This window comes from Terrisporobacter glycolicus ATCC 14880 = DSM 1288 (assembly GCF_036812735.1).
GTDB lineage: Bacteria > Bacillota > Clostridia > Peptostreptococcales > Peptostreptococcaceae > Terrisporobacter > Terrisporobacter glycolicus.
In genome coordinates this window covers 2825899-2941241 of the sequence record NZ_CP117523.1, presented here as the reverse complement: position 1 = coordinate 2941241, position 115343 = coordinate 2825899, and the positions used below count along the sequence as shown (strand labels likewise).

Sequence of the window (115343 nt, the reverse complement as noted above, 5' to 3'; positions counted from 1 at the left end):
GTGGCCATAAAAAAGGAGAGGTAGCAAGTAAAATAGCAGTAGAAAGTATTATAGATTTTTTAAAAGAGAATATTTCTCAAAGTGGTGGCATAAAAATGGATTATTTAGATGATATAATCAAACAAGGATACAATTATGCTAATAAGAAAATTTATACCAAAGCTTTAGAAGATAATTCTTGTGAAGGCATGGGTACTACTTTAGTCGTAGCTGTTATTTACAAAAATGATGTGATTATAGCTAATGTTGGTGATAGTAGAGGTTATTTATTAAAAGGCGATAACTTCAGAAAAATAACCAAAGATCACTCTGTTGTAGAAGAATTGGTAAATGCTCACTTAATAACGGAAGAAGAAGCGAGATTTCATCCTCGTAGAAATCAAATTACACGAGCAATGGGAGCAGAAGAAATAATTATAGTAGATATATTTAGAGAAAAAGTAGAAAAAGATGATATCTTACTTTTAGCAACAGATGGACTTACTGGTTGTGTAGAAGATGAATCTATAAAAAATATTATTAAACAGGATAAGGATATAAAAGAAATTTGCCAAGATTTAATTAATGAAGCTAATAATAATTCTGGCAAGGACAATATATCTGTTATTTTAAGTAAGATTGATTAGGATGGTGATATTGTGGGAGAAACAATTTTAGGTAATAGATATGAGATCATAAGAAAAATTGGAGATGGAGGGATGGCCTTTGTTTATGAAGCAAAGGATAGACTTCTAAATAGAGTAGTAGCTGTAAAAGTTTTGAGACCGGAATTTGTTGATGACGAAGAGTTTTTAGCAAAGTTCAAAAGAGAAGCAGAGGCTGTTGCTAATATATCTCACCCTAATATAGTAAATGTATATGATGTAGGTTGTGATGGAAAAGTAAATTATATAGTTATGGAATATATAGACGGTCAAAATCTAAAGGAAATTATTAAATCTGAAGGAACTTTAGATGAATATACTGCTCTTGATATAACTAAGCAAATAGCAAAAGCTCTTGGAGCTGCCCATAAAAAGGGTGTTATACATAGAGATATAAAGCCTCATAATATATTGATATCGAGTGAAGGTAGGAATGTGAAAGTTGCAGATTTTGGAATAGCTAAAGCTGCTACAAATTCTACTATGACTAATATAGGAAGTATTATAGGGTCTGTTCACTATTTTTCACCAGAACAAGCTAAAGGTAAATCAGTAAAAAATAACGCGGATTTATATTCTTTAGGAATTGTTTTATATGAAATGTTATTAGGCAAAGTACCTTTTAAAGGTGATAGTCCTATTTCTATAGCTCTTCAACATATAAATGAAGACATAGACTTTACTGTAGAAGAAAAAACTCAAATACCTCAAAGTATTAGAACATTAATTAAAAAATTAACAGAAAAATCTCCAGAAGATAGATATCAAAGTAGCGAAGAAGTTATTGAAGATATTGAATATATTGAACAAAATATAGATTTAGATTTTATTAAGCAATATGACGATTTTGCTACAAGAAGAATACCACCAGTTGAGGTTGTAGATGAGTCTAAATTTAAAACTCTAGGGAAAGAACAAATTAGAGATAATAAAGAAAATGAGCTTATTGAATCTGAAGGAGACGAAGTTAATAACTACGATAGAAGACCTAAAAAGAAAAAAAGAAGAGGATTTAAAGGTATCTTAATTGGTCTGCTTGTATTAGTTGTATTAGGAGTAGCAGGAGCAGCAGTTGTAACTAATGGATTTGGTCTTTTAAATAAAAATGATCAAGTTGAAGTAATAAAAACTCCTAATTTGCTTAATATGAGTTTAGAAAATGCAAATAAGGTTATTAATGATTTGGGATTAAAACTAACTATAACTGAAAAGCATGATTCAGAAGTGGAAAAAAATCATGTTATATCGCAAACTCCGCCAGAAGGAACTGAACTTGAAAAAGGAGATACTGTTACAATAGTAATTAGTTTAGGGTCAGAAGAATTATCAGTGCCAAGTTTAATTGGATTTTCACTAAAAGACGCCAAGGCGATCCTTAAAGATAAGGGATTAGAATTGGGTAGTGTAAGTTATGGTTACAGTGAAATTTATAAAGAAGGTACTGTAATTAACCAAGATCCAGTTGCAGGTGTTGGAAGTGTTAAAAAAGGTGATGTTGTTAATATTGTTGTAAGTAAAGGAGAAAAACCGACAGAAGAAAAACCGACAGAAGAAAAACCATCAGAAGAAAAACCATCAGAGGAAAAACCATCAGAAGAAAAACCATCAGAAGAAAAACCATCAGAAGAAAAACCGACAGAAGAAAAACCATCGCAAGGTGGAAATAATAATTCTGGAGAGCAAGAAACTAGCAATGTAAACAGTAAGAATGAAGATGATGATTAAAGAATAAAAATAAATCATATATGCAAAATATAAGTAAGCATACCGCTTACTTATATTTATTTTTTTGAAAAATAATAGTAAAAAAATAATAGGTAAGAATTAAATTTAAAATAATAAAAATATTGTGGTAATATATAATAAAGTGTTAAAAATAAGGAGGCAATTAATGTTAGATGGAAGGATAATGAAAGGAATAGGGGGATTCTACTATGTAGATACAGAAAATGGGCTGTATGAATGTAGAGCTAGAGGAATATTTAGAAAGAATAAGCAAACTCCTTTAGTAGGTGATAGAGTGAAAATTAGCGTAGTTGATGAGGAGAAAAAGATTGGCGTTGTAGAAGTTATTGATAAAAGAGATAGTGAACTCATAAGACCTCCAATTGCGAATGTGGAAAAAGCATTAATAGTTTTTGCTGTAAAGAACCCTACACCTCATTTATCTTTATTAGATAGATTTATAGTTCTTGCTGAAAAAGAAAACTTAGAAATTGTAATTATTCTTACAAAAGTTGATTTAGATGATGACAATACGACAAATAAAATAAAAGAAATATATGAATTAAGTGGATATAAAGTAATTCCAGTTAGTAGTAAGTCTAAAGAGAATATAGATAAAGTAAAAGAAGAGCTAAATAATAGCGTAGTAGTGTTTGCTGGACCATCAGGAGTTGGAAAATCTAGTTTACTGAATGAAATAGATCAAAATTTTAAGTTACAAACTGGTGAAGTTAGTGATAAAATCAAAAGAGGAAAACATACTACAAGACACGCTGAACTTTTAAAATTACAATGTGGGGGCATAGTTGCAGATACACCAGGTTTTTCTTCATTAACATTAGATGATATAGAAGAAAGTGAATTAAAAGAATACTTTATAGAGTTTTATGAAGTTGATAACTGTAGGTTTGGAAATAAATGCATACATGAAAATGAGCCAGATTGTGGAGTTAAAGAGGCTGTTGAAGCAGGGGAGATTTCTAAAGTAAGGTATGAAAGTTACATACAATTACTCAATGAGATAAGACAAGGGAAAAGGAGATATTAAAAATGATAAAATTAGCACCATCAATATTATCAGCAGATTTTGCAAAGCTTTTAGAAGATGTTAAAAAGGTAGAAAAAGCAGGATGTGAATATTTACATATAGACGTTATGGATGGACATTTTGTTCCTAATATAACGCTGGGTCCTGGAATAGTTAAATCATTAAGAAAAGATGTTAATATGGTATTTGATACACATCTTATGATTGAAAATCCAGATAATTATATTAAGGATTTTGTTGATGCAGGAAGTGATTTAATTGTAGTTCATGTGGAAGCCTGTAGACATTTACATAGAACTATACAAAATATTAAATCATATAATGTAAAAGCGGGTGTAGCTTTAAATCCTGCCACACCTATAGAAACTATAAAGCATGTACTTCAAGATGTGGATATGGTACTTATAATGACTGTAAATCCTGGGTTTGGAGGGCAATCATTTATTGAAAGTGTGATTGAAAAAATAAAAGAATTAAAACAAATAATAGATGAAAAAAATCTTAATGTTGATATACAAGTAGATGGTGGAATAAAACCAAGTAATATAAATCAAGTAGTAGAAGCTGGAGCAAATGTAATAGTAGCAGGTTCAGCTATATTTAATAGTGAAAATATAGAAGAAACTGTAAAATTAATGAGAAAAAATGCTAGTCTTTAGGAGATATTAATGAAAGTTTGTATTATATTGAATGGCGAAATAAAAAATTATGATAAGACAAAAGAAATAATACTTAGGGAAAAATATGATTTTATAATAGGAGCCGATGGTGGATGTAATCATTTATATAAAATGAATATAATGCCAAATTATATAATAGGAGACTTAGACTCTATTAATAATTATTTAGTTGATTATTATAAAAATAAAAACGTATTTTTTAAAACATATCCATCTCATAAGGATGAAACAGATTCAGAAATTTGTATTTATTTAGCTAAGGAATTAAAAGCAAAGGAAATAGATTTTTATGGTTCTTTGGGGGGACGAATAGATCATACTCTTGCCAATATAGGTTTGATGCACTATGTGCGAGAAATGAATATAACACCTAAAATAATCACGAGTGAAGAAGAGATTACTATTATAAGAAATGAAGAAGTTATTTTGCATGGAAAAAAGGGAGATACTGTATCAGTTGTACCAATAATGGCAGATGTAAAGAATATAACTCTTAAAAAATTAGAGTACCCATTGAACAATGCTAAAATGGGGTACTTATCATCTTTAGGTATATCTAATGTTATGTTAGAAGATGAATGTATTATAAAAATTGAAGATGGATATGCATTAATTATAAGAAATTATAACTTAGCATAATAATAAACTCCTCTTGATATGTAATTAAGAGGAGTTTATTTTATACTAAGTAAAAAATAATATGGAGTAAAGGACTAGTTTTGGTCATGGATGTTCTTAAAGCTTCTTAAAAAGCTAATGCTGGCCTTACAGGTGAATAATTTACGGAGAAATTAAAGAAGTGTTAGCTTTTAAGATATTAATCCATATAGTAAAAATAAAAAGCTAATGTAAGGAATAATTTATAATTCTAAAATAAGAGTCTTAACTAATATAATTTAATGAGAAAGTTTTTATATTGAAATTATTAGAGATGAAGATAGACATAAATAATGGTAATGTAAGATTTAATTTTAAGGTCTATAAAAAAAATGACTAGCATAGAAATTAATAAATGTTGTGGTACAAATCTAATGTGAAATACTGAAAACTATCTAACTTAGGGGGGATAAGTATGAAAATGGTAACTGTAAAATTACCAAAATGGCTTTCTAATATTGTTTTGAAATTTATGAGAACGAATAAAAAGTAGGAAATAAAAAAATGATAAACTTTTAGATAAAAAAATGAGAGCCTACATTTCTGTAGGCTCTTTACTAATAAAATAAATTTATTATTAAGCTCTATCAACTTTGTTTGAACGTAAGCATCTTGTACAAACTTTTACTCTTTTTGGAGTTCCATTTTCTATAACTTTAACGTTTCTTAAGTTAGCAGCCCATGTTCTCTTGCTGTGTTTATTTGAATGTGATACTTGGTTTCCAGAAACTTTACCTTTACCACATACGCAACATACTCTTGACATTATATACACCTCCTTAAAATGATAACTATTTTAAGACTAAAAACATATTTATATTAACATAAAATTTGAATTTTTGCAATAAAAATATATAATTGTCCTTAACATATTGAAGATTTTCTCATTATCATATAAAATTATATATATAAATTTTGCTAATGTAAATATTAAAAGAAAAAATAATGATAAAAGTTTATTATCATCGTTTTATTGTGTTGTAAATCGCTATGTCAAAAAAATAAAAACTTTATATCTTCTATTTCTTAAGACATAGTATTGACAATAAACGTCTTTTTAGTTACTAAATTTAAATAACTTTTAATTATTAATTACTTATAGTATTATATATCTTGTCTAAAATAGAAATATAAACTATAATTTATTAAAATAAAGGAAATTTGTTGGATTGGTAAAATAATGATTCAACATTGTACAAAATATTATTAAAAAAATGAGGGGGTAAAACCATGACTACTAAAGTAAATAATAAATATGGATGTATAGAAATAGATAAGCATGTTATAGCTCAAATTGCATATAGGGCAGCAATGGAGAGTTACGGATTAGTAGGTTTCTCACAAAAGATAAAAGGTATTGTTGAATTGTTAAAAGGAGACAATGCTACTAAAGGCGTTAAAATATATGAAACAGAAGATAATAAAATAGAAATAGAATTATTTGTTATAATGCAATATGGAATTAATATTTCTACTGTAGCAAATAACATAATAGACAGAGTGAAATACTCAGTAGAAAATACAACATCAATAAAAGTTAGCAAAATTGATGTTAACGTGCAAGGTATCAGGGTTAAGTAATATAGGAGGAAGAATATGATTCAATATATAGACGGAAAAAGATTTAGAGATATGTTTGTTTCAGGTGCAAATAATCTTCAAAACCATAAAGATTTAGTTGATAAATTAAATGTATTTCCAGTTCCAGATGGTGATACAGGAACAAATATGTCTTTAACTATATCATATGCAATTAAAGAATTATCTAAAGTTGAAAATGATGATATAACAGATATAGGTAAAGCTCTTTCTAAAGGTTCTTTAATGGGTGCTAGAGGAAACTCAGGAGTTATACTATCACAAATAATAAGAGGAATAGCAAAATCAATAGAAGGCAAAGAAAATTTAAATGTTGTAGATTTAGCTAATGCTCTTAAAAATGGATCTGATACTGCTTATAAAGCTGTAATAAAGCCAATAGAAGGAACTATTCTTACTGTAGTTAGAGAAAGTGGAGAGTATGCAGTAAAAGTAGCTAAGCCAAATATGGATATGATAGAATTTCTTGAATTAGTAGCAAAAAAAGCTAATGAATCACTAAATAAGACACCAGAATTACTAAAGGCATTAAAAGAAGCTGGGGTTGTAGACTCAGGTGGTAAAGGATTAGTTCTTATATATGAAGGAATGTTATCTTCGTTAAAGGGAAGTAACATAGAGTCCGTAGAAGGCGGAACTTCTAGCAATGTAGAGGTTAATGTAGAACAAAATATATCTAGTGAAGATATTAAGTTCCAATACTGTACAGAATTTATTTTAGAAAGTGATAAAATAGATGATTTAGCAGTGAGAGAAATGTATATGAAATTTGGAGATAGTTTAGCTGTAGTTGGAGATGAAGGTGTAATAAAAGTACATGTTCACACAAATGATCCAGGACTTGCTATACAAGAAGCATTAAAATACGGACAACTATTAACAATAAAAATAGAAAATATGAAGCTCCAACATGAAAATAAGGTATTAAATGAAACGGCTCAAACTAAAGATATACCTGTTGAAGAAAAAGAGTACGGATTTATAGCTACTTCTATGGGTGAAGGTTTAGCACAAATATTTAAAGATTTTGGTGTTGATCACATAATAGAAGGTGGTCAAACTATGAACCCGAGTACAGAAGATTTTATGAAAGCGATAGAAAATTTACATGCTAAAAATATTATAATATTACCAAATAACAGTAATATTATAATGGCGGCTAATCAAGCTAAAGAATTAAGTGATAAAAACATAATAGTTATACCGACTAAAAATGTCGCACAAGCTTTTGCTACTTTAGTAACATTTGATGCAGATGTTGATGTAAGTGACAATGAAGCCAATATGATGGAAGCTTTATCTTCAGTAAAATCTGGCCAAGTAACTTATGCTGTAAGAGACACAGTGATAAATGACGTGGAAGTAAAAGAAGGAAATATAATAGGTATTGCTGAAGGGAAATTATTATCTGCAGGAGATAAGGTAGATGAAATAACGACTGAACTTATAGAAAAATTAGTTGATGAAGATAGTGCTATAATAACTTTATTCTATGGTGAAGATACTTCTGAAGAAGAAGCAGGAGCATTAAGAGATTTATTAGAAGAAAAATTTGAAGATATAGATGTGGAATTACACTATGGAGGACAACCTCTTTATTATTACTTAATTTCAGTTGAATAATGATTAACTAGTCCTGTATAATCGTACTATAAATTAGTATATTATACAGGATTTTTTATTCGCATGGTAATAATATTTGTAGGTGATAATTATGAATAACTTAAATAAGGAAATACAATTTGTAAAAGGAATAGGGCCTAAGAGAGCTGAAAAACTTCATAAACTTAATATCTTTACTTTAAAAGATTTAGTATATTATTTTCCAAGGCAATATGAAGATAGAAGTGTTATAAAAAAAATTAAGCAATTGGAAAATGAAGATAAGGTATCTATTAAAGGCATTATAACTAAAATAGATACTTATAGCCCAAGAAAAGGCATGAAAATAACAAGAATGGATTTAAGGGATGATAGTGGATATATAAAAATGTCATTTTTTAATCAAGAATACATTACAAAGGTATTTAAGAGTGGAGATAGTATTTTAGTTTTTGGAAAAGTTAAGATAGAAAATAATTTTAAAGAGTTTATGCCTATTGAGGTTGAACATTACACTAATAAGTCAATATCTAATTGTAAAATTGAGCCAGTATATCCTTTGACTTATGGTTTAACAAATAAAGAGTTGCAAGGAATGATTAAATCAGTTCTTGTAAAGGAAGAATTTAAGGTAAAAGAATATCTACCACAATATATATTAGAAAAATACAAATTGTGTGGTATTGATTTTGCTGTTAGGAATATACATTCTCCAACTAACAAAGAAACTTTAAAAGTTGCATTATATAGATTAGTTTTTGAAGAATTTCTAATTTTACAGTTAGGACTATTTTATTTTAAAAGTGGTATAAATGAAGCTAGTGGAATAGAATTTGAAGAAAAAGAAAAATTAAATGATATAATAAAATCTCTTCCGTTTAAACTAACTAAGGCTCAGGGACGAGCGTTAAATGAAATTACAGAAGATATGACTGATTCTAAAGTAATGAATAGATTGGTTCAAGGCGATGTTGGAAGCGGGAAAACAGTAGTAGCATTACTTGCATTAACAAGTGCAGTTTTAAATGGTTACCAGGGGGCTTTAATGGCTCCTACAGAGATTTTGGCGTCACAACACTATGAATCATTCAAAGAAACACTAGGATCCTTTAATATTAAGTCTGAGTTGCTTGTGGGAAGTCTTACAAAAAAACAAAAAGAAAAAGTATTAGAAAAAGTAAAAAATCAAGAAATAGATATTCTTATTGGAACTCATGCTCTTATTGAAGATAAGGTGGAATTCAAAAACTTAGGAATAGTTATAACAGATGAACAACATAGATTTGGAGTTAGACAAAGGGGACGATTATCAAACAAAGGGAACAGTCCAGATATCCTTGTTATGACGGCAACACCAATACCTAGAACATTAGCTTTAATTTTATATGGAGATTTAGATATCTCTATAATAGATGAGTTGCCACCAGGAAGGCAACCTGTGGAAACTATTGCTATAGAATATAAAAGAAGAAATGAAGCTTATGAAAATTTAGTAAGAAGTGAAGTTGAAAAAGGAAGACAAGTTTATGTAGTTTGTCCTCTGGTAGACGAAAGTGAAAAAATAGAAGCTACAGCAGCAGTTGAACTTGTAGAAGAGCTAAAAAGAGAATTCTTTTCGGATTTAAGAGTAGGTCTACTTCATGGAAAGATGAGACCTAGTGACAAAGATGGTATAATGGATGACTTTAAAAATAAAAAGTTAGATATATTAGTATCTACTACAGTTATTGAAGTTGGAGTTAATGTACCTAATGCTACATTGATGATAATCGAAAATGCAGAAAGATTTGGTTTAGCTCAACTTCATCAGCTTAGAGGACGTGTGGGAAGAGGAAAACATAAATCATATTGTATACTAATTTATAACTCAAAGACTGAAGTGTGTAGAGAAAGAATGGATATAATGGAAGAAACTACAGATGGATTTAAAATATCTCAAAAAGACTTAGAAATAAGAGGATCAGGAGAATTTTTTGGAACAAGACAACACGGTCTTCCAGAGTTAAAAATTGCAAATATTTTTAAACATATAAAAATATTAAAACAGGCTCAATTAGAAGCTAGATACATAATTGGTCAAGATGCAAAATTACAAAAAGAAGATAATAAAAGATTAAAAGAAGAAATATTGTATAAATTTAGTGAACGTGAAGAAATCTCATTAAATTAATTGAAATTTATGGTAAAATAAAGAAAGGAGACATAATTTTGAGAGTTATTTCAGGAAAAGCAAGAGGACTAAAATTGATTGCTCCTAAAAATGATGATGTAAGGCCTACAACAGATAGGGTTAAAGAATCTTTGTTTAATATAATAAATCCATATATAATGGATAGTAATATATTAGATTTATTTGCTGGGACAGGTTCTTTAGGAATTGAGTGTTTATCAAGAGGAGCGAATAAATGTATTTTTATAGATAATAGTAAGGAAAGTATAAATATTGTAAAGACTAATATAAAGAAGGCAAGAGTTGAGAATGAAAGCATTGTGTTAAATTTAGATTTTAAAGGTGCTATAAATTCTCTAGCTTTAAAAAATGAAAAATTTGATGTTATATTTATGGATCCTCCATATTATAAGAATATGTTTAGTGATGCATTAGGTAGTATAGATAATAATAACCTTTTAAAGAAAGACGGAATTATTGTGGTAGAACATGACACTAAAGATAAGTTTCCAGATAATATTGGAAGGTTATACAAAAGTAGAGACAAAAAGTATGGAAATACAACATTAACATTCTATAAAGTGGAGGAATAACATGGACAAACCAATGCGTAAAGCAATATTTGCTGGTAGCTTTGATCCAATTACCAATGGGCATTTAGATATAATTTTTAGAGCTGCCAAATTATTTGATGAATTACAAATAGGAGTGCTTATAAATCCTAATAAAAAGGGGCTTTTCACATTAGAAGAAAGAGTAGAGTTAATTAAGATTTGTACAAAAGGATTAAATAATATTAAAGTTATTGAATTTCAAGGTTTATTAGTTAATTATTGCAAAGAAAATGGGATAGATACTTTGGTTAGAGGGGTAAGAAGTGAAGACGATGTAAACTATGAGCTACAAATGGCTCATATGAACAAAGAATTAAATCCTGATATAGAAACCATATTTTTGCCAACTAACAAACAGTACTCTTTTGTAAGTTCGTCATTAATTAAAGAAGTTTTAAACTTTGGAGCCGATGTTAAGAATTTAGTGCCTATGGAAGTTATTAAGGCGATAGAAAACAAGACGAAATAGTAATTTAGGGGGATTAGTATGAAAATAGATTTAGAAATTATGGATTTATTTCAAGAACTAGAGGAATTAATAGAGAATGCGCCACTTAAAGGTTTAGCAAGGAAATCAATTAGTATAGATAAAGAAGAAATACTTGCTATTATTAATGATATTAAAGCATTAATGCCAGAGGAAGTAAATCAAGCAATATGGATAAATAGAGAAAGACAAAGAATAATAACAGAAGCAAAAGCAGAAGCAGAACAAATTATAGAACAAGCTAATCAGGAAGCACAAATTAAGGCTAGAGAAGGTGAGCAGTTCGAAGAAAATCTTAAACAACAATTTGATGATATTGTAGAATCTAATGAAGTAGTAGAAAGAGCAAAAGAAAGAGCTTCAGAAATTATAAGTAGAGCAGAGTCATATGCTCTTGAAATTAGAGAAGGTTCTATTGAGTATGCAGAAGATGTGATAAGTTCTGTTGAACAAAATTTATTTGAAACGTTAGAAATTGTAAAAAGAAATAAAAGAGAATTACGAGAAGAATAGAAAATAAGCTCCCAGTGAATTGGGAGCTTTCCTTATTTTATAAATTAATCCTTTGTTATGTATAAAAAATATAGATTAAATATTATATAAATAATTACAGTTATAATTAGAAATATTTTAAAGTTATAAAAATAATGATTTAGAATGTTGTTATTATAAACAGAGTTATAAATTGATGAAAAATTTGAAACAGGTAAATAATTTTTACTTACAGGGTAAAGTAAAAAAGTGTACAACGCTGCAAATGTACCGTGCAAAAATTTATTAAATATGTAAATGTTGGTTTTAATGTCTGTTTTAGCTATAAAGCTACAACACTGGGCCAATATAGACAAACCGCTAAAACCTATAATGAAACTGCATAAGCTTGCTTTAATTGCTTCAGAAACGTATGTAATATTAGTAACATTATTACAACCTATGGTTATTTCGAATAATCCACTAATAAAAGCAGAACAAACTTCTTTTGTTATACCTAAAAAAGAAAATAAAAAACAAAGTATGGTAGATATGCCGTCGATTATATTGAATAAAGTTAATATTTTAAAAACAACAGAAAAAATTATTACAAAACCACCAACAGCTAATAAAGTATTTACACCACTTACAACGGCATTACCAAAAGAAATGAAAAAACCATATTTTTCAGGAGTATTAATTATATGTTTTATGTTATTTATTATGGTTTTATTTGATCTTTCTCTTTTTTCTTTTCCGTATCTTCTGAAAAGTAAACCTACGGTTATGGATCCTAAATAATGGCAAATGAGCATAATGTATCCTAAGGATGCGTCATTTAACATTCCAACAGCAACTGCACCAATTATAAATAAAGGTCCCGATGTTGAACAAAAAGATACTAATCTTTGTCCTTCGCATTGAGAAATATCTTGATTTAGCCTTAAATCAGATGCTAGTCTAGCTCCAACAGGATAACCTGATACAGCAGAAATAGCAAAAACTAATGCACTTTTGCCTGATACATTAAAAATGAGTTGTGTTATGGGGTTTATTATAGCGCCTATAATATCAACAACCTTCAATGAAACTATTAAATTAGCACCGATTATGAAAGGTAGTAAAGAGGGCATCAATATATTAACCCATATATGTATTCCATTTTTTGCGGCTTCAATGGAATCGTTGGGAAAAATTATAATCCCAATAATTAATAATAAAACTATGATTTTTGGTAAAAAATATTTTGTTAATTTAGATATGTTCATAAAATCACCTATAAATAAAGACTTTAAGGTATTATATTAATTTAAAAAGTGAAATATGAAAAATTCAGTGATTAAAAAAGAAAAGGGATATTGATAGAGCCCTTTTCTTTTTAATTATGGCAAATATTTAGGTGATAGATAATAATCCATTGGTCCTTTTAATAAGTGTTTATTATTTTGATAATAGATAAGATTATATATATTACTAGATTTTAAGTCATATTTAATAAGAGTTTTAAATATGGGGTCGTCGATATGACTTATTTTTGAAAACTTAGTGACAATTTCAACATCACTAGAATTTTTAATTTTTTTTATGATTTCACGACCTTTGCTATTAAAGGCTAAAACTCTAATGTAAGGAATTGAGTTTAGGTCTTTTACACCGATAATATCTTCTTTTGTAATACCTAATAAAATATTATTTAAAGTTCTCTTTATTTTAGTCATGGTGTAACGTTTTGATTTTGTGGAATTTATTAATTCTTCTAAATTAGAAGATGTAAATATATTTGAATAAATTTTATTTTCTATACCTTCATTTACTTCAAAGTAATTATGCAAATTTTCATAATCTCTAATGATAATAGATGATAATATATTGTAAAACATGTAATCAAATATAGGGGTGAAATTACTATCGATTTTGTTGCTTATTTCATTAAAAGTTGCTTTTGGGATAACGTCTTCAATGTATTTTAAATTATTCACATCTCTCAGGGCATTTCTAATAGCTGTAGCTGAACAAATGTTGCTACTTATATCACTAGAATTATACTCCGAAGCAACTCTAGTAATAGTGTAAGGCTTAATATTACTATTTAATTTAATTAAGCTTTTAATATATTCAATACCTAAAATATTATTAGAAGAGTTCAAAATTTGTTGAAGTTCATTTTCGTTTAAGTGTAAGAGGTTTTTTGCTTTTATATATTCATATAAAGCTTTACTTCTTGCTGCAGGGAAAACGTGACCATCATCTAAATATTTTTTTAAAGTTGATTTAAATTCTTTAGGTTCTTGAACTAAAATTCCTGCTATACTATTTAAAATTTCAATGCTACCTTCTTCACTACCGAAACAAACTGAATTAACACAATTAAGAGAGTTTAAAATACTTATAGCTCCATGTGAAAAGATTTCTGCACTTTGACAAGCGTATAGAGTTGGAAGCTCTATTACTAAATCTATACCACTTTTTACGGCCATTTCAGCTCTTGTATATTTATCAAATAAAGCAGGTTCTCCTCTTTGTAAGAAAGACCCACTCATTATGGCCATGGTATGAGTCGCATTTGTTTTTTCTTTTGATTTTTCTAAATGGTATTTATGACCATTGTGAAATGGGTTGTATTCAACGATTAATCCTAATAAGTTCATACAATGCTCCTTTTGGTAAATTTTACTACATAATAGTATATTATATTTTTTAAGTTGACAAAAATAGAGGAAATACTTAATAATAATAGAATAATATAAATGTGTTTTATGGTACATAAATATGTTTTATTATATTAATAATAAGTAAGACATCTTATTTTGAAGGTTAAATTTAACTAATTATTTATTATACCAAATAAATAATTAATTAAAAGGAATATGTCGTAATATTTAAATATTACATAAGGATATTTTTATAAATAGTATGTACTTTTAATTAAAAAGGTGTTATATTTATTATGATTGACAATATAAAGTTAAATAGTCATTTTGAATATTAATTTAAGGAAAATTTTTAAATTTTTAAGGAGGATTGCTAATAATGAAAGTATTAGTATTAAACTGTGGTAGTTCTTCATTAAAATATCAATTAATAGATATGGAAAATGAAGCAGTATTATGTGTAGGATTAGTAGAAAGAATAGGTATAGAAGGTTCTATACTTAAACAAGAAAAAGATGGTGTTGAAGGTAAATACATAGTTGAACAACCAATGAAAAACCATGAAGAAGCTATAAAATTAGTTTTAGATGCTGTAGTTGACTCAACTTACGGTGGTGTAAAAGATATTAAAGAAGTAGAAGCAGTAGGACACAGAGTTGTTCATGCTGGTGAAAAATTTGCAACTTCAGTTGTTATAACTGATGAAGTAGAAGCGGCTTTAAAAGAATGTATAGATTTAGCTCCACTTCATAACCCAGCTAACATAATGGGAATAGATGCTTGTAAAGCTATACTTCCAGGAGTGCCAATGGTAGCTGTATTTGATACTGCTTTCCATCAAACAATGCCTAAGAAATCTTACTTATATGGTTTACCACATGAGTTATACACTAAATACGGTGTAAGAAGATATGGATTCCACGGAACTTCTCATAAATATGTATCTCAAAAAGCTGCAGAAATGTTAGGCAAAGACATAAAAGATCTTAAAATAATAACTTGTCACTTAGGAAACGGAGCTTCTATAGCGGCTGTTGATGGCGGTAAATGTGTAGATACTTCTATGGGATTCACTCCATTAGAAGGTTTAATAATGGGAACTAGATGCGGAGATATAGATGCTGCTATATTACCATTCTTAATGAGAAAAGAAAACTTAAATGCTGATCAATTAGATGCAATGATGAACAAACAATCAGGAGTATATGGAATGACTGGTATTTCTTCTGATTTTAGAGATATAGAAGGTGCAGCAGAAAAAGGTGACGAAAAAGCTCAAGTTGCTTTAGATGCATATGTACAAAAAGTTAAAAAATATATAGGTTCTTATGCTGCTGAAATGAACGGTGTAGATGCTGTGGTATTCACTGCTGGTGTTGGTGAAAACGGAATAGAAATAAGAGAAGCTATAGCTTCAAACATGGAATTCTTAGGAATGAAGTTAGATAAAGAAGCTAATAAAGTTAGAGGTAAAGAAAGAGTAATATCTACAGAAGATTCTGCAGTTAAAATATTATTAGTACCTACAAACGAAGAATTAATGATAGCAAGAGATACTTTAACACTAGTTAAATAATTATAAAATATGTTATTTATAAAGGTATTATAAATTTTAAGGTAGGCTTGGACCTACCTTAAAATAATTTTACCAACATATTTTGAAGATATTTACAAACAAAGTATTAAAATCTTATTTTTAACTATCAAGTAAAAATACTTGACAAACATTGACTAGATTTGTATAATAAATTTGGTAATATAACGAGGTGAAAGTATGATAATTAGTCTAGATAAGTTAGATAGAAAAGAAACTGATAAAATAGACTTGAATTTTTCACAAAAAATTGATACTATTAATTATTGTGAGAACACATATAAAATAGCTTCACCGTTAAACCTAACAGGTAAAATATCTAGAACTAATAAAGGATATTATTTAGATGCTAATGTTAGTTTTCAAATGATAGACAATTGTGCTAGATGTTTAGATGAAGTTAAAGTACCAATAGAATATGCTATAGAAGGTTTCTTAGTGAAAGAAGATTTTGATGAAGATGAGTTTGAAGATTATGATGCTTTTATTGTTGACGGTGATGAAGTAAATTTACTTGACATAATAGGACAAACATTAATTTTTAATTTACCAACACAATCTCTTTGTAAAGAAGACTGTGAAGGACTTTGTCAAGATTGTGGAGCTAACCTAAATAGGGAAACTTGTGCATGTAGCCAAATTGCCAATGACGAGGATGATACAGATCCACGTTTTGCTAAATTAAAAGATTTATTTAAAAATGACTAAGGAGGTGGCTTAAATGGCAGTACCTAAGCGTAAAACAGCTAAATCAAAAACTAAAATGAGAAGAGCGGCTAACTCAAAAATGACAGCAACAGGATTCGTAGAGTGTCCACAATGTCATGAACCCAAATTACCACATAGAGTTTGTCCAGATTGTGGACATTACAAAGGTAAAGAAATAGTATCTGAATAATGATATTTTTAAAAACATGTAGATTAATCTACATGTTTTTTTGTTAAAATATAAAAATAAATGAAGTTGAAAAAATAAAATAATTACTGTAAAATACTAATAATATTTTGTAGTTATATATAAGTTTATACATAAATATACGAGGAGGTAATTATGAGAATAGTAGTAGATGGAATGGGTGGAGATAATGCTCCTAAAGCTGTAGTAGGTGGGGTTGTTGACGCTATAAAAGAATATAATGTAGAAATAGTAATCACAGGAGATAAAGAAATACTTGAAAAAGAGTTTGCATCATATGAATTTAATAGAAGTAAATTAGAGATAGTACATACTATGGAAGTTATAGAAAATGAAGATAAACCAGTTCAAGCAATAAGAAGAAAAAAAGATTCATCTATGGTTGTAGGTTTGAATTTAGTAAAAGAAAAGAAAGCTGATGCTATAGTGTCAGCAGGTAGTACAGGAGCTTTGCTTACAGGAGCTACTTTAGTAGTTGGAAGAATAAAAGGAATAGACAGACCTTGCCTTTGTCCTTGTATGCCAAATATAAAAGGAAGTATGACTATAATAGCAGATGGTGGAGCTAATGCAGACTGTAAAGCTAGAAATTTAAGTGAGTTCGCTATGATGGCCAATATTTATCTTAAAAGAGTGTTAAATATGGAAAATCCAAGAATCGGTCTTGCAAATATTGGATCTGAAGAAGGAAAAGGAAATGAACTAGTAAAAGCAGCTTACGAAGAGTTAAAAAATATGGACTTAAATTTCATAGGTAATGTGGAAGGTAGAGATGTTATAGAATCTAAGGCAGATGTAATAGTTTGTGATGGTTTCACAGGTAATATAATGTTAAAAACTTGTGAAGGCGTGGCAATGGGAATGATGAAGCTTATGAAGGAAACTTTAATGAGTAGCACAAAAGGCAAGCTTGGAGCATTATTAATAAAAGAAGATTTAAGAAAGCTAAAAGCATTTATGGACTATTCTGAATATGGTGGTGCACCTTTCTTAGGAGTAAAAGGTGGAGTAATAAAAGCTCATGGAAGTTCAGACTCAAAGGCTATAAAAAATGCTATAAAGCAAGCTATAAACTTTGTGAATGGTAATGTGGTAGAAGATATAAAATCATACTTACAAGCCCAAAAAGAAGATGAAAATAAAGAAGAAAACTAATAAAAAATTAAAACAAAAAACTTCCAATTAATTTGGAAGTTTTTTTATTCTAATCTTCTTTTATGAAAACAAATTTTCTACTAGTTGATAAATTATGAGAAAACTTATAATTATTAAATTTAAAGTTTTTTAAGTCTTCAGGATTATTTATTTTATTTTCAACTATATATTTCACCATTTGTCCCCTAGCTATTTTAGCTAATGTTGCAAGAGTCTTTAATTTTCCGTCCTTATGGACTTTAAAATCTATATCGATAAATATATCATTTTCATTTAAAAATCTTCTTACGGTCTTTGCATATTCTTCAGAAGCTAAATTAACAATCACATTATCTTCACTATATAATTTATTATATAATTTATTATCCCAAAACTTATAAAGATTTCTATCTTGGATTTTTATGGGATACTGCATTTCTAGTCTATAGGGTAAAATTTCATCCAGAGGATTTACGATACCATAAAATGCATCTAGTATCTTTATATGATTATTAGCAAATTCAAAATCTTCTGCCTTTATATTTTTAAAAACTAAACCATCATAAGCTAAAAGGCCACATACACCTTCCTCTTTGAAATTAAAGTCCTGGAAATAAGCATAAGACTGAAATGCTATTTTTTCATTGATTTTCATTAAAGACTGTATATCATATGGACTTAATGACTTTAATACTTGGACTATTTCCTTTGTTTCCGTTGTAAAATATCTATTGGTGCCTATAGTTTTGGGAATTATATTATTAATTTTAATATTTCTCATATTTTTGGCAGGTGAAATAATTGATATCAAACTTTTTACCTCCTACTAATTTGAATTTAATTTGAGTTTTGTTTTAATTCATTCACGATTATATCATTATACTGTAAACAATATAAGATATAAAAAGTGAAATAAGAGAAAATACCAACCCTATTGATAAGAAAAATATTACACATATTATCATATTCATAAAAATTAGAAATAAGTAACTTAAATTGAGGTTTAAAAAAATACTAATTAAACAAATTGTGAAGAAAATCAAAAATAAGGACAGTATACCAATACTACTATTTTCAAAATCCTTTTTACTTAAAGATATATGTGATGAAACACAAAACATTAAGTAAATAAAAATATAAAAATTGATACTATTCAAATTATTAATACTGAAAATAGAAATTAATAAATTTTCACTAAGAGAAAATAGTAAAAAAATAGTATTTTCAATATTTATTGAAGATAAGTGAGTAAAATAACTATTAATATTAATACTTTCATAAACAGAAGGTAGTAATAATTTAAAAGAACAGATTATAAATAAAGTACCAGATATCATAGGCCCTATACCAATAAAAAAGTTTCCAGCCTTTTCATATAAACTTCTATCATTGTATCTATGAGAAACATATCCAAGTGTCTCTTCATGCTTGTATCCTTTGAAATTAAATAATTGAAAATCACTTACTTTATGATGAAATATTAAACACATAATTAAATGACCAACTTCATGAACAGCTGTACCTATTACACCAGTAAATAAAATTCCTTTACTACCAAGAGCTGAGTATACATATGAACTATTTCTTTTTTCAATAAGACTATAAATATATCCAAAAGAAAGAAATACTCCAGTAACTGATAAAGTTATAAGAATACTATATTTTAATGATAAATAAATCATTTTGCCTCCTTAATTTAATTGATTATTATTAAATACTATCATAGCTTATAAGAATGTCAACAGATTCAAGAATACAAAAGTTGTTCTAAAAGTAATATTTAATACATCTAATAAATATAAATATTATAAACAAGAGAGGAGGACAAGGTGATGAAACTATCTGATGAAATTATTAATTCATTATCTCTTAATTTAAGGAATAAAATTAAAACAATTCAAGGAGAGGATATTGAAGAAATAAGACTTAGAATCAACAAACCTTTGATAATTAACGGGAACCAGAAAGACTACTTTTATAATGAAAAGTATAATAAATTAGACCCAAATATGGACAAGGCTTATATAGTAACTAAAGAAGATGTGGATCAGACCTTTCAAATTATATGCAAATACTCTATTCACTCATTTATGGATGATATAAAAAAAGGATTTGTAACTTTAAGAGGGGGGCACAGAGTAGGTATAGTTGGAAAAGCCATAGTTGAAAATGGAAAAGTTGAAAATATAAAACATATATCTTCTTTGAATATAAGAATATCTAAGGAAGTTAAAAGCTGTTCTGACAAAGTCATGGATCATATTATAAAAAGTCCTACTAAAATAAATAACACCATAATAATATCACCGCCTCAGTGTGGTAAAACCACACTTTTAAGAGATATAGTAAGGAATTTAAGTAATGGAACTGAGAAATACAACTTCAAGGGTGTAAATGTGGCTTTAATAGATGAAAGAAATGAAATAGCAGGCTCTTATTTGGGAATACCTCAAATGGATGTGGGAATTAGGACAGACATTATAGAAACATGTCCAAAAGATGTGGGTATAATGATGGTTTTAAGATCAATGTCACCAAATGTAATAATAACAGATGAAATTGGTACGGAAAAAGATATAAAAGCTTTATACAATGCCTTGAATGGAGGTGTTGGGCTTATAACCACAGTGCATGGTGACTCCATTGAAGATATAAGAAATAGAAAAGAGTTAAATAATTTATTAGATGAAGAATTATTTAAAAAGGTTATCTTACTTTCTGCAAAAAGGGGACCAGGAACTGTAGAAAAAATATATGATTTACAAGAAAAGAGATGGTACTTTGCAAATTAAAATATTTTTTATAGGAATTCTAATAGGAGCCAGTTATCTAATAGGTGATATTATACATAAAGCATTTATTAAAAGACATAAGGAATTAAATGAAGTCATTAGGATATTGGAAATAATTAGAATGGATTTAGCTTTTGGGTTGTACACATTAGAAGAAGTTTTTTATAGAGCATCATTAAAACAAGATTATTGCCTTTGTAATTTTTGTAAAGATATGCAAGAGGATTTACGCAAAGAAGATGGAAGAACCTTAGAAGAGATGTTAAATGAAAATATTATAAAACTGAAGAAGGAGACAAATCTACAACATAAAGAAATAGATGAGTTAAAAAAATTATTTTTAACTCTGGGACAAAGTGATATAGAATCACAACAAAGATTAATAGATTTAACTTGCGAAAATTTGAAAAAATTTACTAGCGATAGCAAAGAAGAAATTTTTAAAAAGGGTTCACTTTATAAAAAGCTAATAACATTTATAGGTATTTGTATAGGAATAATTTTAATTTAGGAGGTTAATATGGAAATAGCATTGATATTAAAAGTTGCAGGTATTGGTATATTAATATCAGTATTAAATATGATTTTAGAAAAAGTTGATAGAAAGGACTGGGCAACGCTAACAACTCTTGTAGGTGTGGTAATTGTTTTAGGATTAGTAATAACAGAAATTAGTGATTTATTTAATACAGTTAGAACAATGTTTCAACTTTATTAAAGAGGAGGAGATACTTTGGAAGTTATGCAATTAGTTGGGATTGCAATGGTTTCTACCATACTCTGTTTAGTTATAAGAAAAGATAGACCAGAAATGGCAAATTTTGTTGCCATAACAGCAGGAGTAATAATTTTATTATCTGTTGTTATGAAGTTGAATTTTATAGTTGAAGGAATACAGTCTTTAGCTGATAAGGTGAATATTCCAGCTATGTACATAAGTTTAATAATTAAGTTAATTGGTATTTGCTATATTATAGAATTTGCCGTTTCTCTTTGTAACGATTGTGGGGAAAAAAACATTGCGACTAAGTTGGAGTTTGGGGGGAAGATAATAATTATGACAATGTCATTCCCTATACTTTTATCCATCGTAGATACCATAATAAGTTTAATTTAAAGTAGGAGAATGATTTATCATGAAAAACAAAATTTTGGGTCTTGTTTTAATTATTTTATTCTCTTTAACATCTGCGTCATTTGCACAGGATAAGAAAAGTGATGAAGAATATGAGGATACTAAAAATAACATAGATCTATATATAGATAATCAGTTAAGTAAAATAAACATAGATGAAATAGAAAGATACGTAAAAGAAGATAATGTAATAAAAGACATAAATTTAAAAACATATATAAAAGACTTGATAAGCGGAAAAGCAAATATATTAGATTTATTTGATAAAAACAAAATTAAAGCAGCAATTTTTTCTGGAATAAAAACTAGTATCAAAATTGCAGTTAGTATTTTAGTTTTAGCTTTATTATCATCCATAATAAAAAGTCTAGAAAATTCTTTTTCATCATCAAGTATAAGCACAGTAACAAATTACATAGTTTTTATAACTGTAGTAACATTAACTCTTGTAAGTTTCAAGGACATATTGGCATTATGTTATTCAACTATAGAAAGTATTATAGGACTTGTTAATGTAATTATACCAATAATGATCTCACTTTTAGTTTTAGTAGGATTTCCAATCACATCTACAGCATTAAATCCAATTTTTATTGGAGGAATTGCAGCTATAAATATTGTATTTAAAAAATTTATATTTGTAGCCATATCTTTAGCTTTTGCCATATTAGTAATAAATAACGTAACAAACAATATTAAATTAAATAAATTATCATCGTTTATCAAACAAATTAATGTAGTGACTTTGGGAGCTGTATTCACTTTATATCTTGGACTAGTATCTATACAAGGTTTATATGTTACATCCTTTGATAAGTTTACAGTAAAAACAGCTAAATTTGCTGTTGGAAATTTTATTCCAGTAGTTGGAGGTTTTGTATCTGACTCTGTTGATATATTGTTATCATCATCTCAGCTTATAAAAAATGTATTTGGTGGAGTGGGATTAGTAATTTTAGTAGGATTATGCTTAATACCAATAATAAAAATATTATCAGTAATACTTGTATATAAATTATGTGCCATAGTAGTAGAACCTATCGGAGAAGATAACATATCTTCTTTCTTAAATGAAGTATCAAATTTAATGATAATAATTTTAGCTACAATTATTGCTGTAACAATAATGTTTTTTGTAACCATAGCTATATTAACTTCCATAAGTGCAGTAGCAACTTAAAGTAAAAGGGAGGGATATATTATTGCTAGTATAAAGGAATGGATAATATCGATTATAGTAGGGGCATTTATTATTAATATTGTAGATATGATTTTACCAAACACTAAAGTAAAGCCATATATAAATTTGGTATGTAACTTCATATTCGTATTTATGATAATAAGTCCTGTAGTAAGTTTTTTTTCAAGTAACATGTCGTTGGAAGATACAATATTAAAAAAAATGGGCGATTACTCAAAAATGTATGTGGATAGTTATAATGATTTAGCAGGAAAAACAAATAATGAAAATTTAAGCAAAGGATATAAAGATGGTCTTAAAAGTGTGTTACAACTCAAATTAGACGAGTACGGGTATGAATTAGAAGATTTGAAAATCAATGGATCAGACATTGAAACTATAAAAATAAAAGAAAAAAACAGTAATAATGACAATAGTAAGGACATACAATCTAATGACACACAAGAAGAAGAAGTGTTTAGAAGTAAAAGTGAGCTGAACTTAAAAGAAAGTAAACTAAAAGAAGACTTAATAAAGGTACTAGATGTATCCATTGAGGATATAGAAATTGATTAAGAGGAGTTGGAGTAAGTTGAAAAAATTTAACGAATTATTCAATGATATGGAAAAGAAGAAATTGAAACCATTAATTTTTTTGGCTGGAATTTGTATATTAGCTCTCATAGTCATATCAGTAATGCCAGATGGAAAAAAAGAAGAATCAAATGTTAGCACGGAGCCAGAAACGAAAACGTCTTCTGCTGAAGCTGAAAAGGAAGATTTAGAAGGTAAATTGACCCAAATATTAAGAAAAATTAATGGAGCTGGAGATGTGGATGTTATGATTACTTTCCAATCTAGCCAAGAAATTGTTCCAGCATATAATTCTAATACGACAACAGAAACCACTAAAGAGCAAGATTCTTCTGGAGGTGAGAGGACAACCACTAGCTCAACAGAAAATAAAACGATGATTACATCAAATTCAAATGACCCAGTCGTATTAAAAACATCTGAGGCTAAAATAAAAGGCGTAATAGTAGTATCAAGTGGGGCCAATGATACAGCTGTAAAAGAATTACTATATGATGCAGTTAAAACATCTCTACAAATATCAGGTCATCAAGTAGAGATATATGCTAAATAATAAGGGGTGGAGGATAAAAATGAAATTTAATTTTAAGAATAGAGGTTTTGTTGTATTAGCATTATCTACAATGCTAATAGCTGTTGGGGTTATAAATTATCAGTTAAGTAAACAATCAGCACTTACTGTATCTAAAGAATTTGAGGCTTATGAACAGGCTCAGCAAGATAAAAATACGGACAAAACAAAAACAGCAAATAATGATAAAGATGAAAAGAATAGTAAGGAGACAGCAGAAATAACTGTAGTAGATAGTAAGGATAATGAAAGTGATGCAGTTAAAGAAAAATCGGTTGAGACAAGTAAAGAAATAGAAGAACAATTAACTTCAAAGGAAAACATGAGTAAGTCTACATATATTCTTGATATGAAAATGACAAGAGAAAAACAAAGAAATGATTTATCAGAAGAATTAAATGAAATAATAAATAATCCTTCTACTACAGATAAATCAAGAGAAGAAGCATCTAATATGAAGCTTCAACTTGTTAAATATCAAGAAACTGAATTAAAAATAGAAAACTTATTAAGCGCTAAGGGATTCGAAAATGCTTTAGTATACATAGGTGAAAGCAATGTAAATGTAGTAGTAAACAAACAAGATTTATCTAAGAGTGAGGCAGCAAGAATATTTGACTTAGTGGCACAACAAGCAGGAGTATCTTACGATAAAATTAAATTAATGAATAGTTATAGCCAAAAATAATAAATTGATTTTAAATTACTATTTTTAGGTTATAATAATATATAATCACTAAAACCTCAGAAAATGCTGAGGTATTTTCTTGCAAAACTGACCATAATTTGCTATGATAATATATAATTATAAAAACCTTAATACAGGGGGTAACAATCTCATGGAAAATAACAATAATTTAGGGCAAGTTAAAATTTCGAATGATGTTATAGTTACAATAGCTGGATTAGCTGCTTTAGAAGTAGAAGGTGTAGAGACAATAACTTCATTAACAGATAAATTACTTAAAAACAACGGTGTAAAAATCCAAATGGAAGACGGTAAAGTTACTTTAGATGTGGTTATAACTATTGAATATGGTATGTCAATACCAGATGTATCGCTTAAAGTACAAGAAAATGTTAAAAATACAGTTGAAACAATGACTGGATTAGAAGTTTCTCAAGTAAATATACAAGTTCAAGAAATTAGCTTCAAGAAAGAAAAAGAAGAAAAAGAATTAGCAAAGCAAGCTAAAAAAGAAGAAGCTAAATTAGCAAAACAAGCTAAGAAAGAAGAATCTAAGCAAATTACTAAATAAATTAAATAAAGCCCTCTGAAAATCAGAGGGTTTTTTATTGCCCAAGTGGTAAATAATAAGACTGAAGGAGGTTCATTAAGAATGAAAAACGACAATGTAAGCAAAATAAGTTATATTGAAAAAGCTAGAAAAATAACAAGTAGAGAATATTTAATGAAATTAATTTATCAAATAGATATATTAGAAGGTGACTTACAAGACATAAATAATTATTTTGAAGATTTCTTAAATAATAACGAAGAATACATAATAAATAGATATGAAGAATTATTATTACAATTCTCAAATGAAAATTGTGTTAATTTAGAGCGTGTAAATATGAATAACGCAATAGATATGGGATATATGAAAAGAGTTTGCAATGAGTTAAGTGTACACTGCTATGATATAGAAGAGCTAATAACAAGACATGCCCTAAATTGGTCTCTAAATAGAATAGCAAAAGTTGATTTAGCAATATTAAAACTTTCAATTTGTGAAATTGTATACATGAGCAAAGAAGTACCTGTTAGGGTTTCAATAAACGAAGCTATCGATTTAGCAAAATTATACTGTGACGATAAATCTCCTAAATTTATAAACGGAATATTAGGAAGTGTTGTTAATGACACACAAAAACAATAATATCATACTAGGACTTGATACTAGCTGCTATACAACTTCTATAGCAGCTATCACTTTTAATAAAGAGATTGTATTAAATGAAAAGATAATATTAAAAGTAAAAAAAGATAATAAAGGTCTTAGACAAAGTGAAGCGGTTTTTCAACATGTAAATAATATGGGAGAATTATCACAAATAATAAATAATAAATTAAAAAATTATAATATTGTAGGTGTATGTGCGTCAACTAAACCAAGACCAGTTGATAGTTCTTATATGCCTGTTTTTTCTGTGGGATATAATTTTGCAAAATTGCTAAGCAGCATTAATAACTGTCCTTTTTATGAAACAACTCATCAAGAAAATCATATAGAAGCAAGCCTATTTAGCAATAACTTGGAAAGTGAAGACAAGTTTTTAGCAGTTCATATGTCTGGAGGGACTACAGAAATACTTTTAGTAGAAAGAAAAGATAATAACTACAAGATAGAAATTGTGGGTGGAAGTTTAGATGTGAGTTTTGGTCAGTTAGTAGATCGATTAGGTGTTAGACTGAATTATAATTTTCCTTGTGGAAAATATATAGATGAGAATGCTTTAAAGTGCAATGAAAAAATTAAAAATGGATTAAAAACAAGTGTAAGAGAAGGGTATATGAATTTATCGGGAATAGAAAATCAAATTAATAAAATAATTCATGATTACAATGAAGAATATATTAGTAAAATTCTTTTAGATACATTGGTTAGATCCATGTATAAATCCTTAACTCACATATGTGAAAAGTATGAGCTAAAAGAAGTTTTATTTGGAGGCGGAGTGTCTGCAAGCGAATACATTAAAAAAGAATTAAGTGAAAAATTAAAAAGAGAAAATATAAAAGCTTACTTTACGGACAAAGAATATGCAACAGATAATGGTGTAGGATGTGCTATAATAGGATTAAATAAAATGAAGAATTATTAGGAGTGGATGTATGAAACTTAGAGCTTTAGACATAAGCGAAGCAAATTCATATATAAAAAGAATATTAATAAATGACCCTATTCTTTATAACCTTAGAGTAAAAGGTGAAATTTCTAATTTTAAGGTTCATAGTAGTGGCAATGCTTATTTATCACTAAAAGATGAAAAGTCAAAATTAAATTGTATTATTTTTAAAAATAACTATGATAAAAGTTTAAATTTAGACAATGGTGTTAAAATAATTGCATCAGGATATATTTCTGTATATGAGAGAGATGGTGCCTATCAACTTTATATAAATGAGGTGGAAATTGAAGGGATAGGTAATTTATATATTGAGTTTAATAAATTAAAAGAAAAACTAAAAAAAGAAGGATTGTTTGATACTAAATATAAAAAAGAAATACCTAGTATGCCAAAAGCTATAGGTATAGTAACATCACCTACTGGTGCTGTCATAAGAGATATTATAAACGTTACTAAAAGAAGATTTCCAAAGGTGGATATAAAATTATATCCTGTAAATGTTCAAGGAGAAAAATCTGCTAAAGATATTTGTGAAGGAATTACTTTTTTTAATAAAATGGAAAATGTGGATACCATAATAGTAGGCAGAGGAGGAGGTTCTTTAGAAGAACTTTGGTCTTTTAATGAAGAAATAGTAGCAAGAGAAGTATTCAAATCAAAAATACCTATAATATCTGCAGTAGGCCATGAAACAGATTTTACAATTTGTGACTTTGTATCTGATATGAGGGCACCAACGCCATCTGCAGCGGCAGAAATAGCTACACCAGACTTGTCACAAATTTACTATAAATTGGATAATATAAGAAATAGAATGAATAGGTCTTTAAATAATCAAGTAATATTAGATAATGAAAAGCTTGTGAATACCTTTGAAAAAATAAATAATTATATGAAAAACTATGTAATCAGGGACAAAGTTATACAGTTAGATCAAATTTATGATAAAATAAATTTTAGATTAGAACAAAACTTTGAGACTTCTAAAGAAAAGCTTTCAAAAAAAGCAGCTCTATTACATAACTTAAGTCCTCTTGCTACAATAAGTAGAGGATATTCTATTGTTGAAAAAAATAATAAAGTTATTAATTCTATAAAAGAAGTAGATGTAAATGAGAATATAAATATAACTTTAAAAGATGGTGGTTTAGAGTGTAATGTAAATAAAATTAATGACAAAGAGGTATAATCATGAAACTTACTTACGAAGAAGCTTATGAAAAATTAGAAGATATTTTGATGAAATTAGAATCAAAAAATACTAGTTTAGATGATTCATTAAATTTATATGAAGAAGGAATAAAATTATTTAAACATTGTAATAAATTATTAGAAGATGCAGAACTTAAAATAAGTAAATTTAATAAAATGGGCGTTGAAGAAGATTTTAATATGGGGGAAGAATAAATGGAATTTAAAGATGTTTTAAAAGAAAAAATTAATTATATAGAAACACTTTTAAATGAATACATGCCAAAAGAAGAAGGATATCAACAAACTATAATGCAGGCTATGAACTACAGTTTAGAAGCTGGAGGCAAAAGACTGAGACCTATATTAACTTTAGAAAGTTGCAAAATAGTTGGAGGCAAAGAAGAAGATGCTATTCCTTTTGCTGTTGCTATAGAAATGATACATACTTATTCTTTGATTCATGATGATTTGCCAGCATTAGATAATGATGACTTAAGAAGAGGTAAGCCTACAAATCATAAGGTATTTGGAGAAGCAATGGCAACTCTAGCTGGAGATGCTCTATTAAATTATGCATTTGAGATAATGTTGTCTTCATCTATAGACAAAAAAGATTCAAATAAATATTTAAAAGCCATAAATGAAATTGCAAAACATGCAGGAATTTATGGTATGATAGGAGGACAAGTTGTAGATGTGGAAAGTGAGAATAAAATCATAGACAAAGAAAAACTGGATTTTATTCACTTAAATAAAACTGCAGCTATGATTATAGGATGTATGAGAGCTGGCGCCATAATTGGTGGAGCGAGTGAAGAGGAATTGGAAAAAGTAACTAAATATGGAAAAAATATTGGATTATCTTTTCAAATAGTAGATGACATATTAGATATAACTGGAGATGAAGTTAAATTAGGAAAGCCTATTGGAAGTGATATAGAAAACCACAAATCAACATATCCTTCACTACTAGGGCTTGAAAAATCAAGGCAAATAGCTAGACAGTTAATAGAAGATGGAAAATCTAGTATAGATGGATTATCATCAGAAATAGATTTTTTAAATCAGCTAGGAGATTATATAATTAGTAGGGATTGTTAAGGAGGCCACATGGATTTTTTTACACAAGTATTTGACAACCATATATTATGGATAAGTATATTTGCTTGTTTTTTAGCACAATTTATAAAAATATTCACAGGAAAAGAAAGAGTAGTGGATTTTTCAAGAATATTTATGTCAGGTGGAATGCCAAGTTCGCATAGTTCATTTGTTACAAGTTTATCAACAGCAGTTGGTATATGCAATGGATTTGATTCGGTTGAATTTGCCATATGTGTAGTTTTTGCATTAATAGTAATGTATGATGCTTCCGGTGTAAGAAGAGCAGTGGGAAAGCAGGCAGCTATTTTAAATAAAATAGTTGAAGATTTACAAAATAAAAAACATATTGAACATGAAACTTTAAAAGAGTTAGTAGGTCATACGCCAAAAGAAGTTATATTAGGAGCAATACTAGGTATAGTGGTTGGAGTCCTTATGGCTTAAAATTGAAAAAAAATGTATTATATGATATAATTTTTTTGCTTTATAGGAAATTATAATAAATACATGGAAACTATAAAAATCAAAGTCTTCTGTGGAAGGCTTTTTTAGTATGAGTTATTTTTAAATACAAAATGAAAATAAATTAGACCATTATAAAGGTGAGGAAAATTATGTGTAATTATTTAAATGAAGTAAATTCTCCAGAAGATATAAAAAAATTAAATACTGATGAAATGGTAGAATTGGCAGAAGAAATAAGACAGTTTTTAATAAACTCTATTTCGAAAACTGGGGGTCATTTAGCTTCAAATTTAGGAGTTGTTGAGCTGACTTTGGCATTGCACAAAGTTTTCGATAGTCCAAAAGACAAATTAATATGGGATGTGGGTCATCAATCCTATGTACATAAGATTATTACTGGGCGTAAAGACGAATTTGCAACACTTAGACAGCTTAATGGATTAAGTGGATTTCCGAAGGAAAATGAAAGTGATCATGATATATTTGATACGGGACATAGTTCTACATCTATATCAGTAGGTCTTGGAATTGCATGTGCAAGAGACATAAAAAGAGAAGATTTTAATGTGGTATCTGTTATAGGAGATGGATCAATAACAGGAGGTATGGCACTGGAGGCTATTAACCACTTAGGTTATTTAAATAAGAAAATGATAATAATTTTAAATGATAATGAAATGTCTATAGACAAAAATGTAGGTGGGATGTCTAGATATTTATCTAGCATTATTAGAAATGCTAAGGCAAATCAAGTTAAAGACCAAATAGAGAAAATATTATCTATGACAAAAACAGGTAACTTTATATATAAAACAGCAGATAAGTTTAAAGACGGAATTATAAGCAAATTTACACCACAGGACTGTGATCTATTCGAGTCTTTTGGAATTAAATACTATGGTCCGATAGATGGTCACAATATTAAAGAACTAATAGATATTTTAAATAAAGCTAAGAACAAAAAAGGGCCTGTTTTATTACATGTTATAACTGAAAAAGGTAAAGGTTATGAGTTTGCTGAGCATGCACCAGATAAATACCACGGAGTGTCTAAGTTTAATATAGAGCAAGGGCTTAAAGCATCTACAAAAGAAAGCATATCTTCTCACGTAGGGAAGAAATTAGTTAGTATGGCAGATGAAGATGATAAAATTGTAGCAATTACGGCAGCTATGCCTTCAGGAACAGGGTTAAACACTTTTGCCATATCTTATCCATACAGATATTATGATGTGGGAATAGCTGAACAACATGCCACAACATTTGCAGCAGGTCTTGCTAAGGAAGGAATGAAACCTTACTTTGCAGTATACTCATCTTTCTTGCAAAGAGGGTACGACCAAGTTATACATGATGTGTCTATAACTAAAAAGAATGTTACTTTCTTAATTGACAGAGCAGGTCTTGTTGGTAATGATGGAGAAACACATCATGGAGTATTTGACTTAAGTTATTTAAATATTGTGCCAAACTTAATTGTAATGGCTCCAAAAGATATAAAAGAGCTAGATTTAATGATGGAATTATCCTCTGAGATAGACGGGCCTGTAGCTATAAGATATCCAAGAGGTAATTCATATTATATTGATAAGGGGTCTTATGAAAAGATAAAAGTAGGAACTTATGAAGTATTAGAACAAGGTAATGATGTGTTGGTATTAGCTATTGGTAACATGGTTGAAAAAGCATTAAATTCAAGGGAAATACTTCTTAAAGATAATATTAATCCTACAATAGTAAATGCAAGGTTTTTAAAACCGATGGATGAAGACTTACTGCATGAATTATTGAAAAACCATTCGAAAGTTATAACTATAGAAGATAATGTTATAAGTGGTGGATTTGGAAGTAGAATAAATAAATTTGTTGTAGATCATAATTATAATGTAAAAGTTGAAAATATAGGTATTCCTGATAAATATGTTGAGCATGGTAATGTGGAACAATTATTTGAAACAATAGGAATGTCAGATGAACAAATAGCAAATAGAATAAAAAATTTATTATTAGAAGGATAGTATAATGAAAAAAAGAATAGATATTTTACTTGTAGATAAAGGACATTTTGAAAGCAGAGAACGAGCGAAAAAAGCTATAATGGCAGGTCTTGTATTTGTAGATAATCAAAGATGTGATAAACCAGGAACAGAAATTAAAGAAGAGGCTAATATTTTAGTAAAGGGTAATCCAATTCCTTATGTAAGTAGAGGTGGATTAAAACTTGAAAAAGCAATGAAATATTTTGGTGTAACTCTTAAAGATAAAGTTTGCATGGATATAGGAGCATCTACAGGTGGATTTACTGACTGTATGCTTCAAAATGGTGCAGTTAAAGTGTTTTCAATAGATGTAGGTTATGGACAGCTAGCTTGGAAGTTAAGACAAGATGAGAGAGTTGTCTGTATGGAAAGAACTAATATAAGACATGTAACAATTGAAGATACAAAAGAATTTGCAGATTTTGCTTCTATAGACGTATCTTTTATATCTCTTAGACTTGTTTTACCTAAGGCAAAAGAACTACTTAATAGAGATGGAGAAGTAGTAGCATTAATTAAACCTCAATTTGAAGCTGGAAAAGAAAAAGTTGGTAAAAAGGGTGTAGTAAGAGATAAAAAAGTTCATATTGAAGTTATAGAGATGATATCAACATTTGCTGTGGATAATGGATTTGCAATTTTAAATCTTGATTACTCACCAATAAAAGGGCCAGAAGGTAATATAGAATACTTAATTCATTTAAGGAATAATAGTGATGACTTTACTTTTGACAAAGAGTCTTTTGACAAAAAAATAGTTGAAGTTGTAGAAGAATCTCATAACTTAAATAAATAACAAGTAATGATAAAGGGGGCATAAAATGATCCTTGAATTATATATGAAAAATTGTGCCTTAGTTGAAGAAAGTAGAATAAACCTAGGCGAAAATCTAAACATATTAACGGGGGAAACTGGTTCGGGAAAATCTATTATAATAGAGGCTCTTGGCTTATGTTTAGGAAATAAATACGATAAGTCTTTTTTAAGAAAAGGCACTGAAAAAGGTATTGCAGAAATTATAGTATCATCACCAAGTAGTAATTTACAGAATATACTAAATGAGTATGACATAGATTTAGAAGATGACGAATTAATTATAACTAGGATTATTTATGCAGATGGAAAAAGTGTAGCTAGAATAAATGGAAGAACTATTAAAATGTCAATATTAAAGGAAATTGCACTTACATTTATTGACTTACATGGACAGCATCAAAATCAAGCATTATTTAATAAAGATACTCATTTAAAGTTTTTAGATTTATTTGGAGGTAAAATAATAGATTTACCAAGAGATGAATATAAAAATATTTATACAGAGTTCAATAAAGTTAAAAAGGCACTAAATACACTTAATGAAAATAAAGATGAAAAAGAAATTCAAAGAGAAATAGATTTATTAAAATTTCAAATTAATGAAATTGAAGCAGCAACACTAAGCAAAGATGAGTATGAAGATTTATTAAGACAAAGGGAAATCTATAGAAATAGTGAAAAAATATATAAAAATCTTAATTTAAGCTATGAAAAGTTACATGATGGAAGTGTGAACGCAGTTGATTTAGTTGGAATGGCGTCAAAGGAAATAAGTGAAATAAGCAAGTATGACGAAACTTTAAATGAATACAGTGAAATTATAGAGCGAATTATGTACGAGCTTCAAGACACTTGTAGGGATCTTAGAAACTACAAAGAGAATATTGATTTTGAACCTTATGAACTCGAACAAATAGAGGTAAGGGTAGATGAAATAAATAATTTAAGAAGAAAATATGGAGATACTATAGAAGATATTTTAAAGTATAAGGATGAAATTTCATCTAGATTAGAAGAAATAGTAAATAGAGATGAAATGTCAGAAAGGCTAAAAAATAAATTGGCTCAATTAGAAGAAGAACTAAGTAAAAAAGCTTCTTCTCTCACAAAAGTGAGACAAGAAGTTGCCATAAATTTAGAACAAGCCATATTAAATGAGTTAGAATCTCTAGATATGAAGGGTGTTAGCTTTAAAGTTAATTTTACTGAATCTAGTTATTCTCAAAGTGGAAATAGTGAAGTAGAATTTATGATATCATTCAATCTAGGTGAAGATTTAAAACCAATTTATAAAGTTGCATCAGGTGGAGAAATGTCTAGATTTATGCTAGCATTTAAAACAATACTTGCAGATATAGACGAAATAGATACTATAGTGTTTGATGAGATAGATGCAGGTATAAGTGGAATTGCTGCTCAAGTGGTAGGTGAAAAATTACATAATATTGCGAATAAAAAACAAATACTTTGCATAACACATTTACCACAAATAGCAGCTAATGCAGATACACATTTTTGTATATCGAAAAATAGTGATGAAAATCGAACTTATACAACTATTAAAAAATTAAAAGATGAAGAAAGTATAAATGAAATAGCTAGACTTATTGCTGGCAGCAATATAACTGATACAACTATTGAACATGCTAGAGAGATTGTTAACTTGACACAGGAAAAACATTAAAATAAATAAATAAATACTGTTAATAAAAGGAATAGAATTATTTTCTATTCCTTTTTTGTATAATTTAGCTATTTAATGGAATTATAATATAGAAATTATTATTAAAAGGATATGAGATTAAGTATGAAAAAAAACAATAGATTTGTAATAAGCATTTTTTTTATTTTTGCGTTGTTAACTTTTTGTAGTGGATTATTAAAACAAAAAGATAACAATGTCTTAGAAACTTTTCAAAATATAAATATATCAAATAAGCAATATGTATATCCACTTGGTAATATTGTTGGAATTAAAGCAGATACAGATGGAGCCTTAGTTATAGGATTTGAAGAAGAAGATATAGAATATATTGGAGGTCTAAAAATAGGAGATAATATCATATCTATAGAAGGGGAAAAAATTAATAATTATAAGGATATTGCAAATATTTTAAATAAACTTCGCTCAGATGAAGTAGAAATCATGTTTGAAAGAAATAACAAATTTAAAAAATGTAAGATTAAGACTAAAAAGGAAAACCATAGATATAAATTAGGTCTTTGGGTAAGAGATAAAATATCTGGAATCGGTACCTTAACTTGTTATAACCCTATTACGAATGAATTTTACGCCATAGGACATGGTATTTGCGATATGGACACAGAAAAGCTGATAAACATCAAAGAAGGAAATATTTACAATACTTCCAATATATCCATTTACAAAAATAATGAAAAGAATATTGGGCAAATTAATGCTATAATAGATTATAGTAATTCTGTTGGGAAGTTTTCTATTAATTCAAACAATGGAATAAAAGGGAATTTTTATAATTATAACTATAAGTTCAACCTTCCACTTATAGAAATTGGTAAAAAAAATGATGTTAAAACAGGAAGTGCATATGTACTTTTTCAATCAAAAGAAGGAAATGTTGAATCCTATGAAATAAAAATAGAAAAAATAATAAAAGAAGACAATAATATGTTAATAAAAGTAGTTGATGATAAATTAATTGACTATACTGGTGGAATTGTAAAGGGAATGAGTGGTGCCCCTATTATACAAAATAACAAACTTATTGGCAGTTTAACCTATGTATTCAAACATAATCCTAAAAAAGGATATGGTATTTTCATCGATGAAATGTTAAAATTGTAAATTGATAATAAAATATTTTAACACTTAGAAGGAATATAATTTTACAGTGTCGAATAAACCTAAAAGAGTAAGGATATAAAAAAATTAAAATAAGAAAAACTTATTATTGGGGGGAATTTTAGTGAACGAAAAGATTAAAATAGTATTAGCAGATGATAATAAAGATTTTTGCCAGCTATTAAAGGAATATTTATCTAATGAAGAAGATATTGAAATATTAGGAATAGCAAAAGATGGTATTGAGGCTCTTGAATTAGTACAGAAAACACAACCAGACTTATTAGTATTAGACGTAATAATGCCACACCTAGATGGTTTAGGGGTAATAGAAAAATTAAATTCAATGGACCTTCCTAAACAACCAAAAATAATAGTTTTATCTGCTGTTGGGCAAGATAAAATAACTCAAACAGCTATAAATTTAGGAGCGGATTACTATATTGTTAAACCTTTTGATTTTGTAATATTCATCAATAGAATTAGAGAATTAGTAACTAATAAAGTTGTTGGTGGAGAACCAAAAATAAGACAAAATCAAGAAGTTCAAATGACAAGAAGTGATTATGTTAAAAATACAGGAAATATAGAAACAGAAATAACAAATATAATCCATGAAATAGGTGTTCCAGCTCACATAAAAGGATACTTATACTTAAGAGAAGCTATAAAAATGGTTATTGATAATGTAGAACTTTTAGGAGCAGTAACGAAAGAGTTATATCCAAGCATTGCAAAAAAATATAACACTACTCCAAGTAGGGTTGAAAGAGCAATAAGACATGCAATAGAAGTTGCATGGAGTAGAGGAAAGGTTGATACAATAAATCAATTATTTGGTTATACAGTACACAATACTAAAGGTAAACCAACAAACTCTGAATTTATAGCAATGATTGCGGATAAATTAAGATTAGAACACAGCATGGTTAAATAATTTTAAATTGATTAAAGTAAGCCTTCTAATTATTTAGGAGGCTTTATTTTTTGAGCGGAGTAAACTTTCAATGGATATAGATAAATAAAACTACCAGCATATGAAGGAGATACAAATATGAAAATAAACTTACCTCCAAAAGTAAAATACACAATAGATAAAATATATGAAAATGGTTTTGAAGCATATATAGTAGGAGGATGCGTTAGAGACGCTATACTAGGTATTAAACCTAATGATTATGACATAACAACTAATGCTACTCCGCAAATAATTAAAAGTATATTTAGTGACTTTAAATGTATAGAAACAGGAATAGAGCATGGAACTATAAGTGTAGTGATGGATGATGAAATATATGAAATAACTACATATAGAATAGAAGGTGAATATAAGGATCATAGAAGACCGGAAAATGTTGATTTTACAAGTAAATTAGAAGATGATTTAAAAAGACGTGACTTTACCATAAATGCCATGGCATATAATGAAAAAGAAGGATTGGTAGATTTATTTGGCGGCAAAAGTGATCTTCAAAATAAAATTATTAAAACAGTAGGAAACCCTAATGATAGATTTAATGAAGACGGCTTAAGGATGATTAGGGCCATTAGATTTTCTAGCAAATTAGATTTTCAAATAGAGATGGATACTCTTTTTGCTATTTACAATAATGCAGCAATAATAAAAAATATTAGTTTAGAGAGAATAACAGATGAATTTAATAAAATTATACTTAGCAACAAACCGGAAAATATTATATATCTTTTTAAAATAAGATTATTAAATAATTTAAACATAAGTAGTGAAGAAGATGAAAATAAAATTGAAAAGTTGTATAAAAAAATTAGTATATTAAAAGAAATTGATAAGACTTTGGTAAAAAGATTGGTAGTACTAGATTACTTAATTGAAAAGTTAAACATAAATTGTAAAATGTTTTGTAAGGAATTAGTATATTCAAAGAAAACAAATAAAAATCATGATATTATATTGAATTTAATTAAAGAAATTGACATTAAAAATTTAGATAAGATTAAAATAAAAAAAATATTAAATCAAATAGATAGAAAATTGTTTGAAGATTATTTAGATATAAATAGAGTAATTTATGAAGATGAAAAAAATCATGAAAAAATTATAGATATATTAAAAGAAATTGAAGAAAATAAAGAATGTTACACAATTAAAAATCTAAAAGTAAATGGAAAAGATATTATGGCCCAAGGCTATGAAAATAAAGCTGTAGGACAAGTTCTTAATTATCTTTTAGATGAAGTTATAATCAACCCTAATTTAAATAAGAAAAATTTACTTATTAAAAAAATAAAAGAAATATAACTAATTGTTTTTAATAAATTAAAAAACATATAATAATTTATAAAACTATAAAATATTTCCTTTGTTCTTAAATAATGTTATAATGTTATATGATTTTAATAAAATGTCGGAGGTTTTAATTATGAGAGTGGAAGCCCCTATTAAAGTAGATAGAAAAACAAAAAGGCTTGCGAAGAGACTTACAGGGGGAGAAATAGCAGTTATTAATCATATGGATATAGATGAAGTAGCGGCGAATTCTCTTGTAGAAGGTAAAGTCAAATTAGTAATTAACGCAGCTGAATCTATAAGTGGGAAATATCCAAATAAAGGGCCAGGAATATTAACAGATAAAAATATTTTAATTATAGATAATGTTGGACAAGAATTATTTGATGAATTAAAAGAAGGGCAAATAATAGAAGTAAACAATGGGCAAATCTATAGAGATGGACAACTTTTGGGAGAAGGTAGTGTATTAGACAAAGGAAAGGTATCTATAAAAATAAAAGAAGCTTATGATAATATGTCTGTAGAATTAGATAGATTCATAGATAATACTATAGAATATGCAAAAAAGGAAAAAGGCTTCATCTTAGGAGAAGTAGAAATCCCTAAAGTAAAAACAAAATACAAGGATAGACACGTATTAGTTGTAGTTAGAGGGCAAGATTATAAAGAAGACTTAAGTACAATAATTTCTTACATAGAAGAAGTAAAACCAGTGCTTGTAGGAGTAGATGGTGGTGCAGATGCTTTAGTAGAATTTGGATATGTTCCAGATGTTATAGTTGGAGATATGGACAGTGTTAGTGATGAAACACTAAAAAAAGCTGGTGAAATAGTAGTACATGCTTATGTGGATGGAAGAGCACCAGGTCTCAAAAGAATACAAGACTTAGGTCTTGATGCAATAGTATTCCCAGCACCAGGAACAAGTGAAGATATAGCAATGCTTACAGCTTATGAATATGGAGCTGAGTTGATTGTTGCAGTTGGAACACATTCCAATATGATAGATTTCTTGGAAAAAGGAAGAAAGGGTATGGCTAGTACATTCCTTGTAAGATTAAAAATAGGATCTAAACTAATAGATGCTAAGGGTGTTAATTTACTATATAAAAGTAAATTAAAAATAAAATATATTTGGGCTATGATAATAGCAGCATTATTCCCAGTATTAATACTTGCTTATTTATCACCAACAACACAGCAATTTATAAGAATAATACAATTAAAATTAAAATTACTATTAAATTTGTAATATATAAATTAGGAGGATTAATATGAATATAAATATGAAGTACTATATAGTTACAATTGGTGCTATATTTATAGCTTTAGGCGTAGGAATACTAGTTGGTTTTAACTTAAACTACGATCAAGCTTTAAGTAAACAGCAAAGCGAAGTACTTGAAAGTTTTAATGCAGAGTTTGATGACTTAAAAGAAAAAAATAAAAATTTACAATCTGAGATTGAATCTTTAAATGGAGATATAGAAGTGGCAAGAGAATACATTGATAAAAATATTAATGTATTAACTAAAGATGTATTAACAGATAAAAATACTGGAATAATACTAACGAATGAAAATAATGACTATAGTGAAGATGTAGAGAAATTAATAACAAATGCAAATGGAACAGCATCTTTTAATATAGTTGTAAAAGATAACATAAGTGATGAAGAAAAGTTAACTGCTTTATCAAAAGACTTAAATAAAACATTTAAATCATCACAAGATGTGATAAACTACATAATAAGTTCTTTAGGTAGTACAAAAGGATATGATCAATTATATGCCTTACAAGATTTAGGTGTAATAAAAATAAACAATATAGATGAGAAGAAATATCAAGATTATGATTCAGTAGTATTACTTGGAGAATTAACAGGAAAAGATGCAAAAGAAAAATTTAATGCAAAAGAAAAGTTAATTTTAGATGGATTAAAAGAAGAAAATAAATATTCAGTGGCTGTTTCTCAAAGTGATAGCAATCACGAAAATTTAAAATTATATTCAGAAAACAATATATCAACAATAGATAATATAAATGAAGGTATGGGAAAAATTTCTTTAACTACATTATTAAAAAATCAAAATACAGTTGGTCATTATGGAAACTCTGATGTAGCAAAAGAATTAATTGCTTACGAAAAATAACTAATAATTAAAGGAGAATAAGAAAATGAATCCTTATTTAAGTATAATAATACCAGCATATAACGAAGAAGATAAAATTAAGGATACACTAGAAAATATAAAGGACATTAAAGAAATAAGTGAGATAATAGTTGTAGATGATGGTTCTAGTGATAATACATCTAAAGTAGCTAAAGAAGTAAAAAGTGATAAAATAACTATTATAACTCAAGATCAAAATAGAGGTAAAGGTTATGCTTTAAACAATGGTTTAAAGGTTGCTATGATAAAAGCAGATATCATAGGATTTTTAGATGCAGACCTTGGAAGTTCATCAAAAGAAGTTGCAAAGTTAATAACACCAATATTGAATGATGAAGCAGATGTTATAATAGCAAAATTTCCTCCTGCAAAGAAAAAAGGAGGGCTTGGATTTGTTAAGGGTCTTGCAAAGGAATCAGTTCTTGAAATGACAGGAGTAGAATTAGATGCAACTTTATCAGGTCAAAGATTATTTAAAAAAGAAGTATTAGAAAAATTTGATGAAATTCCATTTGGATATGGTGTGGAAGTTGGAATGACCATAGACATATTAAAATATGGGTATATAATAAAAGAAGTACTAGTTAATATGACTCACAGTGAAACAGGAAGAGATTTAAAAGGCTTTATTCATAGAGGTAAACAATATTATCACATTAAGAAAGTACTAAGAGAAAAGAAAAAAGAATGGAGGTAATCTATTGTATTCATATGTATTTAGAGGGATAGTATTTTTATTAGGTTTAATAGGGACATACCTAATGATACCTTTATTCAAAAACTTACTTATCGATAGTAATTGTATAAGACCGAATTACAAAGGAGAAATGATACCTGTAAGTATGGGAATAGTATTTCTTCCAATGATAATAATAAATGGAATAATAGTGGCATTCTTTACTATAGATGCTATAAGTATGTTATGTCTATTTTTATTTATATTTGGAATGATGGCTATGTTCTTTGCAGGTATAATAGACGATACAATAGGAAACAGAGATGTAAGTGGTTTAAAAGGACATTTTAAAAGCCTTTTTAAAGGAAAACTTACAACAGGAGGATTTAAAGCCCTATTTGGTGGCTTTGTTGGACTTGTAATATCAGTATCAATATCTAAAAATATTACTGATATTATAATAAATACTTTAATAATTGCCCTATCTACAAATCTAATGAATTTATTTGATTTAAGACCAGGTAGAGCTATAAAAGTATATCTAGTAATTATGATTACCATATTTATAACTTTAACTGGATATATAAAAATACTCCCATTACTTATACTTCCCAATGTATTAGCATATTTTAATTTTGACTTAAAAGCAAAGGCTATGATGGGAGATACAGGTTCAAATGCGCTTGGGATATCAATAGGTATTCTTATGGCTTTTGGATACACTTTAAATGTAAGAATAGGATGGTTAGTATTTTTAGTATTAATTCATTTATTAACTGAAAAATTCTCTTTAACAAAGATTATAGAAAAGAACAAATTATTAAATTTTATTGATAGATTAGGAAGGTAATCTCATGATTAGTAAAAAAGTAGGAATAGTAGAAGAAATAGCTGATAGTAGTGAAGTACTAGATGATATAAGGGTTAATATTAATGGACAAATACAAAGAGCTTATAACTATCCTAAAATAACTGGAAAGGTAAATCTAGGTGATGAAGTAATACTTAATACTACAGCAGTTGAGCTAAGCCTAGGTACAGGCGGATATCACTTTGTTATAGCAAACCTAAATAACAAAGAATCTGATTTATCACCAAACGGACATATTATGAAGCTTAGATATACTCCTTATCAAATTAAAGTAGATGCTGTAGAAGATCATGAAAATAAATATCATGATATAATAAGTAGTTTTGAAACTTTAGATGATATGCCAGTTGTTGTGGGAACTCTTCATAGTATGTTAACTCCTTTTGTAGCATCATATAAAAGATATAATCCAAATAAAAAATTGGTATATATAATGACTGATGGAGCAGCTCTTCCAATTTATTTAAGTAAAAATGTTCAAAATTTGAAAGATAAAAAATTAATTGATAGTACAATTACTATTGGAAATGCTTTTGGTGGTGATTATGAATGTATAAACATATACACAGCTTTAATTACAGCAAAAGAAATAATAAAAGCAGATGCAGTATTTGTATCTATGGGGCCTGGAATAGCAGGTACAGGTACAAAATATGGATTTACAGGAATAGAACAGGGACCTATATTAGATGCAGTTAAAAAACTAGGAGGAAATCCTATAGCTATACCTAGAATAAGTTTTGCTGATTTAAGAGAAAGACATAGAGGAATATCACATCATGCAATAACTATATTTAAAGAAATTGTAAATGTAAATGTAAATATTCCAATAACTATTTATGATAAAGAAAAATTTGACCACATAAAAAAACAAGTAAAAGACAATAAATTATTCGATAAACACAATATTATTTATCTTGATAATAATAAATGTAGGGAAGACTTGGATTATTTTAACCTTAAAGTAAGAAGTATGGGCAGAAGTTACGAACAAGATAAGGAATTTTTTGATGCAGCAAGCACTGTTGCATATTACTTAATGGAGGTTTGTGATGATAACAAAGGAGACTACAGTAAGTAGTGATTTAATTTACACTGGGAAAACTATTAAACTTAGAGTTGATACAGTGGAGGTGCCTAACAAGGGATATCAAAAAAGGGAAATAATTGAACATAAAGGTGCTGTGGCTATAGTTGCCATAACAGATGATAATAAAATTGTATTAGTTAAGCAATATAGAAAAGCAGTAGAAAAGGAATTATATGAACTACCAGCTGGTAAAATTGAAATTGGAGAAGATCCTCTAGATTGCGCTATTAGAGAATTAAAAGAAGAAACAGGATATAGTGTAGATAGTTTAAAATTAATTCATAAGTACTATGCTACACCTGGTTTTTCTAATCAATTAGTCTTTATTTATCTGGCGAAAAATTTAATTCCAGGAGAAAGTCACTTGGAAGAAGATGAATTCTTAGAAGTTCATGAAATTGATAAAGATGAAGCCTATAACATGGTTATCAGTAATGAAATTTGTGACTCGAAAACTGTTATTGGAATATTATTAACTAAAGAATTAATATAAAGCATAACCTCCTCTTTTCCAACATAAATATATGTTAGGATAAGAGGAGGTTATAAATTTGAGAAAAACATTAAGAAAAAGAGATAGTTTGAGAATAAGTAAAGAAATAATTTATTTAAGTATTATCTTTATTATATTTGTTACAATAGGAACTTATTTAAATAAGATTTTTTCAAATGGACAAAACATAGTATTAGATAGTATAAATAATTTGAATGACTACTATAGCCATGGAAGTGATATAAACATAAGTGCTGTAGTTTTTTCTAATTTAAGAGAAAATATTATTTTTTTAGGGAGTATAGTATTATTTTCATTATTTGTATTTACTTTTCCCTTAGCTATAATAAGTTTTTTATTAAAAGGAATATCCATAGGCTATACTATTAATAGTTTAATTTTATTAATTAAACTAAAAAGTATAAAAATGATATTGATTATGGTAATAAAAAATTTTATTATAATACCAGGGGCAATATTAATTATTGCTGTGAGTTTTTACTATATTAAAAATATTTACGAAGAATATAAACGAGGAAGAAAAGAAGGGATCTTATTTTTAGGTAGAAGATACTTGTTAAATGGTATTATTATAATAGTAATATGTGTATTAGCTCAATTATTATTAAATGCAATTAGCATTGGTATTTTGCAATTCCTAGTAAGATAAAAGGAGTTATTTATGGAAGTTTTACAACAGTATATTGACTATATTAAATCCAAAAAAAAGTTATCAGAAAATACCATATGTTCATATTATACGGATATTAAAAAGTATCTAGATTACTTAAAGTCTGAGGATATTAAAGTTGAAGATATAGCAGAGTATGACATTATTAATTTTTTGGTAAACTTAGAAAAACAAAATATTTCTGTTTCTACAGTGTCAAGGGTAACTTCTTCTGTTAAGTCTTTTCATGAATATTTATTTTTAAATCGTATTACTGAAACTAATCCAGCTAATACTATAAAAAAGCCAAAGATAAAAAGAGAAAATATTGAAATTTTAACAGAAGAAGAAGTTGAAGCTCTTTTGAAGTTTCCTGATCTAAGCTGTCCTAAAAAAATAAGAGACAAAGCTATTTTTGAAGTGTTGTATGGAACAGGAATGAGGGTTTCAGAGCTTGTAGAATTAAATTTACAAGATGTAGACTTGGAAATTGATTATTTATACTGTAATACGGGTAAAAATCATAGAGTAATACCACTTTGTGAAATAACTAGAGTATATTTAGAAAAGTATATAAAAGAAGGAAGACCTAGTTTAGCCAAAACAGAAGAAGAAGCACTATTTGTTAATGCTCAAGGACAAAGGTTTACAAGACAAGGACTTTGGAAGGTTATTAAAAAATATGCTAATATGGCTAATATAAGTAAAAATATTAATCCGAGTATACTTAGACATTCCTTTGCTATACATTTATTGAAAGGAGGAGCAAATTTAGCTGTTGTAAGCAGAATATTAGGTAATTCAAACCTATCTAGCTTACAGCTATATTTAAACCAAATGGATAATAATGTTAGGAAGGAAATTAAGGACAAGCATCCAAGGAAAAAATAGGACATATAAAGGAGGAAATTTGTATGAGTAGAATAATATGGATGGTTATAGATAGTGTTGGAGTAGGTGCACTTAAAGATTCAGAGAAGTTTGGAGATATAGGAGTAAACACTTTAGGTAATATAGTTAAAAATCATAAAGATATAAAAATACCTAATATGGTTAAATTAGGACTTGGAAATATAGATGGAATAGACTATTTGCCAAAAGAAGTAAATCCAATGGGCTCTTTTGGTAAATGCGATGAGCTATCTTGTGGAAAAGATACAACAACAGGTCACTGGGAAATGACCGGAGTTTTAGTAGAACAGCCATTTAAAACTTTTCCAAATGGATTTACAAAAGAAATAATTGATGAGTTTGAAAAAAGAACAGGAAGAAAAGTTGTTGGAAATAAACCGGCTTCTGGAACAGCTATACTTGATGAGTATGGGGAACATCAAATGAAAACAGGAGATGTAATAGTTTACACTTCAGCCGATAGTGTGTTCCAAATAGCAGCTCATGAAGATATAATACCTCTTGAAGAATTATATAAAATGTGTGAAATTGCAAGAGAAATAATGATGGGTGATAATGCTGTAGCTAGAATAATAGCAAGACCTTATATAGGAAAGAAAGCTGGACACTTTGAAAGAACTTCTAACAGAAGAGATTACTCATTAAATCCATTTGAGCCTACAGTATTGGATACACTAAAAGAATCAAGCTTAGATGTTATAGGTGTGGGAAAAATAGAAGATATATTTAATGGACAAGGTATAACTGAAGCTATACATACTAAAGATAATATGGATGGCGTAGATCAAACTATAAATTATATTAAAAAAGAAAATAATGGAGTAATCTTCACGAACTTAGTTGACTTTGATTCAAAATATGGACACAGAAGAAACTCTTTAGGATATAAAGAAGCTCTAGAAGAATTTGACGCTAGAATACCTGAAATTATATCATCAATGAAAGAAGACGATATATTAATAATTAATGCAGACCATGGTAATGATCCTACTTACAAAGGAACTGATCATACTAGGGAATATATACCAGTACTTGTGTATGGTAAAAATATTAAAAGTGGAGTAAATTTAGGTATAAGAAAAAGTTTTGCAGATATAGGAGCTACTGTAGCAGATATTTTAAATGTTAAATTACCTGTTAATGGTGAAAGCTTTAAGAATGAAATATTACAATAAAATTTACAATATCTTAAAATAGAACAGATCTGTTTTTAAAGATCGTTTGCGACATAAAGTTATTCGTCAACATCTTGGTACAAGTAAAGTGAATTTTTAGGAGGCAATCATGAGAATATACGATATAATAAGAAAAAAGAGAGATAGAGAAGAATTGACAAAAGAAGAAATAGACTTTTTCGTAGATAGATATTCAAAAGGAGAAATTCCAGATTATCAAGCATCAGCTCTTTTAATGGCAGTATACTTAAATAAAATGAATAAGCAAGAAACTGCTTATTTAACAGAGGCCATGATGAATTCTGGAGAGGTAATGGACTTATCTGCAATAAATGGAGTAAAAGTTGATAAACACTCTACAGGTGGGGTAGGAGATAAGACTACAATTGCCTTAGCGCCTTTAATGGCAGCTTGTGGTGTTCCAGTTGCTAAGATGTCAGGTAGAGGACTTGGACATACAGGAGGAACGCTAGATAAGCTAGAAGCTATACCTGGATTTTCAATAGAAATGACTCCTAAGAAATTTATAGACTCAGTAAACGATATAAAAATAGCTGTTTGTGGACAAACAGCATCAATAGCAGTTGCTGATAAAAAAATGTATGCTCTTAGAGATGTTACAGCAACAGTTGATAATATATCTTTAATAGCTGCATCTATTATGTGCAAAAAACTAGCTTCTGGAGCTGATGCTATAGTTTTAGATGTTAAAACTGGAGATGGAGCATTTATGAAAACTTTAGATGACTCTTTTGCATTAGCTAAAGAAATGGTAGAAATAGGAACAGCTATGAATAGAGAAACTATTGCCATAATAAGTGATATGGATGAACCTTTAGGAAGTGCTGTTGGGAACTCTTTAGAAGTTATAGAAGCTATAGAAGCATTAAAAGGAAGAGGGCCAAAAGACTTTATGACACTTTGTAAGACATTAGGTGCATATATGTTAGTATCATCCAAGGTAGCTTCTGATTATGAAGATGGAGTAAAAAGAATAAATCAAGTTCTGGAATCTGGTTTAGCTATAGAAAAATTCAAAGAATTCGTTGCTAATCAAGGTGGAAATCCTGACATAGCTGATGATTACGCTTTATTACCTAAAGCAAATCATATTATTGAAATAAAATCTGATAAAACAGGTTTCATTGATAAAATAGAAGCAGAAGCTGTTGGAGTAAGTGCCATGATACTTGGTGCAGGAAGAGAAACAAAAGAAGATGAGTTAGACTTAAGCGCGGGTATAATTTTAAAGAAAAAAGTTGGAGACTTTGTAAATGAAGGAGATATTTTAGCTTTAATGCACTTTAATAGAGAAAGTAAATTTGAAGATGCTAAGAAAAGGTTTAAAAATGCTTATATAATAGGTGAAGAAAAAGCAGAACCTAAAAAACTAATATATGGTGTTGTGACAAAAGATGGAATAAGTAAATTCTAGTTAAATGTTTAAAAAAGCTTAACTTGTAAAAAATAAAGTTAAGCTTTTTTTAATTTTTAATATGTTGAATTAAACAAAGTGAATTTTTTAATTTACGACATTTTTATTGAAATATTTTAACCTTAGATTTATAATAAAAAGGATATAAAAGAGATAAGGAGTTAGCAACTTATGAATCTGAACAATGACAAAGGTAAAAAAATTGTAGTTTTTATAATTGCAGTTTTAATTTTAATTATTGTGACAACTTTTGTAGTTATTCAACAAATGGGTCCATATAATAAGGGGAATAAAGAAGATATTGTGATTGATATTCCAACAGGGTCTACTTTAAGCCAAGTTACGGATATATTAAAAGAAAACAATTTAATTAAAAATAAAACTTTATTTAAATTATATGTAAAAGTAAGTAATAATTCTTCAAAGATTAAATCTGGAAAGTATTTATTTAATCAAACTTATTCAAATAAGGAAATAATTGAAGATTTATCTGAAGGTAAAATTTACAACGATGGTATAAAAATAACAGTTCCAGAAGGATCTACTTCTTTTGAAATTATGGATATTCTTGTTAAAAATAAATTGGGTGAGAAAAAAGTTTATGAAAAGCTTATAAATAACCCAAAAGAATTTAAGGAGAAATTTAAATTCCTAGATGATGAAAAGATTAAGTCTTTAGAAGGTTTTTTATATCCAAGTACTTACTACTTTAGTGAAAAGCAAAGTGAAAAAGAAGTTTTAGAGCACATGCTTGAAACTTTTAACTCAAAGTATACTGATAAATTACAAAAAAAACAAAAGGAACTTAATAAATCTTTATATGAAGTAGTTAACTTGGCATCTATAGTAGAAAAAGAAGCAGTACTCGATGAAGATAGACCAATAATAGCTAGTGTATTTTATAATAGAATAAAAATAAACATGCCATTACAATCTGATGCAACAATTCAATATATTTTTAAAGAAAGAAAGAAAAGTATAACTTATAATGATTTAAAAATTGATTCTCCATATAATACCTATAAGGTTGCAGGTTTACCACCTACACCTATAGCTAATCCTGGTATAAAATCTATAGAAGCAGTTTTATATCCAGACAATACAGAGTATTTATATTTTGTGGCAACTATAGAAGGTGGAAATAATTATAGTAAAACCTATGAAGAACATGTAAAAAATGTAGAGAAATACAGAAAAGATAGAGAAGAAAGAAATAATAGTTATTCTACAGATAAATAGGGTAAGTATATTATTGATAGTTTGTATGGATTATGTCTTGAAAATTCGAGACATAATCCTATTAATTTGAAGAGAGCAAGTTAAGTAATAAATTAAGGAGTGAAAGAATTGAGTAATATTGTAAATAATGAAGTTGAAAGATATATAAGAGAAACACTAAAAGATAAAGAAGGTTTATTAAAAGAGTTAGAAGAATATGCAGCAGAGTATAATGTACCAATTGTTCATAAAGAAGTATCAGATTTATTGAAAGTTTTATTAAAAGTTCAAAAGCCAAAGGTTATACTTGAAGTAGGCTGTGCAATAGGATACTCATCTATTTTATTTTCAACTTCTACAAATGGAGAAGCTAAGATAATAACAGTAGAGAGGAATGAAAAAATGATTGAACAAGCAAAGAAAAACTTTGAAAAATCAGGATTTGATAATAATATTACCTTATTAGAAGGGGATGCTGAAGAATTATTAAAAAATGTTGAAGGCGAATTTGATATGATTTTCTTAGATGCGGCTAAAGGTCAATATAAATTATTTTATGATTTAGTAATAGATAAACTTAAAGTTGGTGGTCTTTTGATTTCGGATAATATTCTTTACAAAGGTATGATTGCTGACGATGCTCTTGTAATGAGAAGAAAAAAAACTATTGTAAAAAGAATGAGAAACTATTTAAACTATATATGTAATTGTGACTACTTAAATACATCATTAATACCAATTGGAGATGGAGTAGCTCTAAGTTACAAGGAAGCAGAAAGGGTTGAAGAATAATGTTAAATTTAGAATTATCATCCTTTGCAAAAGATTTGGCAGGATTGAAAGTTGCTCTTGAATGTGGAGCGGATAGTGTATATATTGGTGGGCAAACTTTCGGAATGGATACTATTTCAAATAAATTTTCTATGGAAGAATTAGAGGAAGGTATAAAATTTGCTCATGAAAGAAATAAAAAAGTTTATGTGACCATATCTTTATTGCCACATAATAATGATTTTGTTAAGTTAGAAGAATATTTATTAAAGTTAAAGGATATGAAAGTAGATGGGTTAATATTATGTGAGCCAGGTACTTTAGAAATAGTTAGAAAAGTAACACCTAATATGAAAATTCATATGGGAATACAAGCTAATATTTACAACTATGAAACAGTAAGATTTTATTATGACCTAGGTGTTAAAAGAGTTGTGCTTGCTAAAGAATTAGGACTTAGGGATATAATTGAAATAAGAAAGAATGCACCATTAGATTTAGAAATAGAAGCTTTTGTTCATGGCTCAATGGTAATGTCATACTCAGGAAGAAGGTTATTATCAAATTATATGACAAGTAAAGATGCTGGAAAATATGATGAGGAAAAACATTATAACTTAGTTGAAGAAAAAAGACCAGGTCAATACTGTCCAATATATGAAGATGAAGGTGGTACGATCTTCTATGCAGCAAAAGACTTATGTATGATTGAGTTTATACCAGAACTTATTAAATCTGGTGTTACTATATTGACTGTAGAAGGACATCTAAAATCTAATGAGTATACTGAAAAGGTAATAAAAGTATATAGAAAAGCTATTGATGAATTTATAAAAAATTCGGATAACTGGCAATTTGATAAAAATTGGTTAGAAGAATTAAAAAACATAGATCATAGATACTTAACAACGGGATTTTATTTAGAAGAAAATATAGACTATACAAAATAGTAATATTAAAGTGCACAATTATGAAAATAAATGTGCATTTTTTAATATTGTAATTATTAGATAATATTTATGGGTATGATAAATAAAGAGTATGAAAAGACAATAAAATAGTAATGTATTATTATAAAAGTTAAATATAAATAGTATAGATTGAATTGTGTCAAAAAATTTATTATAATACATTTATAATATAAAGGACGGAGAGTACAAAATTATGGAAAATAAAAAAGAGGAAATTTTAAATAAATTATTAGTTCAATTATTTAATGATATTTTACATATTGAAGAAAAATCAATGAAAAATACGGAGTTTGCTAATTTATCTATTACGGAAATACATACTATAGAAGCAATAGGTAAAGAAGGAAATAGAACAATGGGAGAAATTGCACATGATTTGAGAATTACTGTTGGAACGCTAACTACAGCGATAAATAGACTGATTAAAAAAGGTTATGTGGAACGAAAAAGGATTGAAGAAGATAGAAGAGTAGTACTTGTTAATTTAACTGAAAAAGGAGAAGAAGTATTTAATGTCCATAGTATCTTCCATAAAGAAATGATAGATGCTATATTAGAGGCGTTTAAAGGTGAAGATTTAGAAATATTAACAAAAATTTTAGGAAAAGCAAGCAGATTCTTTGAAAGAAAATATGAAAGCTTCCAATAGGGAGCTTTTTTTGTGCTCAAAAATAAAACATGATTTCAAATATAAAATTTACCATTACAGTATTTTTTTTCTTTTAGTTGTCAAAAATAATTACAAATGATAAGAGGTGATTGGATGACAAGGAAGAAAAAAAATACATCGAATAAATTAATAAGAAGAAGGATAAATTGTTTTTTTATTGTTTTTTTATTATTGTGTGTTTATCTAATTTATGAAATATCAAATTTAGCAATATTTAAAAATAAAGAATATGAAAGTAAAGTAGAGAGCCAAAGTTTAGAAACAATAAATTTAAATAGTGGAAGGGGAATAATTTATGATATAAATAATTTGCCTCTTACAGATAAGAAAAAAACTAAAGTATTGCTTGTACCAAAAGATATAATAAGTGGTAATTATCAAAATGTATCACTTATAAAAAAAGCAACAAAATTAACTGAAGAAGATATTTATAAAGCAGTACAAGAACAGATATCAAATGAAATTATCGAAATAGATATTGATTATATTGATGAAAGTAAAATAGACGAATTAAAAGAGAAAAATATCTCAGTAAAAGAAAAAACTATTAGATATTCAGATAATAGTTTACTAACGCATTTAATAGGATATGTAAAAAAATCAGAAAACAATGGAGTTAGTGGGATAGAAAAATATATGAATGAAGAACTAAAAGATAGCAATAGAAATTATGTATCTGTATTTAAAGCAGGTGTAAATAATAAAGGTCTTAATTACTTAAAGGGAAGCATAGAAGAAAGTTCAAGTGGAGAAAATTCTTCACATCTTAAAATAAGCATAGATTCTAAGATACAAGAAAAAGTAGAAAAAATTATGGATAAAGAAGAAAATCCTAGTTCAGTAATAGTATCAGATATTAAAACAGGTGCAATTTTAGCAATGTGTTCTAGGCCAAACTTTGATCAAAATGAAATATCTGATTATAGTGATAGTGCAAAAGGTGAGCTACAAAATAGAGCTCTAGCTGTTACCTATCCTCCAGGGTCTGTATTTAAGCTAGTAGTACTATATGCAGCACTTGAAAATAATGCAATAGATGAAAATTACAGATATAACTGTAATGGTAGTGCACAAATAGGAACTTCAGGCAAAGTTTTGAATTGCAATAATAATGTTGCTCATGGTTCAGAAGATGTTAGCGATGCATTGGCTAATTCTTGTAACTGTGCATTTTATGATATAGCAAAACGAGTAGGTAGTGAAAAGATATTTGAAGCCATAAAAACACTTCATTTAGATGAAAAAGTAGATATAGGGATAGATGAAGAAAAAGATTCTAAAATACCTGAAGATATAGCGCTTAGTAATTTAGCAATTGGTCAGGCTAATATAGAGTTTACCCCACTTCAAATTAACCAACTTACTCAAGCGATAGCTAATAATGGAACATATATGCCACTATATATATATGATAGTATTATAAATAATAATAAAAACACGATAAAAGAATATAAATCTAGTAAAAAATCAGAAATAATATCTCCTTATACTATGACTAGAATTAAAAACATGATGATGAAAGTATCAAAAGTTGGTACAGCAAAAGCATTATCAGATTTACAAGGAGGATGTGGTGTAAAAACAGGTACGGCTCAAAGTAGTTTAGATGGAAAGGATATATCACATGGATGGATAACAGGTTTTTATCCAGAAATAAATCCTAAATATGCCATAACAATTATAATTGAGGGAACAGAAAAAGAAAGTAAGTCAGCAACTCCAACTTTCAAAGAAATCTGTGAAAATTTAAAATAAATTTAACGAAGAGTAGTCAACTTTACCAGGTCACTTTCATATAATTTAGAGTGACACCTAAAAAAGGGGGTGGCCTGTTGACTATTCTAAAATCATTCGAAAAACCATTAACCCCTGAAGAAGAGATACATTATTTATCTTTATTAAAAAACGAAAATAATCAAGAAGCTAAAGAAGTTTTAATAGAGAGAAACATGAGATTAGTTGCTCATATAGCAAAAAAATATAATAACTCTAATGAGGACCAAGATGATCTTATATCAATAGGGACCATTGGTTTGATTAAGGCCATAGAGACATTTAAAGTAGATAAGGGAACAAGACTAGCAACTTATGCATCCAAATGTATAGAAAATGAAATTCTAATGAATATCAGAACTAATAAAAAGAATAAGGTGCAAGTTTCTCTTCAAGACCCTATTGGTGTAGATAAGGAAGGGAATTCCATTAGCTTAATAGATATATTAGGTACTGAACCTGATTATGTAATAGACCAGGTTGAATTAAAAGTACAAATAAGTAAGCTTTATGAAAAGTTGGATAAAATTCTCACAGATCGAGAAAAAGAAATTATTCAATTAAGATATGGACTTACACCTTTGGGATATAAAACTCAACGAGAAATATCTCAAAAACTTAACATATCACGTTCTTATGTATCAAGAATTGAAAAAAAAGCTCTTAAAAAGTTGAGAAAAGAATTAAAATCAGAAAAAAGCCTTGAATAAGGCTTTTTTTGTCGTATATAACTTTTTTGCTTATATCCAGAAATTGACAAAATATTTAATATAATTATGATAATATAACTTATATGATAAAAAAAGAGAAAAAATATGAAGTTTATACTCAAGAATCGTGTTTTTTAGTAATGAATCAAAATGTATGTAATTTACAAATAAATAAATTATTACTGCTGTCATACTATAAAGGGGGGAAACTTTATGATTCTAAATGAATATGGTGAATTACTGTATTTATTAAAAATTATTACTAACATTGCTATACCATTATTGTTAATATTTATATATAAAATATCAAAAGACAAAAGTGTATTTTTAATACTGCCATTATTTTTTTTAGAACTATTAATAATGCAATTAAAAGAATATAATATTAGACCAATAATGAACTATATAGCTGAAATATCATTTGTAATAATTTTTCTAAAACTTCTTATATTATTTCAAATAAAAATAAAAAGTAAAAGTAATTTGAAAAAATATATTATTCCTGTAATATTTACTATTGGTCTAGTATATACTGCGCTTTATGGTTCGATGATTATGGATGGAATATATGATATATTAATCAACTTATGCATTTTAAGTATTATATGTATTAACGTTATATATATAAAACATAAAGAAAACGAATTGAACAAAAATAAATTTCGTATGAATAAGCAGTATATCTCAAGAACAATAAAAGAAATAGAAGATGAAACTTATGTTCAAAACTATATGAGGGAAGAAATTAAAACTGTTAATGATAAGTTATCTAGCATTGTTGAAGTAATTAATATTCCTATAATAATTTTAAATGCCTCTAATTACAAATGTATTTTTAAAAATAAGTATTTTGATGAATTCATAATTGAAAATAATTATAATGTTAAAAATTTTGACTTTAATGATTTTATAAGTAATGAGTTGAATAAAGATCCTAAAAAGATATTTGCTAAAATAAGCAAGATGGATTTTGGTAAAGAAAATTTTTTACAAATAGAATTTGTTAATAAAAAATATAAGTTAGTTTTAGTAAAAGACTATTTTGAAGGTGGGGAAAGAATAATTTGTGAATTGAAAGATATTACTGAGATATCTATTGAAGAAGACAAATTGAAAAAAAGTGAATTGAGATACAAAACTTTAATGGATATATTAAGTGATGGTGTACTTATTCACGATGGAGATAATATTAGTTATATTAATAAAATAGGACTAGATATTTTTGATTTAGACTCATCTATAAAAAATGTTTGGACTATGGACAAAATAGAAAAAAGAATAAGCAAAGATAGTAAGGATGAGTTTTTACATAATATATTTATTTTGAAAAATGGTGTTAAAGAGCAAGAAAAAAGCCAACTTGAATTAGAAAATGGGAAAATTATAGATTTTATTTCCTCAACTTTTAGATTAAATGGCAAAAAAATGATATTAAGTATTGCTAGTGATTGTACAGAACATGAAGTTGCATTGAATAAACTTGATGAAAATAAAGAGACTTACTATGGGTTAATTCAAACTTTGCCAGAAGGAATTATATTGGTGAATAAATATACAAAAAAACAAGTATACACTAATAAATACATGATGAGACTATTAAAAGATATGGGAGTAGATAACTTCAATAAAATAATAGATACATATTTAGAAAATAATGAAGAAGTTAATTTTAAAACTTTTTACATGAATCAAGAAAAAAATAAAAAAATATCAATAGCTATAGAGCAAGTACCAAAACAAGATAATCTACTTGTTATAGTAAGAGATTTAGAAATTGAACAACAACTAGAAAGTGTATATAATAAACTTCAAATAATAAAAGAAAGAAATAAGTTTAAAACTGAATTTTTAACAAGGGCTTCCTCTATTATAAAGAAACCAATAAACACTATATTTGAAGTCAATAAATTTTTAGACAATAATAAAGATATATATAATTATGATGGAGTAAGAAGCTACACTAAAACAGTTAAACAAAATTCTTACAGATTAAAGAGACTGTTAAACAACATAGAAGAAATAAGTAAAATAGAGGCAGGTATATATTATAGAGATTATAAAATTTATGATATAGTAAAATATCTAGAGGAACTTGTACAATTATGTAGAGAATATACAAAACCTAAAAACTTAGATATAACATTTGAAAGTAATAAAAGAGAAGTTCTAATTTTTATGGATAAAGAAAAAATTGAAAAAATTATACTTAACTTATTGTCTAATGCAATAAAATTTACAGAAAAAGGTGGGAAAATAAAAGTATTATTAAAAGTAGATAAAAAAGATATAACAATAGCTATTAAAGACAACGGCAGTGGAATACCTAGTAATAAGCTTGATTTTATTTTCGAAAACTTTGAACAAGTTAATAGATCTTTATCTAGAACAGCAGAAGGAACAGGGGTTGGCTTGTATCTTGTTAAAAAATTAGCTTTGGTTCATCACGCCAAGATTCAGGTTAACAGTAAAATAGGATATGGAAGTAAATTTGAAGTAATACTTAAAGGTAATTACTTGGAAAGTACTAAAGAGAATAAGCATAAACTTGAAAATATTATAATAGATAGAGAATCTATTGACTTAGAGTTTTCTGATATATATCTGGCTTAAGGCTTAAAAATAGGAGGGGGAGAAATGAATGGTTTTATTGTAAATTTGAATACACTAACGATTTCCTTATTCTTATGTGTTTTTTTTATTATTTTATCTAGTATAGGTACTAGAAAGAGCAAAAAAAATATAATTCAACTAGTATTAATAGGAACCATTCTAACAATGAAAGTGTGCTATTACTTAAAAAGAATAGCAGCAAACATTATAATTTCTAATGATTATAATTTATTTTACATGTTTTTAGTAGGAGATATAATAGTACTAATATTATTTTATCTTATATCTAATGACGAAAAGATAAGTTTACATAGAAAAATTATTTTTTTTATAAATTATGTGGTTTGCATATTTTCATTTTATTTAAGCCTTAATAATATACTTGATAATTTAAATAATTTTATGATTATAAGTCTTATTATAGGAAATATATACTTGTTTTATAGTAAATATCCTAAGGTGATACAGACTATTTCACTATATTATATTATTAATTTTATGTTAGTACTTCAAAGTCATATTATTAACTGGCTTATATATAGCAATATAATTCTAGATTTATTAATTGTTTCACTTATATTCTTTAAAACATATATAATTTATATTGAACAGCCTAGCATCAAATATTCTAAAACAGAAAGTAATTTAAATAGAAGTGCCATAAATATGAAATTATATGATGAAAGATTAAATAATTATAGAATAGTTAATAAAATACTGCAAGATGACTATGATTTAAAAGAAAAAAACTTGCATATTCTTCTAGGACAGTTTAAGAAAAGTGCACTATTAATTGACGAAGATAATTACATCATTAATAATGATGTTGTTTTTAAAACTATGTTTAGTTCATATAGAGACTATAATACAGCAATAAAACTAGATGATTTCTTAAATGACAATATGATAGAAAAAGAAAAATTTTTAAAGAGTATAGAAGATGCAAGATATTATAGTAAAAGTGTAATTACGGAAGTAACAATAAAAGATGGTAGGATTTTTGAATGTGTAATTTCTTTATATGAAGAATATGAATCTTCAAAAGTAATTTGTATATTATCTGATATAACATATGAAAAAAAAATGGCATTAAAGATACAAGAAAATGATGTAAAGTATAAAAAGATAGTTGAAAATATACCATACTCTATAATATTAGAGAAAAATAAAGAGATAATTTATAATAATTATAAATTAGATATAGACTTAGATAATAGTGATATTAAAAATATTATTCTAAATAGTGCTACAAAAGGTGAAATTAACTATATTGATGATGACAGCAAAGAAATTTCGTTATTTATAGACAGGTTAAAATTTATTGAGGATAATGAGGAAATTAGCTTAATTGAAATAAAGGATATTTCTAATTATAAAAAGTTACTTAATAAATTAGAAATGAGTACAAATCAATATAAAACTTTAATAGATACTATACCAGAGGCCATATGTGTACTAGATTATGAAAGTAAAGAGTTTGAGTATGCAAATGATACTTTCTTTGAATTATTTAAGATTCAAGATATAGAGAATATGGACTTGGATGAAATATATAATGACATAGCAATTAGTTCTGGTAATATAAACGAAAATATTAAATATATAAGAAAAACCCTAAAGGATGGATACGGAGGATTAATTAATATTGAAAGTAGTGTGGTACTTATTAATATTAATAAATCTACTAAAATGGTATTAATAATTAGAGATATTACAGAAGAAATTAAAGTAGAATCAATGAAAAAAGAAATTTTAGAAAGTGAAATTATTAATAAGGATAAGGACGATTTCTTTATTAATATGTCACATGAACTATTAACGCCGGCGAACTTACTTCATAGTAGTAATCAATTTATAGAAAGAAATTGTAAAGATGTTATAAAAAGAGAGCCTAATGGGGAGTTTGCCAATTCTATATTAGTTATGAAGAAACATGTGGAAGTTTTGATCACATTAATTAATAAAATTATGGAACTATCTAAGTTAGAAGAAGATAACCATAATGAAAGCAATGAAATTTACGATATAGTATCTTTGTGTGAAGATATAGTTACTCAATTAAATAAGTATACTGAGTATAAAGGCATTAATATAGTATTTGATACAGATGAAGAAGAAATATATACGAAATTAGATCCAGATGATATGACTAAAGCTATTCTTACCTTATTGTCTGTGGTAGTAAAAAATTCTAGGATAAAAAGTACAATTGATTTTAATATAAAAACTAAAGTAGATAAAGTAATAATTACAATAGAAAATTTTAAAAGGTATAACTATGAGCAATATCTTGATAATTATGAAGAAAAAATTCTTAATTTAAGCATGTCTATTGCAAAGTTAATTGTAAACAAATATAAGGGAAAAGTAGACATGAAAACTAATAAAGATGATTGTATATTAATAGAAATGGAACTTAATATTGAAAAAAATATTAACGATGGTGAAAAAACTATTAAAGTAATTGATGAAAACTTTATCTATAATGAATATAAGAAAATATGTGATTTATAGTTACAATAAGAAGTATAAATTACTAAAGATATGATAATAAACATAATAAAGGAGCTACTATGAATATAAATTCTAATACAAAATTAATAGGTCTTTTTGGACAACCAGTAAGTCAAAGCTTTTCACCAAGCATACATAATTTCTTATCACAAAAATATAAAAAAAATAATATTTATATGTGTTTTGAAATAGAAAAAAATAACTTGGAAAGTGCAGCACAAAGTATAAAAACTTTTAATATGAAAGGTTGCAATGTAACAATTCCTTATAAAGTAGATATAATCTCATACCTAGATAAAGTAGACAAAAATGCACTACTTATAGGAGCTGTAAACACAATAAAAAATGTAAATAATGAGTTAGTAGGCTATAACACAGATGGTATAGGATTTATAAAATCTTTAACAGATGAAGGTTATGATTTAAAAAATAAAAAAATAATTATTTTAGGAGCTGGAGGAGCTTGTAGAAGTATAGCAGTAGAATTGGCTAACAAAGAAGTTTCTTATATTGAAATTAGAAATAGAAGTGAAGAAAATGCGAAGAATATTTGTAACTTAATTAATAGTAATTTCTTGTCAAAAGCCGACTATGACACAAATCCAGTAGAAGAAAATGATTTGAAAAATTTTGATATTTTAATCAATACTACGCCTATAGGAATGGAATCTAAGGACTGTCCAATAGATGTTAATATAAATCCACCTAAAAATTTACTAGTTTGTGATATTGTATATAAGCCTCATGAAACTGCATTATTGTCTTGGGCGAAGAATAAGAATTTAAATGTTGTTTATGGCATTAATATGTTAATTAATCAAGGATTATTAGCTTATGAAATATGGGAAAATATAAAAGCAAGTGAGGACGATCTTGAAGAAATAAAGAATATATATTTCAATTCACTAAAGTAAAAATTTAGGAAGGATGATGAGGATTAAAAGAAAAGGGTTCACAACTTTAGAATGTGTAATAAGCTTATTTATTGTTAGTATGATAGTATTTATAATCACATCAACATTGCATAATAATATTATTTTGCTTAAGAAAAATAATCATAATAGACAGATGCTATATATAGCTAAGGAAAAAATAGAAGATGAAAGAAATAAAATAAAAAAGAGTACTAATAAAGACGGATATAATAAAGAGCAAATGGTTAACAATTTTAAAGTGAAAACTTTGGTTACTCAAATTAGTTATTATAATTGTTATGATTTAAGAGTTAAAGTATCAGATAATAATAGAGAAATGGAACTTAATACTTATGTTACAAAGAAAGAGTAAAGGTTCAATTTTAATTATGTCTGTTATTACATTTACAATAATTAGCTTAATTTCTATTACATGTTCCAGATTGATTTTAAGTAATAACAGAATTAGTGAGTTAGAATATAAAACTGAGAAGCTTAAGGAAGAGAATCTTGGAGTTATTGAACTTATTTATAGTAATATGCTTAAAGAAGTTAAGTATACTGTGGAAAACACAGAAATAGAAGATGAATTTTATAATTATTTAACTAAAAATAATAGTGCCATATTTATAAATAAAGTAAAGAAAATTGAAAATACAGGTCTTACAAGTAGAACTATAGATATGGCTTTTGATGATAACTTGTCTACAAAGGAATATATTCATTATAAAATTTCAACCAAAAGTAAAATTAATAATCATGATAAATATGCATTAATAAGCGTTAAAATTAAAAATCCTTGGTTTGGAAAAGCAGAGAAAAAATTAGAAGAATCAGATATTAAAGAAGAATATTCAAATATAGAAGCTAATATTGAAAATGCTGAGGATAAATTTACTAAAATAAATGAAGGTGATTTAATTACGTTTTACAATTACGAGGAGAAATAATATATGAAGCGAGAAGGAATGTGAGCACGCTTGAGCTTATAACAACAATAAGTATAATAGTCATCTTATCCAGTATTGGTTTTATGAAATACGAAGGTGATAATTATAAAATAGATTTTTTTGCAAGAGAATTATGTTCAGATATACGTTATGTAAGAAGAGAAAATATGCTAAACAATCAAAATGTTTATATAAGGTTTTTAAATGAAGATAGCAAATGGTCCTATATTTTACATAAAAATAAAAAAGAAGATAAAAGAGTGCATCTACCTAAGAATGTAAATTTAAATTTTCCAATAGGCCAGAATAATTCATTAGTATCTTTTTATACTAGTGGTCTATATAAAAATGGCGGTGGAACCATAAGTATTAATAAAGGTGATAATTATAAATATATTACAATAGTACCAGTAAGCGGAAGGGTACTATACAAAGAGGGAATATATGAAAATTAGAAAAGGTTACTTGCTTTTAGAAAGTATAATATCCCTATTTATTATAGTAACTATTTCCTTAAGCTTATATTCCTTTTTATTCTTTAGTAATAAATATAAAAAAACTATTGAAGACAATGTTGAATTATATGAACAAGGTGAAGAAATGTGTTACCAAATTAATAAAGTTATAGAAAATAGCGATGGAGTTATAAGTATACGTGATTTGAATGGAAAAATCATAAAAGGAGATACTTCATCTTATATAAAAATTAATTCAATAAAGTGTAAATATAAAAATCAATATAGAAATATGAAAGATAAGGAAGTAAGTTATAAGAGCAATAAAAAACTGTTTATAAATACATTAAATACTAGTGGAAATAGTGAAACTGGAGGTTATGAAATAGGTGACTATGTTGATTTTATATCTGTTATGATAGAAAATAACAAGGTATCTGTTAAACTTAATTTAAGTAAAAATGATGAAAAATATGAAACAGATTTTAAATCTTATATAAAAAACTTTTGAATGAAAATAGGACGATATTAATCGTTCTATTTTTATGTGATAAAACAATTGCAAAGTACGGTGATAGTTTATATGATGATATTTTAGTGTATATTATATAGTTATTATTGCTTTGACAACAATGAATTGATGTTAGTATATAGAAAAGTAATTTTCATAAATAGTCTTATGATATAATATTATTTGTAAATGTTAATATAGTATAAAGCTATAAATACAAATAGTTTGATTGAAAATACAATGTAGTTACAAACTTAAAAAGTATAAATTAAAATTTTTAGATGAGGTGAAAAAGTGAGAGAGCTTAAAAATATAGAAGAAAAAATTTTAGATAGGGCACTATACCTTTTTGGAAAAAATGGTTCATTAAATGTTCCTATTAGGACAATAGCAAAGGAAGCAGAAGTAAATGTAAGTGCAATAAATTATTATTTTAGAAGTAAAGATGAAATGATAAAAAATGTTCAAAAATTTTATATTCAGAACACAATTTTAGCATATTCCAAGCTTGATAATGAAGAGCTTAGTGATGAAGAAAAGTTAATCCTATGTGCTAATGAAATAATAGAATATGCATTAAGATACCCAGGAGTGCTTGTAATGCAAAGGGAAGCTGCTAAGTCGGATGAAGATGAAGAAATATCAAGGGAGATAATAGATATTACAGAATCTTTAAATAAAAAGTTAGATAGAGTTTTAAAAAAAGTAATTACAACATCTGAAAGTAGATTTACATATGTAAAGATGGTATTTTTATCATCAATTATTTATCCTACCAGTGATTTTAATACAGAGGACTTTAAAAATGAATTGATTAATGATAAAGAAAAAAGAATAGAGTATATAAGATATATATTAAATATGCTAAAAAACAGTTAAGTGAGCCAGAATATATTTGAAAATGCAAATATATTCTTTTTTTATGAAATTAAAACATTTTGTTTTAAACATATTGATTAAAATATAATGATGGAATATAATAAAGTAAAACAAGAATATTAATTTGATAAAAAATAAATTTTAAGGGGGATATTATGTATTATAATCATTTATTTAATTCTATAAAAATAAGGGGATTGGAGATAAAAAATAGGGTTATATTTCCTGCTATGGGGACAAAAATGCTTAATGGAGATAGCTATGTAACTGATCAACTGATTGATTATCATGTAGCCAGAGCTAAAGGTGGAAATGGTTTAAACTTTACAGAAGTATGTTCTGTATACAGTAAATCATCACCAAAGAATTTTTTGGCTTTATCTGATGATAAATACATTCCAGGAATGAAGAAATTAGTTGATGCAATTCATAATGAAGGTGGGTTAATTGGTGCCCAATTATGGTTAGGAGGATCAGCGGTATTATTTGGTGATCCAAGTGCAATGGTTGTATTGCCTACTGATTTTCAAGCCTCTCCTAATTATGTAATATCAGGAGCTAGTATTGAAATAATTAAAGAAGCTGTTGAATCTTTTGGAACAGCAGCAAAACGTGCAGTTGAAGCAGGGTTTGATACGGTTGAGTTCCATGCAGGACACAACTATACTCCGCATTCTTTCCTAAGCAAGGCATTTAATAAGAGAACAGATGAGTATGGTGGGTCTTTTGAAAATCGTTCAAGATTTTTATTGGAATGTATAGAAGCTATACGTAATAATATACCAGAAGATATGCCACTATTTATGAGAATAGATGCATTTGATGATTATGTTGAAGATGGTTTAACTATTGAAGAAGTAATTGAATTTTGTAAATTAGCTAAGAATGCAGGAGTAGATGTGGTTGATGTTTCAAGAGGAAACTTTTCAAGTGCAGCTATTAAATATGAAGTACCACCAGTAGATTTACCAAGAGGGTTTAATGTTGATAATGCAACAAGAATAAAGAATGAAACTGGTTTAGTCACAGTTGCTGTAGGTAGAATAAATGATCCAGAGCAAGCTGATAAAATTATTAAGGACTGCAAAGCAGATATGGTTGTTATAGGAAGAGGGCAACTTGCAGATCCAGAGTTTTGCAATAAAGCTATGAGAGGAAAAGCTGATAGAATTATACGTTGTGTTGGATGTAACCAAGGATGTTTTGATGGTTTTAACTCCAAAGATGTTCCTTTTATAACTTGCTTAAGAAATCCAGCTTTAGGAAGAGAGAAAGAATATGAATTGATAAAAGCTGAAAAATCTAAAAATGTACTAATTATTGGAGGAGGAGTTTCAGGGCTACAGGCTGCAACTACTCTAAAAGAAAGAGGACATATTCCCGTAATATGTGAAGCTAGCGATTCATTAGGAGGTCAATTTCTATTAGCTGGAGCAGCACCAAGGAAGGAAGAAATGAAATTGGCAGCGATTCATATGGGCGAAGAATGTGAGAAAGCAGGTATTGAAATTAGACTATCTACAAAGGTAACACCTGAGGTAATTAAAAGTATAAATCCAGATGAAGTTATAGTAGCAGTAGGCTCTTCTCCAATAAAACTTAATATACCTGGTTCCGATTTTGCTAATGTTACAAATTCTCATGATGTATTAGCTGGAAAAGTTAAATTAGAAGGAAATATAGTGGTAGTAGGTGGTGGATTAGTAGGCCTTGAAGTTGCTGAGTATCTTTCAGGTAAAGTTAGAAAGATTACTGTTGTTGAAATGTTAAATGAAGTAGCCAAAGATTTGGGGCAACTTCGTAAAATTTGTGTAATGGAGAATTTATATGAAGAAGGAATAACTACTATAACTAATGCTAAATGTGTAGAAATAAAAGAGAATTCAGTGGCTATTGATAAACAAGGAGTTTTAGAAGAAATACATTGTGATTATATAGTTGTGTCAATAGGTTCAAAAGCTCGCAATCATAAGGAAATATCACAATATTGCGATGAAAATAATATACCTTATCATATAATAGGAGATGCAATTAAAGCTAGAAGAGCATTGAATTGTGTTAAGGAGGCAGTAGACGTGGCAAGACAAATATAATGAGTTATTAATTAACTTTATATATATAAACCTAAGAATTATACTTGGGTTTCTTTTTATTTTAACTAATGAATATTTAGGAGAATGCATAATTACATTTATTTTAAGAGCAAATTCTGTGCACTATTTACTGTGAAAAATGTAAAAAAGAGCCATCTCTTTAATAATTTAAAAATCATTTTGAGACAACTCCTTTTTCCGTTTACATACACACATAAATAAACATTTTTTAAACAACACATAACAAAAACAAATTATAGATATGGCATTCATATCTATAACTATAAATTACAATATATTATGTTATTTTACAATAATTTACTTATATTTTTTTATGTTAAAAAAATTTTATTTCGTTTTATTGTGTTCAAATAGTAGAATAATAGTATACAATCTAATTAAACTAAAATATAAAAATATATGTGATTTAAAAACAGAACTTATGGAGAATAATATGAATTGTGTAATAGTTAAAAATATAGAACTAGGTTGTGGCAAACCTAAAATTTGTACATCTGTAGTGGGAAAAAGTGAAACAGAAATAATAAAAGAATGTGAAAAAATATCTTCAATGAATGTAGATATTGTAGAATTAAGATGTGATTTTTATGAATATATTAAAGATATTACAAAAGTATGTAATTTGTTAGATAAAATAAAAAAAATTTTGAATAATAAGCCTTTGATTTTTACTATTAGAAGTAAAGAAGAAGGTGGAGAAATAAATATAAGTGAAAATGAGTATATGGACTTATATAAAAACATATGTAAAAAAAAGCTTACAGATATTATTGATGTGGAGCTTAGAGTTGGAGATGAAAAAGCAAAACAGTTGGTTGAAATAGCTCATAATAATGATATTAAAGTAATTATTTCTAAACATGATTTTGAGAAGACACCTTCTAAAAATGAAATGATTGAAGATTTAATAAGAATGCAAAAATTAAAGGGAGATATTCCTAAATTGGCAGTTATGCCCAATGATTATATAGATGTAATTAAATTATTAGAAGTTACTAATATAATGAAAGAAAAATATAATGAAACTCCAATAATAACTATTTCTATGGGAACTAAGGGTATAATAAGCCGTATGAGTGGACAAATATTTGGATCTTGCTTAACATTTGCTTCTGGATCAAAAGCTTCTGCACCAGGACAAATAGGTGTTGAAGATTTAGATATTTCTCTGGAAATAATCAATAAATATTATAAGGAAGAGATTAATTTACAAAAAAATAATATTATATTAGTTGGTTTTATGGGAACTGGTAAAAGCTCTGTATCAAAAAAGCTAAGTGAAGTATTAAAAATGAAAAGCATCGATACTGATCAATATATTGAAAGAAAAGAAAATGCGACTATTGATGAAATTTTCTCTATCAATGGAGAAGAGTATTTTAGAAAATGTGAAAAAGACACTTTGCTAGAATTATCAAAGAAGGAAAATACTATTATTTCTTGTGGAGGAGGAATAGTAATAAAGGAAGACAATATTAAATTGATGAAAACAATGGGAAGAGTAATATTACTTACAGCAAGTTCTAATACCATATACAAAAGAGTAAAGTCTTGCAAAGATAGACCAATTTTAAATAATAATATGAATAAAGAATATATATCAACCTTAATGAAGAAAAGAGAAGAAAGATATTTACAGGCGGCAGATATAATTATAAATACAGATAATAAAAGTATAGAAAAAATTTGTGAAGAAATAATAAATAAACTATGATTTATAAGTCACTAAAAACACAATTTCATAAGTAAATAAAGGCTTTTATTAAATTTTTACTAAAGTAACATTATTTAAAATTAGTGATTTAGTATAAAAAATAGATAAATTATAAAAATATAATAAAGTAGTTAGTTAAAAACTTGTTTAAATAACTTAATGTATGATATTATATTAAGAGAAAAAATTATTTTGTAAAAATATGCAATTTACTTAATAAGTTTATTGGATATTAAAAATTTAAATTCATATGATGATATGTATTGGGATCAAGTTAATAGATATCATCAAGACATATATGATGACAAATTTTTTAGATGGAGGAACAGATATGGTAACAGCAGGAGATTTTAGAAAAGGTGTAACTTTCGAAAAAGATGGACAACCTTGTTTAATAGTTGATTTCCAACACGTTAAACCAGGAAAAGGTGCAGCTTTCGTGAGAACAAAATACAAAAACTTAAAAACAGGAGCTATAAGAGAAGAAGCTTTCAACCCAAGTGATAAATTCCCAAAAGCATTAATAGAGACTAAGCAAATGCAATACTTATATGATGATGGTGAATTATACTACTTCATGGACGAAGTAACTTATGATCAAATACCGTTAAACTATGAGCAAGTTGAAGATGCTATAAAATTCTTAAAAGAAAACGAAGTAGCAACTATAAGATTCTACCAAGGACAACCATTCCAAGTAGAAGCTCCAAACTTTGCAGAATTAACAGTAACTGAAACTGAGCCAGGAATAAAGGGAGATACTGCTTCAAACGTAACTAAATCAGCTACAGTTGAAACAGGTGCGGTAGTTCAAGTACCTTTATTTATAAATGAAGGTGACAAAATAAAAATAGACACTAGAACTGGTGAATATTTATCAAGAGTTTAATATTTTAATGTATAAAAAGCTTATATATCTCAATAATAATGATATATGAGCTTTTAGTTTATAAATAAAATGAAAGTGAGGTATTAACGTATGAAGTATCTAGGCGAAGAAGTAGCATATTTAAGAGGTTTGGCAGAAGGTTTAGAAATAGAAAGCGAAACTAAAGAAGGCAAAATGATATGCAAGATAATAGATGTACTTGAAAACTTAGCTGACACATTAGATGATATGCAAGAAGATTATGATGAGTTAGTGGAATATGTGGAAAGTGTTGACGAAGATTTATCAGACGTAGAAGACATATTATATGAAGAAGACGATGATGACTTTGATGAAGATTATGATGACTACGATGATGAAGATTATGATGAAGAAGATGAATTAAGTTACATAGAAATGGAATGCCCAAATTGTGGCGATTTAGTTGACATAGACGAAGAACTATTATTTGATGATTCAGTAGATGTTATTTGCCCTAACTGCCAAGCAATAATATTATCATCAGAAGAAGATGAAGATTGTTGTGGATGTGGTTGCAGCTGCGAAGATCACGAAGAGAAATAGAACAGAAAATTACTAAAATATTTTGCCTATGAAGCTTTCTGCTCCATAGGTTTTTTGCATTATTTTATTGAAAATAGTACACTATAAAATGATATAATTATTTAAGGAGGAACAATGAACGTTAATAAAAAAGCAATTTATAACATTAGTAAGTTTGAAGAAACAATTAATTATATATTTGAGGACAAAAGCTATATTTTAGAAGCATTAACTCATAGTTCATATTCAAATGAAAATAAAAATTATAAATTCAATGAAAGATTAGAATTTCTTGGAGATTCAGTTTTAAGTATAGTAATAAGTGATTATTTATTTAAAAAAGAAAAGAATCTTCCAGAAGGTGAACTTACAAAACTAAGAGCAAATATTGTATGTGAAGAGTCACTTAGTGAAGTAGCAGGACAAATTCATTTAGGAGAGTACCTATTACTTGGAAAAGGTGAAGAAGCTACTGGCGGAAGAGACAGAATATCAATTTTAGCAGACGCTTTAGAAGCAGTGATTGCAGCTATTTACTTAGATGGTGGATTAGAAGAAGCAAGTAAATTTATATTTGAATTTATGGAAGAAATAATAGAAAATTCTATTGAAGGTAAAATTTTTAGAGATTATAAAACATATCTTCAAGAAGTTTTACAAAGCAAAGGTGAACAACATATATGGTATAATTTAGTTGAAGAAAAAGGGCCAGACCATAATAAGAGGTTTGTTATGGAAGTTGGAATCAATGATGAAGTATTAGGTGTGGGAGAAGGAAAAAGTAAAAAAGATGCAGAACAAGTTGCTGCAAAATCTGCTCTTAAATCACAAAAAATTTAACTTAAGAGGTTGATAAAATGAAAAAGAGAATAATACCCATATTCGTGCCACATAGAGGTTGTCCTCATGATTGTATATTTTGCAATCAAAAGAAAATAACAGGAGTTAGCACAGAAGTTACTAGTGAAGAAGCAAGAAATATTATAGAAGAATATTTACCTACTATTCCGAAGGATGCCAGTGTGGAAATTGCATTTTTTGGTGGTAGCTTTACAGCAATAGATGAAAAAACGCAAAATGAGTTATTATCAGTGGCTAAAGAATATGTAGACAAGGGTTTAGTATCAGATATAAGAATGTCAACAAGACCAGATTGTATTAGCTTAGATATATTAAATAGATTAAAAGAATATAAAACAACAATAATAGAGCTTGGAGTACAATCAATGGATGCAAAAGTACTTCATGATAGCGCTAGAGGACATGATATTGAAAGTGTAGTAAAAAGTTCACATTTAATTAAAGAGTCTAGTATAAACTTAGGACTTCAAATGATGGTTGGACTACCATCAGATACAGAAGAAAAATGTATTGAAACTGCAAGGAAATTCATAGAACTAAATCCATTTTGTGTAAGAATTTATCCAACATTAGTAGTAAAGGATACAGGACTTGAAACATTATTAAATGGAGGGGATTACAAGCCTTTTACTTTAGAAGAATGTATTTCAATTGTTAAAAAGCTTTTAGTTTTATTTTATGTTAACAACATAAATGTTATAAGAGTTGGGCTTCAAGCAACAGAAGATATACAGCTTGGAAAAGGAATAGTAGACGGACCTTATCATCCAGCTTTTAGAGAATTAGTTGAAGGGGAAATGTTCAAAGACTACTTACATTATCTTGTTATACAAAATAAGACTGTAAGCAACTTAGAAATAAAAACAAACAATAAAAATATATCAAAAGTAGTTGGTAATAAGAAAAGGAATAAATTATTCTTCAAAAATGAACTTAATATTAATATGAAGACAAAACCAGAAAATATAGACGAAAATGAATTTATAATAATATTAGATGATAATAAGGAAGTAAATATTAAAGCAGGGGATATGTACAAAGAACTTTATAATATTTATAACTTGTAGCAAAAATATATCGTTGGCGCTATGAACGCAGTGAATTTTAAGCAATGGAGTTGCCTGAAGTGGTAACAAAGGCATATCATTGGCGATATGAACGCAGTGAATTTTTGTAAGGAAGGGAGAATGTAAGCATTGTATTTAAAGAGATTAGAGTTAAAAGGATTTAAATCCTTCCCAAACAAAACAGATATAATCTTCAAAGAAGGTGTAACGGCAATAGTTGGACCAAACGGAAGTGGTAAAAGTAACGTATCTGATGCTGTTAGATGGGTTCTTGGAGAACAAAGTATAAAAAGTCTTAGAGGAGACAAACTTGAAGACGTTATATTTGCTGGATCTGATAACCAAAAGCCTATGAATTTCTGTGAGGTAGCTCTTACAATAGACAATTCGGATGGAAAGTTAAATATAGATTATAGTGAAGTTACCATAAAGAGAAGGGCTTATAGAAATGGCGAAAGTCAATTCTATTTAAATAATAAAAACTGTAGATTAAAAGATATAAAAGAGATTCTTCTAGATACAGGAATTGGTAAAGATGGATATTCCATTATAGAACAGGGTAAAGTTGATGAAATCTTAAGCAATAACCCAATAAATAGAAGAAAAGTTTTCGATGAGGCTTGTGGAATATCTAAGTATAGATATAAAAAGACAGAGTCAGAGAGAAACTTAAGAAATACTAAGGAAAATCTAGACAGAATTAATGATATATATGTGGAAATAGAAAATCAAATTAAACCACTTTATAATCAACAAGTTAAAGCAAGGAAATACTTAGACCTTAGTGAAACGTTAAAAAAATTAGAAGTAAACAATTATATAAGGGAAATACAAAGAATAGAACAACAATTAAAAGAAATAAATAGTCAATATGAAGTTTTAGGTGAAGAATTAGAACAGATTGATAAAGAAAAAATACTATTTGAAGAAAACTCAAGAGAGGTTAGTATTCAAATAGAAGAAATAGATAAATCCATAGAAAAGGCTACAGAATATATAAACTCTATTAAATCTGTAATAGATAAAAAAGATTATGAGATTAATTTATTAAATCAAAGAAAAGATAATAGCTCTACTAAAATAAAAAGAAATACTGAGGAGCTAGAAAATATAAATAAATCCTTAAAAGATAATAAAGAAAACTTAGAAAAAATAAATAATGAAAAAGAAGAAAAAGAAAAATCAATAAATGAATTCAAAAATCAGCTTAATATTTTTATGGAAAAGAATGAAACCAATAAGAATAAAATTGAAGAGTTGAATGATAGAATTGACAATTTAAAAGATGAAATAATTAAATTACTTAATGAAAAACAAGATGTAAGTAATAAATTATCAACTTTAAATGCCAATAAAGATAACATTAATCAAAGAAATGAAAATATAGACGTAGAAATTAGTGAAATAAATGAAAAATTAAAATCTAAGGAAGAACTTTTAAAAAAAATCCAAAATGAAATAAATAATAAAAAAGAAAAAATTGAGGATTTAAAAAATAAAGTAAATAATTATTATGAAAATCTTAGAAAATTAAAAGAAGATAATCAAAGCTTAAATACTAAGATGCAAAATAATAACTACGCTCTAAAAGAATATAGCTCTAAATTAAATGTTTATATCGATATGGAAAATCATTATGAAGGATTTAACAGAGGAGTTAAAGAGGTTCTGAAAAATAAAAATCTTAATGGAATATATGGAGCTTTAGGACAAGTGGTAACTGTTCCACAAAAGTATGAAAAAGCTATTGAAGCAGCACTTGGTGCTTATATGCAAAATATAATAACAGCTGATGAAAATAGTGCAAAAGCAGCCATAAATTATTTAAAACAAAATAAAATTGGTAGGGTAACTTTTTTACCTATGAATATAATCAAATCTAAAAAGATTAACAATATTCAAACTAGAACTAATTTTATTGGAATTGCCAGTGATTTAATATCCTATGATGATAAATATAGGGATATACTAGAGAATATACTAGGAAGAACCATAGTAATAGACAATATAGATGAAGGAATTAAATTTGCTAGAGAAACTGGACATAAATATAAGGTAGTAACACTGGAAGGTGAAATATTAAATCCAGGAGGTTCTTTAACAGGAGGTTCTCTAAAAACAAGTGGAAATATTTTATCAAGAAAAAGACTTATAAATGAGTTTAATGAGAAAATAAAAACTACAAGGGAAGAAAATGCATCTATACAAGAAAAACTAGTATCTATAGAAAAAGACATAATAAGCTGTAAAGACAATATTCAATCTTATGAAGAAGAAATGAAAAACCTAGATAAAGAATTAATATTTAGTAATTCATCTTATTCAAGATACGAAGAAGAAATAAATAACTTCTTATCTAGTATGAAAAAGTTGGAAAATGAAAAACAAAATCTAGGATCAAACTTAAGCTATACTCTTCAAAAGAAAGAAGTGTTAGAATCTCAAATAAAAGATATTGATGACAAGCATAAAAGCAATAAAGAGAATATAGAAGTCTTAAATGAAGAACTTAATAAAGAAAGTGAAATTTACGAAACGGAAAAAAGTAAATTTGACAATATAAATCTTCAACTTACAAAATACAAAGAAATACTTAAGTCCTTTAATGCAGATATGGAAAGGATAAAAGAATATTTAAATCAACTTCACAGCAAAAAGCTTTTAATTGAGAAAGAAAATAATGAAGAAGAAAATGAAATAAAAGATATTGATAAAAAAATAATCCTAGAAGATAGAGAAAAGGAAAATTTAAAAAATCAATTAAATGAAAATAACAAAGGATTAGAGAATAAAAAAATAGCTAGGGAAAATTTAAAACAAAATCTAGATGATAATAATATAAAACTTAAAAATATTGATAAACAATTTATGGAGTTAAAAGAAGCCATATTTAAAGTTGAATCTAAAATTGAAAAATTAGAGTCAAATAAGGAGACTAATAACTTTAAATTATTTGAAGACTATAATCTAACATACTTACAAGCAGTAGAGCTTAGAGATGATGAAATAGAAATAAATAAAAAAATATTAGATTCTATTAAAAAAGATATTAGATCTTTAGGTAATGTAAATGTGGATTCCATAGAAGAGTACAAAGAAACAAAAGAAAGATATGATTTCTATAGCGAGCAAAAAGAAGACTTACAAAAATCTATTGAAGCTATAGAAGAAATAATAGTAGAGTTGGAAGAACATATGAAAGTACAATTTAAAGAAGAATTTGATAAGATAAATGAAAACTTTAAATATGTATATAATAGACTATTTGGTGGAGGAGAAGGGAATCTAACTATTTTAGATGAAGAAAACATCTTAGAAAGTGATATAGAAATTACTGCAAAACCACCAGGTAAAAAGATGAAAAATTTAAGTTTATTATCAGGAGGAGAAAAGGCATTAACAGCAATTAGTATACTATTCTCCATTTTACTAGCAAAACCAACACCGTTTTGTATACTAGATGAGATAGAAGCTCCACTAGATGATAGCAATATAGCTAGATTTGGAACATTCTTAAAAGAATTAACATCTAGAACTCAATTTATTGCTGTAACCCACAGAAGAGGTACAATGGAAGCAGCAGACTATATTTATGGTGTAACTATGGAACAAAGAGCTATTTCAAAAGTCATAGCTTTAAGCTTAAATGAAGCAGAAGAAATGACTGATATTATTTAATAAGAAAAGTAAAGTATACTTAGGAGGAAGCAGAGTGTTTAAAAAGTTTTTCAAAAAGAACAAAAAAGAAGAAATACAAGAAGAAGTTCAAGAAGCAGCTGTAAGTGAAGAAGAAATAGTAGTAGAAGAAAAAGAAGAAGTAAAAGATGAAATAGTTGAAGCTATAGAAGAAGTTTCTTTAGATACATCAATAGAGGAAGATATTCAAGTTGTAGAGAAACCTCAAGTTGAAGTAGTAGAAGAAAAAGAAGAAATTGTTGAAGAGAAAGCTGAAGAACCAAAAACAAGTTTATTTGAAAGATTAAAACAAGGTTTATCGAAAGCTAAACAAGGTATAACAGATAGAGTAGACCAAGTTTTAAAATCATATACAAAAGTTGATGATGAGTTATTAGAAGAAATTGAAGAGATATTAATAACAGCAGATGTTGGTGTAGATACAACAATGAATATAATTGAAAAACTAACAGATGCAATAAAAACTAAAAAAATAACTGATCCTCAAGATGTTAAAGGAGAATTGAGGTTAATAATAGAAGAAATATTAACTAATGAAAATTCAACTTTAGATGTTAGCCATAAACCAACAATAATATTAATGGTAGGAGTTAATGGAGTTGGAAAAACTACAACAATAGGAAAACTAGCTAGCAGATACAAAAAAGAAGGTAAAAAAGTTTTAATAGCGGCAGGCGATACATTTAGAGCTGCTGCCATAGACCAATTAGAAGTATGGGCTAAGAGAAGTGATGTGGATATAATAAAACACCAAGAAGGTGCAGATCCAGGAGCTGTAATATTTGACTCAATAAAAGCTGCAAAAGCAAGAGATATTGATTTATTAATCTGTGATACAGCAGGAAGACTACACAATAAGGCTAACTTAATGAATGAATTATCAAAAGTATTTAAAATAGTAGATAGAGAATATCCAGAAGCTAAAAAAGAAGTATTACTAGTTGTAGATGCTACAACTGGACAAAATGCTGTATCTCAAGCAAAAAGCTTTAAACAAGTATGTGATATAACAGGACTTGTTTTAACTAAACTTGATGGTACTGCAAAAGGTGGAGTTGTTTTAGCTGTTAAATCTGAAGTAGATGTACCTGTTAAATTAATAGGTGTTGGAGAAAAAATGGAAGATTTACAAGACTTTGATGCTAAAGCATTTTCAGAGGCATTATTTGGGTAAAATTTAGACGAAATATATATTGACAATAAATTAGTTTTAATATAAAATACAATGTGTAAAGTAATTAACCTTTACAGTATACACTGGGAAGTGAAGTTATGAATATAGAGAAGATGGTGGAAATCGGGTTATTATTTGAACAATATAAAGAATTATTAACTGATAAGCAAAAAGAAATAGTTTCACTTTATTATGAAGAAAATTATTCGTTAGGTGAGATCAGTGAAAATCTTAATGTATCTAGACAAGGAGTTTACGATACACTTAAACGTTCAGAAAAGATATTAAGAGAATATGAAAGCAAACTACACTTAGTATCGCAAAATAACGAGCAAGAAAAAATCCTAAAATCACTTGAAGATAAAATTGTTGACATTAAACAAGATTTATTGCAAAATAGAGATTGTGCTAATTTAATCCCTAAGTTAGAAACAATAGAACAAATATGTAGGGAGTTGTTAAAATGATATTTGAAGGTTTATCAGATAAATTGCAAGGTGCACTTGGTAAGTTAAAATCAAAAGGAAAACTTACAGAAAAAGATGTAAAAGATGCAATGAGAGAAGTTAAGCTTGCTTTATTAGAAGCAGACGTAAACTTTAAAGTTGTTAAAGATTTTATAAAAAAGGTTCAAGAAAGATGTGTTGGACAAGAAGTTATGACAAGTTTAACTCCAGCTCAACACGTTATCAAGATAGTAAACGAAGAACTTACTGCTCTTATGGGAGATGTACAAAGTAAAGTAATGATATCTTCGAAACCACCTACAATTATTATGATGGTTGGTCTTCAAGGTGCTGGTAAAACAACTACTTCAGGTAAAATAGGTAATCACTTCAAAAAACAAGGTAAAAGACCTTTATTAGTAGCTTGTGACGTTTATAGACCTGCAGCAATCAAACAATTACAAGTTGTAGGAGAAAAATTAGATATACCAGTATTTAATATGGGTGACAAAGAAAGCCCAGTAAATATAGCAAAGGCAGGGTTAAGTCATGCACTAAAAAATAATCATGACTTAGTTATTATAGATACAGCAGGTAGACTTCATATAGACGAAACTTTAATGGATGAATTAAAATCTATTAAAACAGAAATAAAACCTCATGAGATTTTATTAGTAGTTGACTCTATGACAGGTCAAGATGCAGTAAATGTATCACAAAGTTTTGATGAAGCTTTAGGCTTAGACGGTGTAGTTCTTACAAAACTAGATGGTGATACAAGAGGTGGGGCAGCACTTTCAATAAGAGCTGTAACACAAAAACCAATTAAATTTATAGGTATGGGTGAAAAACTAGACGACTTAGAACCATTCTATCCAGACAGAATGGCATCGAGAATCCTTGGAATGGGAGATGTACTAAGTTTAATAGAAAAAGCTCAAGATGCTATGGATTTAGAAAAAGCTAAGGAACTAGAAAGTAAAATAAGAAAACAAGATTTTGACTTCGAAGATTTCTTAACTCAAATGGAACAAATAGAAAATATGGGTCCATTAGATAAAATTCTTGGAATGATGCCAGGTATGGGTAATATAAAAAGCCAACTTGGTGATGTGGACTTAAATGGAAAAGAAATGAAAAGAACTAAAGCCATAATACAATCTATGACTTTAGAAGAAAGACGTAACCCTCAGTTACTAAATGCTTCTAGAAAAAGAAGAATAGCAAAAGGTAGTGGGACAAGCGTGCAAGACATAAACAGACTTGTAAAACAATTAAATGAAATGAAAAAAATGATGAAGATGTTTATGGGTAATCAAAAAGGTATGAAGAAAAGAGGCGCACTTGGCGGACTTCCTTTCTTTAAATAAATAATACACAAAAATAAACAAAAAATTCGGAGGTGACTGTAATGGCAGTTAAAATAAGATTAAAAAGAATGGGTGCAAACAAAAAACCTTTCTACAGAATAGTAGTAGCAGATTCTAGAGCACCAAGAGATGGAAAATTCATAGAAGAAATAGGATTCTACAATCCAGTTTCAGCTAACAAAGAAACTAGAATAAACGACGAGAAAGCTTTAAAATGGTTATCAGTAGGAGCTCAACCAACTGATACTGTTAAAAAATTATTCGCTAACAACGGAATAACTGAAAAGTTCGAAGCTCAAAAACAATCTAAATAGTATTTAAACTATTAAGGTACTTAATTTAATCCATTATGGATTAGTTTTTAGGAGATGAATATATGAAAGAGCTAGTTATGCATATTGTCAAAGCTCTAGTAGATAATCCTGACGAAGTGACAATAGAAGAAACTATGGAAAAAGATGAAATTATCTTAAAACTAAAGGTTTCTCAAGATGATGTGGGCAAGGTTATCGGAAAGCAGGGAAGAATAGCTAAAGCTATAAGAACTGTGTTAAAATCTGCTGGAAATAAAGAAAATGTCAAGGTTTCACTTGAAATATTATAGAAGGGTTAGGTATGTGCCTAATCCTTTTTGTTTATAATAATCTTTAAAGTTGAAAATAATCATGCAAATATTAAATATATAAATACAAAATAATTTTAAGACTAAAAACAAAGACTAAAAACAAAAACTAAAAACAAAAACAAATATTATTTGATATTAAAGATATATTTTTTAAAAAAGAAAGAAACAATTTAAAGAAGGTGAGACTATGAAAGAAAAGTTAACTCATTTTAGAATCGGTCAGATAGTAAATACTCAAGGCCTTAAGGGCGAAGTTAGAGTATATCCATATGTGGACGATATAAACAGATTTGATGATTTAGAAAGTTTTTATCTTGATAAAAACTTTGAAAAAGAATATGAAGTTGAAAAGGTTAGATATAAAGGAAATATGGTTATAATGAAGATAAAGGGTATAGACTCTGTGGAGCTTGCTGAAAAAGTTAAAGCTAAAAATCTTTATATATCTAGAGATAACAGTGTAGACCTTGATGAAGATGAATTTTTCATAGCAGATTTAATAGGACTAGAAGTATTTACAGTAGGTGGAGATAAAGTAGGAACTCTTAAAGACGTACTACAGTATTCAGCTAACGATGTATATGTTGTAAAAGGAGATAATGATAAAGAATATCTTATTCCATCAACACTAAAATTTGTTCCTGAAATAAACATAGAAGAAAAGAAAATGATAATAGATCCTATAAAAGGAATGTTAGATTAGGTGATAATATGAGATTTCACATTATGACTCTTTTCCCAGATATTTTTCACTCATATATGAGTGAAAGTATAATGAAAAGAGCTATTGAAAAAGAAATAATAGAAGTACATGTGTATAATATTAGAGACTTTTCAGCAAACAAACATAAAAAAGTGGATGACTATCCATTTGGAGGCGGAGCAGGAATGCTTATGACTCCTCAACCCATATATGATACATATAAGCATATTATAGAAACTCACAATATAAAAAATCCTAGGGTGGTATATTTAACACCAAAAGGACAAGTATATAAACAAGATATAGCCTGTGATTTGTCTCTAGGAGAGGATATAATATTACTTTGTGGTCATTACGAAGGAATAGATCAAAGAATAATTGATTTAATAGTAACGGATGAAGTTTCCATAGGAGACTATGTATTAACTGGAGGAGAACTTCCAGCTTTGATCATGATAGACTCTATAGCTAGACTAATTCCTGGCGTACTTAGCCAAAACGAATCTTTTGAAGAAGAAAGTTTCAAAGATGATTTATTAGAATACCCACATTACACTAGACCGAGAGAGTTTATGGGTATGTCTGTACCAGATGTATTACTATCAGGGAATCATCAAAAAATAGAAAAATGGCGTCTTGATGAATCTAAAAAAATTACGAAACTTAGAAGACCAGACTTGTATAAAAAGTCTTGTAAGAAGTAAGTAAATATAGTATAATTAAGACTGTTGATAAATAACGGCCGCTCCTCTGCTTACATTGGTCAGTAATTAAGAGCGTCTATGAACTTAGGAGGAAGAAAATGAACGAATTAATAAAATCATTAGAACAAGAACAATTAAAAGCTGAAGTTCCTGCATTTGGACCTGGGGACACAGTAAGAGTACACGTTAAAATAGTTGAAGGAAAAAGAGAAAGAATTCAGGTATTTGAAGGTGTAGTAATGAAGAGACAAGGTGGAGGAGCTAGAGAAACTTTCACTGTTAGAAAAATATCTTTCAATGTTGGTGTAGAAAGAACTTTCCCAGTTCACTCTCCAAAAATAGAAAAAATCGAAGTTACTAGAAAAGGTAAAGTAAGAAGAGCTAAGATAAACTACCTAAGAACTAGAACTGGTAAAGCTGCTAAGATAAAAGAAGCTAGAAATAAATAATAACTTTTTAAGTTAATTTAGGAAGGAAATCTCTTTGGGGATTTCCTTTTTTTCAGTCATTAATATGATGAAATATGGACAAAATTATAGATATAATAAAAAATGAAATTCTATATATTAGGATGAAATAAATTAGTACTTATAAAAGATAAGGAAGTGAAAATATGGCAAGAGATTATAGAAGAAGTGATTATGACGAGTACTTAAAAGACGATAATTTACATATAAACTGGTATCCAGGGCATATGAAAAAAACTAAGGAATTAGTTCAAAATAACTTAAAGATGGTAGACGTTGTAATAGAGTTATTAGATGCTAGAATACCTTACTCAAGTAAAAACCCTCAAATAGATGAAATAGTTGGAGATAAGCCAAGAGTAGTTGTTTTAAACAAAAGTGACTTAGCAAATCCAGCTAACTTAAGCAAATGGGTTAACTACTATGATAAAAAAGGAATAAAAGCAATACCTGTAGCTACCATAAAAGGTAATGGAGTAAATAAAATAGTAGATGAGTGTAAAAATGTTACTAAAGAAATGATGGACAACCTTAAAGCTAAGGGAAGACAAGAAAGAGCTATCAGACTTATGATAGTTGGTGTTCCAAACGTAGGTAAATCAACTCTTATAAACAAACTTACAGGAAGGAAAAGTACTGTAACTGGAGATAAGCCAGGAGTTACTAAATGTAAGCAATGGGTAAGACTTAAAGGAAACTTAGAATTACTAGATACTCCAGGTATACTTTGGCCCAAGTTTGAAGATCAAGAAGTTGCCCTTAACTTAGCTTTCAGTAGAGCTATAAAAGACGAAGTACTTGATATAGACACTTTAGGACTTAAATTTATAGAAAAGCTTATGGAAATAGAACCAGAAAAATTAAAAGCAAGATACAAATTAGAAGAGTTAGGAGAAACTCCTCTTGAAACTATGGAAATGATAGGTAGAAAAAGAGGGTTTATACTAGGAAGACAAGAACTTGACTATACTAGAATAGCTCAAACTGTTCTAAATGAGTATAGAGAAGGTAAAATAGGACAAATATCTTTAGAAGAACCTATGGATTATATGGATAAATAAAAAGAAAGTCATTATGACTTTCTTTTTTACTTTGAAAAATAACATTATAAAAAATAAATCATAAATTATATATATAAATATCTATTGGGAGGTGATATTTTGATTGAACCCCAATACGGAGACGTAATATGTGTTAATCACGGTATATATAATCATTTTGGCATATTTGTAGATAAAAGCCATGTTATTCATTATAGTGGAAAAGAAAAAGATATGTTTTTTAGAGAGATGGTTATAGATGAAACAGATATGGAAAATTTTCTGGGAGGATCTGACAAATATTATGTATATAAGTTTTCAGAAGATAAACCTTCTAATGTTAATAGGATAAGGGCAGAAGGACTAGGTAGGGATTTAATAGATGATGTGCAAGCTTTATACCTTATTTATCAAATTAAAAACAAGATTAAATTTAAATTATATACACCAGAAGAAACTGTGAAGAGGGCAAGAAGTAGGGTAGGAGAGAGAAAGTTTTTGCTTCATGCTAATAACTGTGAACATTTTGCTATTTGGTGTAAAACAGGAGTTAGACAATCATACCAAGTTAATGCAGTGATAAAAGCAGTATTTGTGAAATATTTAATATATGAGGATTATTAAAATTACGTAGGCAAAGGGTACCTACGTTTTTTTATTTATAAAATCACATAAAAATAATGTTAAAAAATAAAAATATTTTAAAAAAATTTAACAAAAAATTAACAATCAATAAAAAATAGTGCTAAAATTATAATAAAATATAACAAATTATATATTTAAATTATAAAGCAGGTGATATATCAAAAAACATATTGATTTATGAGGAAAATAATAAGAGCTAGTACGAACTAATAGGTTTCAAAAAAAAGCATTACGCTATTGATAAGGGGAGAGTTAATATGAAACAGGAAGTTAGTAGGAAGGCCACATTATTAGAGGCGATGATACCGATAATATGTTTAGGATTGTTTTTAGGAATAGGAATATTTATGTATGGATCGTCACCACATGTACCACTGGTAGGAGCAGCAGCCATAGCAGGAGCTATAGGTGTATATAGATTAGGCTTTAAATGGTCTGAACTAGAAAGCAGTATGTTTGATAGTATTAAAATGGCAATGCAGGCAATTTTAATAATAATGATAATAGGTATACTGATAGGAACTTGGATAATAAGTGGAGTAGTACCAAGTATGATTTATTGGGGATTGAAAGTTATATCACCAAATATTTTCTTAGTGGCATCAGTAATAGTGTGTGCCATAGTATCTCTGGCAACAGGATCATCTTGGAGTACAATGGGAACAGTTGGTGTTGCACTTTTAGGAATAGGTCAAAGTTTGGGAATACCAACAGGCTTAGTAGCAGGTTCTATAATATCAGGAGCATACTTTGGAGACAAATTATCACCTTTATCTGAAACAACTAATTTGGCACCAGCAATGGCAGGTACTGATTTATTTACTCATATAAAATATATGTTATATTCAACTATACCATCATTAATAATAGTTTTAATTATATTTGGTATAGTGGGAATAAAATATTCTGGACAAGAATTAGATATAAGTCAAATACAATTAATTAGTAATACATTAGAATCTTCATATAATACACTATCACCACTTTTATTAATTGCACCAATAGCAGTAATTGTGCTAGTAATGCTAAAAGTACCAGCAATTCCTGGACTTATAGGAGGAGCATTAATAGGAGTTGTTATAGCAGTATTTTTCCAAGGACAAGATATGGGAGCCATATTAGAGGCAGCAACAAATGGATATGTATCAGCCACGGGTGTGGAGTCAGTGGACATGTTATTATCTAAAGGTGGCCTTATGAACATGATGTCAACAGTATCATTAACAATATGTGCCCTAGGTTTAGGTGGTATACTAGAAAAAACAGGTATGCTTGAAGCCATAGCATCTTCCATATTAAAGGCTGCAAAAGGAGTATTTGGAACCGTATTATGTACTATGTTAACTTGTACATTTACTAACATAATAGCTGGAGAACAATACTTATCAATTGTTATACCTGGAAGAATGTATAGTGAAGAATTCAAAAAACGAGGTATACATCCAAAGATGTTATCAAGAGCACTAGAAGATAGTGGAACATTAAGTTCTCCATTAATACCATGGAATACTTGCGGAGCATATATTGCAGGAACATTAGGTGTATCAGCCTTTGTATATGCGCCATATGCCTTATTGAATCTAATAAATCCATTAGTTTCATTGGCAATGATAGCATTTAATTATAAAGTAGCAAGAATTGATGATAATAAAGAAGAAGATTTAAAAATATGTGAAAAAGCTAATTAGTTATTAAATTAAATAAATATATTAAGCCAACAGATAAATAGTTCTGTTGGCTTTTTTGTGAAGGTAAATCCTTGGTCATATGAAGGCAGTGAATTATATGATAAAATATAAAAGGTAAGTACATAATAAAACTGAATAAATATTAAGGAGATTACCATGAATAACAAAAGTGTAAAAGAGATAAAAGAAATAGTAGATAATTTAAAAGTTGAACAATACTTAGAATATATAAATATTTTAAAAAATGATGAAAGAAAATCAGTGCAAAAGTTAGCTGTATCTTTGGCAAAAAAATTAGATGCTATAAGAAAAGAAGATGAAAGATTAGAACTTATAAATACATACGAAAATGATGGATACTCAAAAGGGTATTTATACATAGGTGGAATAGACGAAGTTGGTAGAGGACCACTAGCAGGACCAGTAGTTGCAGCTGTAGTTGTATTACCACCAAACACAAAAATAGAAGGAGTAGACGACTCTAAAAAAGTGAAAGAAAGCAAAAGAGAAGAGTTATACGAAATAATAAAAGAACATGCCCTAGATTATGGAATAGGAATTGTAGACAATGAAGAAATAGACGACTACAATATTTTAAATGCCACATACATGGCAATGAAAAAAGCAATAAATTCAATGAAAAAACAACCAGACTATTTATTAGTGGATGCTGTAACTATACCAGGTGTGGATATGAAACAAAACCCAATAATAAAAGGTGATTCAAAATCCATATCTATAGGAGCTGCCAGCATATTAGCAAAGGTTACAAGAGATAGAATGATGTGTGACTACGATGAAATATACCCAGAGTATGGATTTAAATCAAACAAAGGATATGGCACAAAGGAACACTACGAAGCCATAGAAAAACATGGTATAACACCAATACATAGAAAAAGTTTCCTTAAAAATGTTTTATAGACTATAATTATAAATGGAAGAATTATTAAGATAAATTATTGTTAGAGGGGGATCATAATAATGAATTATAAAGACATGCTAAAAGAAGCAAGAGAAAACTTAAATGGAAGTTGTAGAGTTTGTAAAGCTTGTAATGGGGTAGTTTGTGCAGGAGAAGTACCAGGAATGGGTGGAAAAGATACTGGATCTGCATTTGTAGAAAACTTCAAAAGTTTGCAAGATGTTAAAATAAATATGAGAGTTATACATAACGTATCAAATCCAGATACATCAGTAGAATTATTTGGGAAGAAAATGAAAGCACCAATATTTGCAGCTCCTATAACAGGAACTACATTAAACATGGGTGGAAAAATAAGTGAAAGAGAATATATAACTCCAGTTGTAGAAGGATGTATAGAAAGTGGAATCTTCCCAATGGTTGGAGATACTGCTGTAGATTCTTTCTTAATGGATAACTTAGATGTATTAAAAGAAAACAATGGACAAGGTATAGTATTTATAAAACCTTGGGAAAACCACGATATAATAAAGAAAATAAAGCTGGCTGAAGAAGCTGGAGCTTTTGCTGTTGGTGTGGACGTGGATGCATGTGGGTTAGTTACTTTATCTATGCATGGAAAAACAGTTGTACCAAAGGATGTGGAAGCTTTAAAAGAGTTAAAAGCTGCTACTAAGTTACCATTTATAGTGAAGGGGATCATGACTGTAGAAGATGCTATGCTTGCTGTGGAATCTGGTGTGGATGCTATAGTTGTTTCTAATCATGGTGGTAGAGTTTTAGATTGTACTCCAGGTGCTGCTGATGTGTTACCGGCTATTGCTGAGGCTGTTGATGGAAAGTTGACTGTGCTTGTTGATGGTGGTGTTAGAAGTGGTGTTGATGTTCTTAAGCTGATTGGTCTTGGGGCTGATGGCGTTCTTATTGGAAGACCTTTTGTTACTGCTAGTTTTGGTGGTGGTAGAGAAGGTGTTGAGATGTATGTTAAGAAGATTGTTGGTGAGTTTGAGGCTACTATGAGGTTGACTGGATGTCAGACTGTTAAGGATATTGATGGGAAGACTGTTTATAGATAGTAAGTAGGTGGATAGGGGTTCGATACGGCTCGTCTCCACCACTCAAATTATTAGGAATTATGTAAATATAAAAGAGTACGTATGAAAATAAGTATAACTATTTTCATACGTACTCTTTTATATATTGTAAGAAATTTTATTCTTTAATAGAATAATCTGCAGTCCATTCTAATTTTTTGAATTTTTTGTCTGTAGAGAATGTTAACTTAACCTTTTTACCATTAGCCCAAGTACCATCAACCGTCGATGGAATAGACTCGATTATAACATCATCTGAATCTATTAGTTTTACATCTAAATAGAAGTACTCCAAATCTACACCGGTAGTATTTTCTACTACAGCCTCATAATCTTTCCAGCCATATTCATCTTTAACTTTTTTAAACTTTATGTTTTTTAGCATTTTATCTATTTTTTCTTTTGTATCATTTTTTTCTTTGACTACTTGAGCATTTGTTTTCAGCTCTTCTATTGCATCATCACTAATAACTAAACCAAATTTATCTATTAAAGTAGTTAAAATTGTACTTCTTTGGTTATATCCTTCAGTCCAAAGTTTATCAAATTTAGTGTAATCGCTTGAGTAATATTTAAGTGATTCCTCCTGAGTATTTAATGCAGTAATATAATCTTTTGAAAGTTTAGCTAATTCTGGACTGTCAAACTTAGCATCGTTATACTTTTCTATAATTCCTTTTTCTTTTTTTACAGCGTCCTTAAGATATTCATTTTCACTTGATGTGATTTTGCCAGATTCAACATCATCTAGATAATTTGATCTAGCTTCAAAAGATTTCTTAATATCTTTTATAAATGCATTATCTTGTGATTTTGGTTCATCAGAACTAGAACAAGCTACCATTGATAAGCAAATTATAAAAGCGCTTAGTATTGCTAATAATTTCTTCATAAAAATTTTTCCCTCCACACTAAAACGTAATCTAATAGAAATATAACATAAAATTTAGCAGAAATTTGTCAAAAAATGTAATTAAAATATGATAAAAAATATATATTATAAAAATGTATGTTTAAAAAACAGACATACAATCATAAGAGTTATTTTATTAAGCATTTTTAGTTTGTTTCAATGAACTGTTCCGATACTAAAAAAACTCTATACGCGCGTACGCATACATAAGTACTTATTTTTTATATTTAATAAATAACAGGGTCTTTATATTAGAACAATCAGAACAATAAGTCCCAACTATAGTATTTAAAATATGTGTAGCTGTTCCAATGTATGTTACAAACATATTGGAACAAAATTTATAGTATTTTTAGTTTATTTTTTAGTTCTTATGTGTTCTATTATATTGAGTATAGATAATATGAGAACAAGTTATTCAATTTGTTTTAGTAGGATTTTAAGCAGTAAAGATTCAATTCATGTTAACAATTACAAACTAGAAGTGGCAATAAAAAGTATTAGCTTTTATCAGTAAATTCTGTTACACTTTAATAACACGAATTTAAAAATAAAGGTATCTTTATTTTAAAGGATATAATGTATAATATAAAAGATAAACACTTTTTATGTTTAGATATTAGCTGGCATGGAAAGTGTTTATTTTTATTTTGTAAACAATTTAGATCAATATAAAAGGAGAAATAAATGCAATTTACAGACTTAGACATAATTAGGCCAATACAAAAGGCACTAAAAGAAGAAGGATATATAAAACCAACACCAATACAATCAAAATCAATAACACCATTATTAGAAGGTAGAGATTTGTTAGGGTGCGCGCAGACTGGTACGGGTAAAACAGCAGCTTTTGCAATTCCCATAATACAACAAATATATAATGATAAAAAATCACTAAAAAACAAAAGAACTATAAAAGCAGTAATACTAGCACCTACAAGAGAACTAGCAATACAAATAGAAGAGAACTTTGTGGCTTATGCAAGACATACAAATATAAAGAGTTTGGTTATATTTGGAGGAGTATCTCAAAACCCTCAAGTTAAAGCATTAAAAGAAGGTGTAGATATACTAATAGCTACTCCAGGTAGAATGCTTGATTTATACAATCAAAAATTCTTAAAATTGAATGATGTTAAGCACTTTGTTTTAGATGAAGCTGATAGTATGTTAGATATGGGTATGATACATGATGTAAAAAGAATAATTAGTCACTTGCCAAAGGTTAGGCAAAACATATTCTTCTCTGCTACTATGCCAAAAGAAATATCAAAATTAGCAGATTTAATATTCAAAAATCCAGTTAAGGTGGAAGTTGCACCCGTATCATCAACAACTGAGATGGTTGAACAAAATATTTATTTTGTAAGTAAAAAACAAAAGACCAAGTTACTAATAGAGCTATTAAAAAATAATCCAAAAGAATCTGTACTTGTATTTTCCAGAACAAAACATGGAGCAAATAAAATAACAAAAGATTTAATATCATCATCAATAAGTGCGGCTGCCATACATGGTAATAAATCTCAAAATGCAAGACAACTAGCATTAAATGAGTTTAAAGAAGGTAAAATTAGAGTATTGGTAGCAACTGATATAGCAGCAAGAGGAATTGACATTGATGAACTACCATTTGTAATAAATTATGATTTACCAGAAGTTGCAGAGACTTATGTTCATAGAATTGGAAGAACAGGAAGAGCGGGAAGAAGCGGTAGAGCAACAGCATTTTGCTCAATGGAAGAAAGAGATCTTTATAAGTCTATAGAAAAACTTATAAATAAAAAGATTGAAGTTGTAGAAAATCATAGCTTTGTTTCTAGTGCAGAGGATGTAACTGTAGTAGCTAAAAGAAATAATAGGGGCAGTAGAAAGACTAATAGAAGTAACAATAAAAATAATAGAAGTAAAGATAAATTTAAAAATAAAAATTAAAATGTGAAAAATGGAAAATCTAATGGTAGACAAGGACATATCTGTAAAAAAGTGTATAAAATTTTTATTGGTTATTCATACAAGGGGTACACATTTTTGTTACTACCTTGAAAATTGTCGAAATACGAGATTTTCAACGCTCAAATATATAAAAGCATATATAAGAGAACTGTTAAGCTTATAGTTTAGCAGTTCTTTTTATGTTATTATATATTTGGTTTTAAGGATATGAATATAGAGCTAGGCAGGCGGGCAATTTAAGATAAAATACAACAAATTAATTAGGAGAGTATAGAAAAATAAAAATTAAAATAGTATAATGAAATAACGTTATAAACTTATCAGGTTAGAGGTGGTAAAAATTAAGCAGAAATTAAAAAAATCAATAAAATATATTTTTATACTATTTATATTTGTGATTATAATGAAAGAATTTATTAACGTAGTGCGTTCTTTTGATAAAAATTTATTTAACTTATATGCAAATGAACTAACACCAATAGAAATAATTATAATATTATTTATGGGGATAATTGCATACGCACCTTTAAGTCTTTATGACTTAGTTCTTAAAAACAGGGTAGGCATAAATTTGGATAACAAAAAGATATACAAATACTCATGGATAGCAAGTTCAATTTCAAATATTGCAGGTATGGGCGGAAGTACGGCAATATATTTTAAAAATAATTTCTATGGAGAACATGTAAAGGATAAAAAATTACTTGTAAAAGAAACATCAAAATTTGTAGCACTTAATTTAACTGGTTTTTCTATAGTTAGTTTGATATACGCTATAACAAGTTTTAATAACTTAAAACTAAATGACTGGATAGGTATAATGACAATAGTTATAAGTCTTTATTTTCCTTTGGTTTTAGCGTACTTGATCTATAAATACACTAAAGGTAGTGCAGAGGATAAATCATGTATAAAAGATTATTTTAAAATTATACTTATGTCTGCCATAGCATGGTTGGCTATAATAGTATTGATATATTCCATAATCTTGATGTTAAAGGTTAATATTTCATTTAGTAAATTTTTCCCAGTATTTATGCTATCTATAATTATTGCAATGGTTAGTATGTCTCCAGGTGGTTTGGGATCATTCGATTTGACTATGATAGTAGGTCTTCAACATTTAAATGTACCAGTAGAAAAAACATTATTAGCAATATTTTTATACAGATTCTCTTATTATATAGTACCTCTTATAATAGGATTGATACTTTACGCTAGAGAATTTTATAAAAATATGGATGAAGAAATAAAAGATATTTTTTTCACTATTTTATCTAAATTAGCTCATATAAGTATTGTTTTAATAGTTTTATTTACTGGAAGTATACTATTATTATCAGAAGCTGTACCACATATTAGAAGTAATATAGATGTGGTTAAGAATATATCATATTTATCAGTTATATATATACCCAATAAATTTACTATAATAATAGGATTTTTATTAATAGTATTATCAAGACTATTAATATATAAATCCAAATATGTATACAAAGCAACACTTTTTATAATAGGAGCACTGTGTGTTTTAATTTTTATTAAAGGTACAAATTGTAGCTATCTATTATATATGTTAGGTGTTTTATGCTTGATGCTTATATGCAAAAAACAATTCTACAGAGAAAGTTTTGTTATGGGCTGGAGAATGGTATTTCAAGATATGATAACACTAATAATTTTCTTATTATTATATGTGTACACTTTTTATTCAAGCTTGAAAGGTGAAATTACTAAAATAGCTTTTACTGATTATGAACTAAGATTCTCAGATTCATCATATTCAATAATGTATCTTTGTATAATTGGATTTGTAATATCCACATTATTTTTAGTGTTTATATACTACATAAATAGTAAAAACAAGTTTCCAAAACGAACTTTAAATGATTGTAAGGACGATGTAGACAAAATTTTAGATACTTTTGGAGGTACATCAATAAGTCACTTTATATATTTAAATGATAAATATGTTTATATAAATAAAGAAAAAGATGTACTAATGCAGTATCAAACTTATGCTAATAAAATATATATACTAGGGAACCCAGTAGGTAATAAAGAAAATATATTTGATACTATACAAGAATTCTACGAATTATCTAATAACTACGGATATGTATGTGTTTTCTGTGCTATAGACAAACAGATTTTACCATACCTTCATGAGACTGGTTATCAGTTTTTTAAACTTGGAGAAGAAGCTACAGTTAATCTAAAAGAATTTACCTTAGAAGGAAGAAAGATGAAGAGCGTAAGAAATGCAATATCTAGGGTAACTAAAGAAGGTTATACTTTCCAAATGGTTTATCCACCATTTGATGATAATTTCTTTGAAGATTTAAAAAATATATCAGATGAGTGGCTTGATGGAAGAAAAGAAAAAGGATTTTCTATAGGATTTTTCAATAGAGAATATCTTAATAGAGAGCCCATATGTGTAGTTAGAGATAAAGAAAATAACATAAAAGGATTTGCTAACATAATGCCAATGTATGATAATAACAAAACTTTATCTATAGACCTTATGAGATTTTCTAGAGAGTCATGTAATGGAATAATGGATTTTATATTTGTAAATCTTTTTCAATATGGAAAAGAACATGGATACTCTAGATTCAATATGGGGATGGTACCATTATCAAATGTTGGTAGGTCAAAATATGCATTCTTAAGTGAAAAAATAGCGGCTAAGGTTTATTCACATGGTCATAGATTTTATTCCTTCAAAGGGCTTAAAAAATATAAAGAAAAATATTGTGAGTCTTGGGATGGAAGATATTTGGCTTATAAGAAAAAAACTTCTTTGGTTTCAACAATGATACAAGTAATACTTCTGGTTTCAAAACCTTATGATAAACTAATGTAAATATGAAAGTATAAATTATTTGTAAAAATAACCTAATGATATAATTCTTATATCATTAGGTTATAATTTTTATGAATTATCTTCACCTTTAAGATTTTTACACATATACATAACTTTTCTGTATCCCATAAAATCTGTCAGTCCTTTAAAATCGATTACTTTAAGAGTTTTATAACCAAGTTTTTTATATAAATTTATTGCACTTTCATTGGTATCAACAACATCTAATAGTATTTTATTAAAATTATTCTCAATAGACAAATTAGTAACTTTTTCTATAAGTAAGGATGCTATACCTTTACCTCTGTGATTAGCATTAACGACTATTAAGTCAATGTACATTTCATCGTCTTTCAATGAATTTGATTTATTTTCAAATTTATTTAATAAGCCTCTCCAAGTAGCGCCTATTAATCCATAATGCGATTTAAGGGTACTTATATTAAATTCTCTAAATTTATTTTTTCTAAACTGGATACCTATAAAACCTACTACATTTCCATTTTCTATAGCATATATACCATTATTGTAATTTATACAGCCTTGAAGTACAGTAGATCCTTTTTCTATATTTTTTTCAAATATCCAATAGTTAGATAGCTTTTTATAGAAACCTTGATACACAAGTTCACAAACTTGTATTTTTTGAGAATGTGTAAGTTCTTTTGTTATAATTATTTTATTCATATATCTTTGTACCATCCTATCTTTATATATAATTATACTATATAAATGATTATTGGAAAATCGACAAGCATAATATACATTAAAATTTCTTTATTTATTATGTGATCTAATATATTCAGTAGAATCAATATGGTAGCAGGTCTTTTTATGTTATTATAAAATTGGAATAAAAGTACAAAAACGTTTATTAATATATTTAAATTGGGGGTAGGTGAATTATGAAGCTAAAATCATTTATAGAATTTTCAACTTATGGATTAAAAACAATATTTTTGAAAAATACTAATCCAATACTTGCAACTATAATACTTACAGATTATTGCAATCTTACTTGTAAGCATTGTGCAGTAAACAACATAAACAAAATAATTCATCCTTATGAAGACATAAAAGAGGAAATGATTAAGCTTTATAATGAAGGTGTTAGAATTTTATTCTTTTGTGGTGGAGAAACACTTCTTTGGAATGACAGTGGGAAAAATGCTAAGGACTTAATTGCAGAAGCTAAAGAAATAGGCTTTGAATTAGTTAATATAGTTACCAACGGAACTATAGATTTAGATATTAAAGAGGCAGATATTATATTTTTAAGTATTGATGGAACTAAAGAAAATCACAATTTTATAAGGGGAAACACATTTGATACAATATTAGAAAATGTGGAAAAAGCCAATGACAGCAATATTTGTGTATATATGGCCATTAATAATAGAAATTATAAAGATGTAGGAGAACTTTGTGAATTAGTTAAAAATACTAAAAATCTAAAGAGTATTTCCTTTAATTTTCACACACCTTATGAGGGTACAGAGGATCTAAGTTTGAGCAGAGAACAAAAAATTGAAGTAGTAAATACTATAAAACAACTTATGAAGGAAGGTTATCCCATATTTAATTTATATTCTGCTCTAGATTATTATTTAGATAACAATTGGAACAGACCTTGCAAACAATGTTTGGTAGTAGAAAATAAAAAGAGATTTGTATGTGGAAGATGTGTGGAAATAGACGGATTATGCAATGAATGTGGATATCTATTTGCCGTAGAATTTGCCTTGTTGTTTGGTGGAAATCCTAAGATAATCTATGAAACTTTAAAAACATATTTGAAATTTGTATAGGGGAGATAATATGCTGACGAATATTTTAAGACCAGTGTTAAACAGAAGTTTTAAGCCATTTGAGTTTATAAAGTGCAATGATAATAATGATTTAAATTATGTTGATTTAAATAATAAAGATAATTTAGGATTATATATACATATACCATTTTGTAAAAGTATATGTTCTTTTTGTCCTTACAATAAAGAATTATATGATGAAAAAAAGGCTTTTGAATATAAGGAAGTTTTATTAAAAGAGATAAAGCTAGCTAATTTAAGATATAAAAAACAGGACTTAACATCTTTGTATTTTGGAGGTGGAACGCCAGCTTTGCTTATAGACTATCTTGAAGAAATTATAAATGTTGTAAAAGAAAACTTTAATTTGAAGGGAAGCTTAGCCATAGAATTACATCCAAGTAATATTAATTTAAATCTATTGAATAAGTTAAAGACCTTAGGATTTAACATGCTAAGTGTTGGGATTCAGTCTTTTAATAAAAACTGTTTAGAAAGCTTAGGCAGAATAGAAAATAATGAAGCTGAAAAAATAAAGTTAATCAAAGAAGTTGGATTTGAAACAATAGACGTAGATTTAATATTTGGAATACCAGGCCAAAGTATAGAGGAGCTAAAGGAAGACGTAGTACTGGCTTTTGAACTTGGAGCAACTCAAATTTCTACTTATCCATTTATTGATTTTTCTTATGCTAATAACAAAAGAAAACCTCTATCTTCCAACGAAAAGAAAAAAATGCTTTTTGAACTGGTGAATTTATCAAAAGAAATAGGATTAGATAGAACTTCTGTATGGACTTTTGCTAAGCCAAATACAGAAAAATATTCATCCATAACGAGAGAAAACTTTATAGGATTAGGACCGGGAGCGGCATCACTCTTTGATGACAAGTTTAGGTTGAATACTTTCTCAGTGGATGAGTACATAAATGCAATAAATAATAATGAATTTGCCTGTGCATTAGTATTAAACTTTACTAAGTTTTCAAGAAAATCTTATTGGTTATTTTGGAATGTTTACAATATGAACTTGAACAAAGCGGATTATAAAAAGATGTTTAGTAGTGATTTAAGTAAAGATTATAGACTTGAACTGAGTATAGCAAAAGTAATGGGATTATTAAAAGAAGACGAGGTAGGATATAAAGTTACTACAAAAGGCTCTTATTATTTCCACGCAGTAGAGCAAATTTATACACTGCAATATATTGATAAAACATGGAGTATTGCACGAAATAATCCATGGCCAAACAAGATTGAATTATATTAAATGATTGTTAATGTACTAATAAATAAAAATTTTAATAGTGCATTGGTAACCTAAAAGTATCTAATTGAATTAAAACAACAAATTTAGTAAAGTAAAATTATAATATATTAAAAAAGAGGTAAATAACAATGAAACCCGCTGAGAATTTATCAATAGAATTTTGCGTATTAGCAAAAACAAAAAAATATGAATGGTTACTTGATGGTAAACAAGATCTGTTAGAATTAAATAAATTATACAATAAACTAAAAGATATTAATTTGGATGAATTAAAAAATGATGATGAGAAAAAAGCCTTTTGGATAAATATTTATAATGGGTTAATGTGCTATTTTATTATAGAAATGAAAATAACAGAAAGTTTAAGTAAAGAATCAATTTTTAAAAGTAAAAAAGCCAACATAGGTGGATCTGAATGGTCCCTGGATAATATTGAACATGGTATTTTGAGAAAGAATAAAAGACCTGTAAACTCTTTTAAAGCTCCATTTGGAAAATATGATAAACGAAAAGCTTATATGGTAAATGAAAAAGATTCACGTATTCATTTTGCACTAAATTGCGGTGCGAAATCTTGTCCTGCTATTAGAGCCTATACAAGTAAAAATATTAATGAAGAATTAAAAAAATCAGAGGAAACATTTTTACAGTTTGAAACAAATATAGACCATAAAAGTAAGGTAATAAATGCATCGAAAATATTTAAATGGTATAAAAGCGATTTTGCAAATCAGTACATATATGCTGAAAAATTTAAGACTTATAAAATAAAATATAAAGAATATAACTGGAATTTGATATAAGCATAAATTTGCATACGCCTTCTTATTAAATTTTATTAAAATTTATCTTAAGAACTTGCTCTGTGTATAATTGTATATAGATATAAAATATTTAAAAATAGTAAAGACTAATATATAATTAAAACTAGAAGTTAGTAAGGGAGTAATTTGGAGGATGTAAATGTTAAAAATCGCAGTATGTGAAGACGAAAAAGAACAAAGGGAACTAATAAAGAACTACTTAATTCAAATCTTAGATGAAAAAGACTTATCATATGAAATACTTACATTTAGCTCAGGTGAAGACCTTTTTAATAATTATCCTCAAGATGTAGATATATTCTTATTAGATATTCTAATGGACAAACTAAATGGTATGGATACAGCAAGAAAAATTAGAAAAATAGATAATAGAAATGCTGAGATAATATTTACTACATCGCTAGTAGATTATATTCAAGAAGGATATGAAGTAAGAGCTTATAGATATTTATTAAAGCCACTAAAATATGAAGATCTAAAAAAACATATCATAAGCTGCATAAATGAAATTAACAAAAATAATAAATATATAATTATAGATGAAAAAAATGATACCTTAAAGATAAAAGTTAGTGACATAACTTATATAGAAATACAAAAAAGAGATATGACTATACACACAAAAGACGAAAATCATCAGGTTAAGAGTGTTTTGGATAAGATAGAAAAAGAAATTAACAACAGTAATTTTTATAGGTGTCATAAAAGCTTTTTAGTAAATATGGAGTATGTAGACCTTATAAAGCAATATGTTGCTATTATGGAGAATAAAGAGGAAGTGCCTGTTAGTAGGCATAGATTTAAGGATTTTAAAAGTAAGTTCCTTCATTCAATGAGAGAAAAATTATGTTAAATATTGAGTTTTATGAAGTAGAAAGAATAGTAGATAATATAATATTTATAATTTCATTTTTTATTATGATGAAAAAAATAGGGTATAGTTATAACGTAAAAAATAAATTTCTTAATCTAATAAATATTTTACTAGCAATTTTATTAATAATAAACCAGTCAAAAATTTATTTATTAGAAATAGATTTTTCAATTTCATTTATTTTATTATTTTTTATTTGTAAAATTTCATACTCATTTGATTTAAAAAAAACTTTCATTTATTCATTAATGTATAACCTAATATATAAAGGAATAGCTATTACATTTGAGTATCTTATATTGTTTACTTATATTTTTATAAAATATAAATTAGGTATAGTTAAATACTCATATTATGGAAATTTGGAAATGATAATAGTTAATACATCCATGCTTTTAATTGCACTTTCTTTTGGTAAATTAAAAAAATTATCTCTTAACAAGAAGTATTATTTATATATAATAATTACTATTATAATGAATAGCTTAATAATTTTATTTTTAAACAAAGCATCTTCAAGTTTAGTTGGTCTTTATGATGTAATAAGTGATAATAAAATAAAAATTAATCAATCATTAGAAATTATACCCTTTGTTCATTTTGCAGAACTGGCTCTGCCTTACATAATCGTTGCCAGTAATATAGTTTTTATATTTATTCTAATAAAGTTATTGAAATCTACTGAGGAAAAAGCGAAGTTAGAATTACTTAATAAAAAGCATGATATGGAATATAATTATTATTTAAATATAAAAGAATCACAAGAAAAAGTAAAAAGACTTTATCATGATATAAATAATCATATGACAAATATAAAGCTTATTCAAAACCAAAGCTCTAATGTTGATGAGTATATAAATAGTATTAATAATGAAATCAAGGATTTTGAAAATATATATAATACAGGAAATGTTATATTAGATGTTATACTAAGTGAAAAAAGCAAGCTATGTAATATGAAAAACATAGACTTCTTATGTAATATAGATTTTTCAAAATGTGATTTTTTACACATGATGGACGTATCAAGTATATTTTCAAATTTGCTAGATAATGCAATAGAAGCATGTGACAAGATGGAAAATAGTAAAAATAAAAAATATATAAGCATAAGAGGCACAATTGTAAAGTCTTACTATATTATAAAATGTGAAAATAGTAAGGCAAATAAAGTAATAATTAAAAATAATAAAATAATAAGTAGCAAGAAAGATAAATATTTTCATGGTATTGGAATTGAAAGTATTAAATCATCACTTAAAAAGTATGATGGAGAATTGGAAATTGAAAATGAAGAAAATAAATTTATAAGTATAATTTATATACCATTGAAACAATAAATTTTTCTTTATAAAAATTAAAACATGACAGTTGGCACAATAAAAATACCAGTTGTGTCATAGATATTGAGCAGAAAATCAAAGGGTGTTATCTTTTTATATGTAAAAGGTAACACTCTTTAACTATATAAATAACAACTGGGAGGAAAAGATGAAAGTTAGTTTTAAATTGGCAGTGTCATATTTAAAAAGCCAAAAAGGCAAAAGCTTAGCTCTTATAACAAGTATTTCTTTAGCAGTAATGCTAATTTTTACATTAAATGTTATACCAGAGACTAAGAGTGAGATAAATATTAAAGAAGCTTATAAAAATTTCAGTGATTATCATGCTGAATACAATAATTTAAGTGATAGTGTGTCAAATCAATTAGAAAAAGACAAAGAAGTAAAAGAAATCCATGATGTAATTAATTTAGGTAGTATTGTAGATAAAAATGGAGTATCCATTCAGCTAGATTCTTACAATGAAGATTTTATTAAAAATTACGGATATAAATTGATAAATGGTACTTATCCTAAAAATGAAAATGAAATAGTTTTAGAAGAAAAAGCGTTAAAAGAAATGAACTTAGACAATAAATTAAATGAAGAAATTGACTTTACTGTTGTAAAACATTATGTGGACAATAAAAATGAAAAACAAATTTATAGTAAGAAAAAGAAATTTAAACTAGTTGGAATAGTTCAAAAGCCTGAAGGTTACTATAAAGGTTATAATGAAGGAAATGAATATTACAATGTTAGAGGATTTACTTATTTTTCAAATAATCAAAATATTATTCCAAAAGAACTTGTAACTCATAGTGGTATTTTGAAATTTAGTACAAAAACTCCTAGTATGTCTAAGGCTGATGAAATTATAGGTAAATATAAACTAAATGATGGAGATTTAATTATAAATACACAGCTTAGCAATGCACTAGATGATTATGAAATGTCAAAAAGCACAACCTTTAGCAGAAACAATAAGCTAATACCAATGCTATCAGCAGCTTTAGTTATATTCAGCATATTTAATATAATATTAATTGATATGACAAAGCAAATTGGTATATTAAGAGCCATAGGAATGAAAAAGAAAAATGTTAGACTCATGATACTTATTCAAAGTTTAATAGTTCTTATTTTAGGTTTAGTCCTAGGATTTGCTTTGGGATATGTAATTTCTTTAATAGGAATAAGTAGTATTTATGGAAGTCAGCAAAATATTTATATAAGTAAAGAAAGTATAATGGAACCATTAGAATTAGCATCTTTTGCAGTTTTAATTTCCTGTGTTTTCTCAACATACAAAGGCTCAAAAATAAGTCCTATGGAGGCTATTAGAGATATAAATAACAACACAAAAAAAGGAAAAGATAAGTTTTATCATAAATTAATTAGAAAAATATTTGGACTAACTGGTGAAATGGCATTTAAAAATGTGTGGAGAAATAAAAGTAGAACTATATTATCCATACTTTCCATAAGTCTAGCAGGATCACTATTTATAAGTAAGATGGCAATTTTTAATAATGATGAAGAAAATTCTGGAAGTACTAGTATGTCTGTTATGGCCATGGGAGATACTGATGTGATTCTAAGACATAATTTTTATAATACAGAAGAAGCTTATTGTAATTATGACAGTAACCTTATTAATAAGATATCTAAGATTGATAATATAAAAGAAGTTTATCCTAGTATGAATTTAACAGCATACTTAAAAAGTAGTATAAATAATATTTCTGATGATGTTAAACCTTTTATATCTTCTAAAGATAATCAAAATAACCTAGAGATTATTACTGGAGTAAAAGGATATAACAAAAACTTTATAAGAAGTTTAGATAAATATATAGAAGAAGGTAGCAATATTTATGAGAAAAATAAAGAAGACTATCCAAGGGCTCTAGTTTCAAACTATTTTTACTCGCCTATGCAAAGCTCAAATAATGCAAAGGTTTTAAAGAAAGTTAAAGTGGGGGACTTAATTGATATAAAAGTACCTTCAAAAAATAAGGGGAAATTGGAATATAAAAATATAAAAGTTAAAGTCAGTGGCTTATTAAATAAAGATTATGTTGTAACTCAAGATGGAGGATTAGGTTATTTAGCTCAATTAATTTTAAATGAGGATGATTTGAAAAATATAACTAATATAAAGGACTACAACAAAATATCTATAAAGTTAGAAGATGGAAAAGATGAGGAAGTAAATAAAGCTTTAGATGAATTAACAAAGGGTTCTTCTTTTAAAGAAATAGAAAGTAAATATAAATACGAAAGTAGATTTAAAGAGGAATCAGAAGAAAATAAAAAGGAAGTGTTAGTATCTGTAATTCTTACACTTATAATATCTTCCATAAATATAATATGTATAATTAAAACTAATATTATGCTGAGAATAAAAGAATTGGCAACACTTAGGGCTATGGGTATGAGCATGAAAAATATTAAAAAAATGATAGTAAAAGAAAGTATGATATATGCCTTATTTAGTATAGTAGTATCATCTGTAGTAGCTACCATAAGTTATTCTAAATTTATTTATATGGTAAATAGTATAAGAGCTGAAGGCCTAGGTCTAGAAAATAGCATGTCATATAATATACCAATAAATGAAATACTTCAATTTGGAATAGCTACAATAGTAATGTGCTTATTGGCAACTTATTTATCAAGAAACAAAATAATTAAGCTAAGTATAGTAGAAGGGCTGAGAATAAATGACTAAGGAGATGATGATATGAGTATATTAGATGTAATAAATTTAAGTAAAACATATGGAAAAGGCGAGAATAAAGTACAGGCTTTAAATAATATTAATTTGTCTTTTGAAAAAGGAAAGTTTACCACAATAATAGGTCCAAGTGGAAGTGGAAAAAGTACATTGCTTCATTGTATGGCCGGGTTAGATAGCATTACAAGTGGAAAAGTACTTCTTAATGACCAAGATATATCCAAGTTGTCAGAAGATAAATTATCAAAATTAAGAATAGAAAAGTTTGGATTTATCTTTCAAAGTTTTAACTTAATACCAGTAGTTAATATTTATGAAAACATAGTACTTCCTATAAATATAGATAATAAAAAAATAGATAAGAAATATGTAGATAGCCTTATTAGTATTTTGGGACTAAAAGATAAGATAAATAAATTTCCAAATGAATTAAGTGGAGGTCAACAACAAAGAGTTGCTATCGCTAGGGCTCTTGCAAATAAACCAGAAATTATATTTGCAGATGAGCCTACAGGAAATTTAGATACAAAAACTACTAATGAAGTTATGGATTTGTTAAAGAAATGTGTAAATGAATTTGGACAAACTTTGATTATGATAACTCATAATAATGACATAGCTAAAATGGCAGACAAGGTTATAACTATAAAAGATGGTAATGTTGCATAGTATATAATAAAAAGGTAATTGAAAAATATAAAAATATTGCATATATATTTGCGCAAATAAGGGAGTTTGTTAATCTATTGTAGATAAATAAGCTCTCTTATTTTAATTTTGTATATAAACTATAAATACTTAATATTATTAGGTAGTTTATCGCTTTATGAAGAATTTCAGGGGAAAAATATAATAAAAATAACAAGGGATGTAAAGTAAAATAAAGAATTTATTAGTAGATCAAAAGATAAATTCACATGTGATAATCAAAAATAATACTTTTGTATAATAGGAAATTATCTATAAATAGTATTACTATATGATAGGATTAAAAATATTAATTATGGGGAGTTAATATTTTCAATAAGAATCAAAGGAAAATGTACAAGGTAATCTATGGGGGGAGAGAAAATGTACAAAGTTAGTGTGATAGTGCCAATATATAATGCAGAAGAAAATTTAAATAGGTGTTTAGATAGTATTAAAAATCAAACATATACAAATATGGAAATAATCTTAGTTGATAATGGAAGCACAGATAATTCGAAGCAAATTGCTATGGGTTATGCTCGATTTGATAAAAGAATTAGATTACTTAATATGGAAAATCATAATCTTTGTGAGGGCATAAATTATGCAACAGAAAATGTAACAGGCCAATATATATTATATGTTGATAGCAAGAATAGCTGGTTAGACAAAAATATGATAAGCCTTATGGTAGAAAAACAAGAAAAATACAACTCAGATGCAATACAAGTAGATTCATATGATGTATATTTTGATAAGTTATTATATGACGATAAATATAGTGAAGAAGATGGTGAAGGATTAATATTAGATAATAAATGTTTAATGGAAGAATTAAAAATAAATGAAAGAGTAAAAAATGTTATCTGGGGCAAATTGTATAAAACAGATTTAATTAAAAATATTATATTAGAAAATAAAGCAAAAACTAATGAACTACAATGGATATACGAAGTAATGAATATTATTGAAAGGTATATAATACTTCATAAACCAGCTGTTTATAAAATTAAATAAAGTAATTTGTAAATAGAACTAATATTTTATATTGCAGTATAAAAATATTTCAACTATCATTATTAATAGATACACAACTGACGGAAACAGGTGTTACCTGAGTAGGATTACCTACAGGGAGTGTATTAATAAAGATTAGTCGACCGTCTGGGCAGCATTATATAAATGCGTCCAGGCGTTTTTTTATGCAATAAAACTTACTATGGATGCAAGTAGAATATAGGGAGGTATTACTATGAAAGAAATATCACTAAAATATGGATGCAATCCAAATCAAAAACCATCAAGAGTATTTATAGAAGAAAATAAGGATTTACCTGTTACTGTATTAAACGGAAACCCAGGGTATATAAACTTTCTTGACGCTCTTAATGGATGGCAGCTAGTAAAAGAATTAAAAAAAGTTACAGGTCTTCCTGCTGCTACTTCTTTTAAACATGTGTCACCAGCTGGTGCAGCAGTTGGACTACCACTAGATGACATACTTGATAAAATATACTGGGTAGATGATTTGGGAGAATTATCACCCCTTGCTAGCGCTTATGCTAGAGCACGAGGAGCTGATAGAATGTCATCTTATGGTGATTTTATTGCATTGTCAGATGAGTGTGATATTCAAACTGCTAGGATTATCCAAAGAGAAGTTTCAGATGGAGTTATAGCACCAGCTTATTCCAAAGAAGCTTTAGAAATACTTAAAAGCAAAAAGAAGGGTAAATATAATATTATACAAATAGACCAATCTTATGTTCCAAATCCTATTGAGAAAAAGCAAGTATATGGAATTATTTTTGAACAAGGTAGTAATGAACTTATCATTAATGATGAGCTTTTATCAAATGTTGTGACTAAAAATAATAAAATTCCAGAGTTAGCACTTATGGATATGAAGATAGCTCTTATTACACTTAAATACACACAGTCTAATTCAGTTTGTTATGTGAAAAATGGTCAAACCATAGGTGTTGGGGCCGGTCAGCAATCAAGAGTACATTGCACAAGACTGGCAGGGCAGAAAGCTGATAACTGGTATCTTCGTCAATCACCACAAGTTTTTGATTTGGAGTTTATTGACACACTTAGTCGTGCAGAAAGGGACAACGCAATAGACGTATATATTGGAGATGAATATGAGGATGTTCTTGCTGAAGGAAAATGGCAAAATATATTTAAAACAAAGCCAAAAGCATTTACTAGAGAAGAAAAAATATTATGGGTTTCAAAAAATGAAAAAGTAACATTAGGCTCAGATGCATTTTTCCCTTTCTCAGACAATATTGAAAGAGCATACAAAAGTGGAGTTGAATATATAGCACAACCAGGAGGTTCCCTAAGGGATGATCTTGTTATAAAATGTTGTGATAAATACAATATGATAATGGCATTTACAGGCATTAGATTATTCCATCATTAAATATATATCCTTAGAAATAGTCGATTTTGACAGCTTCTAAGGATTTTTAATTATATTGTATAAATATGTAGGAATTTTAATAGATACTTTTAGTTTTAATATAATATTAAAGGTGCTAATATGTACTTGAGGGGATGATATTTGAAAGGAAATACTAACTATGAAAAAAGAATTAACATATTTTAATATAGAAGATCATTATGGTGGAAGTCAAAATTGGTTTATAGATCCCATGATGAAATTAGGAGGTTGTGCGGCCGTTACAGCCTGTGACTTATGTGTTTATTTAAACATACTTAAAAATAGTGAGCACTTATACCCATTTGATGTAAGTGCCTTAACAAAAGCAGATTATATAAAATTCTCACATATTATGAAACCTTATCTTCGTCCAAGAATGACAGGAATCAATACTTTACAATTATATATAGATGGGTTTGGAAAATATCTAGAAGATGTTAATGACAAAGAAATAAAGATGACAGCGTTTTCTGGAGATAACTCATTGGTTGACGGAGAAAAAGTAATTATAAATCAGATAAATAAAGACATACCAATACCCTTTCTTTTATTAAAGCATAAAAATTCACAGTTAAAAGAACTTGTTTGGCATTGGTTTTTAATTGTTGGATATGAAAAAACTGACAATGAATTATCAATAAAAATAGCTACCTATGGTGGCTATAACTGGATTTCAATTAAAGAATTATGGAATACAGGATATGAAGAGAAGGGGGGAATGATAATTATAGAAATGTATCCTAGTTAAAATTTTGCGAAAATAAAGAAAAATTAAAAAATAATGATATGGTTGAGACATTTTATATAATTTTAAATTATATTAATAACTAGATGGGAATTTATGGAGGCCTTATGATTGCTAAAGTTATACTAATATTTGTTTTACAGCTAATATATGTACCTGTTTTATCTCTTAGAACGGTGCTTGTTGTAAAAGGTGAAGACAAAAAAGCTCCTTTCGCAGCATTTGTAGAAGGAATAATTTATATTGTAAGTTTAGGAATTGTATTTTCTGATTTAACTAACATATATAATATTGTTGCTTATGTTTTTGGTTATGCTATAGGGGTATACTTAGGAGGAAAATTAGAAAAGAAACTTGCTATAGGATATAGAGTAGTGCAAATTAATTTAACGAAGGAAAATGATGATTTAATAAATATATTAAGAGGTCATAAATTCGGAGTTACAAAACTTGAAGGAAAAGGACGAAATAATGAAACAAGATATAGATTAGAGGTTATGACTCATAGAGTAAGAGAGAAAGAAGTTATAAAAATAACTGAACAATTAGAGCCAGAAGCCTTTATAATATCCTTTGAATTGGCACATTTTAAAGGTGGATATTTAAACAAACATTCTACGCAGTGATTTTTAATTATAATTAGGTATTATAAAATAGTATATTTAAAATTAAAACTTATTTGTTTTTATTAAAAGGTGGTATCAAAAAAGGTACCACCTTCAAAATTTTATTTTCCACTTAACCAAATATTAAAATCAACATTTAAGAAATCATCTATTTCTCTTGATAAATTTTTAGATAAATTAGAAACTCTTCCTTTAGAAACTACTTGAGGATTTATATATCTTTTTTTAGCAGGGATATTAACCCAGTATCCGTATTCAGGTTTTTCTTTGCTAGTAAATATTTGAGAAAGCTTTGTGAAATCCTTCCACAGAGACTTTAATTCTTCATCTTTTTTTAACTTAGAAATAACCTGATTTTCTACAGTATATAAATCCTTCATACTTATAACTCTTTTGCTTACTGCCAATTTTAATAAATCAGCTAAGTATTGCATGGCAAATCTATCTACATTAGAACTATATACTTTAGAATTTTCAATGGATACAGATGTGAACTCTATAGCTTTATCTAAAGTACTAAATGAAATTTCACTTTCTTCAAATTCATTTATACTTACTACTAAATCTTCATACATATCTCTTATTTCTTCCATGGATTTAAAACCATAGTAAAAAGCATTACCTAAAGTGTACTCTAGTCTATCTGCAGAAAGAAGAGGAGAATCGTTATCTGCGATAGGATACATATGATAGTCATAAACGTCTTTAGTGCTTAAATTATATTTTTTTAATATTTCTTGTATGTCCATAGAATTTGCTATAATTTCTTCCGTTTTTTCTTCTGTAGATTCTTGAGTTTCATGATCTCCATTTAAAAAGTCAATTACATGAGCAAATACGGGAGAACTAATATCGTGTAAAAGACCTGCTATAGATCGTTTTATATCCTTTGTAAAGTGCCAAATTATAAGAGCAACACCTATACTATGCTCATATCTAGTATAATCCTTTCCTTTGGAAAATATGGGAAAACTAGTATATTCGCATCCACAGTTCATACCAACATTGCTAAGTCTTTTAAACTCAGGCGTATTTATTAACTCCTTTATGAAAACAGGAAAATCATTACTATATATATCAATTAAATTCAAATCAGTACCTCCTTTAAACTTCTAATAAGAACTTATTATATAACAGAGTATATATAGTTGCAATTTAAAAAATATAAATAAGTTAAAACCTTTTATGAAATATAAAGGTCTAATAAATAAAGAGTAAAATAATAGTGGGGTAATTAAAAAATTAATTTATGAGGGGAGAATGGTGATAATGATTAGAAATAAAAAATTAAGTATGTTAGTATTTATTATCATGATGATTATGGCAGTATTTGTACTGAGTGGTTGTAGCAACAAGGATGAAATAAAAAATACTGTAAACAGCTATAATAAGTTGTTAAATGAAAAAAATTACGGTGAATTATACGAAAGTTTAACAACAGATTCTAAAAACTACATAAAAGAAGAGTTTGGTGGAAAAGAAGAATTTGTAAAAAAATACTCAGCAATTTATTCAGCTATGAATGTAAGTAACATAAAAGTAGATGTGGGAGATATTAAAAATAAATTAGAAATACCTATTACTGTTTCTATGAATACTATTGGAGGAAAATTAAAATATGATGATGCAACAATTAAGCTAAAAAAAGAAGATAATAAATATAAGATAAGTTGGGATGAAGGTTTAATTTTACCTGACATGGTTAAAGGAGATAAGATAAAAGTTGAAATAATTAAGGGAAATAGAGGAAAAATACTAGATAGAGATGGAAACTTGCTAGCATACAATGGAGAAGCAAATTATGTGAACATAGACAGTAAGGCATTTAAAAAAGAGAGTATAAAAGATTTAGCTAAAATACTTGATATAAGTGAAGAATACATAGAAAAGAAAATTGAAAGTAACGCTAATACAGAGTATGCTACAAACATTGTAATTCTTTCAAAATATGAAAATGATAAGCTAGATAAAGTTTCGAAAATAAAAGGAATAACTATACAACAGTTAACATCTAGAGTTTATGTAAAAGGTGAGGCTTTTGGAAGTCTGTTAGGATATGTAGGTAATATAACATCAGAAGAGTTGGAGAAAAAATCTGATAAAAACTACACAAGTAGTAGTCAAATAGGTAAAAATGGATTGGAACAAGTTTATGAAGATAAATTAAGAGCGACAGACGGAGCTCATATATATATTGAAAGAGAAGGCAGTAATGTAACCGTAGCTAAGACAAAAGTCAGTGATGGAGAAGATATAAAGTTAGCAATAGATTCAAAGCTACAAAAAGAAATATATGATCAAATGGAAAAAGAAAAAGGAGCATCCATAGCTATGAACTCAACTAATGGGGAAGTGTTGGCAATGGTTAGCTCACCTTCTTATGACTCTAACACTATGGTAACTTACAAAACTAAGGAGATAGCAAAAGAATGGGAAGAAAATAATAATGCATGTTTTGATAATAGAGCAAACGATTTATACTCACCAGGTTCTACTATGAAACTTATAACAGCATCTATAGGATTGGAAAATAAAATAATAAATCCAAATGAAAAGATGAAAATAGAAGGACTAAATTGGCAAAAATCATCTTCGTGGGGAAATTATAAAGTTACTAGAGTAAAAGATATAAGTTCTGTAAATTTATATGATGCGGTTATAAACTCTGACAATATTTATTTTGCAGATAAGGCTATTAAAGTAGGTAGTGAGAATTTTATAGAGGGAGCTAAGAAGTTTGGCTTAGGGTTAGATATGAACTTTGAATACCCTATGGCGAAATCTCAAATCTCAAATAGTGGTACAATAAAAAATCAAATTTTACTTGGAGATACAGGTTACGGACAAGGAGAAGTTCTAACAACTCCTTTGCAAATAACTATGGCGTATTCAGCTTTAGCAAATGAAGGTGAGATTATGACTCCAAGACTTGTGATAAGCGAAAATAAGGAAGAAAAAGTATATAATAGAGCTATAAGAAAAGAAGATTTAAAAGAATTACAAAAGGACTTTTCTGGTGTTATAGATGATGATAGTGGAAGTGGACATTTATGTAAAATAGATGGAGTTAACTTGGCAGGTAAAACGGGAACAGCAGAAATAAAATCAACTAAGGAAGATAAGAGTGGAAATGAAAATAGTTGGTTTGTTGCAGTTGATTTAGATGACTCTAAGTTAGCTATCTCAATGGTTATGGAAGATATGAAAGACAAATCAACATCAAAATATTTAGTACCTAAAGTGAAAAATATAATGAAAAGACATCTTTTAGATGATAAATAATAAAGAAGGTCAACTTTTATAAGTTGACCTTTTATTTTAAAGTCGAAATTCCTCATTGTCATGATTTATTTCTAATATTTTATCTTTATAATTTAAAGCATGATTAGAAGTTTTAAATGTTTTAACTAAAGAGTAGTTGTTCCAAAAATGCATAGGAAATGCTATTTTAGTATTAGTATTTTTCATAAAATAATCAAAACCTAAATAATATTGATTTCCTTGTCGAGAATCCAAAGGTAAAAAAGCTACATCTATGTTTATTTCTTTTATCTTATCTATAGAATTCTTAAATAAATTTTCAGCATGAGCATTTTCTTCAGGAGAGTTTTCTCCTTCCCAGTGCCACCAGTTTAAATCTCCCCCATGATAAATTCTTTTGTTTTCGATTTTTACAATAAATGCCACACCTAAGTCGCTAGATTGTAGAGTTTCTATTTCTAAATTATCAATTACTATTTTTTCATTTGAATCTATAAGTCTTATATTTTTAGATTTTGTAGTATTTATATCCTTTGATAATATATAAGTTACGTCAGGATGTACTTTTTTTAGTTCAAAAATACTATCATTAAAATGGTCGTGATGAGAATGACTAGCAAATACATACAGCTTTTTATCATTATTAAATTCTGGAAGATTTCCTTGGAAATAGTCGAAAAGCAATATGCAATTCTTAAGTTCTACAACAAAGCTACTATGATGAATATATGTTATTTTCATATCAAAACCCTTTCTTATTAATTATTTTATATATTATGTAAATTATAATTTTATTATATATGAAGTACAATATATAATTTGAAAAATTTATAAAACTCCATAAGTTCTACATATTTGTTTAATATAATAAAAACAAATGAAAGTAAAGGATGTGATTTATATGGACGGTGATCCTAGTTTGAAAAATAATAAAAAAGAAGAAGAGTTCATATTTATCACAATTTTTTTATAGATAATATGAACTCTTTGTTATGGAGGGATTATTATGGTAGAAGTAGTAAGTAATTTAATTAAAAAAAGAAAAATTTTAGAGTTGAGCGAATACTTTGCTGACCTAAATTCAGTAGATATAGCAAAGGATATGGTAAATTTAAGAAATGAGGAAATAGTATTAGCTTTTAGAATACTGCCAAAAGATATAGCGGTTGAAGTATTTTCATATTTAGAATTGGATATGCAAGAATATATAATACAGTCTATAACAGATAGTGAATTAAAAGATATTGTTGATAAATTATTTTTAGATGATACAGTGGATATTATAGAAGAACTACCTTCACATATGGTAAAAAAAGTATTAAAAAATACTTCAAAAGAAAAAAGAGAACTTATAAATCAGTTATTAAAATATGATGAAAATACAGCAGGCTCCATTATGACTATAGAATTTTTAGACTTAAAAGAAAGCATGACAGTCAAAGACGCTATAAAACATATTAGACGTGATACTTTAAACAAAGAAGATGTGGATACTTGTTTTATAATTGATAACAATAGAAAGTTAAAAGGAACACTACATTTAAAAGAACTAATATTAAATAATGAAAAGACTTTTATAGAAAACATAATGGACAGAAATGTTATAAGCACAAATACAATGGCAGATCAAGAGATTGTAGCTTCAGAGTTTAAGAAATACGACTTAACATGTATGCCTGTGGTGGACAAAGAAGATAGATTAGTTGGTATTATAACAGTAGATGATATTATGGATATAGTAGATAAAGAAAATACAGAGGATTTTCAAAAGATGGCAGCTATAAAGCCAAATGAAGAGTCTTATTTAAAAACTCCAGTAATAGACTTGGCAAAAGATAGAGTTATATGGCTATTAGTGCTAATGATATCTGCCACATTTACTGGTTCCATAATAAAGAAGTTTGATGATGTTTTGCAATCAGTAGTAATTCTTGCTGCATTTATTCCTATGTTGATGGATACAGGTGGTAATGCAGGTTCACAATCTTCAACTTTAGTAATAAGAGGATTAGCTCTTGGAGATATTGAGTTGAAAGATTATTTAAAAGTAATGTTGAAAGAATTTAGGGTAAGTTTAATAGTTGCAACTGTTTTAGCAAGTGTGAACTTTCTTAGAATATATTTTTTAGAAAAAACGGATTTATTTATATCTTTAACAGTATGTTTAAGTTTATTTTGTACAGTTATAATTGCTAAAGTAGTAGGAGGTTTATTACCTATAATAGCTAAAAAACTAAAATTTGATCCAGCAATTATGGCTAGTCCATTAATTACTACAATTGTAGACACTTTTGCACTTATGGTATACTTTACTTTAGCTAAATTATTACTTAGAATATAAAAATGCAATAAAAGGCCTGTTATAACAGGTCTTTTATAATATAAAAAAGAATTAAAAGAAATACTAGAATATATAAATTTTATAGGAGATATTACATGATTAAAATATTAGTAGTAGATGACGAACCAAAAATTTGTGAGTTTGTAAAAGCCTATTTGGATAGAGAAGGATATAAAGTTACAGTTGCTTATAATGGAAAAAGTGCAATTGAAAACTTTGAAGATGTTAATTATGACTTGGTTATTTTGGATAGAATGTTACCAGATATAAGTGGAGAAGAAATATGTAAGCGTATTAGAAAAAAATCCGAAACGCCTATAATAATGCTTACAGCTAAAATTGAAGACGAAGATAGAATAGAAGGATTTACCTTGGGTTGTGATGACTACTTATGTAAACCATTTAATGTGAGAGAGTTAGTACTTAGAGTAAAAGCTATTTTAAAAAGAAATAATAAATTAATTGATAATAATATTATAAAATTTGGGAATGAAATTGAAATAAATATTTTGTCCTATGAAGTTAGAATAAGAAATAAACTAGTTTCACTTACTAACACAGAATATAAAATATTATTAATGCTAATTTCAAATCCACAAAAAGTATTTACAAGAGTTGAGATATTAGAGCAACTAGAAGAAGGATATTATGAAAAAGATGATCGTGCTATTGATAGCCATATAAAAAACCTAAGACAAAAAATAGAAGAAAACCCTAAAAACTGTAAAATAATACAAACAGTTTATGGAATTGGATATAAATTTGGACTTAAAAAATAAAAGTATATCCCTTAGGAATATAATAACAATATCTTTCTTAACAATAATAGCATTAACAATATTATCAATAACAATATTTGTAACAAAAGCTTTTGAATCAGAGTTTGGAAAATATGTGGATGATAGCAATAAGTCAGAGGTAAACCACTTAATAAATTTTGATTTAAATAATATATATAAAGATAAAACATGGAATACACATTTAATAAAAAGGTTGGCAGAAGATTCCATAGAAAAAGGCGTAGTATTGGAAGTTTATGATAAAAACAACCAGTTAATATATGGAATACTAGAAGATGAAAAAAGTGAGTCAAATGAAATATTAAATAACATAAGAAAAAATATGGAAAGTATAGAGGAAAACTGGACACCTAAATTAGAAGAATACAAAGTTGCCATATATAATGAAAATAATAATAAAGTAGGTTATGCACAAATTTCATACTATGAGTCATTGTATTACATGGAAAATGATATTATGTTTTTGAATATAATAAATAGTTTTATGAAAGTAATAAGTCTTATATCCATAGGAAGTGCACTACTAATTTCCTTAATTATATCAAAGTCAATTTCAAGTTCTATAGAAAATGTATCTTATAAAGCTAAAAATATGAGCGATGGGAAATACAATGATAAAGTAGAATATAATAGCAAGATAAAAGAAGTAAAAGAATTGATTCAATCAATTAATAAATTATCTTACAAGCTAAATGAACAAGAACTGCTTAGAAAAAGAATAACAACAGATGTAGCTCATGAGTTGAGAACACCTTTAACAAATATTCAAGGCCATTTAGACTGTATGATAGATGGTATATGGGAAGCTACACCAGAGAGGCTTAATAGTATAAGAGAAGAAACACTAAGACTTAGTAACTTAGTAGGACAGCTTAGATTATTGTCAAAATACGATAGGGAAAACAACCTTGTGAATAAGATCCAAGTTAATTTAAAAGAATTTATACAACATTTCATTTACAACTATGAAGGAGACGCTTTGTCAAAAAATATTAATATAACCTATGATTTGAAAGAAATATATATAAATATTGATAAAGAACAGTTTTCGCAAGTGTTATCAAACTTATTATCTAATGCTATTAAATATACAAATGTTCGTGGTGAAATATATATAAAAGCATATGAAGATGATGATAATGTTGTTATATCTATTGAAGACAATGGGATTGGAATTCCACAAAATGATATTAAATTTATTTTTGAAAGATTTTACAGAGTGGATAAATCAAGGGATAAAGAAACTGGAGGTATAGGAATAGGTTTATCAATAGTAAAAAGCATAGTTGATGCTCATAATGGACAAATATATGTAAAGAGTGAAATGAACAAAGGTACAGAGTTTATAATAACATTACCTAAATAATAAAATTAAGAAAAAGAGTATTTATGAATTTATACAAAAATAATTTATGAGTACTCTTTTTATATTATTACTAGAATATCATATTAAGCTACCTTATTATATTTTTTAACTTATTGTATAATAATTATAAATGATGAAAAAATTGGAGGTTATTATGATAAAGATTCTTATGGTAGAGGACGACTCTACAATAGCTTTTGGAGTGAAATATGCTCTAGAACAAGAAGGTTTTAAAATAGATATATGCAAAGATTTAGAAAGTGCCAGACTTAAGATAAACGAAAAATCTTATGACATAATTCTTTTAGACGTAATGTTGCCAGATGGTAATGGTTATGATTTTTGTAAAGAAATAAGAGAAATAAAAGATATACCTATAATATTTTTAACAGCATGTGATGACGAGGTGAATATAGTTATGGGACTTGATATTGGAGGAGATGATTATATGACAAAGCCTTTTAGAGTAAGAGAGCTTATATCTAGAATAAAGGCAGTAATTAGGAGAAATCAAGGAGAAGATAAGGGTAAGAAAATTTTAAAATATGGAGACCTGAGTATTCATACTTTAGAAGCAAGGGTTTATAAAGGTAGTGAAGAAGTATTTTTAACTTCTGCTGAGTATAAGTTATTATTAATTTTAATTCAAAATGAAAATATAATTTTAAGCAGAAATCAAATATTAGAGAAATTATGGGATGTAACTTATGACTTTATCAATGATAACACTTTAACTGTTTATATAAAACGCCTTAGGGAAAAAATTGAAGATGATTCAAGTAATCCAAAGTTAATAATTACAGTTAGAGGTATGGGATACAAGTGGAGTGGAAGTGAAGTTAATGATTAGATACAATGTGGAGATGAAAAGTTTTATAAGGCGATTTAGTGTTTTATTTCTTGTTGCTATTGTTATGTGCGGTGGCGTAACATTAATTAATTTAAAAATCATAAAAGAAAAAGTAGTTGAAAATAATCAAGCAATTATAGGAAATATTTTATCTAAAAAACCTGAGTTGGAAGAAGATATTATAGATATAGTTACGCAAGGAAATTCTAAAGACAATGTAGAACTAGGTAAAGAAGTACTAAGCAAATATAATTATAATAGTAATATAAGTTTGAAAAATGAACCTATTATAAATGAAAGTATAAGATACATTTTTAATATTAATTGGGTATTTTTATGTATTATCTTAATTTTATTTATTATTCTAGCTTTAAGCTATTTTAAAAAAATTTATGAAGATATAAAAGACATGACAGATTATGTTTATAATTGCTCTGAAGGTCGAAGATTTGAAATGAAAAATAGAAATCAAGATGGTCAAATAGGTCTTTTAAAAACGGAATTAATAAAAATGACTAATATATTAAAAGAAAAAGTAGAGCTTTTAAATAATGAAAAAATATTTTTAAATAACACTATTTCGGATATATCTCATCAGTTAAAGACACCTATGACATCGTTAGTAATCTTAAATGATTTAATGTATGAAGATTTACCAAAAGAAACAAAAATAGAATTTTTAGATAAAATAAAATCTCAACTAAATCGAATGGAATGGCTAGTAAAAAGCATGTTAAAACTTTCAAAAGTTGAAGCCAAAGTAATAGACTTTGAGAAAAAAGAAGTTAGAATCAATGAATTAATTAAAAGATCAGTTGCTCCAAGTTTAATTCCTATGGAAATTAAAAACATAGAACTAAGTATCAGCGGAGATGAAAACACAAGTTATATTGGTGATATAAATTGGTCTAGTGAAGCTTTTGTAAACATAATAAAAAATTGTATAGAACATACTCCAAAAGGAGGAAAAATAAATATTAGGTATGATCAAAACCCTCTATACTGTGAAATTGTAATAAAAGATAGCGGAGAAGGAATAGACAAAAAAGACTTGCCTCATATTTTCAAAAGATTTTATAAAGGAAAAACTTCAAAGGAAGATAGTGTGGGTATAGGTCTTGCCATGTCTAAGTCTATTATAGAAAGTCAAAATGGGGATATTTACGTAAACAGTGAAAAAAATGAAGGAACTGAGTTTCATATAATTTTTCATAAAGCTTATGATGACTAATTTGTAATTTTACATTCACCTAGATGTAAGTATAAAAACCTACAATGAAAATATAAATTAAAACTTACAAAAGTTAGTGAAAAATTATGGAGGGTAATATGGAAATTTTAAAAATTGAAAATTTGTGCAAGACCTATGGTAAAAATGAAGCTAAAGTAGATGCTTTAAAAAATATAAACTTATCAATAAATAAAGGTGAGTTTGTTGCCATAGTTGGTCCTAGTGGAAGTGGTAAAAGTACTTTATTACATCTAATAGGAGGTGTGGACAAGCCAAGTGAAGGCAATGTTTATATAAATGATGTAGATATATACAATTTAAAAGAAAAAGATTTATCCATATTTAGAAGAAGAAATGTGGGGCTAATATACCAGTTTTATAACTTGATACCAGTACTTTCTGTTAAAGAAAATATACTTCTTCCAGCAGAACTAGATAATAGAAAAATAGAAAAAGAGTATCTAGAGGATTTATTAAAAACTTTAGGGTTAAAAGAAAGGGAACATCATCTCCCTAATGAGCTAAGTGGTGGTCAACAGCAAAGAACTTCCATAGGTAGGGCTTTGGTAAATAGACCTGCCATAGTTTTAGCAGATGAGCCAACAGGAAATTTAGATAGTAAAAACTCAAAAGAAGTTATAGAGTTATTAAAGTTATCAGTAAAAAAATATAAACAAACATTAGTTATGATAACTCACGACCCTAATATAGCTCTTCAAGCAGATAGAGTTATAACTATAGAAGACGGAACAATAAAAAGTGATGAGGTGATATAAATGAATTTATATACATCTCTTACATTTAGATATTTGAAAGAAAATAAAAAAAGAACAATTGTTACAATTATAGGAATTATATTATCTACTGCATTAATTTGTGGTATAGGAAATATTTATAACAGTTTTATGGATTATCAAGTTAGAAAAACTGTGGAAAGAGATGGAGATTTCCATGCCACATTTTATGATATACAAAAGAATGATTTAAGTAAAATAACTAAAAGTGCAGGAATTTCTAAATATGCTTATAGTGAAAACTTAGATTTTGGAAAGTATAGCGATGAAAATGATTTATTAGGCTTAAAGTCTTACGATAAAGGTGCTTTTGATGGATTTCAAATATCTTTGAAAGAAGGTAAGATGCCAACAAATAATAAAGAAATAGTAATTAGTGAAGATTCAAGAATACTTAGAGAAAAGAAAATTGGAGATACAATTACTCTTAACGTGGGAAAAAGAGTAACTAAAGATGGTGAGAATTTAACAGGTTATTGGGTAAGTGATGACGAAAAACTTGTTGATACTAGAAAAGAAGAGTACAAAATTGTAGGTATAATAAATAAACCTGGATTTGAAGTAGGAAAACAAGTAACAACAGGTATAACTTATTTGGATATAAATAATATTACAAGTAAAAATGGGATTAATGTATCGATTAGAGCCAACAACCCAAAAGAAATTTATGATATAGCTCCAATTATTGCTAAGAATTTAGGTTTAAAAGTTAAAAATGTAAATGGAGAAGAAGATTCTTCTTATTATAATAATGAAAGTGGAGTATATTACGAAAATTTAAGCTTTAATGAACATTTATTAAGATTACAAAGTGCCAGTGCTTATGACAATATTAATGGATCTATTGATAAGATTATAATATTAGTTACATCTTTAGTAATTATTTGTACTATAGCAACAGTGTATAATGCATTTTCCATATCTATTAGTGAACGTAAGAAACAATTTGGAATATTAAATTCCATAGGAGCTACAAAAATACAAACTACAAAACTTGTATTAACAGAAGCTTTTATAGTGAGTATTATAGGTATACCTATAGGATTATTGGCAGGGACCTTTGCTATAGATATGGTATTTAAAATAATAGGAAAATTTTATGGAAGTTCTATGATAGGAGATCTAGGGCTAAGGGTGGTATATAGTCCAACTGTTATTATATTAAGTGCAGTAATAGTAATAATAACAATATTAATATCAGCCATATTGCCAGCAAGACAAGCATCAAAAATATCACCACTTGAAGCTATAAAAAATAGTAGTAATTTAAAAATAGGAAAAGTAAAGGATTCAAAAATAGTAAGAAATTTATTTAAAGCAGAAGGAGTCCTTGCGTATAAAAACTTAAGAAGAAATAAAAAGAAATTTAGGATAACTTTATTTTCTCTTATTATAAGTGTGGTTATATTTATATCTTTTAGTGGGTTTATGACTTTATTTATTAATGCTAATAAAATACAGTTTGGACAAGTAAATTATGATTTGTATTTATCTTCAAATAGAACTATGGATAAAAATTCATTAGAAGAATTAAAAAGTATAGATGGTGTTGAAAGAATTGCTGCAGCTAATGAT

General features: G+C 27.5%; 110 protein-coding genes and 1 riboswitch (2 of these 111 only partly in view). Of the genes, 101 read left to right on the top strand and 9 right to left on the bottom strand.

The genetic code is table 11. The annotated features are described in order from the left end of the window. From TEGL_RS14555 to TEGL_RS14535, 5 genes are all read left to right on the top strand, one after another. Positions 1 to 626: the 3' portion of a Stp1/IreP family PP2C-type Ser/Thr phosphatase gene (locus tag TEGL_RS14555; RefSeq protein WP_018589797.1), read on the top strand. The gene continues 124 nt to the left of window position 1, outside the view; the window shows 626 of its 750 coding nt (coding positions 125-750); the start codon falls outside the window, past its left edge; it ends in the stop codon at positions 624 to 626. A 12-nt stretch (positions 627 to 638) separates the two neighbouring features. Continuing rightward, positions 639 to 2369 (top strand): Stk1 family PASTA domain-containing Ser/Thr kinase, encoded by a 1731-nt coding sequence (gene pknB, locus TEGL_RS14550; protein ID WP_018589796.1) that lies wholly within the window; start codon positions 639 to 641, stop codon positions 2367 to 2369. Between the two features lie 166 nt (positions 2370 to 2535). Further along, entirely contained in the window at positions 2536 to 3417 is an 882-nt protein-coding gene (rsgA, locus tag TEGL_RS14545) for a ribosome small subunit-dependent GTPase A (RefSeq protein ID WP_018589795.1), read from the top strand. Positions 3418 to 3419: 2 nt separating this feature from the next. Beyond that, positions 3420 to 4076: a ribulose-phosphate 3-epimerase gene (gene rpe / locus TEGL_RS14540; RefSeq protein WP_018589794.1), complete on the top strand. Its 657-nt coding sequence runs from the start codon at positions 3420 to 3422 to the stop codon at positions 4074 to 4076. 9 nt (positions 4077 to 4085) lie between these two features. Next, complete coding sequence (locus TEGL_RS14535; RefSeq protein WP_018589793.1) at positions 4086 to 4736, top strand: thiamine diphosphokinase; 651 nt, start codon at positions 4086 to 4088, stop codon at positions 4734 to 4736. Positions 4737 to 5331: 595 nt separating this feature from the next. Here TEGL_RS14535 and rpmB read toward each other — a convergent pair. Then, entirely contained in the window at positions 5332 to 5520 is a 189-nt protein-coding gene (gene rpmB / locus TEGL_RS14530; protein WP_018589792.1) for a 50S ribosomal protein L28, read from the bottom strand. 464 nt (positions 5521 to 5984) lie between these two features. Here rpmB and TEGL_RS14525 point away from each other — a divergent pair, with 464 nt between their 5' ends. The 6 genes from TEGL_RS14525 to TEGL_RS14500 all read left to right on the top strand — a co-directional run bounded on the left by TEGL_RS14525 (position 5985) and on the right by TEGL_RS14500 (position 11739). Next, positions 5985 to 6335: an Asp23/Gls24 family envelope stress response protein gene (locus tag TEGL_RS14525; protein WP_018589791.1), complete on the top strand. Its 351-nt coding sequence runs from the start codon at positions 5985 to 5987 to the stop codon at positions 6333 to 6335. Positions 6336 to 6350: 15 nt separating this feature from the next. Further along, positions 6351 to 7976: a DAK2 domain-containing protein gene (locus tag TEGL_RS14520; protein WP_018589790.1), complete on the top strand. Its 1626-nt coding sequence runs from the start codon at positions 6351 to 6353 to the stop codon at positions 7974 to 7976. A gap of 91 nt (positions 7977 to 8067) precedes the next feature. Next, positions 8068 to 10125 carry an ATP-dependent DNA helicase RecG gene (gene recG, locus TEGL_RS14515; RefSeq protein ID WP_018589789.1) on the top strand — a complete coding sequence of 686 codons (2058 nt, stop codon included), beginning with the start codon at positions 8068 to 8070 and terminating at the stop codon, positions 10123 to 10125. 38 nt (positions 10126 to 10163) lie between these two features. Continuing rightward, positions 10164 to 10718: a 16S rRNA (guanine(966)-N(2))-methyltransferase RsmD gene (rsmD, locus tag TEGL_RS14510; protein ID WP_018589788.1), complete on the top strand. Its 555-nt coding sequence runs from the start codon at positions 10164 to 10166 to the stop codon at positions 10716 to 10718. A gap of 1 nt (position 10719) precedes the next feature. Beyond that, entirely contained in the window at positions 10720 to 11208 is a 489-nt protein-coding gene (gene coaD / locus TEGL_RS14505) for a pantetheine-phosphate adenylyltransferase (protein ID WP_018589787.1), read from the top strand. A gap of 18 nt (positions 11209 to 11226) precedes the next feature. Continuing rightward, positions 11227 to 11739 (top strand): hypothetical protein, encoded by a 513-nt coding sequence (locus TEGL_RS14500; protein ID WP_018589786.1) that lies wholly within the window; start codon positions 11227 to 11229, stop codon positions 11737 to 11739. 44 nt (positions 11740 to 11783) lie between these two features. Here TEGL_RS14500 and ylbJ read toward each other — a convergent pair whose 3' ends face one another. Continuing rightward, on the bottom strand, positions 11784 to 12965 hold the full coding sequence (gene ylbJ / locus TEGL_RS14495) for a sporulation integral membrane protein YlbJ (protein ID WP_018589785.1): 1182 nt from the start codon (positions 12963 to 12965) through the stop codon (positions 11784 to 11786). Between the two features lie 114 nt (positions 12966 to 13079). Then, positions 13080 to 14345 (bottom strand): nucleotidyltransferase, encoded by a 1266-nt coding sequence (locus TEGL_RS14490; RefSeq protein ID WP_018589784.1) that lies wholly within the window; start codon positions 14343 to 14345, stop codon positions 13080 to 13082. 382 nt (positions 14346 to 14727) lie between these two features. On the opposite strand from TEGL_RS14490, the gene TEGL_RS14485 reads away from it, so the two are divergent. The 4 genes from TEGL_RS14485 (at position 14728) to plsX (ending at position 18013) form a co-directional block, all read left to right on the top strand. Then, positions 14728 to 15924, top strand: coding sequence for an acetate/propionate family kinase (locus tag TEGL_RS14485; protein WP_018589783.1), 1197 nt, complete (start codon positions 14728 to 14730; stop codon positions 15922 to 15924). Positions 15925 to 16122: 198 nt separating this feature from the next. Further along, positions 16123 to 16650: a YceD family protein gene (locus TEGL_RS14480; protein ID WP_018589782.1), complete on the top strand. Its 528-nt coding sequence runs from the start codon at positions 16123 to 16125 to the stop codon at positions 16648 to 16650. 13 nt (positions 16651 to 16663) lie between these two features. Beyond that, on the top strand, positions 16664 to 16840 hold the full coding sequence (rpmF, locus tag TEGL_RS14475) for a 50S ribosomal protein L32 (RefSeq protein WP_018589781.1): 177 nt from the start codon (positions 16664 to 16666) through the stop codon (positions 16838 to 16840). Between the two features lie 153 nt (positions 16841 to 16993). Continuing rightward, a complete protein-coding gene (gene plsX, locus TEGL_RS14470; RefSeq protein WP_018589780.1) occupies positions 16994 to 18013 on the top strand; it encodes a phosphate acyltransferase PlsX in 1020 nt (339 codons plus the stop codon). 49 nt (positions 18014 to 18062) lie between these two features. On the opposite strand, the gene yaaA is transcribed toward plsX, so the two are convergent. Both yaaA and TEGL_RS14460 read right to left on the bottom strand, forming a co-directional pair. Further along, positions 18063 to 18803 carry a peroxide stress protein YaaA gene (gene yaaA / locus TEGL_RS14465; protein ID WP_018589779.1) on the bottom strand — a complete coding sequence of 247 codons (741 nt, stop codon included), beginning with the start codon at positions 18801 to 18803 and terminating at the stop codon, positions 18063 to 18065. A 58-nt stretch (positions 18804 to 18861) separates the two neighbouring features. Further along, positions 18862 to 19674 carry a hypothetical protein gene (locus tag TEGL_RS14460; protein WP_018589778.1) on the bottom strand — a complete coding sequence of 271 codons (813 nt, stop codon included), beginning with the start codon at positions 19672 to 19674 and terminating at the stop codon, positions 18862 to 18864. Positions 19675 to 19824: 150 nt separating this feature from the next. On the opposite strand from TEGL_RS14460, the gene spoIIIAA reads away from it, so the two are divergent. The 65 genes from spoIIIAA (at position 19825) to TEGL_RS14135 (ending at position 84018) form a co-directional block, all read left to right on the top strand. Then, the gene (gene spoIIIAA / locus TEGL_RS14455; RefSeq protein ID WP_018589777.1) at positions 19825 to 20784 is read left to right on the top strand and encodes a stage III sporulation protein AA; all 960 of its coding nucleotides are present in this window, start codon (positions 19825 to 19827) and stop codon (positions 20782 to 20784) included. Continuing rightward, on the top strand, positions 20747 to 21295 hold the full coding sequence (locus TEGL_RS14450; protein ID WP_018589776.1) for a stage III sporulation protein AB: 549 nt from the start codon (positions 20747 to 20749) through the stop codon (positions 21293 to 21295). Before spoIIIAA ends, TEGL_RS14450 begins: the two co-directional genes overlap by 38 nt. A gap of 9 nt (positions 21296 to 21304) precedes the next feature. Continuing rightward, a complete protein-coding gene (gene spoIIIAC, locus TEGL_RS14445; RefSeq protein WP_018589775.1) occupies positions 21305 to 21502 on the top strand; it encodes a stage III sporulation protein AC in 198 nt (65 codons plus the stop codon). A gap of 24 nt (positions 21503 to 21526) precedes the next feature. Beyond that, positions 21527 to 21901, top strand: a complete 375-nt coding sequence (spoIIIAD, locus tag TEGL_RS14440) for a stage III sporulation protein AD (protein WP_103978953.1) — start codon at positions 21527 to 21529, stop codon at positions 21899 to 21901. Between the two features lie 19 nt (positions 21902 to 21920). Continuing rightward, a complete protein-coding gene (spoIIIAE, locus tag TEGL_RS14435; RefSeq protein ID WP_018589773.1) occupies positions 21921 to 23099 on the top strand; it encodes a stage III sporulation protein AE in 1179 nt (392 codons plus the stop codon). Positions 23100 to 23117: 18 nt separating this feature from the next. After that, positions 23118 to 23675, top strand: coding sequence for a stage III sporulation protein AF (locus TEGL_RS14430; RefSeq protein WP_026255022.1), 558 nt, complete (start codon positions 23118 to 23120; stop codon positions 23673 to 23675). Positions 23676 to 23691: 16 nt separating this feature from the next. Beyond that, positions 23692 to 24246: a hypothetical protein gene (locus tag TEGL_RS14425; protein ID WP_018589771.1), complete on the top strand. Its 555-nt coding sequence runs from the start codon at positions 23692 to 23694 to the stop codon at positions 24244 to 24246. A gap of 19 nt (positions 24247 to 24265) precedes the next feature. Then, positions 24266 to 24952 (top strand): SpoIIIAH-like family protein, encoded by a 687-nt coding sequence (locus TEGL_RS14420; RefSeq protein WP_018589770.1) that lies wholly within the window; start codon positions 24266 to 24268, stop codon positions 24950 to 24952. A gap of 151 nt (positions 24953 to 25103) precedes the next feature. Continuing rightward, the gene (locus TEGL_RS14415; RefSeq protein WP_018589769.1) at positions 25104 to 25523 is read left to right on the top strand and encodes an Asp23/Gls24 family envelope stress response protein; all 420 of its coding nucleotides are present in this window, start codon (positions 25104 to 25106) and stop codon (positions 25521 to 25523) included. Between the two features lie 81 nt (positions 25524 to 25604). Beyond that, positions 25605 to 26147 (top strand): transcription antitermination factor NusB, encoded by a 543-nt coding sequence (gene nusB / locus TEGL_RS14410; RefSeq protein ID WP_018589768.1) that lies wholly within the window; start codon positions 25605 to 25607, stop codon positions 26145 to 26147. Next, positions 26128 to 27093 carry a hypothetical protein gene (locus tag TEGL_RS14405; protein ID WP_018589767.1) on the top strand — a complete coding sequence of 322 codons (966 nt, stop codon included), beginning with the start codon at positions 26128 to 26130 and terminating at the stop codon, positions 27091 to 27093. The genes nusB and TEGL_RS14405 overlap by 20 nt, the downstream gene beginning before the upstream one ends. 10 nt (positions 27094 to 27103) lie before the next feature. After that, the gene (gene xseA / locus TEGL_RS14400; RefSeq protein ID WP_018589766.1) at positions 27104 to 28309 is read left to right on the top strand and encodes an exodeoxyribonuclease VII large subunit; all 1206 of its coding nucleotides are present in this window, start codon (positions 27104 to 27106) and stop codon (positions 28307 to 28309) included. A gap of 2 nt (positions 28310 to 28311) precedes the next feature. Further along, positions 28312 to 28527 (top strand): exodeoxyribonuclease VII small subunit, encoded by a 216-nt coding sequence (gene xseB, locus TEGL_RS14395; protein ID WP_018589765.1) that lies wholly within the window; start codon positions 28312 to 28314, stop codon positions 28525 to 28527. After that, entirely contained in the window at positions 28528 to 29415 is an 888-nt protein-coding gene (locus TEGL_RS14390) for a polyprenyl synthetase family protein (protein ID WP_018589764.1), read from the top strand. Between the two features lie 9 nt (positions 29416 to 29424). Next, entirely contained in the window at positions 29425 to 29862 is a 438-nt protein-coding gene (locus tag TEGL_RS14385) for a divergent PAP2 family protein (protein WP_018589763.1), read from the top strand. Between the two features lie 170 nt (positions 29863 to 30032). Next, positions 30033 to 31901 (top strand): 1-deoxy-D-xylulose-5-phosphate synthase, encoded by a 1869-nt coding sequence (dxs, locus tag TEGL_RS14380; RefSeq protein WP_018589762.1) that lies wholly within the window; start codon positions 30033 to 30035, stop codon positions 31899 to 31901. Between the two features lie 4 nt (positions 31902 to 31905). After that, a complete protein-coding gene (locus TEGL_RS14375; protein WP_018589761.1) occupies positions 31906 to 32718 on the top strand; it encodes a TlyA family RNA methyltransferase in 813 nt (270 codons plus the stop codon). A 25-nt stretch (positions 32719 to 32743) separates the two neighbouring features. Next, on the top strand, positions 32744 to 34423 hold the full coding sequence (recN, locus tag TEGL_RS14370) for a DNA repair protein RecN (RefSeq protein ID WP_018589760.1): 1680 nt from the start codon (positions 32744 to 32746) through the stop codon (positions 34421 to 34423). Between the two features lie 123 nt (positions 34424 to 34546). After that, complete coding sequence (locus TEGL_RS14365) at positions 34547 to 35563, top strand: SpoIVB peptidase S55 domain-containing protein (protein WP_018589759.1); 1017 nt, start codon at positions 34547 to 34549, stop codon at positions 35561 to 35563. 106 nt (positions 35564 to 35669) lie between these two features. Continuing rightward, positions 35670 to 36497 carry a sporulation transcription factor Spo0A gene (gene spo0A / locus TEGL_RS14360; RefSeq protein ID WP_026255020.1) on the top strand — a complete coding sequence of 276 codons (828 nt, stop codon included), beginning with the start codon at positions 35670 to 35672 and terminating at the stop codon, positions 36495 to 36497. Between the two features lie 117 nt (positions 36498 to 36614). Continuing rightward, positions 36615 to 37838, top strand: a complete 1224-nt coding sequence (locus TEGL_RS14355) for a CCA tRNA nucleotidyltransferase (RefSeq protein ID WP_018589757.1) — start codon at positions 36615 to 36617, stop codon at positions 37836 to 37838. A gap of 121 nt (positions 37839 to 37959) precedes the next feature. Then, on the top strand, positions 37960 to 39081 hold the full coding sequence (steA, locus tag TEGL_RS14350; protein WP_018589756.1) for a putative cytokinetic ring protein SteA: 1122 nt from the start codon (positions 37960 to 37962) through the stop codon (positions 39079 to 39081). A 22-nt stretch (positions 39082 to 39103) separates the two neighbouring features. Then, positions 39104 to 39982 carry a copper transporter gene (locus TEGL_RS14345; RefSeq protein ID WP_018589755.1) on the top strand — a complete coding sequence of 293 codons (879 nt, stop codon included), beginning with the start codon at positions 39104 to 39106 and terminating at the stop codon, positions 39980 to 39982. A gap of 25 nt (positions 39983 to 40007) precedes the next feature. Then, positions 40008 to 40700, top strand: coding sequence for a glycosyltransferase family 2 protein (locus TEGL_RS14340; protein ID WP_018589754.1), 693 nt, complete (start codon positions 40008 to 40010; stop codon positions 40698 to 40700). 64 nt (positions 40701 to 40764) lie between these two features. Continuing rightward, complete coding sequence (locus TEGL_RS14335; RefSeq protein ID WP_081617856.1) at positions 40765 to 41529, top strand: glycosyl transferase; 765 nt, start codon at positions 40765 to 40767, stop codon at positions 41527 to 41529. A gap of 4 nt (positions 41530 to 41533) precedes the next feature. Continuing rightward, positions 41534 to 42631, top strand: a complete 1098-nt coding sequence (locus TEGL_RS14330) for a DUF3866 family protein (protein WP_018589752.1) — start codon at positions 41534 to 41536, stop codon at positions 42629 to 42631. After that, complete coding sequence (locus tag TEGL_RS14325) at positions 42603 to 43133, top strand: NUDIX hydrolase (protein WP_018589751.1); 531 nt, start codon at positions 42603 to 42605, stop codon at positions 43131 to 43133. Before TEGL_RS14330 ends, TEGL_RS14325 begins: the two co-directional genes overlap by 29 nt. A gap of 58 nt (positions 43134 to 43191) precedes the next feature. Beyond that, complete coding sequence (locus tag TEGL_RS14320) at positions 43192 to 43803, top strand: stage II sporulation protein M (protein WP_018589750.1); 612 nt, start codon at positions 43192 to 43194, stop codon at positions 43801 to 43803. A gap of 12 nt (positions 43804 to 43815) precedes the next feature. After that, positions 43816 to 44694: a tyrosine-type recombinase/integrase gene (locus TEGL_RS14315; protein WP_018589749.1), complete on the top strand. Its 879-nt coding sequence runs from the start codon at positions 43816 to 43818 to the stop codon at positions 44692 to 44694. A 23-nt stretch (positions 44695 to 44717) separates the two neighbouring features. Continuing rightward, on the top strand, positions 44718 to 45890 hold the full coding sequence (locus tag TEGL_RS14310; protein ID WP_018589748.1) for a phosphopentomutase: 1173 nt from the start codon (positions 44718 to 44720) through the stop codon (positions 45888 to 45890). Between the two features lie 109 nt (positions 45891 to 45999). Further along, positions 46000 to 47325 carry a pyrimidine-nucleoside phosphorylase gene (locus TEGL_RS14305; RefSeq protein WP_018589747.1) on the top strand — a complete coding sequence of 442 codons (1326 nt, stop codon included), beginning with the start codon at positions 46000 to 46002 and terminating at the stop codon, positions 47323 to 47325. Positions 47326 to 47496: 171 nt separating this feature from the next. Next, positions 47497 to 48564 (top strand): endolytic transglycosylase MltG, encoded by a 1068-nt coding sequence (mltG, locus tag TEGL_RS14300; protein WP_018589746.1) that lies wholly within the window; start codon positions 47497 to 47499, stop codon positions 48562 to 48564. A 108-nt stretch (positions 48565 to 48672) separates the two neighbouring features. After that, a complete protein-coding gene (locus TEGL_RS14295) occupies positions 48673 to 49335 on the top strand; it encodes an O-methyltransferase (protein ID WP_018589745.1) in 663 nt (220 codons plus the stop codon). Beyond that, entirely contained in the window at positions 49335 to 50264 is a 930-nt protein-coding gene (locus TEGL_RS14290; protein WP_018589744.1) for a peptidase U32 family protein, read from the top strand. Before TEGL_RS14295 ends, TEGL_RS14290 begins: the two co-directional genes overlap by 1 nt. 214 nt (positions 50265 to 50478) lie before the next feature. After that, positions 50479 to 50934 (top strand): MarR family winged helix-turn-helix transcriptional regulator, encoded by a 456-nt coding sequence (locus tag TEGL_RS14285; RefSeq protein WP_018589743.1) that lies wholly within the window; start codon positions 50479 to 50481, stop codon positions 50932 to 50934. A 114-nt stretch (positions 50935 to 51048) separates the two neighbouring features. After that, positions 51049 to 52710 (top strand): peptidoglycan D,D-transpeptidase FtsI family protein, encoded by a 1662-nt coding sequence (locus TEGL_RS14280; protein WP_018589742.1) that lies wholly within the window; start codon positions 51049 to 51051, stop codon positions 52708 to 52710. A gap of 77 nt (positions 52711 to 52787) precedes the next feature. After that, complete coding sequence (gene sigK / locus TEGL_RS14275; RefSeq protein WP_018589741.1) at positions 52788 to 53438, top strand: RNA polymerase sporulation sigma factor SigK; 651 nt, start codon at positions 52788 to 52790, stop codon at positions 53436 to 53438. Positions 53439 to 53651: 213 nt separating this feature from the next. Then, positions 53652 to 56048 (top strand): PAS domain-containing sensor histidine kinase, encoded by a 2397-nt coding sequence (locus tag TEGL_RS14270; protein ID WP_018589740.1) that lies wholly within the window; start codon positions 53652 to 53654, stop codon positions 56046 to 56048. 24 nt (positions 56049 to 56072) lie between these two features. Then, positions 56073 to 58562, top strand: a complete 2490-nt coding sequence (locus tag TEGL_RS14265; protein ID WP_018589739.1) for a PAS domain-containing protein — start codon at positions 56073 to 56075, stop codon at positions 58560 to 58562. Between the two features lie 59 nt (positions 58563 to 58621). Further along, entirely contained in the window at positions 58622 to 59476 is an 855-nt protein-coding gene (aroE, locus tag TEGL_RS14260; RefSeq protein WP_018589738.1) for a shikimate dehydrogenase, read from the top strand. Positions 59477 to 59492: 16 nt separating this feature from the next. Beyond that, entirely contained in the window at positions 59493 to 59849 is a 357-nt protein-coding gene (locus TEGL_RS14255) for a hypothetical protein (protein WP_018589737.1), read from the top strand. Then, on the top strand, positions 59830 to 60426 hold the full coding sequence (locus TEGL_RS14250) for a hypothetical protein (RefSeq protein WP_018589736.1): 597 nt from the start codon (positions 59830 to 59832) through the stop codon (positions 60424 to 60426). Before TEGL_RS14255 ends, TEGL_RS14250 begins: the two co-directional genes overlap by 20 nt. Positions 60427 to 60446: 20 nt before the next feature. Then, positions 60447 to 60881, top strand: coding sequence for a GspH/FimT family protein (locus tag TEGL_RS14245; RefSeq protein ID WP_018589735.1), 435 nt, complete (start codon positions 60447 to 60449; stop codon positions 60879 to 60881). Further along, on the top strand, positions 60871 to 61392 hold the full coding sequence (locus tag TEGL_RS14240) for a hypothetical protein (RefSeq protein ID WP_018589734.1): 522 nt from the start codon (positions 60871 to 60873) through the stop codon (positions 61390 to 61392). The genes TEGL_RS14245 and TEGL_RS14240 overlap by 11 nt, the downstream gene beginning before the upstream one ends. 294 nt (positions 61393 to 61686) lie before the next feature. Next, positions 61687 to 62271, top strand: a complete 585-nt coding sequence (locus tag TEGL_RS14235) for a TetR/AcrR family transcriptional regulator (RefSeq protein ID WP_018589733.1) — start codon at positions 61687 to 61689, stop codon at positions 62269 to 62271. Positions 62272 to 62426: 155 nt separating this feature from the next. Next, entirely contained in the window at positions 62427 to 64364 is a 1938-nt protein-coding gene (locus tag TEGL_RS14230; RefSeq protein WP_018589732.1) for an FAD-dependent oxidoreductase, read from the top strand. Positions 64365 to 64818: 454 nt separating this feature from the next. Continuing rightward, positions 64819 to 66099, top strand: a complete 1281-nt coding sequence (gene aroD, locus TEGL_RS14225) for a type I 3-dehydroquinate dehydratase (protein ID WP_018589731.1) — start codon at positions 64819 to 64821, stop codon at positions 66097 to 66099. 331 nt (positions 66100 to 66430) lie between these two features. After that, on the top strand, positions 66431 to 66988 hold the full coding sequence (efp, locus tag TEGL_RS14220; RefSeq protein WP_018589730.1) for an elongation factor P: 558 nt from the start codon (positions 66431 to 66433) through the stop codon (positions 66986 to 66988). A 90-nt stretch (positions 66989 to 67078) separates the two neighbouring features. Further along, on the top strand, positions 67079 to 67552 hold the full coding sequence (locus TEGL_RS14215) for a CD1247 N-terminal domain-containing protein (RefSeq protein WP_018589729.1): 474 nt from the start codon (positions 67079 to 67081) through the stop codon (positions 67550 to 67552). Between the two features lie 114 nt (positions 67553 to 67666). After that, a complete protein-coding gene (gene rnc, locus TEGL_RS14210; RefSeq protein ID WP_018589728.1) occupies positions 67667 to 68371 on the top strand; it encodes a ribonuclease III in 705 nt (234 codons plus the stop codon). 17 nt (positions 68372 to 68388) lie between these two features. After that, positions 68389 to 69459 (top strand): elongator complex protein 3, encoded by a 1071-nt coding sequence (locus TEGL_RS14205; RefSeq protein ID WP_018589727.1) that lies wholly within the window; start codon positions 68389 to 68391, stop codon positions 69457 to 69459. Positions 69460 to 69588: 129 nt separating this feature from the next. Next, entirely contained in the window at positions 69589 to 73137 is a 3549-nt protein-coding gene (gene smc, locus TEGL_RS14200) for a chromosome segregation protein SMC (protein WP_018589726.1), read from the top strand. 34 nt (positions 73138 to 73171) lie between these two features. Next, entirely contained in the window at positions 73172 to 74329 is a 1158-nt protein-coding gene (gene ftsY / locus TEGL_RS14195; RefSeq protein WP_018589725.1) for a signal recognition particle-docking protein FtsY, read from the top strand. Positions 74330 to 74427: 98 nt separating this feature from the next. Continuing rightward, entirely contained in the window at positions 74428 to 74796 is a 369-nt protein-coding gene (gene ylxM, locus TEGL_RS14190) for a YlxM family DNA-binding protein (RefSeq protein ID WP_018589724.1), read from the top strand. Continuing rightward, the gene (gene ffh / locus TEGL_RS14185) at positions 74793 to 76145 is read left to right on the top strand and encodes a signal recognition particle protein (RefSeq protein WP_018589723.1); all 1353 of its coding nucleotides are present in this window, start codon (positions 74793 to 74795) and stop codon (positions 76143 to 76145) included. Before ylxM ends, ffh begins: the two co-directional genes overlap by 4 nt. A gap of 41 nt (positions 76146 to 76186) precedes the next feature. Then, positions 76187 to 76459, top strand: a complete 273-nt coding sequence (gene rpsP / locus TEGL_RS14180) for a 30S ribosomal protein S16 (RefSeq protein WP_018589722.1) — start codon at positions 76187 to 76189, stop codon at positions 76457 to 76459. A 62-nt stretch (positions 76460 to 76521) separates the two neighbouring features. After that, entirely contained in the window at positions 76522 to 76749 is a 228-nt protein-coding gene (locus TEGL_RS14175) for a KH domain-containing protein (RefSeq protein ID WP_018589721.1), read from the top strand. A gap of 208 nt (positions 76750 to 76957) precedes the next feature. After that, positions 76958 to 77473, top strand: coding sequence for a ribosome maturation factor RimM (gene rimM / locus TEGL_RS14170; RefSeq protein WP_018589720.1), 516 nt, complete (start codon positions 76958 to 76960; stop codon positions 77471 to 77473). Positions 77474 to 77481: 8 nt separating this feature from the next. Then, the gene (trmD, locus tag TEGL_RS14165) at positions 77482 to 78177 is read left to right on the top strand and encodes a tRNA (guanosine(37)-N1)-methyltransferase TrmD (RefSeq protein ID WP_018589719.1); all 696 of its coding nucleotides are present in this window, start codon (positions 77482 to 77484) and stop codon (positions 78175 to 78177) included. Positions 78178 to 78275: 98 nt separating this feature from the next. Continuing rightward, a complete protein-coding gene (gene rplS / locus TEGL_RS14160; RefSeq protein ID WP_018589718.1) occupies positions 78276 to 78626 on the top strand; it encodes a 50S ribosomal protein L19 in 351 nt (116 codons plus the stop codon). 164 nt (positions 78627 to 78790) lie between these two features. Next, positions 78791 to 79705: a ribosome biogenesis GTPase YlqF gene (gene ylqF / locus TEGL_RS14155; RefSeq protein WP_018589717.1), complete on the top strand. Its 915-nt coding sequence runs from the start codon at positions 78791 to 78793 to the stop codon at positions 79703 to 79705. Between the two features lie 99 nt (positions 79706 to 79804). Further along, positions 79805 to 80308 (top strand): lecithin retinol acyltransferase family protein, encoded by a 504-nt coding sequence (locus TEGL_RS14150; RefSeq protein WP_018589716.1) that lies wholly within the window; start codon positions 79805 to 79807, stop codon positions 80306 to 80308. 278 nt (positions 80309 to 80586) lie between these two features. After that, positions 80587 to 82017 carry a Na+/H+ antiporter NhaC gene (nhaC, locus tag TEGL_RS14145; RefSeq protein WP_018589715.1) on the top strand — a complete coding sequence of 477 codons (1431 nt, stop codon included), beginning with the start codon at positions 80587 to 80589 and terminating at the stop codon, positions 82015 to 82017. Between the two features lie 156 nt (positions 82018 to 82173). Then, positions 82174 to 82941, top strand: coding sequence for a ribonuclease HII (locus tag TEGL_RS14140; RefSeq protein ID WP_018589714.1), 768 nt, complete (start codon positions 82174 to 82176; stop codon positions 82939 to 82941). Positions 82942 to 83001: 60 nt separating this feature from the next. Continuing rightward, positions 83002 to 84018: an alpha-hydroxy-acid oxidizing protein gene (locus TEGL_RS14135; RefSeq protein WP_018589713.1), complete on the top strand. Its 1017-nt coding sequence runs from the start codon at positions 83002 to 83004 to the stop codon at positions 84016 to 84018. Between the two features lie 136 nt (positions 84019 to 84154). Here TEGL_RS14135 and TEGL_RS14130 read toward each other — a convergent pair whose 3' ends face one another. Continuing rightward, on the bottom strand, positions 84155 to 84928 hold the full coding sequence (locus TEGL_RS14130) for a hypothetical protein (protein ID WP_018589712.1): 774 nt from the start codon (positions 84926 to 84928) through the stop codon (positions 84155 to 84157). Between the two features lie 708 nt (positions 84929 to 85636). On the opposite strand from TEGL_RS14130, the gene TEGL_RS14125 reads away from it, so the two are divergent. Then, a complete protein-coding gene (locus tag TEGL_RS14125; protein ID WP_018589711.1) occupies positions 85637 to 86884 on the top strand; it encodes a DEAD/DEAH box helicase in 1248 nt (415 codons plus the stop codon). 352 nt (positions 86885 to 87236) lie between these two features. Next, the gene (gene mprF / locus TEGL_RS14120) at positions 87237 to 89774 is read left to right on the top strand and encodes a bifunctional lysylphosphatidylglycerol flippase/synthetase MprF (RefSeq protein WP_278244865.1); all 2538 of its coding nucleotides are present in this window, start codon (positions 87237 to 87239) and stop codon (positions 89772 to 89774) included. A gap of 69 nt (positions 89775 to 89843) precedes the next feature. Here mprF and TEGL_RS14115 read toward each other — a convergent pair whose 3' ends face one another. Then, entirely contained in the window at positions 89844 to 90461 is a 618-nt protein-coding gene (locus TEGL_RS14115; protein WP_018589709.1) for a GNAT family N-acetyltransferase, read from the bottom strand. 218 nt (positions 90462 to 90679) lie between these two features. Here TEGL_RS14115 and TEGL_RS14110 point away from each other — a divergent pair, with 218 nt between their 5' ends. The 11 genes from TEGL_RS14110 to TEGL_RS14060 all read left to right on the top strand — a co-directional run bounded on the left by TEGL_RS14110 (position 90680) and on the right by TEGL_RS14060 (position 103125). Further along, positions 90680 to 91582, top strand: coding sequence for a radical SAM protein (locus TEGL_RS14110; RefSeq protein ID WP_018589708.1), 903 nt, complete (start codon positions 90680 to 90682; stop codon positions 91580 to 91582). A gap of 10 nt (positions 91583 to 91592) precedes the next feature. Continuing rightward, positions 91593 to 92852 (top strand): coproporphyrinogen-III oxidase family protein, encoded by a 1260-nt coding sequence (locus TEGL_RS14105; protein ID WP_018589707.1) that lies wholly within the window; start codon positions 91593 to 91595, stop codon positions 92850 to 92852. A gap of 128 nt (positions 92853 to 92980) precedes the next feature. Next, the gene (locus tag TEGL_RS14100) at positions 92981 to 93655 is read left to right on the top strand and encodes a DUF547 domain-containing protein (protein ID WP_018589706.1); all 675 of its coding nucleotides are present in this window, start codon (positions 92981 to 92983) and stop codon (positions 93653 to 93655) included. A gap of 160 nt (positions 93656 to 93815) precedes the next feature. Further along, entirely contained in the window at positions 93816 to 94529 is a 714-nt protein-coding gene (locus TEGL_RS14095; protein WP_018589705.1) for a LytR/AlgR family response regulator transcription factor, read from the top strand. Further along, positions 94523 to 95890, top strand: coding sequence for a GHKL domain-containing protein (locus tag TEGL_RS14090; protein WP_018589704.1), 1368 nt, complete (start codon positions 94523 to 94525; stop codon positions 95888 to 95890). Before TEGL_RS14095 ends, TEGL_RS14090 begins: the two co-directional genes overlap by 7 nt. Positions 95891 to 96041: 151 nt before the next feature. Beyond that, positions 96042 to 98606, top strand: a complete 2565-nt coding sequence (locus TEGL_RS14085) for an ABC transporter permease (RefSeq protein WP_018589703.1) — start codon at positions 96042 to 96044, stop codon at positions 98604 to 98606. A gap of 12 nt (positions 98607 to 98618) precedes the next feature. After that, a complete protein-coding gene (locus TEGL_RS14080) occupies positions 98619 to 99281 on the top strand; it encodes an ABC transporter ATP-binding protein (RefSeq protein ID WP_018589702.1) in 663 nt (220 codons plus the stop codon). A 402-nt stretch (positions 99282 to 99683) separates the two neighbouring features. Continuing rightward, complete coding sequence (locus TEGL_RS14075; RefSeq protein WP_018589701.1) at positions 99684 to 100319, top strand: glycosyltransferase family 2 protein; 636 nt, start codon at positions 99684 to 99686, stop codon at positions 100317 to 100319. Between the two features lie 63 nt (positions 100320 to 100382). After that, positions 100383 to 100479: riboswitch (ZMP/ZTP riboswitch) on the top strand. Between the two features lie 75 nt (positions 100480 to 100554). Continuing rightward, on the top strand, positions 100555 to 101733 hold the full coding sequence (locus TEGL_RS14070; protein WP_018589700.1) for a phosphoribosylaminoimidazolecarboxamide formyltransferase: 1179 nt from the start codon (positions 100555 to 100557) through the stop codon (positions 101731 to 101733). 160 nt (positions 101734 to 101893) lie between these two features. Further along, on the top strand, positions 101894 to 102502 hold the full coding sequence (locus tag TEGL_RS14065) for a hypothetical protein (protein ID WP_018589699.1): 609 nt from the start codon (positions 101894 to 101896) through the stop codon (positions 102500 to 102502). A 104-nt stretch (positions 102503 to 102606) separates the two neighbouring features. After that, positions 102607 to 103125: a DUF2179 domain-containing protein gene (locus TEGL_RS14060; protein ID WP_018589698.1), complete on the top strand. Its 519-nt coding sequence runs from the start codon at positions 102607 to 102609 to the stop codon at positions 103123 to 103125. Positions 103126 to 103226: 101 nt separating this feature from the next. On the opposite strand, the gene TEGL_RS14055 is transcribed toward TEGL_RS14060, so the two are convergent. Next, positions 103227 to 104216 (bottom strand): HD domain-containing protein, encoded by a 990-nt coding sequence (locus TEGL_RS14055; protein ID WP_018589697.1) that lies wholly within the window; start codon positions 104214 to 104216, stop codon positions 103227 to 103229. Positions 104217 to 104394: 178 nt separating this feature from the next. On the opposite strand from TEGL_RS14055, the gene TEGL_RS14050 reads away from it, so the two are divergent. Continuing rightward, on the top strand, positions 104395 to 106407 hold the full coding sequence (locus TEGL_RS14050) for a penicillin-binding transpeptidase domain-containing protein (RefSeq protein ID WP_018589696.1): 2013 nt from the start codon (positions 104395 to 104397) through the stop codon (positions 106405 to 106407). 36 nt (positions 106408 to 106443) lie between these two features. Here the strand turns inward: TEGL_RS14050 and TEGL_RS14045 are convergent, their stop codons facing one another. Beyond that, complete coding sequence (locus TEGL_RS14045; RefSeq protein WP_018589695.1) at positions 106444 to 107127, bottom strand: MBL fold metallo-hydrolase; 684 nt, start codon at positions 107125 to 107127, stop codon at positions 106444 to 106446. Positions 107128 to 107392: 265 nt separating this feature from the next. Between TEGL_RS14045 and mgtE the strand changes: the two genes are divergently transcribed. The 7 genes from mgtE to TEGL_RS14010 form a co-directional block, all read left to right on the top strand. Then, on the top strand, positions 107393 to 108727 hold the full coding sequence (gene mgtE / locus TEGL_RS14040; RefSeq protein ID WP_018589694.1) for a magnesium transporter: 1335 nt from the start codon (positions 107393 to 107395) through the stop codon (positions 108725 to 108727). Between the two features lie 95 nt (positions 108728 to 108822). Beyond that, positions 108823 to 109506, top strand: a complete 684-nt coding sequence (locus tag TEGL_RS14035; protein ID WP_018589693.1) for a response regulator transcription factor — start codon at positions 108823 to 108825, stop codon at positions 109504 to 109506. Further along, on the top strand, positions 109472 to 110893 hold the full coding sequence (locus TEGL_RS14030; protein ID WP_018589692.1) for a HAMP domain-containing sensor histidine kinase: 1422 nt from the start codon (positions 109472 to 109474) through the stop codon (positions 110891 to 110893). Before TEGL_RS14035 ends, TEGL_RS14030 begins: the two co-directional genes overlap by 35 nt. Positions 110894 to 111047: 154 nt before the next feature. Then, entirely contained in the window at positions 111048 to 111743 is a 696-nt protein-coding gene (locus TEGL_RS14025) for a response regulator transcription factor (RefSeq protein ID WP_018589691.1), read from the top strand. After that, positions 111736 to 112974 (top strand): sensor histidine kinase, encoded by a 1239-nt coding sequence (locus TEGL_RS14020; protein WP_018589690.1) that lies wholly within the window; start codon positions 111736 to 111738, stop codon positions 112972 to 112974. The genes TEGL_RS14025 and TEGL_RS14020 overlap by 8 nt, the downstream gene beginning before the upstream one ends. 98 nt (positions 112975 to 113072) lie before the next feature. After that, positions 113073 to 113750, top strand: coding sequence for an ABC transporter ATP-binding protein (locus TEGL_RS14015; RefSeq protein WP_018589689.1), 678 nt, complete (start codon positions 113073 to 113075; stop codon positions 113748 to 113750). Further along, a protein-coding gene (locus TEGL_RS14010) for an ABC transporter permease (RefSeq protein ID WP_018589688.1) crosses the window boundary here: on the top strand, positions 113751 to 115343 show its 5' portion. 1005 nt of this gene lie beyond the right edge of the window; the window shows 1593 of its 2598 coding nt (coding positions 1-1593); the start codon lies at positions 113751 to 113753; its stop codon lies beyond the right edge, outside the window.

Excerpts from the sequence above, each read along its gene's own strand:
- rsgA (WP_018589795.1), top strand. The coding sequence starts at position 2,536 with ATGTTAGATGGAAGGATAATGAAAGGAATAGGGGGATTCTACTATGTA.
- rpe (WP_018589794.1), top strand. The coding sequence starts at position 3,420 with ATGATAAAATTAGCACCATCAATATTATCAGCAGATTTTGCAAAGCTT.
- TEGL_RS14535 (WP_018589793.1), top strand. The coding sequence starts at position 4,086 with ATGAAAGTTTGTATTATATTGAATGGCGAAATAAAAAATTATGATAAG.
- rpmB (WP_018589792.1), bottom strand. The coding sequence starts at position 5,520 with ATGTCAAGAGTATGTTGCGTATGTGGTAAAGGTAAAGTTTCTGGAAAC.
- TEGL_RS14525 (WP_018589791.1), top strand. The coding sequence starts at position 5,985 with ATGACTACTAAAGTAAATAATAAATATGGATGTATAGAAATAGATAAG.
- TEGL_RS14520 (WP_018589790.1), top strand. The coding sequence starts at position 6,351 with ATGATTCAATATATAGACGGAAAAAGATTTAGAGATATGTTTGTTTCA.
- recG (WP_018589789.1), top strand. The coding sequence starts at position 8,068 with ATGAATAACTTAAATAAGGAAATACAATTTGTAAAAGGAATAGGGCCT.
- coaD (WP_018589787.1), top strand. The coding sequence starts at position 10,720 with ATGGACAAACCAATGCGTAAAGCAATATTTGCTGGTAGCTTTGATCCA.
- TEGL_RS14500 (WP_018589786.1), top strand. The coding sequence starts at position 11,227 with ATGAAAATAGATTTAGAAATTATGGATTTATTTCAAGAACTAGAGGAA.
- ylbJ (WP_018589785.1), bottom strand. The coding sequence starts at position 12,965 with ATGAACATATCTAAATTAACAAAATATTTTTTACCAAAAATCATAGTT.
- TEGL_RS14490 (WP_018589784.1), bottom strand. The coding sequence starts at position 14,345 with ATGAACTTATTAGGATTAATCGTTGAATACAACCCATTTCACAATGGT.
- TEGL_RS14485 (WP_018589783.1), top strand. The coding sequence starts at position 14,728 with ATGAAAGTATTAGTATTAAACTGTGGTAGTTCTTCATTAAAATATCAA.
- TEGL_RS14480 (WP_018589782.1), top strand. The coding sequence starts at position 16,123 with ATGATAATTAGTCTAGATAAGTTAGATAGAAAAGAAACTGATAAAATA.
- rpmF (WP_018589781.1), top strand. The coding sequence starts at position 16,664 with ATGGCAGTACCTAAGCGTAAAACAGCTAAATCAAAAACTAAAATGAGA.
- plsX (WP_018589780.1), top strand. The coding sequence starts at position 16,994 with ATGAGAATAGTAGTAGATGGAATGGGTGGAGATAATGCTCCTAAAGCT.
- TEGL_RS14460 (WP_018589778.1), bottom strand. The coding sequence starts at position 19,674 with ATGATTTATTTATCATTAAAATATAGTATTCTTATAACTTTATCAGTT.
- spoIIIAA (WP_018589777.1), top strand. The coding sequence starts at position 19,825 with ATGAAACTATCTGATGAAATTATTAATTCATTATCTCTTAATTTAAGG.
- TEGL_RS14450 (WP_018589776.1), top strand. The coding sequence starts at position 20,747 with ATGATTTACAAGAAAAGAGATGGTACTTTGCAAATTAAAATATTTTTT.
- spoIIIAC (WP_018589775.1), top strand. The coding sequence starts at position 21,305 with ATGGAAATAGCATTGATATTAAAAGTTGCAGGTATTGGTATATTAATA.
- spoIIIAD (WP_103978953.1), top strand. The coding sequence starts at position 21,527 with ATGCAATTAGTTGGGATTGCAATGGTTTCTACCATACTCTGTTTAGTT.
- spoIIIAE (WP_018589773.1), top strand. The coding sequence starts at position 21,921 with ATGAAAAACAAAATTTTGGGTCTTGTTTTAATTATTTTATTCTCTTTA.
- TEGL_RS14420 (WP_018589770.1), top strand. The coding sequence starts at position 24,266 with ATGAAATTTAATTTTAAGAATAGAGGTTTTGTTGTATTAGCATTATCT.
- TEGL_RS14415 (WP_018589769.1), top strand. The coding sequence starts at position 25,104 with ATGGAAAATAACAATAATTTAGGGCAAGTTAAAATTTCGAATGATGTT.
- nusB (WP_018589768.1), top strand. The coding sequence starts at position 25,605 with ATGAAAAACGACAATGTAAGCAAAATAAGTTATATTGAAAAAGCTAGA.
- TEGL_RS14405 (WP_018589767.1), top strand. The coding sequence starts at position 26,128 with ATGACACACAAAAACAATAATATCATACTAGGACTTGATACTAGCTGC.
- xseA (WP_018589766.1), top strand. The coding sequence starts at position 27,104 with ATGAAACTTAGAGCTTTAGACATAAGCGAAGCAAATTCATATATAAAA.
- xseB (WP_018589765.1), top strand. The coding sequence starts at position 28,312 with ATGAAACTTACTTACGAAGAAGCTTATGAAAAATTAGAAGATATTTTG.
- TEGL_RS14390 (WP_018589764.1), top strand. The coding sequence starts at position 28,528 with ATGGAATTTAAAGATGTTTTAAAAGAAAAAATTAATTATATAGAAACA.
- TEGL_RS14385 (WP_018589763.1), top strand. The coding sequence starts at position 29,425 with ATGGATTTTTTTACACAAGTATTTGACAACCATATATTATGGATAAGT.
- dxs (WP_018589762.1), top strand. The coding sequence starts at position 30,033 with ATGTGTAATTATTTAAATGAAGTAAATTCTCCAGAAGATATAAAAAAA.
- TEGL_RS14375 (WP_018589761.1), top strand. The coding sequence starts at position 31,906 with ATGAAAAAAAGAATAGATATTTTACTTGTAGATAAAGGACATTTTGAA.
- recN (WP_018589760.1), top strand. The coding sequence starts at position 32,744 with ATGATCCTTGAATTATATATGAAAAATTGTGCCTTAGTTGAAGAAAGT.
- TEGL_RS14365 (WP_018589759.1), top strand. The coding sequence starts at position 34,547 with ATGAAAAAAAACAATAGATTTGTAATAAGCATTTTTTTTATTTTTGCG.
- TEGL_RS14355 (WP_018589757.1), top strand. The coding sequence starts at position 36,615 with ATGAAAATAAACTTACCTCCAAAAGTAAAATACACAATAGATAAAATA.
- steA (WP_018589756.1), top strand. The coding sequence starts at position 37,960 with ATGAGAGTGGAAGCCCCTATTAAAGTAGATAGAAAAACAAAAAGGCTT.
- TEGL_RS14345 (WP_018589755.1), top strand. The coding sequence starts at position 39,104 with ATGAATATAAATATGAAGTACTATATAGTTACAATTGGTGCTATATTT.
- TEGL_RS14340 (WP_018589754.1), top strand. The coding sequence starts at position 40,008 with ATGAATCCTTATTTAAGTATAATAATACCAGCATATAACGAAGAAGAT.
- TEGL_RS14335 (WP_081617856.1), top strand. The coding sequence starts at position 40,765 with ATGATACCTTTATTCAAAAACTTACTTATCGATAGTAATTGTATAAGA.
- TEGL_RS14330 (WP_018589752.1), top strand. The coding sequence starts at position 41,534 with ATGATTAGTAAAAAAGTAGGAATAGTAGAAGAAATAGCTGATAGTAGT.
- TEGL_RS14325 (WP_018589751.1), top strand. The coding sequence starts at position 42,603 with ATGATAACAAAGGAGACTACAGTAAGTAGTGATTTAATTTACACTGGG.
- TEGL_RS14315 (WP_018589749.1), top strand. The coding sequence starts at position 43,816 with ATGGAAGTTTTACAACAGTATATTGACTATATTAAATCCAAAAAAAAG.
- TEGL_RS14310 (WP_018589748.1), top strand. The coding sequence starts at position 44,718 with ATGAGTAGAATAATATGGATGGTTATAGATAGTGTTGGAGTAGGTGCA.
- TEGL_RS14305 (WP_018589747.1), top strand. The coding sequence starts at position 46,000 with ATGAGAATATACGATATAATAAGAAAAAAGAGAGATAGAGAAGAATTG.
- mltG (WP_018589746.1), top strand. The coding sequence starts at position 47,497 with ATGAATCTGAACAATGACAAAGGTAAAAAAATTGTAGTTTTTATAATT.
- TEGL_RS14290 (WP_018589744.1), top strand. The coding sequence starts at position 49,335 with ATGTTAAATTTAGAATTATCATCCTTTGCAAAAGATTTGGCAGGATTG.
- TEGL_RS14285 (WP_018589743.1), top strand. The coding sequence starts at position 50,479 with ATGGAAAATAAAAAAGAGGAAATTTTAAATAAATTATTAGTTCAATTA.
- TEGL_RS14280 (WP_018589742.1), top strand. The coding sequence starts at position 51,049 with ATGACAAGGAAGAAAAAAAATACATCGAATAAATTAATAAGAAGAAGG.
- TEGL_RS14270 (WP_018589740.1), top strand. The coding sequence starts at position 53,652 with ATGATTCTAAATGAATATGGTGAATTACTGTATTTATTAAAAATTATT.
- TEGL_RS14265 (WP_018589739.1), top strand. The coding sequence starts at position 56,073 with ATGAATGGTTTTATTGTAAATTTGAATACACTAACGATTTCCTTATTC.
- aroE (WP_018589738.1), top strand. The coding sequence starts at position 58,622 with ATGAATATAAATTCTAATACAAAATTAATAGGTCTTTTTGGACAACCA.
- TEGL_RS14255 (WP_018589737.1), top strand. The coding sequence starts at position 59,493 with ATGAGGATTAAAAGAAAAGGGTTCACAACTTTAGAATGTGTAATAAGC.
- TEGL_RS14250 (WP_018589736.1), top strand. The coding sequence starts at position 59,830 with ATGTTACAAAGAAAGAGTAAAGGTTCAATTTTAATTATGTCTGTTATT.
- TEGL_RS14240 (WP_018589734.1), top strand. The coding sequence starts at position 60,871 with ATGAAAATTAGAAAAGGTTACTTGCTTTTAGAAAGTATAATATCCCTA.
- TEGL_RS14230 (WP_018589732.1), top strand. The coding sequence starts at position 62,427 with ATGTATTATAATCATTTATTTAATTCTATAAAAATAAGGGGATTGGAG.
- aroD (WP_018589731.1), top strand. The coding sequence starts at position 64,819 with ATGAATTGTGTAATAGTTAAAAATATAGAACTAGGTTGTGGCAAACCT.
- efp (WP_018589730.1), top strand. The coding sequence starts at position 66,431 with ATGGTAACAGCAGGAGATTTTAGAAAAGGTGTAACTTTCGAAAAAGAT.
- TEGL_RS14215 (WP_018589729.1), top strand. The coding sequence starts at position 67,079 with ATGAAGTATCTAGGCGAAGAAGTAGCATATTTAAGAGGTTTGGCAGAA.
- rnc (WP_018589728.1), top strand. The coding sequence starts at position 67,667 with ATGAACGTTAATAAAAAAGCAATTTATAACATTAGTAAGTTTGAAGAA.
- TEGL_RS14205 (WP_018589727.1), top strand. The coding sequence starts at position 68,389 with ATGAAAAAGAGAATAATACCCATATTCGTGCCACATAGAGGTTGTCCT.
- ylxM (WP_018589724.1), top strand. The coding sequence starts at position 74,428 with ATGAATATAGAGAAGATGGTGGAAATCGGGTTATTATTTGAACAATAT.
- ffh (WP_018589723.1), top strand. The coding sequence starts at position 74,793 with ATGATATTTGAAGGTTTATCAGATAAATTGCAAGGTGCACTTGGTAAG.
- rpsP (WP_018589722.1), top strand. The coding sequence starts at position 76,187 with ATGGCAGTTAAAATAAGATTAAAAAGAATGGGTGCAAACAAAAAACCT.
- TEGL_RS14175 (WP_018589721.1), top strand. The coding sequence starts at position 76,522 with ATGAAAGAGCTAGTTATGCATATTGTCAAAGCTCTAGTAGATAATCCT.
- rimM (WP_018589720.1), top strand. The coding sequence starts at position 76,958 with ATGAAAGAAAAGTTAACTCATTTTAGAATCGGTCAGATAGTAAATACT.
- trmD (WP_018589719.1), top strand. The coding sequence starts at position 77,482 with ATGAGATTTCACATTATGACTCTTTTCCCAGATATTTTTCACTCATAT.
- rplS (WP_018589718.1), top strand. The coding sequence starts at position 78,276 with ATGAACGAATTAATAAAATCATTAGAACAAGAACAATTAAAAGCTGAA.
- ylqF (WP_018589717.1), top strand. The coding sequence starts at position 78,791 with ATGGCAAGAGATTATAGAAGAAGTGATTATGACGAGTACTTAAAAGAC.
- nhaC (WP_018589715.1), top strand. The coding sequence starts at position 80,587 with ATGAAACAGGAAGTTAGTAGGAAGGCCACATTATTAGAGGCGATGATA.
- TEGL_RS14140 (WP_018589714.1), top strand. The coding sequence starts at position 82,174 with ATGAATAACAAAAGTGTAAAAGAGATAAAAGAAATAGTAGATAATTTA.
- TEGL_RS14135 (WP_018589713.1), top strand. The coding sequence starts at position 83,002 with ATGAATTATAAAGACATGCTAAAAGAAGCAAGAGAAAACTTAAATGGA.
- TEGL_RS14130 (WP_018589712.1), bottom strand. The coding sequence starts at position 84,928 with ATGAAGAAATTATTAGCAATACTAAGCGCTTTTATAATTTGCTTATCA.
- TEGL_RS14125 (WP_018589711.1), top strand. The coding sequence starts at position 85,637 with ATGCAATTTACAGACTTAGACATAATTAGGCCAATACAAAAGGCACTA.
- TEGL_RS14115 (WP_018589709.1), bottom strand. The coding sequence starts at position 90,461 with ATGAATAAAATAATTATAACAAAAGAACTTACACATTCTCAAAAAATA.
- TEGL_RS14110 (WP_018589708.1), top strand. The coding sequence starts at position 90,680 with ATGAAGCTAAAATCATTTATAGAATTTTCAACTTATGGATTAAAAACA.
- TEGL_RS14105 (WP_018589707.1), top strand. The coding sequence starts at position 91,593 with ATGCTGACGAATATTTTAAGACCAGTGTTAAACAGAAGTTTTAAGCCA.
- TEGL_RS14100 (WP_018589706.1), top strand. The coding sequence starts at position 92,981 with ATGAAACCCGCTGAGAATTTATCAATAGAATTTTGCGTATTAGCAAAA.
- TEGL_RS14095 (WP_018589705.1), top strand. The coding sequence starts at position 93,816 with ATGTTAAAAATCGCAGTATGTGAAGACGAAAAAGAACAAAGGGAACTA.
- TEGL_RS14090 (WP_018589704.1), top strand. The coding sequence starts at position 94,523 with ATGTTAAATATTGAGTTTTATGAAGTAGAAAGAATAGTAGATAATATA.
- TEGL_RS14085 (WP_018589703.1), top strand. The coding sequence starts at position 96,042 with ATGAAAGTTAGTTTTAAATTGGCAGTGTCATATTTAAAAAGCCAAAAA.
- TEGL_RS14080 (WP_018589702.1), top strand. The coding sequence starts at position 98,619 with ATGAGTATATTAGATGTAATAAATTTAAGTAAAACATATGGAAAAGGC.
- TEGL_RS14075 (WP_018589701.1), top strand. The coding sequence starts at position 99,684 with ATGTACAAAGTTAGTGTGATAGTGCCAATATATAATGCAGAAGAAAAT.
- TEGL_RS14070 (WP_018589700.1), top strand. The coding sequence starts at position 100,555 with ATGAAAGAAATATCACTAAAATATGGATGCAATCCAAATCAAAAACCA.
- TEGL_RS14065 (WP_018589699.1), top strand. The coding sequence starts at position 101,894 with ATGAAAAAAGAATTAACATATTTTAATATAGAAGATCATTATGGTGGA.
- TEGL_RS14060 (WP_018589698.1), top strand. The coding sequence starts at position 102,607 with ATGATTGCTAAAGTTATACTAATATTTGTTTTACAGCTAATATATGTA.
- TEGL_RS14050 (WP_018589696.1), top strand. The coding sequence starts at position 104,395 with ATGATTAGAAATAAAAAATTAAGTATGTTAGTATTTATTATCATGATG.
- TEGL_RS14045 (WP_018589695.1), bottom strand. The coding sequence starts at position 107,127 with ATGAAAATAACATATATTCATCATAGTAGCTTTGTTGTAGAACTTAAG.
- mgtE (WP_018589694.1), top strand. The coding sequence starts at position 107,393 with ATGGTAGAAGTAGTAAGTAATTTAATTAAAAAAAGAAAAATTTTAGAG.
- TEGL_RS14035 (WP_018589693.1), top strand. The coding sequence starts at position 108,823 with ATGATTAAAATATTAGTAGTAGATGACGAACCAAAAATTTGTGAGTTT.
- TEGL_RS14030 (WP_018589692.1), top strand. The coding sequence starts at position 109,472 with ATGGAATTGGATATAAATTTGGACTTAAAAAATAAAAGTATATCCCTT.
- TEGL_RS14025 (WP_018589691.1), top strand. The coding sequence starts at position 111,048 with ATGATAAAGATTCTTATGGTAGAGGACGACTCTACAATAGCTTTTGGA.
- TEGL_RS14020 (WP_018589690.1), top strand. The coding sequence starts at position 111,736 with ATGATTAGATACAATGTGGAGATGAAAAGTTTTATAAGGCGATTTAGT.
- TEGL_RS14015 (WP_018589689.1), top strand. The coding sequence starts at position 113,073 with ATGGAAATTTTAAAAATTGAAAATTTGTGCAAGACCTATGGTAAAAAT.